The 115,343-nt window shown below is 42.8% G+C and carries 104 protein-coding genes (2 of these 104 cut by a window edge); 55 read left to right on the top strand and 49 right to left on the bottom strand.

The window, feature by feature from the left end:
* The 3 genes from PCRYO_RS10305 to trmB all read right to left on the bottom strand — a co-directional run.
* On the bottom strand, positions 1–1,002 hold the 5' portion of the coding sequence (locus tag PCRYO_RS10305) for a regulatory protein RecX (protein ID WP_011514332.1). 120 nt of this gene lie to the left of the window's left edge; 1,002 of the gene's 1,122 nt are visible here — the first part of the coding sequence; its start codon is at positions 1,000–1,002; the stop codon falls past the left edge of the window.
* 40 nt (positions 1,003–1,042) lie between these two features.
* On the bottom strand, positions 1,043–2,101 hold the full coding sequence (gene recA, locus PCRYO_RS10300) for a recombinase RecA (RefSeq protein WP_011514331.1): 1,059 nt from the start codon (positions 2,099–2,101) through the stop codon (positions 1,043–1,045).
* Positions 2,102–3,121: 1,020 nt separating this feature from the next.
* Complete coding sequence (trmB, locus tag PCRYO_RS10295) at positions 3,122–3,943, bottom strand: tRNA (guanosine(46)-N7)-methyltransferase TrmB (RefSeq protein WP_011514330.1); 822 nt, start codon at positions 3,941–3,943, stop codon at positions 3,122–3,124.
* A gap of 219 nt (positions 3,944–4,162) precedes the next feature.
* On the opposite strand from trmB, the gene PCRYO_RS10290 reads away from it, so the two are divergent.
* Positions 4,163–5,092 carry a DUF2628 domain-containing protein gene (locus PCRYO_RS10290; RefSeq protein ID WP_011514329.1) on the top strand — a complete coding sequence of 310 codons (930 nt, stop codon included), beginning with the start codon at positions 4,163–4,165 and terminating at the stop codon, positions 5,090–5,092.
* Between the two features lie 54 nt (positions 5,093–5,146).
* Here the strand turns inward: PCRYO_RS10290 and PCRYO_RS10285 are convergent, their stop codons facing one another.
* A complete protein-coding gene (locus PCRYO_RS10285) occupies positions 5,147–7,033 on the bottom strand; it encodes a monovalent cation:proton antiporter-2 (CPA2) family protein (protein WP_011514328.1) in 1,887 nt (628 codons plus the stop codon).
* A gap of 74 nt (positions 7,034–7,107) precedes the next feature.
* Positions 7,108–7,812 carry a hypothetical protein gene (locus PCRYO_RS10280; RefSeq protein WP_011514327.1) on the bottom strand — a complete coding sequence of 235 codons (705 nt, stop codon included), beginning with the start codon at positions 7,810–7,812 and terminating at the stop codon, positions 7,108–7,110.
* Between the two features lie 245 nt (positions 7,813–8,057).
* Between PCRYO_RS10280 and PCRYO_RS10275 the strand changes: the two genes are divergently transcribed.
* Entirely contained in the window at positions 8,058–8,354 is a 297-nt protein-coding gene (locus tag PCRYO_RS10275; RefSeq protein WP_011514326.1) for a hypothetical protein, read from the top strand.
* Positions 8,355–8,438: 84 nt separating this feature from the next.
* Here PCRYO_RS10275 and PCRYO_RS10270 read toward each other — a convergent pair whose 3' ends face one another.
* The 6 genes from PCRYO_RS10270 to gmk all read right to left on the bottom strand — a co-directional run bounded on the left by PCRYO_RS10270 (position 8,439) and on the right by gmk (position 16,429).
* Positions 8,439–9,635, bottom strand: coding sequence for a cation diffusion facilitator family transporter (locus PCRYO_RS10270; protein ID WP_011514325.1), 1,197 nt, complete (start codon positions 9,633–9,635; stop codon positions 8,439–8,441).
* A gap of 196 nt (positions 9,636–9,831) precedes the next feature.
* Entirely contained in the window at positions 9,832–12,213 is a 2,382-nt protein-coding gene (locus PCRYO_RS10265; RefSeq protein ID WP_011514324.1) for a primosomal protein N', read from the bottom strand.
* Positions 12,214–12,276: 63 nt separating this feature from the next.
* The gene (locus tag PCRYO_RS10260; protein ID WP_011514323.1) at positions 12,277–12,657 is read right to left on the bottom strand and encodes a RidA family protein; all 381 of its coding nucleotides are present in this window, start codon (positions 12,655–12,657) and stop codon (positions 12,277–12,279) included.
* 166 nt (positions 12,658–12,823) lie between these two features.
* Entirely contained in the window at positions 12,824–15,010 is a 2,187-nt protein-coding gene (locus tag PCRYO_RS10255) for a RelA/SpoT family protein (RefSeq protein WP_011514322.1), read from the bottom strand.
* Between the two features lie 345 nt (positions 15,011–15,355).
* Positions 15,356–15,616, bottom strand: a complete 261-nt coding sequence (rpoZ, locus tag PCRYO_RS10250; protein ID WP_011280985.1) for a DNA-directed RNA polymerase subunit omega — start codon at positions 15,614–15,616, stop codon at positions 15,356–15,358.
* Between the two features lie 186 nt (positions 15,617–15,802).
* The gene (gene gmk / locus PCRYO_RS10245; protein ID WP_011514321.1) at positions 15,803–16,429 is read right to left on the bottom strand and encodes a guanylate kinase; all 627 of its coding nucleotides are present in this window, start codon (positions 16,427–16,429) and stop codon (positions 15,803–15,805) included.
* A 254-nt stretch (positions 16,430–16,683) separates the two neighbouring features.
* Here gmk and ispH point away from each other — a divergent pair, with 254 nt between their 5' ends.
* The 12 genes from ispH to PCRYO_RS10185 all read left to right on the top strand — a co-directional run bounded on the left by ispH (position 16,684) and on the right by PCRYO_RS10185 (position 28,481).
* Positions 16,684–17,640: a 4-hydroxy-3-methylbut-2-enyl diphosphate reductase gene (ispH, locus tag PCRYO_RS10240; protein ID WP_011514320.1), complete on the top strand. Its 957-nt coding sequence runs from the start codon at positions 16,684–16,686 to the stop codon at positions 17,638–17,640.
* Positions 17,641–17,682: 42 nt separating this feature from the next.
* On the top strand, positions 17,683–17,928 hold the full coding sequence (locus tag PCRYO_RS10235) for a hypothetical protein (RefSeq protein WP_011514319.1): 246 nt from the start codon (positions 17,683–17,685) through the stop codon (positions 17,926–17,928).
* A gap of 65 nt (positions 17,929–17,993) precedes the next feature.
* The gene (locus PCRYO_RS10230) at positions 17,994–18,809 is read left to right on the top strand and encodes a thioesterase family protein (protein ID WP_011514318.1); all 816 of its coding nucleotides are present in this window, start codon (positions 17,994–17,996) and stop codon (positions 18,807–18,809) included.
* Between the two features lie 311 nt (positions 18,810–19,120).
* Positions 19,121–20,665 (top strand): catalase, encoded by a 1,545-nt coding sequence (locus tag PCRYO_RS10225; RefSeq protein ID WP_011514317.1) that lies wholly within the window; start codon positions 19,121–19,123, stop codon positions 20,663–20,665.
* Between the two features lie 258 nt (positions 20,666–20,923).
* Positions 20,924–22,924, top strand: a complete 2,001-nt coding sequence (gene htpG / locus PCRYO_RS10220; RefSeq protein WP_011514316.1) for a molecular chaperone HtpG — start codon at positions 20,924–20,926, stop codon at positions 22,922–22,924.
* A 335-nt stretch (positions 22,925–23,259) separates the two neighbouring features.
* A complete protein-coding gene (locus tag PCRYO_RS10215) occupies positions 23,260–24,741 on the top strand; it encodes a C13 family peptidase (protein WP_011514315.1) in 1,482 nt (493 codons plus the stop codon).
* 84 nt (positions 24,742–24,825) lie between these two features.
* The gene (gene fghA / locus PCRYO_RS10210; RefSeq protein WP_011514314.1) at positions 24,826–25,716 is read left to right on the top strand and encodes an S-formylglutathione hydrolase; all 891 of its coding nucleotides are present in this window, start codon (positions 24,826–24,828) and stop codon (positions 25,714–25,716) included.
* 266 nt (positions 25,717–25,982) lie between these two features.
* Positions 25,983–26,243 carry a TIGR03643 family protein gene (locus PCRYO_RS10205; protein ID WP_192941335.1) on the top strand — a complete coding sequence of 87 codons (261 nt, stop codon included), beginning with the start codon at positions 25,983–25,985 and terminating at the stop codon, positions 26,241–26,243.
* Positions 26,244–26,395: 152 nt separating this feature from the next.
* Positions 26,396–27,085 (top strand): ribulose-phosphate 3-epimerase, encoded by a 690-nt coding sequence (gene rpe / locus PCRYO_RS10200; protein WP_011514312.1) that lies wholly within the window; start codon positions 26,396–26,398, stop codon positions 27,083–27,085.
* A gap of 105 nt (positions 27,086–27,190) precedes the next feature.
* A complete protein-coding gene (locus PCRYO_RS10195) occupies positions 27,191–27,535 on the top strand; it encodes a hypothetical protein (RefSeq protein WP_011514311.1) in 345 nt (114 codons plus the stop codon).
* 121 nt (positions 27,536–27,656) lie between these two features.
* Positions 27,657–27,968: a hypothetical protein gene (locus PCRYO_RS10190; RefSeq protein WP_011514310.1), complete on the top strand. Its 312-nt coding sequence runs from the start codon at positions 27,657–27,659 to the stop codon at positions 27,966–27,968.
* 201 nt (positions 27,969–28,169) lie between these two features.
* Positions 28,170–28,481 carry a hypothetical protein gene (locus tag PCRYO_RS10185; RefSeq protein ID WP_011514309.1) on the top strand — a complete coding sequence of 104 codons (312 nt, stop codon included), beginning with the start codon at positions 28,170–28,172 and terminating at the stop codon, positions 28,479–28,481.
* 118 nt (positions 28,482–28,599) lie between these two features.
* Here PCRYO_RS10185 and rpmG read toward each other — a convergent pair whose 3' ends face one another.
* Both rpmG and rpmB read right to left on the bottom strand, forming a co-directional pair.
* The gene (rpmG, locus tag PCRYO_RS10180; RefSeq protein WP_010201403.1) at positions 28,600–28,755 is read right to left on the bottom strand and encodes a 50S ribosomal protein L33; all 156 of its coding nucleotides are present in this window, start codon (positions 28,753–28,755) and stop codon (positions 28,600–28,602) included.
* 165 nt (positions 28,756–28,920) lie between these two features.
* Positions 28,921–29,157, bottom strand: coding sequence for a 50S ribosomal protein L28 (rpmB, locus tag PCRYO_RS10175; RefSeq protein WP_011280972.1), 237 nt, complete (start codon positions 29,155–29,157; stop codon positions 28,921–28,923).
* Between the two features lie 484 nt (positions 29,158–29,641).
* On the opposite strand from rpmB, the gene PCRYO_RS10170 reads away from it, so the two are divergent.
* Together PCRYO_RS10170 and purU are read left to right on the top strand one after the other, a co-directional pair.
* Positions 29,642–31,645 carry an Ig-like protein gene (locus tag PCRYO_RS10170; RefSeq protein WP_011514308.1) on the top strand — a complete coding sequence of 668 codons (2,004 nt, stop codon included), beginning with the start codon at positions 29,642–29,644 and terminating at the stop codon, positions 31,643–31,645.
* Positions 31,646–31,874: 229 nt separating this feature from the next.
* Entirely contained in the window at positions 31,875–32,753 is an 879-nt protein-coding gene (purU, locus tag PCRYO_RS10165) for a formyltetrahydrofolate deformylase (RefSeq protein ID WP_406626823.1), read from the top strand.
* Positions 32,754–32,874: 121 nt separating this feature from the next.
* On the opposite strand, the gene PCRYO_RS10160 is transcribed toward purU, so the two are convergent.
* Positions 32,875–33,681 carry a cytochrome C assembly family protein gene (locus PCRYO_RS10160; protein WP_011514306.1) on the bottom strand — a complete coding sequence of 269 codons (807 nt, stop codon included), beginning with the start codon at positions 33,679–33,681 and terminating at the stop codon, positions 32,875–32,877.
* A gap of 233 nt (positions 33,682–33,914) precedes the next feature.
* Here PCRYO_RS10160 and ffh point away from each other — a divergent pair, with 233 nt between their 5' ends.
* From ffh to PCRYO_RS10125, 7 genes are all read left to right on the top strand, one after another.
* Positions 33,915–35,462, top strand: a complete 1,548-nt coding sequence (gene ffh / locus PCRYO_RS10155) for a signal recognition particle protein (protein ID WP_011514305.1) — start codon at positions 33,915–33,917, stop codon at positions 35,460–35,462.
* 198 nt (positions 35,463–35,660) lie between these two features.
* The gene (tsaB, locus tag PCRYO_RS10150; protein ID WP_011514304.1) at positions 35,661–36,344 is read left to right on the top strand and encodes a tRNA (adenosine(37)-N6)-threonylcarbamoyltransferase complex dimerization subunit type 1 TsaB; all 684 of its coding nucleotides are present in this window, start codon (positions 35,661–35,663) and stop codon (positions 36,342–36,344) included.
* Between the two features lie 126 nt (positions 36,345–36,470).
* Positions 36,471–37,313 (top strand): undecaprenyl-diphosphate phosphatase, encoded by an 843-nt coding sequence (locus tag PCRYO_RS10145; RefSeq protein ID WP_011514303.1) that lies wholly within the window; start codon positions 36,471–36,473, stop codon positions 37,311–37,313.
* Between the two features lie 67 nt (positions 37,314–37,380).
* Positions 37,381–38,271: a class I SAM-dependent methyltransferase gene (locus PCRYO_RS10140; RefSeq protein WP_011514302.1), complete on the top strand. Its 891-nt coding sequence runs from the start codon at positions 37,381–37,383 to the stop codon at positions 38,269–38,271.
* A 40-nt stretch (positions 38,272–38,311) separates the two neighbouring features.
* Positions 38,312–38,551: a hypothetical protein gene (locus PCRYO_RS10135; protein WP_011514301.1), complete on the top strand. Its 240-nt coding sequence runs from the start codon at positions 38,312–38,314 to the stop codon at positions 38,549–38,551.
* Positions 38,552–38,731: 180 nt separating this feature from the next.
* Positions 38,732–39,655, top strand: a complete 924-nt coding sequence (ubiA, locus tag PCRYO_RS10130) for a 4-hydroxybenzoate octaprenyltransferase (protein WP_011514300.1) — start codon at positions 38,732–38,734, stop codon at positions 39,653–39,655.
* Positions 39,648–40,322: a DUF4112 domain-containing protein gene (locus PCRYO_RS10125; protein WP_011514299.1), complete on the top strand. Its 675-nt coding sequence runs from the start codon at positions 39,648–39,650 to the stop codon at positions 40,320–40,322. Before ubiA ends, PCRYO_RS10125 begins: the two co-directional genes overlap by 8 nt.
* 116 nt (positions 40,323–40,438) lie before the next feature.
* Here the strand turns inward: PCRYO_RS10125 and PCRYO_RS10120 are convergent, their stop codons facing one another.
* The 5 genes from PCRYO_RS10120 to ispZ form a co-directional block, all read right to left on the bottom strand.
* Positions 40,439–41,071, bottom strand: a complete 633-nt coding sequence (locus PCRYO_RS10120) for a hypothetical protein (protein WP_041753218.1) — start codon at positions 41,069–41,071, stop codon at positions 40,439–40,441.
* A 59-nt stretch (positions 41,072–41,130) separates the two neighbouring features.
* Positions 41,131–43,224 (bottom strand): bifunctional tRNA (5-methylaminomethyl-2-thiouridine)(34)-methyltransferase MnmD/FAD-dependent 5-carboxymethylaminomethyl-2-thiouridine(34) oxidoreductase MnmC, encoded by a 2,094-nt coding sequence (locus PCRYO_RS10115; RefSeq protein ID WP_011514297.1) that lies wholly within the window; start codon positions 43,222–43,224, stop codon positions 41,131–41,133.
* Between the two features lie 99 nt (positions 43,225–43,323).
* Positions 43,324–43,818, bottom strand: coding sequence for a hypothetical protein (locus tag PCRYO_RS10110; RefSeq protein ID WP_011514296.1), 495 nt, complete (start codon positions 43,816–43,818; stop codon positions 43,324–43,326).
* On the bottom strand, positions 43,815–44,144 hold the full coding sequence (locus tag PCRYO_RS10105; RefSeq protein ID WP_011514295.1) for a YciI family protein: 330 nt from the start codon (positions 44,142–44,144) through the stop codon (positions 43,815–43,817). The genes PCRYO_RS10110 and PCRYO_RS10105 overlap by 4 nt, the downstream gene beginning before the upstream one ends.
* A 155-nt stretch (positions 44,145–44,299) precedes the next feature.
* On the bottom strand, positions 44,300–44,851 hold the full coding sequence (gene ispZ, locus PCRYO_RS10100) for a septation protein IspZ (protein ID WP_011514294.1): 552 nt from the start codon (positions 44,849–44,851) through the stop codon (positions 44,300–44,302).
* Between the two features lie 154 nt (positions 44,852–45,005).
* On the opposite strand from ispZ, the gene PCRYO_RS10095 reads away from it, so the two are divergent.
* Both PCRYO_RS10095 and PCRYO_RS10090 read left to right on the top strand, forming a co-directional pair.
* Entirely contained in the window at positions 45,006–45,887 is an 882-nt protein-coding gene (locus PCRYO_RS10095; protein ID WP_049751816.1) for a PHP domain-containing protein, read from the top strand.
* Positions 45,888–46,053: 166 nt separating this feature from the next.
* Entirely contained in the window at positions 46,054–47,574 is a 1,521-nt protein-coding gene (locus tag PCRYO_RS10090; RefSeq protein WP_011514292.1) for a GGDEF domain-containing protein, read from the top strand.
* A gap of 51 nt (positions 47,575–47,625) precedes the next feature.
* Here the strand turns inward: PCRYO_RS10090 and truD are convergent, their stop codons facing one another.
* A complete protein-coding gene (gene truD, locus PCRYO_RS10085; protein WP_011514291.1) occupies positions 47,626–48,801 on the bottom strand; it encodes a tRNA pseudouridine(13) synthase TruD in 1,176 nt (391 codons plus the stop codon).
* A gap of 171 nt (positions 48,802–48,972) precedes the next feature.
* On the opposite strand from truD, the gene PCRYO_RS10080 reads away from it, so the two are divergent.
* On the top strand, positions 48,973–50,613 hold the full coding sequence (locus tag PCRYO_RS10080; protein ID WP_011514290.1) for an FAD-dependent oxidoreductase: 1,641 nt from the start codon (positions 48,973–48,975) through the stop codon (positions 50,611–50,613).
* A gap of 233 nt (positions 50,614–50,846) precedes the next feature.
* On the top strand, positions 50,847–51,485 hold the full coding sequence (locus tag PCRYO_RS10075; RefSeq protein WP_011514289.1) for a GNAT family N-acetyltransferase: 639 nt from the start codon (positions 50,847–50,849) through the stop codon (positions 51,483–51,485).
* A gap of 20 nt (positions 51,486–51,505) precedes the next feature.
* On the opposite strand, the gene PCRYO_RS10070 is transcribed toward PCRYO_RS10075, so the two are convergent.
* Complete coding sequence (locus PCRYO_RS10070) at positions 51,506–51,715, bottom strand: hypothetical protein (protein WP_041753214.1); 210 nt, start codon at positions 51,713–51,715, stop codon at positions 51,506–51,508.
* A 104-nt stretch (positions 51,716–51,819) separates the two neighbouring features.
* On the opposite strand from PCRYO_RS10070, the gene PCRYO_RS10065 reads away from it, so the two are divergent.
* The gene (locus PCRYO_RS10065; RefSeq protein ID WP_226939360.1) at positions 51,820–52,188 is read left to right on the top strand and encodes a hypothetical protein; all 369 of its coding nucleotides are present in this window, start codon (positions 51,820–51,822) and stop codon (positions 52,186–52,188) included.
* A gap of 150 nt (positions 52,189–52,338) precedes the next feature.
* Here the strand turns inward: PCRYO_RS10065 and gorA are convergent, their stop codons facing one another.
* From gorA to PCRYO_RS10050, 3 genes are all read right to left on the bottom strand, one after another.
* Complete coding sequence (gene gorA / locus PCRYO_RS10060) at positions 52,339–53,694, bottom strand: glutathione-disulfide reductase (RefSeq protein ID WP_011514286.1); 1,356 nt, start codon at positions 53,692–53,694, stop codon at positions 52,339–52,341.
* Positions 53,695–53,776: 82 nt separating this feature from the next.
* Entirely contained in the window at positions 53,777–54,229 is a 453-nt protein-coding gene (locus tag PCRYO_RS10055) for a threonine/serine exporter family protein (protein WP_011514285.1), read from the bottom strand.
* Position 54,230: 1 nt separating this feature from the next.
* Positions 54,231–55,037 (bottom strand): threonine/serine ThrE exporter family protein, encoded by an 807-nt coding sequence (locus PCRYO_RS10050; protein WP_011514284.1) that lies wholly within the window; start codon positions 55,035–55,037, stop codon positions 54,231–54,233.
* A 163-nt stretch (positions 55,038–55,200) separates the two neighbouring features.
* Between PCRYO_RS10050 and PCRYO_RS10045 the strand changes: the two genes are divergently transcribed.
* Positions 55,201–55,482 (top strand): DUF503 domain-containing protein, encoded by a 282-nt coding sequence (locus PCRYO_RS10045; protein WP_011514283.1) that lies wholly within the window; start codon positions 55,201–55,203, stop codon positions 55,480–55,482.
* Between the two features lie 93 nt (positions 55,483–55,575).
* On the opposite strand, the gene PCRYO_RS10040 is transcribed toward PCRYO_RS10045, so the two are convergent.
* The 3 genes from PCRYO_RS10040 to uvrA all read right to left on the bottom strand — a co-directional run bounded on the left by PCRYO_RS10040 (position 55,576) and on the right by uvrA (position 60,464).
* The gene (locus PCRYO_RS10040) at positions 55,576–56,070 is read right to left on the bottom strand and encodes an REP-associated tyrosine transposase (RefSeq protein WP_011514282.1); all 495 of its coding nucleotides are present in this window, start codon (positions 56,068–56,070) and stop codon (positions 55,576–55,578) included.
* Positions 56,071–56,294: 224 nt separating this feature from the next.
* Positions 56,295–57,311 (bottom strand): zinc ribbon domain-containing protein, encoded by a 1,017-nt coding sequence (locus tag PCRYO_RS10035; RefSeq protein ID WP_011514281.1) that lies wholly within the window; start codon positions 57,309–57,311, stop codon positions 56,295–56,297.
* Between the two features lie 246 nt (positions 57,312–57,557).
* Positions 57,558–60,464 (bottom strand): excinuclease ABC subunit UvrA, encoded by a 2,907-nt coding sequence (gene uvrA, locus PCRYO_RS10030; protein WP_011514280.1) that lies wholly within the window; start codon positions 60,462–60,464, stop codon positions 57,558–57,560.
* 585 nt (positions 60,465–61,049) lie between these two features.
* Here uvrA and PCRYO_RS10025 point away from each other — a divergent pair.
* The 10 genes from PCRYO_RS10025 (at position 61,050) to PCRYO_RS09985 (ending at position 72,741) form a co-directional block, all read left to right on the top strand.
* On the top strand, positions 61,050–62,414 hold the full coding sequence (locus PCRYO_RS10025) for an MFS transporter (RefSeq protein ID WP_011514279.1): 1,365 nt from the start codon (positions 61,050–61,052) through the stop codon (positions 62,412–62,414).
* A gap of 108 nt (positions 62,415–62,522) precedes the next feature.
* On the top strand, positions 62,523–63,182 hold the full coding sequence (gene ssb / locus PCRYO_RS10020) for a single-stranded DNA-binding protein (RefSeq protein ID WP_011514278.1): 660 nt from the start codon (positions 62,523–62,525) through the stop codon (positions 63,180–63,182).
* Positions 63,183–63,686: 504 nt separating this feature from the next.
* Complete coding sequence (locus PCRYO_RS10015) at positions 63,687–64,010, top strand: H-NS family nucleoid-associated regulatory protein (RefSeq protein WP_020444129.1); 324 nt, start codon at positions 63,687–63,689, stop codon at positions 64,008–64,010.
* A gap of 216 nt (positions 64,011–64,226) precedes the next feature.
* Positions 64,227–65,057, top strand: a complete 831-nt coding sequence (gene gspN, locus PCRYO_RS10010) for a type II secretion system protein N (protein WP_041753212.1) — start codon at positions 64,227–64,229, stop codon at positions 65,055–65,057.
* The gene (locus PCRYO_RS10005; protein WP_011514275.1) at positions 65,058–65,960 is read left to right on the top strand and encodes a type II secretion system protein N; all 903 of its coding nucleotides are present in this window, start codon (positions 65,058–65,060) and stop codon (positions 65,958–65,960) included.
* Positions 65,961–66,145: 185 nt separating this feature from the next.
* Positions 66,146–68,398, top strand: a complete 2,253-nt coding sequence (gene gspD / locus PCRYO_RS10000) for a type II secretion system secretin GspD (RefSeq protein ID WP_011514274.1) — start codon at positions 66,146–66,148, stop codon at positions 68,396–68,398.
* 321 nt (positions 68,399–68,719) lie between these two features.
* A complete protein-coding gene (locus PCRYO_RS13200; RefSeq protein ID WP_156772649.1) occupies positions 68,720–68,875 on the top strand; it encodes a hypothetical protein in 156 nt (51 codons plus the stop codon).
* Positions 68,876–68,946: 71 nt separating this feature from the next.
* Complete coding sequence (locus PCRYO_RS09995; protein WP_011514273.1) at positions 68,947–69,957, top strand: TatD family hydrolase; 1,011 nt, start codon at positions 68,947–68,949, stop codon at positions 69,955–69,957.
* A 72-nt stretch (positions 69,958–70,029) separates the two neighbouring features.
* Positions 70,030–70,920, top strand: coding sequence for a tRNA threonylcarbamoyladenosine dehydratase (locus tag PCRYO_RS09990; RefSeq protein WP_011514272.1), 891 nt, complete (start codon positions 70,030–70,032; stop codon positions 70,918–70,920).
* A 21-nt stretch (positions 70,921–70,941) separates the two neighbouring features.
* Positions 70,942–72,741, top strand: a complete 1,800-nt coding sequence (locus PCRYO_RS09985) for a GAF domain-containing hybrid sensor histidine kinase/response regulator (protein WP_226939359.1) — start codon at positions 70,942–70,944, stop codon at positions 72,739–72,741.
* Between the two features lie 129 nt (positions 72,742–72,870).
* Here the strand turns inward: PCRYO_RS09985 and efp are convergent, their stop codons facing one another.
* On the bottom strand, positions 72,871–73,443 hold the full coding sequence (efp, locus tag PCRYO_RS09980) for an elongation factor P (protein ID WP_011514270.1): 573 nt from the start codon (positions 73,441–73,443) through the stop codon (positions 72,871–72,873).
* A 193-nt stretch (positions 73,444–73,636) separates the two neighbouring features.
* Between efp and epmB the strand changes: the two genes are divergently transcribed.
* The 8 genes from epmB (at position 73,637) to PCRYO_RS09940 (ending at position 84,392) form a co-directional block, all read left to right on the top strand.
* Positions 73,637–74,644, top strand: a complete 1,008-nt coding sequence (epmB, locus tag PCRYO_RS09975) for an EF-P beta-lysylation protein EpmB (RefSeq protein ID WP_011514269.1) — start codon at positions 73,637–73,639, stop codon at positions 74,642–74,644.
* 175 nt (positions 74,645–74,819) lie between these two features.
* A complete protein-coding gene (locus PCRYO_RS09970; RefSeq protein WP_011514268.1) occupies positions 74,820–76,526 on the top strand; it encodes a hypothetical protein in 1,707 nt (568 codons plus the stop codon).
* Between the two features lie 237 nt (positions 76,527–76,763).
* The gene (locus PCRYO_RS09965) at positions 76,764–78,857 is read left to right on the top strand and encodes an EAL domain-containing protein (RefSeq protein ID WP_011514267.1); all 2,094 of its coding nucleotides are present in this window, start codon (positions 76,764–76,766) and stop codon (positions 78,855–78,857) included.
* A gap of 142 nt (positions 78,858–78,999) precedes the next feature.
* The gene (locus tag PCRYO_RS09960) at positions 79,000–79,455 is read left to right on the top strand and encodes a c-type cytochrome (protein ID WP_011514266.1); all 456 of its coding nucleotides are present in this window, start codon (positions 79,000–79,002) and stop codon (positions 79,453–79,455) included.
* 65 nt (positions 79,456–79,520) lie between these two features.
* Positions 79,521–80,528, top strand: a complete 1,008-nt coding sequence (locus tag PCRYO_RS09955) for an AAA family ATPase (RefSeq protein ID WP_011514265.1) — start codon at positions 79,521–79,523, stop codon at positions 80,526–80,528.
* A 142-nt stretch (positions 80,529–80,670) separates the two neighbouring features.
* Positions 80,671–81,732, top strand: a complete 1,062-nt coding sequence (locus tag PCRYO_RS09950) for a hypothetical protein (RefSeq protein WP_011514264.1) — start codon at positions 80,671–80,673, stop codon at positions 81,730–81,732.
* Entirely contained in the window at positions 81,729–84,032 is a 2,304-nt protein-coding gene (locus PCRYO_RS09945) for a transglutaminaseTgpA domain-containing protein (protein WP_011514263.1), read from the top strand. Before PCRYO_RS09950 ends, PCRYO_RS09945 begins: the two co-directional genes overlap by 4 nt.
* A gap of 72 nt (positions 84,033–84,104) precedes the next feature.
* Positions 84,105–84,392 carry a DUF4031 domain-containing protein gene (locus tag PCRYO_RS09940; protein WP_011514262.1) on the top strand — a complete coding sequence of 96 codons (288 nt, stop codon included), beginning with the start codon at positions 84,105–84,107 and terminating at the stop codon, positions 84,390–84,392.
* A gap of 88 nt (positions 84,393–84,480) precedes the next feature.
* Here PCRYO_RS09940 and PCRYO_RS09935 read toward each other — a convergent pair whose 3' ends face one another.
* Together PCRYO_RS09935 and PCRYO_RS09930 are read right to left on the bottom strand one after the other, a co-directional pair.
* A complete protein-coding gene (locus PCRYO_RS09935) occupies positions 84,481–84,999 on the bottom strand; it encodes a DUF302 domain-containing protein (RefSeq protein ID WP_011514261.1) in 519 nt (172 codons plus the stop codon).
* Positions 85,000–85,137: 138 nt separating this feature from the next.
* On the bottom strand, positions 85,138–86,004 hold the full coding sequence (locus PCRYO_RS09930) for a LysR family transcriptional regulator (protein WP_011514260.1): 867 nt from the start codon (positions 86,002–86,004) through the stop codon (positions 85,138–85,140).
* 113 nt (positions 86,005–86,117) lie between these two features.
* Between PCRYO_RS09930 and PCRYO_RS09925 the strand changes: the two genes are divergently transcribed.
* On the top strand, positions 86,118–87,242 hold the full coding sequence (locus tag PCRYO_RS09925; RefSeq protein ID WP_011514259.1) for an S-(hydroxymethyl)glutathione dehydrogenase/class III alcohol dehydrogenase: 1,125 nt from the start codon (positions 86,118–86,120) through the stop codon (positions 87,240–87,242).
* Positions 87,243–87,331: 89 nt separating this feature from the next.
* Here PCRYO_RS09925 and PCRYO_RS09920 read toward each other — a convergent pair whose 3' ends face one another.
* Both PCRYO_RS09920 and PCRYO_RS09915 read right to left on the bottom strand, forming a co-directional pair.
* The gene (locus tag PCRYO_RS09920) at positions 87,332–87,580 is read right to left on the bottom strand and encodes a DUF2164 domain-containing protein (protein ID WP_011514258.1); all 249 of its coding nucleotides are present in this window, start codon (positions 87,578–87,580) and stop codon (positions 87,332–87,334) included.
* A 28-nt stretch (positions 87,581–87,608) separates the two neighbouring features.
* Positions 87,609–88,277, bottom strand: a complete 669-nt coding sequence (locus tag PCRYO_RS09915; RefSeq protein ID WP_011514257.1) for a DsbA family oxidoreductase — start codon at positions 88,275–88,277, stop codon at positions 87,609–87,611.
* 343 nt (positions 88,278–88,620) lie between these two features.
* Here PCRYO_RS09915 and PCRYO_RS09910 point away from each other — a divergent pair, with 343 nt between their 5' ends.
* Complete coding sequence (locus PCRYO_RS09910) at positions 88,621–89,184, top strand: GNAT family N-acetyltransferase (RefSeq protein ID WP_041753210.1); 564 nt, start codon at positions 88,621–88,623, stop codon at positions 89,182–89,184.
* Positions 89,185–90,093: 909 nt separating this feature from the next.
* Positions 90,094–91,440, top strand: a complete 1,347-nt coding sequence (gdhA, locus tag PCRYO_RS09900) for an NADP-specific glutamate dehydrogenase (protein WP_011514255.1) — start codon at positions 90,094–90,096, stop codon at positions 91,438–91,440.
* A gap of 264 nt (positions 91,441–91,704) precedes the next feature.
* Here gdhA and hutI read toward each other — a convergent pair whose 3' ends face one another.
* The 5 genes from hutI to hutU form a co-directional block, all read right to left on the bottom strand.
* Positions 91,705–93,042, bottom strand: a complete 1,338-nt coding sequence (gene hutI / locus PCRYO_RS09895) for an imidazolonepropionase (RefSeq protein WP_011514254.1) — start codon at positions 93,040–93,042, stop codon at positions 91,705–91,707.
* A 77-nt stretch (positions 93,043–93,119) separates the two neighbouring features.
* Positions 93,120–94,211: a formimidoylglutamase gene (gene hutG / locus PCRYO_RS09890; protein WP_011514253.1), complete on the bottom strand. Its 1,092-nt coding sequence runs from the start codon at positions 94,209–94,211 to the stop codon at positions 93,120–93,122.
* 27 nt (positions 94,212–94,238) lie between these two features.
* Positions 94,239–95,801 (bottom strand): histidine ammonia-lyase, encoded by a 1,563-nt coding sequence (gene hutH / locus PCRYO_RS09885; protein ID WP_011514252.1) that lies wholly within the window; start codon positions 95,799–95,801, stop codon positions 94,239–94,241.
* Positions 95,802–95,891: 90 nt separating this feature from the next.
* Positions 95,892–97,274, bottom strand: a complete 1,383-nt coding sequence (locus tag PCRYO_RS09880; RefSeq protein WP_011514251.1) for a YjiH family protein — start codon at positions 97,272–97,274, stop codon at positions 95,892–95,894.
* Between the two features lie 46 nt (positions 97,275–97,320).
* Complete coding sequence (gene hutU / locus PCRYO_RS09875; RefSeq protein ID WP_011514250.1) at positions 97,321–99,039, bottom strand: urocanate hydratase; 1,719 nt, start codon at positions 99,037–99,039, stop codon at positions 97,321–97,323.
* A 269-nt stretch (positions 99,040–99,308) separates the two neighbouring features.
* Between hutU and PCRYO_RS09870 the strand changes: the two genes are divergently transcribed.
* From PCRYO_RS09870 to PCRYO_RS09855, 4 genes are all read left to right on the top strand, one after another.
* Positions 99,309–100,091 carry a UTRA domain-containing protein gene (locus PCRYO_RS09870; RefSeq protein ID WP_011514249.1) on the top strand — a complete coding sequence of 261 codons (783 nt, stop codon included), beginning with the start codon at positions 99,309–99,311 and terminating at the stop codon, positions 100,089–100,091.
* A gap of 314 nt (positions 100,092–100,405) precedes the next feature.
* Positions 100,406–101,242, top strand: coding sequence for an amino acid ABC transporter substrate-binding protein (locus tag PCRYO_RS09865; protein WP_011514248.1), 837 nt, complete (start codon positions 100,406–100,408; stop codon positions 101,240–101,242).
* A 53-nt stretch (positions 101,243–101,295) separates the two neighbouring features.
* The gene (locus PCRYO_RS09860; RefSeq protein WP_181209871.1) at positions 101,296–101,979 is read left to right on the top strand and encodes an amino acid ABC transporter permease; all 684 of its coding nucleotides are present in this window, start codon (positions 101,296–101,298) and stop codon (positions 101,977–101,979) included.
* A 73-nt stretch (positions 101,980–102,052) separates the two neighbouring features.
* Complete coding sequence (locus tag PCRYO_RS09855; RefSeq protein WP_011514246.1) at positions 102,053–102,796, top strand: amino acid ABC transporter ATP-binding protein; 744 nt, start codon at positions 102,053–102,055, stop codon at positions 102,794–102,796.
* 111 nt (positions 102,797–102,907) lie between these two features.
* On the opposite strand, the gene PCRYO_RS09850 is transcribed toward PCRYO_RS09855, so the two are convergent.
* The 11 genes from PCRYO_RS09850 to uraD form a co-directional block, all read right to left on the bottom strand.
* A complete protein-coding gene (locus tag PCRYO_RS09850; RefSeq protein WP_011514245.1) occupies positions 102,908–103,855 on the bottom strand; it encodes a DMT family transporter in 948 nt (315 codons plus the stop codon).
* Positions 103,856–104,126: 271 nt separating this feature from the next.
* Positions 104,127–104,774, bottom strand: a complete 648-nt coding sequence (locus PCRYO_RS09845; protein WP_011514244.1) for an anthranilate synthase component II — start codon at positions 104,772–104,774, stop codon at positions 104,127–104,129.
* A gap of 32 nt (positions 104,775–104,806) precedes the next feature.
* Positions 104,807–106,225, bottom strand: a complete 1,419-nt coding sequence (locus tag PCRYO_RS09840; protein ID WP_011514243.1) for an anthranilate synthase component I family protein — start codon at positions 106,223–106,225, stop codon at positions 104,807–104,809.
* Between the two features lie 61 nt (positions 106,226–106,286).
* On the bottom strand, positions 106,287–106,562 hold the full coding sequence (locus tag PCRYO_RS09835; RefSeq protein ID WP_011514242.1) for a Trp family transcriptional regulator: 276 nt from the start codon (positions 106,560–106,562) through the stop codon (positions 106,287–106,289).
* A gap of 256 nt (positions 106,563–106,818) precedes the next feature.
* A complete protein-coding gene (locus PCRYO_RS09830) occupies positions 106,819–107,655 on the bottom strand; it encodes a bifunctional allantoicase/(S)-ureidoglycine aminohydrolase (RefSeq protein WP_011514241.1) in 837 nt (278 codons plus the stop codon).
* Positions 107,656–107,769: 114 nt separating this feature from the next.
* The gene (locus PCRYO_RS09825; protein ID WP_011514240.1) at positions 107,770–108,312 is read right to left on the bottom strand and encodes an ureidoglycolate lyase; all 543 of its coding nucleotides are present in this window, start codon (positions 108,310–108,312) and stop codon (positions 107,770–107,772) included.
* A gap of 224 nt (positions 108,313–108,536) precedes the next feature.
* Positions 108,537–109,517, bottom strand: coding sequence for an allantoinase PuuE (puuE, locus tag PCRYO_RS09820; RefSeq protein ID WP_011514239.1), 981 nt, complete (start codon positions 109,515–109,517; stop codon positions 108,537–108,539).
* Between the two features lie 100 nt (positions 109,518–109,617).
* Entirely contained in the window at positions 109,618–111,129 is a 1,512-nt protein-coding gene (locus PCRYO_RS09815) for an NCS1 family nucleobase:cation symporter-1 (protein ID WP_011514238.1), read from the bottom strand.
* Positions 111,130–111,275: 146 nt separating this feature from the next.
* Positions 111,276–112,622, bottom strand: coding sequence for a urate hydroxylase PuuD (locus tag PCRYO_RS09810; RefSeq protein ID WP_011514237.1), 1,347 nt, complete (start codon positions 112,620–112,622; stop codon positions 111,276–111,278).
* A gap of 208 nt (positions 112,623–112,830) precedes the next feature.
* On the bottom strand, positions 112,831–113,199 hold the full coding sequence (gene uraH, locus PCRYO_RS09805) for a hydroxyisourate hydrolase (protein WP_011514236.1): 369 nt from the start codon (positions 113,197–113,199) through the stop codon (positions 112,831–112,833).
* A gap of 38 nt (positions 113,200–113,237) precedes the next feature.
* Positions 113,238–113,759 carry a 2-oxo-4-hydroxy-4-carboxy-5-ureidoimidazoline decarboxylase gene (gene uraD / locus PCRYO_RS09800; protein WP_041753208.1) on the bottom strand — a complete coding sequence of 174 codons (522 nt, stop codon included), beginning with the start codon at positions 113,757–113,759 and terminating at the stop codon, positions 113,238–113,240.
* Between the two features lie 335 nt (positions 113,760–114,094).
* On the opposite strand from uraD, the gene PCRYO_RS09795 reads away from it, so the two are divergent.
* Positions 114,095–114,760 carry a TetR/AcrR family transcriptional regulator gene (locus PCRYO_RS09795; RefSeq protein ID WP_011514234.1) on the top strand — a complete coding sequence of 222 codons (666 nt, stop codon included), beginning with the start codon at positions 114,095–114,097 and terminating at the stop codon, positions 114,758–114,760.
* A gap of 162 nt (positions 114,761–114,922) precedes the next feature.
* On the opposite strand, the gene PCRYO_RS09790 is transcribed toward PCRYO_RS09795, so the two are convergent.
* Positions 114,923–115,343: the 3' end of a uracil-xanthine permease family protein gene (locus PCRYO_RS09790; RefSeq protein ID WP_011514233.1), read on the bottom strand. 986 nt of this gene lie beyond the right edge of the window; only the last 421 of its 1,407 coding nucleotides appear in the window; its start codon lies beyond the right edge, outside the window; the stop codon is at positions 114,923–114,925.

Here is a 115,343-nt window from a genome sequence, read left to right as displayed (position 1 = left end):
TATATCATCACCATATTTTTTGATACGCGCTGTGACTGCCAGTTTGAGCCAGTCTATGCCTTCGACCAAATTATCTGTGCTGTCATCTATAAATTCACTAAACTCATCAGATTCAGCATTGGCCATATCGATAAGTTCATCTATATTATCGGGCATCGTCATCTTTTTACGATGGAATTCTTGCTTGATACGACCTCTGCCGCGTCCTTTTCTGATATTTTCACGAATCAGCATTAGAGTAGTGCGGTAATCACTTTGATAGCCTTTTTCTTCGAACTCATCGAGTAAGGCATCAATTTTAGCCGCTTCTTGCTCTTTATTTAGCAATTTTTGCTTAAGCTCAGCCTTGCCGTATTCGCGGCGTGACAAATAATAAAATGCCAGCCAACGTAAGCGACTTTCTGCTTTGATAGCATCCATTTCCGCTTGGCGCTGCTCAGGCGTGCGCAAATATGCCTTTAGAGCAGCTGGTAAGTTATCAATTTGGCTATTTTGGTTGTCTGCCTCACTATCATGAGCAGCTACCGATTCAAATGCTGGTTCTGAGTCCATCAAAGCTGAATCAACGCCAGTCTCATTAATAGAGACACTATCTTCTACATTGTCATGAACCGCATGTTTAACTTCAGCCAGCATCTCTTTGATACTTTGCGCAGCAGGTGGCTGATAAGCAGGTACGCTATTAGGCTCAGCGTAGAAAGTAGCAGCTGGATGAAAGTGTTTTTTACGTTTTTTGGATTTGGATGAAATTTTTAAAGAGGAAGAGGCGCCAGTCGAATCTGCTGTAAAGTTAGTATGGTTATCTATTGTACACTTCTCATCTAAATCATATGTATTTAGATTCTGAGAGCGCTTGCCAGTTTTACTGGTACTTTTAGGCTTGTCTTTATATGAGTACCTAGTAGATGAATGTTGTTCAATGGGTTTCTTGTTTTTAGGCGTAGAACTCGCTGAATCAGTATCCGACTCAGCGAGTATTTCAGCTAACGTTTTTATTTTCATAAGACATCATAGTTGCTGATAACGGTTTGAAAATATACCGTTATTGTACAGGTTCAGCGGCTTGTTCTTCATTAGCTTTATCTACCGTCGCGACTTTACTATCATCTTTTGTACCAAGCTTTTCAGCACGGATTTTGGCTTCTATCTCTTCAGCAATAGCAGGGTTCTCTTTTAAGAACAGTACAGAATTGGCTTTACCTTGACCGATTTTCTCATCGCCATAGCTGTACCAAGAGCCTGCTTTACCAACTGCACCAATCTCAACACCCAAATCAATCACTTCAGCTAAGTGATTGGTGCCTTCACCGTAAGTAATCTCAAATTCAGCTTGGCGGAATGGCGGTGCCATCTTGTTTTTGATGACTTTAACGCGAGTTTGGTTACCGATGATTTCATCACCATTTTTGACTGCACCGATACGGCGAATATCCATACGCACAGAAGCGTAGAACTTAAGTGCATTACCACCAGTTGTGGTTTCAGGACTACCAAACATCACGCCGATTTTCATACGAATCTGGTTAATAAATAACACCATACAGTTTGAACGTTTGGCGTTACCAGTGATTTTACGTAAAGCTTGGCTCATCAGACGGGCTTGCAGACCCATGTGTGAATCGCCCATCTCGCCTTCAATCTCGGCACGCGGCGTCAAGGCTGCGACCGAGTCAATAACGATCATATCGATTGCACCTGAGCGTACTAACATATCGGTAATTTCAAGTGCTTGTTCACCATTATCAGGCTGTGAAAGTAGCAAGTCATCCGTATTCACACCAAGCTTGCGGGCATATACAGGGTCTAAGGCATGTTCAGCATCGATAAAGGCACAAACGCCGCCCTGTTTCTGGCACGCTGCAATTGCCTGCAATGTCATAGTCGTTTTACCTGAGCTTTCAGGGCCATAAATTTCAACGATGCGACCTTTTGGCAAACCGCCAATCCCGAGTGCAATATCTAAACCTAATGAACCAGTCGATACCACGTCGACATCAAGCGTTGCTGAGTTGTCACCCAAATGCATGATAGTATTTTTACCAAACTGCTTTTCGATTTGAGCTAGTGCAGCTTTAAGTGCTTTGGCTTTATTGTCGTCCATGTAGGACTCCTTGTTATCAATCATTTATAAGAATAAGTTGTATTAATATCAAAAATGGCTTGTTCAATGTTATCAATGACAATGTAAGCTATCGCTGATAGCATTTTGAACTAAGCTTAGAGTAGGCAATGAGATGAGTCTTGTAGATCGCGATGTCAGTTACATCACGCTACTATACAGTAAAATTAGATGCTGATAAAAGCGAAAAAAAGTTTAGAGATTTTAATGAGGCTCGTAGGGCTTGCAACTTATATCACCAGATTATGTCTTCCTCTAACTTTATATCATTGTTTATTAGATAGGGTAATTATAACAAAATCCAAGGCATATATTGAGCATAACTGAATACTAGGCGACAATAGATGTCGTATGGGAAAACAAAAATATTTGTATATAATTCTCAAAATTGCTGTTCATATTTGAACCTGATGAGCATACTATTTGTCAATAGTTTTGGAAGTTATCCACAATAAATAAATAAAGTTTATTTAGCCAGTGTGAAACATATCATAGGATAAAATTAATATTAAAAATTTTATAAATAAATTATTTTACTTTTAAATTATCATTAACCTATTGATTTTAATAAATTTTTAAATCGTACAAAAAATGAACGATTTTACCTAAGCCTTTAAGCTATCTAGGCAAATGCTTGTCAAGTAGCGACTTATACACAGGGTTATCCACAGCTTATGGGGAGAACTCACCAAGCCCTTACGGTATCAATGATTGCGCAGACAAGAGTTATCATTTAATTTACAAAACTTGGCTATTTCTGATTTTACAAGTTTAAATTTAGCAGGATTTTAGTATGGGCAATGCCTATGTTTCACATCTGTGCTGATAATTTTTTTTCGAATTGAAAGCTATTGATACTCATCAAACATATTTATAGTCAGTTATATCAGTCTTTAACCCTTATGAGTAAAAGGTTTGAAGACTGATAGATATAAAAAAGCGGCTAAGATACTGATAAATATCTTAGCCGCTTTAAAGGAAGCCGACGTAATGCGTTTGGTATTAGTCTTTTAAATAGATTAAATCCCAAACCCCATGTCCGCTTGCTAGACCGCGGCGCTCAAATTTTGTCATTGGACGAAAGTCAGGGCGGGAAGTGAAATTGCCTGCGCCTGCTTGATTGCTTAAGCCTACAAACCCATCCAAAACTTCTACCATCCAAAAGGCATAATGTTCCCAGTCAGTGGCGGTATGGAACCAGCCGCCTTGCTTTAGGCTGCGGGTGACAATCGCCATACGCTCAGGGCTAACAAAGCGGCGTTTATGATGGCGCTTTTTTTGCCATGGGTCAGGAAAGTAGAGCTGAATGCGATCGATATGGTTTTCTGGTAGCTGTTTGAGTAGTTGAATGGCATCACCATTGATGATTCTGACATTACTCAAATTTTGAGTACCAGCCATATAAGCGCATTTGCCGATACCCGGCTCATGGACTTCAATGCCAACAAAATTACGACTTGGCTCGGCTGCTGCCATTTCAATGAACGAATCCCCAAGTCCAAAACCAATCTCAAGGGTCAAGGGTGCCTCACTGCCATTTGGCAATTCAGCAAATAGCGCGCGCAAATCGTCAATACCTTCAAGATTACCATCACCAAAGCTGTTATTAACCAAGTAATGCGCAAATTCAGGCGCCGTCAATGCCAGCTCGGCATTTTTATTCATGTGCGTACGGCGTTTCATAAAGGTGTTGACGATACGAATATGCTTATTACCGTCAGGTGCGACCTCATTGCCACTAGTAGCATTAGTGTCTAAAGATTTTTGATCATCGGTAAGGCTGGTGGCGTCGACGTTGGTATTAATATCAGGATGTTGACTCATAGGATTAACAAGGCTTAATAAATGGGTAGTGCGCTTATTATAAGTGAAATCTGTACGGCTGTGAATGAACAATACTTTTTTAATAATGTTAGCGCGTTTTGTAATTTAGGTACATTATTTATCTAGTGTTTCTCTGGCCCATGCAATGCTATTAGCGTTATCATATAATCCCAATAGTTAAGTTAAATGTCTTTTTAATCGCCTGTAAGGCTTGTCACTATGTTATTTATTGAGACGGATTCGCCGCCCCCTTTTTACCAAGAAAAATTGCCTCCTGCCAGACGCACACAACTGGATAAATGGTTTGTCGGGCATCGTAGCCAACGCTATTATCTAAAACGCTTTGAGCAATTTGATGAACAAGGCTATCTGTCGCCAAAATGGCATTGGGCAGCATTTTTTGTGACCTTTCCATGGTTACTCTATCGTAAGCGTTATATGGATGCACTCGTCTACAGCGTGGCAGGATGGTCTTTTATTCAGCTTAATATCGCGCTAGTCTTGGTAGCGGTTGAGTTCTTAGTAATGCCTTATATTGCTGATGCTTATCAGATGACGATACGCGTTAGTATTGCCGCGCTGATTTGGCTGTTTTGGTCGTTTATGGTGGCACGCTGGACGGATGCTTACTATTACCGGATGGCACGACGTGAGATTGCCGACGCGATTAATGACTATCCACAAGATGAGCGCTTGCAACAAGCGCATCTGCGCCAAGAGGGCGGGGTGAGCCTATTTGGGCTAGGATGGGGTTTTGGATTTTTTGCCTTTATCTTAATGGTCATTAAAGTGCAGTTCTTACCTATTATTGCCAAACCAAAAGAAAACGAAGTGCTGTTTAATGCGTATGATACCGTTAAAACCACGCAAAACCATGTGGCGCTAGTGTATCGGCAAACAGGACGATGTCCGCTGGATCTGCCTATCGATAGCGGCACTGAGCAGGTACATATTGAGATTGATCGTAGCGCAGCTGGCGTTGCAGAAACTGATTGTGTAGTGATTGCGACCATTCAAAATGTAAAACTCCCTATACGTTATCTCAATGATCAAACACTGGTCTTTTATCATCTGCCAAACAGTGATGATTGGGAATGCATCAGCTCATTGAATAAGAAACAAGCGCCGGAAAATTGTAGCCCTGATTAGGTGGCTACAAAGACTGAGAATTATTTTTGACAACAATTTCTATAGTTGAAAAAATTAATGCTTAGATTCAGTCGTATTATTATCTTTATCATCGACTGATATGGCTTGGCTTTTTAGCGCTTCATAAAAATCGCTCAAGTCCATCTTACGGGCTTTGCCAATATCTTCATCAAATAAGCTTTCAAGCTCCGCCATCGATGATTGAGCCGACTCAATCATACTGGCCTCATCATCATAAATAGCTTGTTGACGTTCAATCAGATCATCATCGTAATCACGGAAAGTTTGCACTGTCTCACGCGCTTTTTCTGGTGAGATGCCAAGCAGTTGTAACGACTCACGCGACATATCTAGCGAGGACAAATATGTCTCACGCCAGATATGACGAACCCCAACCTCACGTAATCGGTAGTAATGCTGGCGGTCACGTGCCCGTGCTAAGATAATTAAATCTGGATAGTTTTTACGTAAATATTGGGCGGTGGTGATAGAACGCTCTAAATCATCGATGGCAAGGATAAAGACACGTGCTTTTTTGATACCTGCTGCACGTAGGATTTCAGGGTTTTTTGGATCACCATAATAGACTTGGTTACCGAATTTACGGACAAAATCGACGCGGTTTGCCGAGCGTTCAATCGCGGTAAATTCAATATTGTGCATACGTAGCACACGACCGATAATCTGACCGACTCGCCCAAAGCCAGCAATAATCACCTGATGCTCATGATCTGGAATCGTGTCGTATTCGCGGCTTGGTTTGCTTTTGGCAAATAATGGCTCGCCGACTTTTTCTAATAACAAGAATGCCAAAGGAGTGAGTGCCATAGAGATGGTTACGATCAGGTTTAACGTATTGGCAAGTTCAGGTTGTAAGACGTTTTGGGCACTCGCAACACTGAACAAGACAAAAGCAAATTCACCACCTTGAGCCAGTGTAACCCCCAGTCGAATGCTGGTTGGCCAGCGATTACCTGAAATTTTTGCAATCGCTGTAATCACCCCGAACTTGATAAACATCAATGCCATCGCACAGCCGATGATAAAAATGGGTTTTGCTAATATCAATTTCACATCGGTCAACATACCGACTGACATAAAGAACAGACCTAATAACAATCCTTTAAAAGGCTCGATACTGGCTTCAAGCTCATGGCGGTATTCAGAATCCGCCAACAGTACACCAGTTAAAAATGCGCCCAACGCCATTGAGAGCCCGATTTGACCCATCAAAATTGACACACCCATTACGATAAATAGCGCGACTGCCGTTAGTAATTCTGACGCACCACTTGAGGCGACAAATTTAAAAAATGGACGAACGACGTAGCGACTGGCAAAAATAAGTCCAGCAAAAACCGCAAAAACTTTACCAAAATAAATCAAATCATAGCTTTGTTCACGCACCCCTGATAAGAAAGGAATGACCGCTAATAAAGGGATAACCGCAATGTCTTGGAATAATAAAATTGTAAAGGCTTCACGGCCATGAGTGCTCGATAGCTGCTGTTTTTCAGTCAGAATTTGTAGGACAAAGGCGGTAGATGAGAGCGCAAGCCCGAAGCCAACGATAAAAGCAGTATCGAGCTGCAAGCCAAAAATCTGATGTAACAGCCCCATCAATAAGACACCAGTCAAACCAACTTGCAAACCGCCAAGGACGAATATTGAGCGCCTGAGTGCCCAGAGCCTTGATGGCTGCAGCTCAAGCCCAATGATGAACAGCAGCATCACCACGCCAAACTCAGAGAAATGCAATAAGCTCTCAGCGTCACCTGCGACGTCCAGTACACTTGGACCTAATATCAATCCTGTGATCAGATAACCTAAAACCGTCGCAATACCAAAACGTTTACCAAGGGGTACAAAGAGCAGGGCTGCTCCCAAGAAAATTGTCGCTTGTAACATTAAATTTGGTGAGCTGGCGGCGGCAGCGAACATCTGGAATCCTTAGCAATGACGATAAATGGGCAGTACAACAGCAGTATTAAAAATAAAAAGCAACTTTATAACGATTATTTTTTACGATAAATCTTCCATATGCCATTATCTGCCAGCGGATTGTTATAAGCATCGTTACGGCGCTTGCGTGGTGTCTGTCGACTGTCTACGATTTTAAAATCGGGTAGGGCATGGACAATAAGTCCCGTTCGATAAAACCGTACCCGCTCAGGCTCTAGCATCTCACCCTTATTATCTCGGCAAAATACATAAGCACGCAAATCAATAAACTCACGGTGCGCGACCAAACGCGTCTCCTCATCCTTATCAAACGCAGCAGTCATACGTGCAATGTCATCAGCACTATAATCGCCGCATTTATCCGTAAGTGCCCCGACCGAGCCGAAACTCTTGGATTCTTTTGCATGGGTTTTGGTCAGATGTAAGCGCTGCACATGATATATAAACTGCGGTATCTCAAGGCTGGCAGGCAGTGGCAAATAGTCAGGCGGCAGATTGGCAGCAGGATAAAACGCCATGGCGCGTTCAAGCAAATTGTGCCAAAGTTGCTGATAGGCTTGGACTTCTGCTAAGTTACCTTCATAGATAGGCATGTCACGAATTTGACGTAAGATATCAGGTGGAAACTGTGCGCCTCGAAAGCGAGCAATGTCTTCTTGCAGCGTCGATAATAAAACTTTGGCGTGTTTTTTGCCATCCTTTGAAATCGGGTCATCGATATAACTTGGGGCGACGAATGGCGCTGAGCGTCTAGACATAGCAGAAGGTCATCCATTGGTGGCAAATGTGGCGTTTCAATTTTCAGTATACAGAATTTATATTAAAAATATGACAGTGAGGCTAAATTTCTCATCATTTTTAACATGTGATTACATTGATAAAAGTCAGTGTGATATTGGTATATGCGGTATGGAGATATTTCATTTTGCTATATTTGATTACTATTAATCGCAAGATAGGGCATTAAATATGGATTAAATGAAAAAATAGAAAGAGAAGACTTATGAATAATACTCTAGAAAATAAGCTTGCTATACTTAATCGCCTTAGCTTATTAAAAAATATTGGAAAGATAATATTAAGAATTATAGGTGCAGGATTGGCACTTATAATTGGACTTTGGCTAATAATGGCATCGAATATGGGACCCGCTTATTTGCCTCATATCATGAATGGTGACTTGGATTTTTGGATTCGCATGACTTTGCTAGGAGTGGGATTGGGTGTTTGGATAAGCATTGCCGTATGGTTATTGTGGCTTATACTGTGTTGTTTTTATGATTTGATTAGACGTCATTAACAATTGACGATACTTAAATAATTAATGACGTCTAGATGACTGGCAGCATTTTTTTAAACCAGACTTTTTCAATGACAAACTATTTTAATGATTGTGCCCGATATGGTTATTCTCTGCTGGTCGCTCTGAGATATTGCAGACTAGGGCTTCGCTATGGGTACTCGTTTGTGGGTGTGCCGCACTTTCTACCTGAATAGTAGCGTGATGGATGCCGAGCTCAAGCAGGCTTCGTTCTAGACTGCCAATCAATATACTAGACTCATGAATACTCATTTCACCATCGACGACCACATGACAAGATAAGGCATTTAAACCACTGGTAATACTCCAAACGTGTAGGTCATGAACTTTTTGCACCTGTGGATGAGCAAGGAGTTTTTCCTCAACATTCACTAGAGAGATGCCTTCCGGTGTACCTTCCATTAAGATATGTACGGAATCCCGTATGACACGGTAGCCACTAAATAAAATAAGTATCGCTACAATTACGGACGCTACCGCATCTGCCCATACCCAGCCAAAACTCATCATTAATAATGCGGCGATAATGGCAGCCACTGAACCCATTAAATCACTTAATACGTGCAAATAAGCACTTTGCATATTGAGATTGACCGGCTCTTTGTCATCCGATGTTTTGACCGTTGCTGTGCCTTCATTGGCTCCATGATCATGATCATGACCGTGAGTATCGCCACTACGGCTACCTCGGTGCATAAGCCACGCAACCAAAATATTGATCAGCATACCGATAGTGGCGACGATAAGCATGCCTTGGGTCGCAATTTCAGGTGGCGAATTAAAGCGTTTAATGGCCTCATAAAAAATCATTAGGGCAATAATGACAAGTGTCGCCCCATTCACAGAGGCAACTAAAATCTCAAAGCGTTTATAACCGAACGTTTTCTGATGAGTAGCTGCTTTTTCCCCAATTTTAAATGCCATTAAGGTAGCGCCAAGTGCTATCGCGTCACTCAGCATGTGACCGGCATCGGACAATAATGCCAAACTGCCAGTGAGCCAACCGCCGATTGCTTCTACAAACATGTAGCCTGTAATGATCAAAAAACTTATCAGTAAAGTGCGCTGATAGCCTTTGGTATCTCGCGTGGCGACTGTTTGCTCTAGATGTTCATCATGATCGTGGCTGTCTTGATTCCTATAAGCAGTATTACTTTTTCCACCACTTTCCTCACCTTCCTCAACGTGTCCATGCGTATCAGCCGGTATACTCTGATGAGCATGGTCGTTTTTTTTAGAGTTTGGATGGTCTGGATTCATAACAACACTCAATTTTGCTGATAATGGATTTGATGAGCAATATCTACTCTACATAAGGTAGGATGGTTTTTGATAACAATGATCAACTTGTTATTGTAAATTTATCATAGTCAAATATTAGAAACTGTACTGACGAAGTAAAGATAAAAGAGTAATGCGACAAATGATTATGCTAGCAATAACTCGCAAATTTGCGTTACCAGCCGACAGGGTCAATATCTAAAGTAAGCTTAAGATATTTAGCGCTCGGTAGGGTAAGGACAGGTTGCCACCAATGATTTAAAACATGATGCAGTTGCTGACGATCCTTGGCCAATAGCAAAAGCTGGGCATGATAGCGACTGTTCTTTTTACTCATGGGCGCATCGATAGGACCAAGAACGGCTAAATTGTGCCCTGTTGGCAGAACGGCAATGGCATCTTTGAGTGCTTGTGTGGTGGCAGCAAGAGTTTTACCTTCGCAGCGTATCAGCGCAGCATGACTATGAGGGGGCAGTCCCATCATTTTACGCTCTTGCAACAGCTCACGAGCAAAAGACAAATAACCGTCTTTCACCAATTTTAATAATAACGCATTGTCCGGTTGCAGCGTTTGAATCAATACCCGTCCTGATTTATCCCCGCGTCCTGCACGCCCCGCTACTTGGATCATCAATTGGGCAGTATGCTCTGGCGAGCGAAAGTCTGCAGACAAAAAGCCACGATCAGCGTTGGGTAAGCAAACGAGCGTGACATTGGGAAAATGATGACCTTTGGCAACCATTTGTGTACCGACCAATATGGCAGGATTTCCTGCATTAATACGCTGATAGATATTTTCCCAGCTGTCTTTACGCCTAGTGGTATCACGATCAATTTGAATAATGGGATAAAGCGCTTTACTGGTTTGCGGATTGGCAAAGATAGCGTGCAAATTTTCGCTTAGCCTTGTTGTTCCCATCCCTTTGGCATCTAGATTTTGACTGCCACAATCAGGGCATACAGTCGGAATATAGGCTTGCCAATCACAATGATGGCATTTTAAATAAGAGTTGCTTGAATAATTGCTACGCTGGGCTTGATTATTATAATGAACGGTTAAATGCGCGTCGCAGCGCGGACAATCTGCCTGCCAACCACACGCCTCGCATAATAAAACAGGCGCATAGCCGCGACGGTTTAAAAATATCAAAACTTGATCGCCAGCTTCTAGGGTTTGCCTTATGGCGCCGATAAGTGCATCCGTCAGTCCGGTATCATAGCGCGCGCCATCATCTTGCGTTTGCTGATGAGTACTTTGCAAGCGCGCATCAATCAGCTGCATGGGCGCAGGTTTAGCATTGCCAGGGCGCGTCGATAATTGACACTCTACTAGCTTGCCCTCATCGACTAATTTTAAATGTTCAAGAGAAGGGGTAGCCGTACCAAGGACCACCGGTATTTTGGCTTGGAATCCTCGATAAAGTGCGACATCAGCAGCATGATAGCGCAAGGTATCCTGCTGTTTATAGGAGCCATCATGCGCTTCATCAACGACAATTAAGCCTAAATCTGCAAACGGATATAGTACTGCCGAACGCGTACCGATAATGATTTGTGCGTGACCCGTACGGCAATCTTGCCAACCTTGCAATCGATGAGTATTGTTCATACCAGAATGTAGCAAGACGATATGCGCAGCGAAGCGACTGGCAAAACGCGCACGCGTCTGTGGCGTTAACCCAATCTCAGGCACTAAAATAAGCACTTGCTTGCCAGCCTCCAATACTGCTTGCATGGCTTGTAGATAGACTTCAGTCTTGCCACTGCCGGTAATGCCATTTAATAAAAAGCCCGTATAGCATTTGGATTCATGTGCAGCAACAATCGCTGCAACGGCAAGCTGTTGCTCCTCATTGAGATCAAGGGGCATTTTTGCCAATTTGACAGAGGTAGGTGCTTGTTTTGGTTGAATATAGCGCTCAATCAAACCCTTATCTTCTAGTGTTTTTAAAAAAGCACGCTCCATACCTTCTAATAATAGTACATCTTCACTTGCACCATGTTGACCATGTAGCTTTAGCATATCAAACTGCTGCTTTTGCTTTTTGGCGTTAGTACGAAAGTCGTCATCAGTGATATGTGGCAGAATTCGCCAATGGGTAATGAGTAAATCTAGCGGTTTACCTTGACGAACCAAGGTGGGCAAGATGACCGCTAACACCTCACCAAGCGGATAATGATAATAACGAGCAAGCCAATAGGCGAGCTTTAGCAAGCTGTTATCTAAAATAGACTCAGCATCTAAACACTTATTAATGGGTTTCAGCTTATTGAGTGGTACGCTGGTATCCGCTTGCGCAATATGAGCAACCACGATTCCGATTAAAGTCTGACGACCAAAGGACACCTCAACACGACTGCCAATTTGCGGCAGTTGTATTGAGCTATTGTTTGGCGAAGCATTTGGCAAAGCACTTATATCGGACGGTAGGCTATAGTCAAATACCCGATAAAGGGGCACGGGCAGAGCAACTTGTACCAACATAAAAAGGCTTCGCAGTTTGATTAAGTCAATATGAAATAAAAATAAAGAGGGAGAGACGAATAAGCTTAGCATGAGGCTAAGCTTATGGTGATCTAATATGAAATATTGTTATTCAAGCAGTATTGAATATCTAACTTATTCAATATATAGAATAGACTCAATTTCGACCACGCCACCTTTAGGCAATGCCGCTACTTGCACCGCTGCGCGGGCAGGATAAGGTTCAGTCAAATTGGCCATGAATACTTCGTTTAATGCTGCAAAATCATTTAAATCAGTTAACGATACATTGAATTTGACCACGTCATTTAAGCTGCCACCAGCAGCTTCACAAATGGCTTTGATGTTTTCAAATACTTGCTTCGCTTGTGCATCAAACCCTTCTTTTAGTTCCATGGTGATAGGGTCAAAACCTAGCTGACCTGAAATATAAACAGTATTGCCAACTTTTACCGCTTGTGAGTAAGTGCCAACGGCTGCAGGTGCTTTATCCGTTTGGATGGTTTGACGTGTCATGATATATCCTTATCATATTTTTTGGTGTTTGATGTGCTAAAGCTATTTTCTAAAAGTTAGTAGAAGTGTTTAGCACGATTAAAAGTTTTACACATTTCAAAATCATCTATGTGTTAAGAGATAATTTAAAAGGCATATATTTTAACAGTTATGATGATAAAAGTATTTATAGTTGATATAAACGCATAATATTGGGGAAACCAAGTAAGGAGCGTAGTTCACGAATACCTTGGGCTAAGTGATTGCGACTACGAACAACAATATGAATGATAGTATCATTGCTACGTACGTCGACCTTTTCAACCCCTATATTTAACTGCCGCAGATTATAAATAACTTTACTGATTTGCTCGTCGCTCAGTGCTATAGACAGTTTTAAATAAGCAGGAAAACGAATTTTATTATCGTGATCTTCTGAGTCACTTTGCTTGATCGCCTTATCATTGCGCCAACGTAATTGGATGACTTGATAGGGATTGTCTTTACGAATATCGTCTAGTGAAAAGCACTTATGTCGATGCACGACCAGACCATGACGGGATAAATGTCCAACGATAGGATCACCATAAATCGGATGGCAACAATTGGCAAAATCAAGCTCAACGCCTGAAGCATTGACGATCAGTTGCTGTGGTTGGGTCATGTCATCGATACGTTCTTGCGATTGGATATCACAGACTTCATCGCTAAACAAACGCGTGACCACGAGTTGCGGTAACAACGTACCGGAGCTTATTTGCTCAAATAGCGCTGATTTCTCAGTCAGTCCACGCCATTCTGTTAGATTCTTCCAGTCACTATCGGTTAGATCGTCCAAGCTTTTTTGATAAGTTTTCAGTGCGCGATCTAGTGCTTGTCTACCATGGTGCTGCTTATCAGCCGCCGATAAATCTTTGAACCAACGCAAAATCTCTACACGGGCTTTATTAGTAACCACAAACCCAAGCCATTCTGCTTTTGGCTCAGAATGGCTATTAACCTCGATTTCTACTAACTGTCCATTTTTGACTACCGTCCCAAGCTTGGCATGTTTTTTATCAATATTAGCGCCAACCGCGACATTGCCAACCATCGGACCAACAGCATAAGCAAAGTCTAGCGCAGTCGCACCTTGTGGCAACTCATAAGCGCGACCTTGCGGGCTATAACAGATAATTTTGCTAGAATGCAGGTAATCCATCAGCTCATTAATGGTTGATACCGCGGTGGCAAAATCAGGATTGCCTTCGTTTAAACAGTCCTCATCGACCAAATCTTTCATATTGCGTAATGACGCCTGAATGACTGATTGACTGACATCAGAGGCATGCTCTGCACCAATAACCCCAAGCCTTGCAGCACTTTGCATCTGCTTAGTCAAAATCGTTACTTTAACAAAATCATTGTCGCGCTCGTAGATAAGCGTCAGCGATTGATTGCCGCCAGGTAAAGGTCTGCGGATATTGTCCGCGATATGACTGTCCGCAATTTGATATTTTTTAATGAGATAGTAGGCAAGTTTGTCACAAGCTTCGATATTATCTAGCACAATCTCAAATGCGTAATGGCGTAGCAGTGCATTAATCTCGCCGCGATTACGGAAAAATTGTCGGAAGATAACCACGCGATTGTCTAAGACTTTAACCATGCCATCAAGATCAAGATTATTGAGAACAATACTTAAATAACGATGAATGGCTTCTCTCTGAAAATTGCGCCCAAGCCCATGTTGTAGCAATTTATCAGAGATCTTGTTATACATCTCAGAGTTAAGATTGCGATAACAAAGTACCTCGATATAATCAGCAATATCGTTGAGACCCATGAGCCGTGCAAAGGGCACATAAAAATCTAAAGTTTCTTGAGCGGTGGTACGTTGTTTTTCAGGACGTACCGCATCTAGGGTCGACATATTGTGCAAACGGTCAGCAAGCTTGATAATCAATACACGTGGGTCTGCGAGGGTAGCCGTTAGGATTTTATGAAAGGTCGCCGCTTTATTTTCTTGTTTATTATGCGTCGATGATTTTAATTTGGTCACACCATCGACCAGCCTAGAAACCACTTTGCCATAACGCTGCTCTATCTGCTCATCGCTCACTTCCGTATCTTCAACCGTATCATGCAAAATTGCCGCAATGATGGTATCTCGATCTAAGCGAAAGCCGGCTAGTATCTCAGCGACCGCAATCGGATGCGTGATATAAGGCTCTCCTGACTTGCGCTTGTCTTTAATATGCGCAACATCACCGAACTCACAGGCATCAACAATATCACGGCGTTCAGCGCCCGTGAGGTAACCTACTGAACGCAGCAGGTTATATTGAGCGTCATCAACTAACGGATGACTGAGTTTGGGCAAGTTTTGAATCATAAAGTCACGATCCTATGTTCTTTTACCTGCTTAAATGATGATTTAGCAAGGTAAAGAATGGCTGAATAAATGCTGAGCTATTGATATAGAGCTTAAGAATAAAGCTGAAAATTGGGCAGACTACCCTCTAATTAATCGTAAATCGCCGCCAATGTCAACCGCTAAGCAATAAGCTAGTGTAAAAACTGGAGAATTCTTACTTAAGGTTAGGTTTTAAAAGCCAAACGGCTACTAAAACAGTAAAGCCAGTATCATTACAACCAAAAAACCACAGCCTATGCTGTGGTCTCTATCGTCAGTCAATACTCGTATGCTTGCTAAATTCATACTTTTTACGGTAATTTATTAGAAGCTATGATCGCCTGACAATGCTAAATCTAACGAGCTAGTAGCAAAGTTATGCTCTGGCTGATTTAAAATATCACGGGTAATTTTACCAGCAGCGATTTCACGTAATGCCAATACTGTTGGCTTGTCGTTATCAACATCAACCAACGGCTCTGCAATGCCTTTAGCCAACTGACGTGCGCGCTTGCTTGCGACCAGAACCAGCTCAAAGCGATTATCAACATTATCCAAACAATCTTCAATCGTCACTCGTGCCATAAATAGCTACCTCGGTTGTTTTTACTGGTTGCGAGCATGGCGCGCCACTCAATAAAAATAATATCAAAAATATAAAAGGGGATAGCTAGACATTATAGCATTTTTTGCTTGCAGGCGTAATTGCTTTTTGCTTGTCTGCTGATAACTATTTTCAAGATAAAGCATTAAGACATATCAACGCTTTATTTACTCGTCTACTGTATTGCTAAGTAGATTGGTAATCGTGCGCTGATAACGCTGCTGTTGACGCTTTAGAGTCTGTCTATCGGCAACGATAATTGCTTTAAGCTCAGTTAAAGCAACCTCAAAACTGTCATTAATAATGACATAGTCAAAATTGACGTACTGCGCCATCTCATTAACAGCACCAGCCAAACGCTGCTCTATCACCTCCATACTGTCCTGTCCACGCGTTGATAAGCGTTGACGTAAAGTGGCGATACTTGGCGGTAAAATAAAAATCATGATGGCATCAGTAAAGATTTTTTTGACTTGCAGCGCGCCTTGCCAATCAATCTCCAAAATTACATCGACACCAGCGTCCAGTTGCGCGCGTACACTTTGCTCTGAGGTGCCATAATAATTGCCAAACACTTCGGCATGTTCTAAAAACTGACTTTCACTGATGGCAGTCACAAACTTATTAACGTCAGTAAAATGATAATGATGACCGTCAATCTCGCCTGGACGCGGCTCACGAGTGGTGTGTGAAACACTGACAGTCAAGTCATTGGTAGTGGCAAGTAGCTGCTTAACCAATGAGGTCTTGCCTGTACCAGAAGCGGCAGTGATAATAAATAATGAACCTGTCATACAGTGTGTCCTAGTGAATTGTGTCTTGATAAATAAATAAAAGTATTCGAATTAATATAAAAGGCTGGTAAAAATAAAAAACACCATCATGTATGGTGACAAAAGTAGTAATCGATGCCTCATTATAAACTGCTTTAAAAGCAAATTATGCTAAAGTAGGGTATCGTTTTTATCCCAACTTTTGAATAAAAGTTTCGGTGGCTTAAGCTTTAAGCCTAGGCTTTTATATAAATTATCTAATGATAGGTCTTCTTATGCAAATTTATCTTGCCAATCCACGTGGATTTTGTGCTGGTGTGGATCGCGCGATTGCGATTGTCAACGAAGCACTGTTACGTTTTGAGCCACCCATTTATGTTCGTCATGAAGTGGTACATAACAAGTTTGTGGTATCCGACTTGGCCAATCGCGGTGCTGTTTTTGTGGAAGAGCTACATGAAGTGCCAGACGGCTCTATTGTTATTTTTTCCGCTCACGGGGTTTCAAAAGCTGTAGAAGATGAAGCAGAACGTCGTGATTTGACGGTGTTTGATGCCACTTGTCCTTTGGTCACTAAAGTACATATCGAAGTCGCTAAATTTGCGCAGGATGGTATGGATGCGGTATTGATTGGACATGCGGGACATCCTGAAGTAGAAGGCACTATGGGACGCTTTAACCATCGTCATGGCGGACAGATTCATCTGGTTGAAAACGAGAGCGATGTTGAAGCTTTGAGCGTACAAGATGCTGAGCGCTTAGCATTTGTGACCCAAACGACCTTATCGATGGATGATACCGCGCGCGTTATTGATGCGCTACGTGAAAAATTCCCAAGCATTCAAGGTCCACGTAAAGACGATATCTGTTATGCCACCCAAAATCGTCAAGATGCGGTCAAGGATTTAGCGGGTCGCTGTGAGGTGGTCTTGGTCGTTGGCTCACCAAACTCATCAAACTCAAATCGTTTGCGTGAATTGGCAGAGCGCATGAATTGCCGCGCGTATTTGATTGATAATGCCACTGAAATGAATAAGAGCTGGTTCGATGGGATACAAAGTGTGGGCGTGACTGCAGGTGCTTCAGCGCCTGAAGTATTGATTCAAGAGGTACTACAGCAGCTGCAAAATTGGGGTGGTGATTTGCCAAGTGAGCTGTTGGGTATTGAAGAAAATGTCACCTTTAGCTTGCCAAAAGCTTTACGAATTCCAATGACGCAAGTTGGCAAATAAAATAAGCAGGCTTTGTATATAGCGCCAGATAGGTCACATAAAATGAAAAAGCAGAAAAAAAGATTTGTCTTGGCAGAAGCTAGCCTTGATGAGATCAATAAACAATTAAAAATTAATACGTTTACGATTGTCATCCTGATAGGGATGCTGATGTTAAATGCAACCCAGTTTATGAGAGATTACAGTCTGTTATATGGCGCGCTTATCGCCATTATGGCTTTCTTTCTATTTGTAATGGCTAAAAGTCGCACACTGCTGACGGTACAAAAGCAAGCCCTTATGCGCTAAACAAAGAAAGACTACCTTTCTTTTATACCTAATCAATCTATTTTAAAAAGAATTCGAGGACATTCATGTCAGCTTATTACACTTTTATAAAACGTGAGCAGCAAGCAGATGGTAGTAGTGTTGCTTATTATCAGCCAACGAAGCATGCGCAAGGCGCTTGGAACGAGCATGAGCAACATATGGCGCCAGCCACCGGCTTGCTCACTGCCGAATTACAAAGTTTTATACCACAAGAAAATATGCGCATTGCTCGTATCAGTTTAGATATTTTAGGGCTGATACCGCTTGATGATTTTATCGTGACTACGCGATGTATCCGTCCGGGTAGGACTATTGAGCTTATCGAAGCAGTGATGAGCAGTCGTGGTCGCGATGCCATCATTGCGCGTGCATGGCGCTTGATTACTCAAGATACCAGTGTCATTGCAGGGCTTGAAGATCAAAAATCCATACATAAGCCTGAAGCGTTACCCGCTTGGGATGGTATGAAAGGCTGGCCCGGCGGTTTCATTGAAAGCGTACGTTTGGTGGCTGAACCTAATCGCCGTCCTGGTAAAGGTATGGTATGGATGACTAATGATATCGACATGGTAGAGGGTATGCCTACCCATGACATGGTGCATTTATTGGGTATGGCCGATACTGCCAATGGTGTTGTACCAAGGCTTGGACTGGGGATGGCAAAATTGGAATGGATGTTCCCCAATACTGATTTGCAAATTCATATGCATCGCGCGCCGCAAGGTCGCTGGCTTGGAATCGAAGCCGTGCAGCAATACGGTGCTGATGGCATAGGAATTAGCAGCGCGATATTACATGATACGCAAGGACCTTTTGGTCGTAGTGAGCAAATTCTGACTATTCGTCCCATGCCGCGCTAGTGCAAAGATGTATCCAATAGGTAGTCATTGTTTGAGATCGCTCTATGAATGAAAAGCATTTGGATGAGTTAGACAATATTTTGAGTAATTCTGAAAAACAAAATGAAAGCATGTAATTAATTAATTATACAAATCAATGCTAATCGGTTGTAATGGTGTCTAACGAGGCAAGATTACTGTGTTTACAGGTTACTATGAATAAAAATAGCCGTTTTTCAGAAACATTTACAACTATTCTGGATATGTTATTAGAGGCTTATTCAGAATAGGTTTTGTACTTTCATCCATTTGCTATCCAAAGGAATATGATTATGAGCGACAACAACAGTAATAATAGCAGCGATAAAAAATGTCCTTACGCCCCGACCCAATTGACGATGAGCAACGGCGCACCAGTTGCAGACAATCAAAACAGTCTCACTGCAGGCAAGCGTGGTCCATTATTAGCACAAGATATCTGGCTAAACGAGAAGCTAGGCAACTTTGCCCGTGAAGTGATTCCAGAGCGCCGCATGCACGCTAAAGGCTCAGGCGCATTTGGTACTTTTACCGTGACCAATGACATCACTAAATATACCCGTGCGGATATTTTTAGCGAAGTGGGTAAGCAAACGGAAATGTTTGCGCGCTTTAGTACCGTCGCAGGTGAGCGCGGCGCGGCTGATGCCGAACGCGATATTCGTGGCTTTGCTTTGAAATTCTACACCGAAGAAGGTAATTGGGACATGGTGGGTAATAATACGCCTGTGTTCTTCTTACGTGATCCGCGCAAATTCCCAGATTTAAACAAAGCCGTCAAACGTGATCCACGTACCAATATGCGTTCGGCGACCAACAATTGGGACTTTTGGACTTTATTACCTGAAGCATTACATCAAGTCACCATCGTTATGAGTGATCGCGGTCTGCCAGCCTCGTACAGAAATATGCATGGTTTTGGCTCGCACACGTATAGTTTTTGGAATGAAGCCAAAGAACGTTTCTGGGTCAAATTCCATTTCCGCACGCAACAAGGCATCAAGAACTTGACCGATGCAGAAGCGGCAGAGGTGGTTGGTTCGGATCGTGAAAGTCATCAAAAAGACTTGTACGATGCCATCGAAAATCGTCATTTCCCAAAATGGAAAATGTATGTGCAAATCATGCCAGAAGCTGAGGCGGATACCGTTCCTTATCATCCGTTTGACTTGACCAAAGTATGGCCAAAAGGGGATTACCCACTGATCGAAGTGGGTGAGTTTGAATTAAACAAAAACTCTGACAACTACTTTGTCGATGTGGAACAAGCAGCATTTGCCCCAAGTAATTTAGTACCGGGTATCAGCGTTTCACCGGATAAAATGCTACAAAATCGCTTGGTTAACTATGCCGATGCTCAGCGTTATCGTGTTGGTGTCAATCATCAGCAAATTCCGGTGAATAAGCCGCGTTGCCCTGTGATGAGCAATCATCGTGATGGTCAAGGACGTGTCGATGATAACTATGGCAGTCGCCCGCATTATGAACCAAACAGCTTTAGCCAGTGGCAAGAGCAGCCTGATTATGCTGAGCCACCATTAAAAATTGACGGCTATGCGGCGCATTATGATTTCCGTGAAGACGATAGCGATTATTTCAGTCAACCGAGAGCGTTGTTTAATTTGATGAGTGCTGAGCAACAACAAGTGCTATTTGAAAACACAGCGAACAATATGGCGGGTGTGCCGGACTTTATTCAGTATCGCCACATTCGCAACTGTAACTGGTGTGATGCTGCTTATGGCGAAGGCGTTGCCAAAGCATTAGGTTTAACGGTTGAAGATGCAATGGCAGCCCGTGATTCGGATCCTGCTCGTCATTTGCCTAGCTGCTTATAGCTGATAGGTTTATCTAAAAACGTATTACTAAATATACTTGCTAAATCTATTATCATTACAATGACACCGCCTCAGGAAACTAGAGCGGTGTTTTTTATTGAATCAAGTTTTTACGCTTGAAATTTTCTCTCGCGCCCCTATTAGTATAAACAGCTTAGCAGTGTTCAAAACGTAAGCTCTCTAATATTCATTGAGTAAGTTTCGTTTGAGGACTGCTATCTTATAATAAGTTTTTAACATAAATTGAAGGAGTTTTTTATGAGTGAACTGAACCCAGTTGATAATCAAAAAGTTGATAGCATCAATGTTGATAAAAGCAGCCCAGAATTAAAAAAACATACCTTTGAAGCAGAAGTAGCTCAATTATTGCACTTAGTGACGCACTCGCTATATTCTAATTCCGATATTTTTGTCCGTGAGCTGGTTTCAAACGCCTCTGATGCCTGTGATAAATTGCGCTTTGAAGCGACCAATGATGACAGCCTTTATGAAGACGATGGCGAGCTAAAAATTCGCATTGCCGTCGATGAAGACGCTAAAACCATCACCTTTACCGACAACGGTATCGGGATGAACGAAGCTGATGCCATCGAAAACTTAGGCACAATTGCCAAATCTGGCACTAAAGCATTTTTAGACAAGCTGTCTGAATCACAAAAGCAAGATGGTCAGTTGATTGGTCAATTCGGGGTTGGCTTTTATTCGGGCTTTATCGTTGCCGATACGATCAGTGTTGAAACCCGCAAAGCTGGCGAACCTGCGGATAAAGGCGTACGCTGGGTATCAGATGGTACGGGTAGCTTTACCGTTGAGCCTATCACTAAAGAAACTCGTGGCACCGCCATTACTTTGCATTTAAAAGAGCAATATAGTGAGGGTGAAGAAAGCTATTTAGACCGTGGCAAAATTAAGCAGTTGGTTAATAAATACTCAGACCATATCAGCTTGCCGATTCAGATGCGTAAAGAAGTTTGGCAAGAAGATGAGGTTGAAGAAGGAAGCGACACGCCTGCCAATGGTCAAATGGTCTTAACAGACGAATGGGAAACTATCAATAAAGCCAGTGCCTTATGGACACGTTCAGCCTCTGAGATTGAAGATGAAGAGTATATCGATTTTTATAAAAATATCACCTATGACATGGACGCGCCACTAGCATGGACGCATAACCGTGTCGAAGGTCGTGTTCAGTATACTCAGCTATTGTATATTCCTAAAAAAGCCCCTGTAGATTTGTACACTCGTGAGCAGCAGCATGGTCTAAAGCTTTATGTTAAGCGCGTCTTTATTATGGACGAGGCAGAGCAGCTGTTGCCAATGTACCTGCGTTTCGTCAAAGGTGTCATCGATTCAGCAGACTTGCCATTGAACGTCAGCCGCGAGCTATTACAAGAGTCGCGTGATGTGAAGTCTATCCGCGATGGTAACGCGCGTCGTATTTTGACTTTGCTAGCCAGTCTAGCCAACAGTGAAGACAGTGATAAGCAAGAAAAATTTGCGCAGTTCTACGCTGAATTTGGTGATGTTATCAAAGAAGGCGTTGGCGAAGACATGGGCAATCAAGAACGTATTGCCAAATTGCTGCGTTATGCAACCAGTACTCAGGATAGTGTGACGACCAGCTTTGAAGACTATAAAGCACGTATGAAAGAGGGTCAAAAAGCCATCTATTATCTCACGGCTGACAATCTAGCGGCTGCTAAAAATAGCCCACAATTAGAGCTATTCAAAAAGAAAGGCATCGAAGTTATCTTGATGACTAGCCGTGTTGATGAGTGGGCGATGAATTTCTTGACCTCATTTGATGAGACACCGCTACAAAACATCGCTAAAGGTGCCGTTGATTTGGGCGACTTGCAAGACGAAGCCGAAAAAGCTGAAGCTGAAAAAGCGCAAGAAACCATGAAGCCTATCGTTGATAAGCTAAAAACGGCGTTAGGCGAACGTGCCAAAGACGTTAAAGTATCGACGCGTTTGGTTGATAGTCCTGCCTGCTTAGTCGTTGGTGAAGGTGAGTTATCACCACAAATGATTCAGATGCTTAAGCAAATGGGTCAAGATGTGCCAGAAAGCAAGCCGACGCTTGAGGTTAACCCTGATCATCCATTGATTAAAAAGCTTGAAAGTAGCGAGCAGTCAGCCGAAGATTTTGATAAATTGGCGCAAGTTATTTTCGACCAAGCATTACTAGCAGATGGCGGTCAGTTAGATGATCCAGCCGCTTATCTCAGACGTGTTAATGAGTTATTAATGAGATAATGTTCAAGGTTTGATAGAAGGTTTTGATAAAAAAGGAGGTCTTAAGTTTAAGACCTCCTTTTTTGATGGGTTTTTAAGCGAATTTTACAATTCAGCCTTATGCTCTTGACCGACAATCCGTTACAATCGCGATAGATTAGCGAGCTAAAATATTAGTCAATAATATTGATGTGCGCTATCCGTCTCTTATATCCATTTCATAGTAAATTAAATATAAAATTGACATTCGTGTGCCTTGCAAAAGAGTTAATTGAAAGACAGTAAACGGCATGGATATCAAAATATTTTATCATTGATTTGTTTTATTTCTCTCGACTGGCTAGAGGTCTAAGTCTTTGTCACTTGCGTCGTTAAAAACCGTCTCATTGCAGCGCTTTTCGCTCAATTTCGCTGCCAATATTATTGCAACCTTGTGGATGCTAGTAGGCTCAACACGGGCATTCTCTTGGGTTAAACCTACCTTTGTTCAGTTCGCTGTATTTGCGCTATTGGCTTTGGGTAGTAATGTCCTATTTTCTTGGTTAGCCGCTCCAGATGGCAGTATTTTCAATGAGCAAGGATTGGTCAGCTATCTCATATGGCCGATGATTATTCTGCTTGGCGGCATTATTCTGGCACGGCGCGCAGCCAATCAAGCACTGGTTTTTGTGCCTGTCGTACTGTGGTTGGTTGCTGATACTTTATCTGCTCTATTACAAAGCTTAGTACAGTTTTTAGGTAGCTATAGCTGGTTGCCCGATTGGAGTTATTCGTTTTTACCAACGCTATTTTTGGTGCTGTTTTTATGGCAGACCTTGGCATTGTTATGGATATTTTCTCGTCGCCTGCGTATACCGTGGTGGGAGCGGATCATCGTCATCATCGGTGCTGTTGCACTATTGACGATATGGCAGCGTAACGTCGCTGACCAGCCCATATTTAAGCAGATACCCGTAGAGCCAGTATTAGAAGAAGCCGCCTTATATGAGCAGCCGCGTTTATTACAAGAGGCGCTGGCTCGTATAGATCCTAGTATACCGGGCAAAAGTGATTGGTACTTTATGGGTGTGGCGGGATTCTCTGATCAAAACGTCTTCCGTTCTGAGATTAATAAAGTACGTGAGCTGTTTGATGTGCGTTTTGGTACTAGCGGGCATTCATTGGCACTGATTAATAATAACTACACTTGGCTAGATGAGCCAATTGCCACCAAAACCAGTATTTTACGCGGCTTAAAAAGAATTGGTCAGCAGATGAACGCTGATGAAGACGTGTTATTTATGACACTATCGTCGCATGGCGATCAGGATTTTATCCATTTATCTAATCCACCGCTTGCGATGGATAATCTGGATGCAACATGGCTGCGAGAGTCGTTAGATGCCTCAGGTATTCGCTGGCGTGTTATCGTGGTATCGGCTTGTTATTCAGGTTCGTTTATTGATGAATTAGCGTCGCCGACGACAGTGGTGATTACCGCTTCGGCAACAGACAAGATGTCATTTGGCTGTACCAATAGTGCTGAAATGACCTATTTTGGGCAAGCATTTTTTGCTGAAAGCTTAAGAGAAAACACCAGTTTTTCTGCTGCCTTTAAAGACGCCGCTTATCGAGTAAAAGAGCGTGAGCTTTATATGGGTTTTGAGCCATCAGAGCCGCAAATGGTGATCGGTAGTTTGATGGAAACGGCGTTGCCAGCATTTGAGCAAGTGTTATTTGATAAAACACGACCGCCGCTTGCTAGCATTATAGATACTTCGAATGCGACAACGACTATCAATATTTCACCGGATACGGGCGCAGATACAGTTGTAGATGATAAGAACACAGCGAACTGATTTTTATCCCATTTTTAATCTGATGCTTTTTTAAATAAGCATCTGTTTTCAACTATTTTATCTTAGCTAAAAAGGATAATGCTTATGAATAATTCTTATAACCACAGTCTCTCAGCCAGCACCCAGCTTACGCAAAAAAGTGTCAATCGTTGTTTTGATGGTGAGCAGCGTTATTACAGTCATCAATCAGCGGCTACCAAGACGCCGATGACCTTTAGTATTTATCTGCCTGATGAGGCACTAGCAGGGCAGCGTTGTCCGGCGATTTTGTATTTATCAGGTCTCACTTGTAATGCTGATAACGTGACGCACAAAGCGCATTTTCAACAGAAATGTAGTGAGCTTGGTATGATATTTATCGCGCCAGATACCTCTCCTAGAAGTAGTGAAGGCAATGACGTAGCAAATGATGAGCGTTATTTTGTTGGTCAAGGCGCAAGCTACTATGTCGATGCGACGCAAGCACCTTGGGCTGAGCATTTTAATATGCAAAGTTACATCGTTGATGAGCTGTATGATTTATTACGCTCAGAGTTTCCGATTGATAGTATTGGTATCACGGGTCACTCGATGGGTGGTCACGGTGCCTTATTATTAGGCTTTAAATTCCCAAGCAAGTTTGTCAGTGTGTCAGCTTTATCACCTGTGTGCGCCGCTAGTGAGTCGGCATGGGGTCAAGCAGCTTATACAGAGTATTTTGGTGATGACAAGAGCTTGTGGGCGCAAGCAGACGCTTCTCAGATGATTGAACAAGTCGGTCAGCAATACTCAAGCATCTTGGTTGACCAAGGTGCTGCCGACGAGTTTTTGGCCGATGGTCAATTACAAACGTCAAAGTTACAACAAGCCTGTACAAAGGCCAAGCAGCCATTAACATTGCGCTATCAAGCTGATCACGACCATAGCTATTATTTTATTCAAACAGTGATCAATGAGCATATTGAACATCACTGGCGTATGGCACAGCTTAGCTAAAATTTGCTCTCATATTGTTCGTTATGGTTTTTCAGATTTAAAAGGTCGTATCTATGGCAAGTTATCAAGATTTAAGTACCGTTACTGTCGATACTCCATCAGTAGAGGGTAATTCCGTTGCTGCTACATCTACGTTTGCCACCATGCAAGCGGATATGGATACTGCTTTAAAGAATAAACAGCGAGACAATGCCAGTACCAATTTAAATAATCCTCAAACTCATGCAGTCAAATCAATCTCAGTTATCGCCCCTTCCACGAATGATATGACTATTCATGCCCTCGATGAGTCACAAGTGTTGCGCGTGATAGAAATGGCATGGGAGGACAGGACACCGTTTGAGGCGATAGAGCATAGCTATGGTCTCAATGAGTCTGGCGTCATTATACTGATGCGTCAGGCGCTAAAACCGTCCTCGTTTCGCTTATGGCGTCAACGTGTGAGCAATCGCGCTACCAAGCATGAAGCGATACGAAGTTTTACGGTAGGTCGTGCTTATTGCAAAACCCAATATAAACCGCGCTAATTGTCTGCATGTGCTGAGTATGGCTATAATACCCATACTAAGTACCCATTATAGACCCTGATTATCCGTTATAATAGACATACGTATTATTCGTGCTATGCATACATCTATATATTAAATCCTTAGTCAAATATCCATTAGGTAGCTCAATTATGATCAGTCCCTCTAAGCCGTATCTAATCGCCCCTTCCATATTATCTGCTGACTTTGCCAAATTAGGCGAAGAAGTAGAACGTGTATTGGCGTCTGGTGCTGATGTCATCCATTTTGATGTGATGGACAACCATTATGTACCCAATTTGACGTTTGGTAGCATGATTTGTAAGGCACTGCGTGATTATGGGATTGATGCACCAATTGACGTGCATCTAATGGTTAGCCCTGTTGATAGTATGATTGAGCAGTTCTTAGAGGCAGGTGCCAGCATCATCACATTTCATCCGGAAGCAAGCTCGCATATCGATCGCTCTTTGCAGTTGATTAAAGATGGCGGCGCTGAGTGTGGTTTGGTATTGAATCCAGCAACACCATTGCATTATTTAGACTATGTCATGGATAAAGTGGATCAGGTCCTACTGATGAGTGTCAATCCTGGCTACGGTGGTCAGTCATTTATTGAAGGGACGCTAGAAAAGGTTCGCCAAGTACGTCAGCGTATCATTACTAGCGGTCGTGATATTAGATTAGAAGTAGATGGCGGTATCAAAGCCAGTAATATCCGCGCCATTGCCGAAGCAGGTGCTGATATGTTCGTCGCCGGTTCAGCGATATTTAATCAAGAAGATTATAAAGCAGCAATCGATGCCATGCGTGCAGAGCTTGCCTTGGCAAATGGGGAGTAACGCCCCATATAGTAAGTTATTTACTATTAAATAGTAAAGTTACCTATTATTAATAGCCGCTGTATGACTGAGTATATTAAGCGACATGTCAGCTAAAGGTAAAATATGAATATGCAAAATGCAAAACATCGAGCCGAGTCCCAGCAAGACTTGCAATCACGTAGCTTAGTGCCAAAAGGTATTACTATTGGCTTAGCCATGTTCGCCCTTGTTCTGAGTCTGGCAGGTTATGGCTTTCGCCTGATGGTTGGTGAAGATGCCGGTGAAGTATTACGCCACGCGGCGGTGATCGTACCCGCATTTATGCTAGGCATTCCCCTTTTATTTTGGCTAGGTTCACGCCTACTTAACAAGGTTAAAGATATGCATATAGAGAGCTGGAATGCCATTAGTTTGGGGTATTTGACCTCTTGTATCTCAATGCTGTGGTTAATGGGTACTTATAGTTAAATTTTTATTAGTAGAGATAAAGCTCCTTAATAAAGATAACATTGTAATATTTTTATAAGTTGTTTTTTGATACACTTTTTCACCGTTAAGTCATGCTCTATAAGCTTGACTGGAATTCTACATGAGAATCATACCGACCAGTATTGCCAATATTATTTATCCAAAAGACTTACCAAACGGTTTATTTACCAGCTTAATTATTGCCTGTCTGCTGCTAGGTCTGTCTTCGCTTCGTCATGGAACTGATTTACAAGGTTGGCTACACGTCTTTGAAAACTGGCTGCTCATGTTATTGATACTGCCAACCGCGACTGCGACAGTAGCGTTACCGTTCAAATATCGCGATCCAACATTAGAGTTAAAGCTCATGTACTATCTGGGTATGTTTGTTGCTTTCTTATTTACCCTAGCAAAACTGCGTTACTGGCGTTAAACGCTGCTAATTTCTATAAAACTAAGACTATCGAACCTGAGTTGTGCAAAAGACTTATAGAACAGCCCTTGAATTATAGCGCCAAAGCGTCCATTGTATGAATAAGATAGTTTTGCCCGCATGACTGTAAGACAGTAGCTTTAGTAAGTGGAATCAGCGCGTTTTTTACAGGTATAAATCGGGATAATAAGGATACAATGAATGCCATACGATATCGATAATGAGATTGAAGTAGATAATGACAGTACCGATCAGTTTGCAGGGTTTGCCAAAGAGACGACCCTTGAGCTGGTAGAAGCAGACGATGGCAAATTGCTCTTACGTGATGCTGAACAAGACGATGCGCCGCTTATGACCATTGATTTTTCTGATAAGTTAAAAGAGATATTAGGTAGTGATACCCAAGCGATCGGGCAGCATATGATTCATGCTGCAATCCAAGTGATTATGCAAAAGCAGATGAGTCAATGGCATGCACATGTCTATGACAAAGAGCCGACGCACTATAGTTAATGATGTATGAATCAATAGCAAATAAATAGTAGTCAGTCTAAATAACGACAATAAAAAAGGGTTTATCAATTGATAAACCCTTTTTTTGTTCAAACAAAACCATTTATAAAAATGGAGATTATTTGATTTTTGCTTCTTTAAAGATCACATGCTGACGTACTTTTGGATCAAATTTTTTGATTTCCATTTTGCCAGGCATAGTGCGCTTGTTTTTGGTAGTGGTATAGTAATACCCAGTACCAGCAGTTGATACTAATTTAATTTTATCTCTCATGATGGCTTTCCTGTAAATGAGCGGTCTTAAATCGATAGGTATGGGTCTAAAGTATTAAGTGGCTGTAGATAGTATCCAGTCATAAATATATGAGCTGGTAAATATTCAGCATAGCAGCAGCCTAAATAGCGACATTCATCAATAAATTAGGCTGCCAATATTTACTTAAACTTTTTGACCTTGTGCGCGTAGATCTACTAGCACTTTATCGATACCCAATTTGTCAATGATGCGCATACCTTTGGTAGACACACGTAGACGTACAAAACGATTTTCAGACTCTACCCAAAAACGATGGTTGTGAAGGTTTGGTAGAAAGCGACGACGGGTTTTGTTGTTTGCGTGCGAAACATTATTACCCACCATAGGGCGCTTTCCAGTCACTTGGCAAACTCTAGACATGGCGAACTCCTAATCTATGAGGTATGAGTTTTTCTCATACCAGTCTGGGCAAGTTGCACGTATTTGCGGCATGGACACAGCAAGCGGCAGCTTTGCACCAAACAAAACTATATGAAGGTTGAGCTGATTTACTGTCATCTAAAGGCAAATAACAGGCAAACCAAATCAGAAAATTTTAAAGCCGACATTTATACCATAAAAGTAATGAATACTCAAATATTTTTGTGATAGTTGTTGGTTTAAAGGGTAGCTATTATACCCTGAAATGAGCGCCCTATGTTATTGATTATTTAATAATAAGGATTCACTTTTTAGTTGTAAGTTATGACAAAAGTCAGTAAAGTCTCAGTTATATATCTAATACAATCTGTTAATAATATTGGCATTATTGTAAATGTATGTATCATTACCAATCTATTAGGATGCCGTGTAATGATTTTGCCTGTTTACTTATATAAATGATTGCCGCTGCGGAGTTCCAAATATGTCATATTCTTCATTACCTACCTCTAAATTATTTCAGCTCACCTTTTTAACCTGCGCATTGGCACTGGCTGGTTGTGGTGGTGGAGATGGCGTAGATTCACTACCGCCAGTATTAGAAAATGGAAATGGCAATCAAAACCCAGATGACTCTTCAGCTAGTGCGACTGAAGTATATATATCATCTGATAAAACTCAGCTGTTAACAGGCAAAGATGAGACTGTTGTAAATATTAGGGTAACCGATAAGAATGGTGGTATCGTCGCTGGAGTACCTGTTGTCATAGGTATTGCTGACGCTAGATTGTATGGATTATCTTTAGACAAACCATCCGAACAGGTTACTGATGATAATGGACTAGTTACTGTTAAATTAATTCAAGGTAAAGCAGATATTGACTCTCAGTTGGATCATGAAACTCTATTGACTGTGTTTATTAAGAATAATAGTACTGTCAAACAAACAATGCCAATTATAGTTTCTGGTACTAACGCTATTAATGTTTTATCAACTAAGAACATAGTGACTACCTCAGAAAACTTTAGCGTGTCGGGAAGGGTTTTAGATGGGACTGCAACGCCTGTTACTAATACAGACGTTATTTTATACAGTAATGACAAACAAGCCGGAACTGGAAAACTGGATAATAATGGTAATTTTACTTTTGACTTAAAAGCTTCTGATTTAGTGGCAGTGAACAATAACTATCTGTTCAGTATAGAAGTTAAAGGAATTAAGATTAGTCAACGTATCCCTGATATTCTAACAGTAGTATCTACGACCAGCTCAAGTCTGAGCTTTTCGGAAACACCTGATATTATTGTTGGAAATAGGAAGAAAATGACATTAAACGTTCCAAGTGCTGTGGATGGGGATACTGTAACTATATCAACTAACAAAGGTGAACTTTTTACTACTAATGTTAGTAATCAAGGCAACTCTCGCATTACATCTACGGTAAATAATAAAAAAGTAGACTTTTATATTGATTCAAAAGTACCTGGTAATGCGACTATTAGTGCTCAATATGGTAATGAAACTAAAGAAACTATATTAAACTTTGTGTCAACTGAAGCGACTAAGCTGATTCTACAAACTGATCGTGCGGTTATTAATGTTGGCGACTCTACGCAAGTCACTGCCAAAGTTTTTGATAAAGATGATACACCAGTAAAAAATGCCATTGTGCAATTTACTGTGATCAATGATTCATCGGCTGGTAGTATAAGTAAAGGGGTTGCGTATACTAATAGTAATGGTATTGCTATGGTAACTTATAATGCAGGACAGAGCCCGACTAGTATAAATGGAGTAATAATTAAGGCAGAAGTACAAGCTGTCAAATTACCAGACGGTAAGGAAAAACCAGTAAGTGTGCCAATAGCTAATTCATCAATTACTGTTCAAACTAAATCCACCTTTATTAGCTTTGCTTTTGCGGATAAAGTTTCTACTGATTCTAGTGAGATATATTATTTCCGAAAAGGATCAATCAGTGTCCTAAACAGCACAGGTAAGCCTGCTATTAACCAGCAAGTTACTATTAATTTAAATCCTGACACCTACCTTAAAGGCTTTTTTGAAATCATTAATGATATTTCTGGAAATAAGTCTTGGGGCAGAAATGATGTTACCTGTGAAAATGAAGATTTAAATAATAATGGTATTCTAGATGAAGGCGAGGATACTAACGGGAATGGACGTTTAGACCCTATAAACGTAGCAGCAGTACTTTTAGAAGGCGGTCAGGAGGTTGAACCTAATCAGAACTTTACAACAGATAATACTGGTAGAGTTGATTTTTCAATACGTTATCCTAAACAATATGCAAACTGGTACAGAGCTAAGGTTACCGTGAATACTCGAGTAGATGGGAGCGAATCACAACAATCAAGAGTGATTGATTTTCCAGCTTCAGTAGATGATATTGATATTAGTATACCGTTACGTCCAAATACTAATAGCCCTTTTGGCACTGAATTAAACTGTTCTAGTTCTAGATAGTATTAATTATAAATACAAAAACCCCCAACCCTCGCGTTGGGGGTTTTTGTATTTATAATCCCAATAACCAAATACAACCAACTCAATCAGCAAATTCTTGCAAAAACGATTAGAATAGTCGGTTTCCTATGCTGTTAGCTATATTCAAAGTAAGCAGCAAGTTTTATTTTTAATTGAGCGTACTATGTCAGACACCGCAACGATTGCTTCACCAAAAACGTCACTTCAAATGACACCTAAAGAGATTCCTACTATTACTGCTACAGCGACCCTATTGATTAAATGCCGTGACCAAGCCGGTATCGTACAAGCCGTATCTGAGTTTATTCATCGCTATGGCGGCAATATCATTACGTTAGATCAGTACTCAACGGCCCATGAAGGCGGTCAATACTTTATGCGTTTAGAGTTCGCTTTAGCAGGATTGAGTGAGATTATCGATAACTTTGAAGCCAGCTTTGCGCATACCGTTGCCAAACGCCACAGTATGGAATGGCGCTTACATGACAATGCGATTAAGACCAAAGTTGGTATCTTGGTATCTAAATTTGATCATGCCTTATTAGACTTACTATGGCGTCATCAGCGCGGCTTGCTCGATTGCGATATTACCTGCGTGGTAAGTAATCATATTGTTTTACGCCAATCCGTAGAAAACTTTGGTATTGCTTTTCATCACGTTCCAGTGACCAAAGATAATAAAGTAGACGCAGAAGAGAAGATCCATACATTGATGGCGGGTAATGATTTATTGGTGCTAGCGCGCTATATGCAGATATTGTCGTCAGACTTTGTTAAGCGCTGGCCGATGCAGATTATCAATATTCATCATTCGTTCTTGCCTGCGTTCGTCGGTGCTGACCCTTATCGTCAAGCTTATGATAAAGGGGTGAAATTGATTGGCGCAACTGCCCATTATGTGACTGCTGAGCTCGATCAAGGACCTATCATTGAGCAAGATGTGCACCGCGTCACCCATCGTCAAGGTGTCACTGAACTGCGCGCTATTGGTCGTGATATCGAGCGTAATGTATTGGCACGCGCAGTCAATTGGCATGTACAAAATCGCGTGATTGTCGCAGGGAATAAGACGGTAGTATTTAATTAGGTTTTCATTAGAGTGGTTTGAAATTTAGAACAGAGTATTAAAAGATATTTAATAAAAAAGCTGCGAGTATTATTATTTAATACTCGCAGCTTTTTACTATATTACTACTGTGGAACTGGTTCTATAACAGCATCTCTAATACAAACTTGCTACCGACAAAGCCAATCGCTAATAAAATAAAAGCATAGATAGTCATATTAGCGGCACGTTTTCCGCGCCATCCAGCACGCCAATTACCGATAAGTAACGCGCCAAACAGTAGCCAAGACATCAGGCTAAAGGCTGTTTTGTGCACAAGATGCTGCGCCATCAAGTCGTCTACGTAAATAAAGCCAATACCCAGTGCGATACTAAGCAGGACAAAGCCGACCAATAGCATATCGAATAATAGGCTCTCCATGCTTTGAAGAGACGGCAGCTTGTTGACCCAAAAGCGGTGAATCGATTGATGCTTGAGCTCACGTATTTGTAGTCGCAAAAATAGCGCTTGTACCGCTGCCATCAGCAGCACACAATATGCGGCAAGCGACAGCAAGATATGAGACTCAAGCCCAATGCTAATATCCGTAATCGGACGATACGGCGCGCGTCCAGTATAGCCGATTAGCATACCTACAAGAGCAGTCGGTGCCGCGAGGATACCCAGACTGACAATAGGTCGATACAGAGAAAACATGACGTAAAAAAACAAAAAGAATAAGCTGATCAAGCTGATGATATTAAACAGATTGAAATTTAGCCCATAGAGTGTGACTATGTGTGGATAAAGTAGCCCTGCGTGTGCCAACATGCCCACAAATAATAAGCCTAAGCTTGGGCCTTTATGGATAGGTCTATCTTGAATCAGCGCCCAACCAATATAGATGCTGACTAAGAAATAAGCCATCGCAGCAAGTAAAAATGCAAGTTGCAAGATATAAAACCTCATCTCATAATGCGCGCAAAATACGCGCTTAATTTCATGCTAAAGTGGTATTATTAGAATAATTACCCAATTTATCATAAAATGGCACTCAATTGAGCACCGTCTTATGTATTCCTGATAAATGCTTAGCAATTGAGCTTGAATACCTGCGATCGCATACCCTAATAGTATTTATCAACTCTTTTATTTATGAAGAGTTAAGCTTAATCTAGAATTATTTTAACTGAGAGTTATTTATGTTTGATACCTTAACAGAACGATTGTCGTCTAGTCTGCGCAATATCGCAGGCACGGGGCAATTGACCGAAGACAATATCAAAGACACTTTACGTGAAGTACGTATGGCGCTGCTGGAAGCCGATGTGGCATTGCCAGTCACTCGTGATTTTGTGAAGCGTGTCAAAGAGCAAGCGCTTGGCGCTGAAGTGCTTAAAGAATTAGCACCAGGACAGGCATTTGTCAAAATCGTCCATGACGAGCTGACTGAAATGATGGGCAGTGCCAATCAGCAGCTTGAGATGACAGGTAAGCCGCCGGTTATTTATCTGCTAGCGGGTCTGCAAGGTGCTGGTAAAACTACTACTGCCGGTAAATTGGCCAAGTTCTTACAAGAACGTCATAAGAAAAAAGTCATGCTGGTATCTGCTGACGTTTACCGTCCCGCAGCGATTGCCCAGCTTGAGCAAGTCGCTGGACAAGTAAATGCCAAGTTCGTCAATTCAAGTAGCGACGAAAACCCGATTGATATCGCCTTGCGTGCTATCGAAGAAGCTAAAATCCAATATCAAGATATCTTGATTATTGATACAGCTGGTCGTTTGGCTATTGATGAAACCATGATGGATGAAATCAAGGCGTTAACCGCTGCGGTCAATCCTTCTGAGACACTGTTTGTTGTTGATGCGATGACTGGTCAGGATGCGGCAAATACTGCCAAAGCCTTTAACGATGCGCTGCCATTAACGGGCGTTATTTTGACCAAGACTGACGGCGATGCTCGTGGCGGTGCGGCGCTTTCTGTACGCGCCATCACAGGTAAGCCAATTAAATTCTTGGGTCGCGGTGAGAAACTAGATGCGCTAGAGCTATTCCATCCTGAACGTATTGCCCAGCGTATTCTTGGTATGGGTGACGTCTTAAGTCTGGTTGAAGAAGTTGAGCAAAAGATTGACCGTGATAAAGCCGAAAAAATGGCGAAAAAGATGCAAAAGGGCGGCGAGTTCGACCTTGAAGATCTATTGACCCAGTTTCAGCAAATGAAAAGCATGGGCGGTATGGCGGGCTTCTTAGATAAGATGCCAGGTATGGGTGGCTCGGATATGCAAAAAGCGGTCGAAGATGCTAAGCCTGAAGAAAAAGTGCGTGAGATGGAAGCACTGATCAATTCGATGACACCATTTGAGCGCAAAAATCCTGATAAAATCAATCCAAGTCGTAAGCGCCGTATTGCTGCAGGCTCAGGTCGTGAGATTCAAGACGTCAATCGTTTGCTCAAGCAGCACAAGCAAATGGCAAAAATGATGAAAATGATTTCAAAGCCAGAAGGCATCAGTAAAATGATGAAATCGATGCAAGGGTTGATGGGCGGCGGCGGTGGAGCAGGCGGCGGCGGTCCATTATTCGGCGGTGGCGGTCAGCAAGGTGGTGTTAAAGATGTGAACCCACAGCAAATGGCAAAGCAGATGGGACTTGACCCAAATAATATGCCTAGCACTGAAGAGATGCAAAAACAGATGCAAGAGCTACAAAACCAAGCGCCGAAGAAGTTTAAAACACGTTTTTAAATGATTTAGTGCTACTGGGAAATATTGATAATAAAAACCTCAAAGCTAAATGAGTTTTGAGGTTTTTTCATATTTTGAATATTTGAGTGAATTCTCACAAAGAATGCATGAAAAATATAGAAAGTGAGTCAATTAATCTTTCCTAAATGCTATGATAGGCGCTGTTTTACGATGTCAAGAGAATAAGCCGAGGTTATGATGTTTTTAGCAATGGATACCGTGTTCGATCAGTGTTCGATCGCCATTTTAGATGCCAGCGGTCAAGCGTTATCGAGTCATACCGAGACAGGTAAGCGCCAGCAGACCCAGCAAATCTTACCGATGATTGACGCGGCATTATCTGAGGCGCAGCTAAAACTGGCTGACATACAAGCGCTTATCTTTAATCGTGGTCCTGGTGCCTTTAGTGGTATACGAATCAATACGGCAGTGGTACAGGCGCTATCTGTCGCGCATGATATTCCTTGTGTGGGTGTTTCTAGCTTACAGGCGATTGCGCAAGCGGCGTATCAGCAACAGAGTTTAAGCTCAGTATATAGTGCCCTTGATGCGCGTATGCAGCAGGTATATTTTGGGCAATATGCTCTAATAGACAATATTATGCAGGCGGTTAATCAAGACAATGGCGAAGATACTGAGCAGCTACTTGATTATGATAGCCAGACAGTGCTCAATATTCCTATCGTTGGCAATGGTGCTGGTTTATTAACTTTGCATGACGGTCAGATTATTCATGCTGATATCCATCCTGATGCGACTGTGATAGGACAACTGGGTATGGCTCAGTTTATGGTCAATGGCGGAACAGAAGCAGCGCAAGCTTTACCGAAATACTTACGCAATCAAGCGTGGAAAACGCTCAAAGAACAAGGTAAGGCTTAGTGTAACCTTTCTATATTCAGTGCTTATAAAGCTCTCAAGTTTCGCACGCGACAATAACAGTATTATGAATATAACAATATAAAACAAACGCCTTTACTGTTTTCGGAATTTCTTAGGAATAATTTTGTGGATATTATTTTATTAATTCAAGCTGTCATCATGGGTATCGTTGAAGGTATCACTGAGTTTTTGCCCATCTCGAGCACAGGATATTTAATTTTATCCGCTGATTTGATGGGTTTTTGGACCAAAGAAAAAGTCGATTTGTTTGTGGTGGTGGTGCAGTTTGGCGCTATTTTAGCGGTCATATATGACTATTGGGGCAGACTCTGGCAGGCACTGATGGGTTTGCTGACGGGTAAAGCAGAAGGGATGAGTAATCCTCGTCAGCTGGGACTTAGCTTAATTGTCGCCACTATTCCAGTGATGATTGTTGGTTTTACTTTTGCTGACGAGATTAAAGCCTATTTATTCAATCCTATCGTCGTTGCGATTATGCTGATTATCGGCGGTTTGCTGATCTTTTATGTTGAAAATCGCCCGAAAGCCATTATTGCAGAAGAAGCAGAAGACGTTAGCCTAAAAACAGCTTTGATGATAGGTTTGCTGCAATGTTTGGCATTGATACCCGGTACATCACGCTCAGGTGCGACGATTATTGGTGCACTGTGGCTTGGTGTCTCACGTAAAGCTTCCGCTGAATTTTCATTCTTCTTGGGTATTCCAGTCATTATTGGTGCGGCTCTACTAGATTTTATTAAGCATCGTGACGTTTTAACCAGTAGCGAAGATTGGTTAGTGCTAGGCATTGGTACTGTCGTATCATTTATCATCGCCTTGCTTTGTATTCGCTTATTGGTCGCTTGGGTCAGTCGCCGTGACTTTAAAATCTTTGCATGGTTGCGTATTATCACTGGTGTATTGGTTTTAATAGCTGCTTGGGGTTTTGGTTATCAGATGGCAGGCTAAACTTCATGATGGAATGGTTTTTAATAGAGATTCATGATGTTATAAGTATTAAAAAGGAATGGCAGTCATGACCAATTTGAAGCAAGTGCTGACTGCTGATATAAGCTGCCAACTACTTTATGTTAATGAAACGCAGGCAAGTCAAGTCGAGAGTTTGCAGGCACTCATAGCTAAGCATAAGCTACCCATTATTTTGAATGCTGAACTGGTGACAGAGAAATTAAATCAAAAACGTCGCCAGCAGTTAAGTCAGATAGTTACCCAACCTATATTGCTGTTGGATGAAAAAGATAAACTTTCATGGTTGAGTGAGGGGTTAAGCGTTGCCCCCGAATGGGATAAACTGCAGCGGCGCGTAGTCAGTGCAGGGCGTAAGTCGGAGCTTTTATTACAAGCAGCGAAATTGACCGCAGATAGTGAGGTCATTGATGCAACTGCTGGTTTTGGGCATGATAGTCTGATACTGGCGAGTACTGGTGCACAAGTTACCATGCTTGAGCAGCAGCCATTGATGGCGTTATTGTTACTTGTAGAGCAGCTGCGTATGAGTACGCTGCCAAATTGGCAAAAGCTGATGTCACGTTTGCAGATTATTAATACCGATGCGCTCACTTATTTTGCAAGGTTTAATAACTATCTAGGGAATGGTAACGAGCAAGCCATTGATGTGATATATCTTGACCCTATGTTTCCAGAAGACAGTTATCAAGATAGTAAGACGGGGAAGGGCGCGAAAGTCGGTAAGCATATGCAAGCGTTGCATCAATTAGCGCATCCGCCAACGTTAGATGAAGAGCAGCAATTACTACAATCTGCACAAGCCGTTGTCAGTCAAAACGGTCAAAAACAAGGTCGCGTCATCGTTAAGCGTCCACAATTTGCGCCGTCACTTGCTGATCAACAGCCAAGTGAAAGCTGGAATAATGAAGCAGTACGTTTTGACGGTTATTTCGTTTAATAATATCAAATAAGACAGCTTATAAATTTAGGAGCAGGGAATGTCTGTATTAATCATTTGGGTGATGGGTGCGGCGTTATTGTTAATCAATATTATGCTGCGTACCAGAATCTTGCGCCTTGAAGCACGTCTAAAAGAGTTAAGTAATCCTAAAGAGCAATTGGCATTTTTACGCCAGCAAGCTGCACAAAAAGAGAAAGTTGCTGCGATTAAAGCCTTACGCAAGCAATATCCCGAGCTATCACTCATTGAAGCCAATAAGATGTGGCAACAAGTTTAGTGACATTATTAGTATCAAAAAAAGTATAGTCGATTCAATTTAAAAAGAATGCAGTACTGCTATTCTAAAAGTAACTCTTTTATATTGAACTCACTATAGCGTACGCCAAGTTCTATGTACTAAATTGCTATACACCCAAATCATTATTTACTATTTTCTATCCATGATAATTAAAACGCCATGACATTTAACGACAAGCTACAAGCTTATATTCAGCTGACACGTTTTGATAAGCCAGTAGGTATTGAACTGCTACTATGGCCAACATTATGGGGTGTATTATTCGCTGCGATGGGGCAGGCGCAGCAACAAGGTGCAGGCATTACGGCAGGGCTACCCAGTTTAAGTATCTTTGTGATTTTTGCCCTTGGAGCGATATTGATGCGGGCAGCAGGCTGTGCGATTAATGATTTTGCTGACCGTAAAGTCGATGGTCACGTAAGCCGTACTAAAGGTCGTCCGTTAGCTGATGGACGTCTGTCTGCTAAAGAGGCCATTGCAGCTTTTTTAGTATTAGTATTATTAAGTGCAAGTTTGCTTCTGTTTTTACCCATTCAAGTATTCTATTGGTCGTTTGGTGCCGTCATATTGGCGTTTATTTATCCATTTATGAAACGTTATACGCATTTGCCGCAAGTGTTTTTGGCAGCGGCTTTCGGCTGGGCGATACCGATGGCATATGTCGCGATACAAGGCGCGCCTGATATCTGGTGTTGGTTGTTATTCCTTGCTTATATGTGTTGGACAGTTGCTTATGATACTCAATATGCAATGGCTGACCGAGAGGATGATATAAAGATAGGGGTTAAATCAACCGCGATATTATTTGATCGTTATGATGTGATTATCATCTCGTTACTACAGACGTTGTTTTTAGTTATCATGGGCGCAGTCATGTGGCATTATTTTGCGCCGACCAGTTTAGGTATTACGCCAGTCTTTGGCTTGGCGTTAGTCGCGATGATGTTTGCTAAGCAAAACAGTGCGTGTGCCAGTCGTAATGCTTTGGCTTGTTTTAAAGCATTTTTAGCCAATATATGGGTAGGACGTTACGTTTTTGTTCTTATAGCCATCGCTTGTATCTGGACGACTTTTAATGGATAAGCTCAATAAATTTTCGAGACTAAAGACCAAGAAATCATCTGCGCATAGTGCTTCTAAGATAGATTATGAGGCAAGATTGGCTGAGAATGGTTTGACGCGTGAGCAGGTGATTGAGACGGAGCGTAAATTGGCAAAATTTGCCAATACCATGGATTCGCTCGTACGTATGCCTTTCACCAAGCAAGGCATGGGCGCAGATGCTGCGCTTTCGACCATTCCGCTGGCAGGAGATTTAGCAGGTCTGGCATTAACAAGTTACGCATTTATATTGGGTCGTCAGCTCGGTGTACCCGCACATAAAATGACGCCCGCTGTTAGATTGGCACTGATTGATATGGTGGTTGGTATCGTACCGGGTATCGGGACGCTGCTTGACATCTTTATTCGTCCTAGTCGTAAGACCTTAGGCATCGTGCATGAGCATCTACAAAACGAATATGGCATCACCGAAACCATCCATATCGATCGACCGTTTTTGCATCAATCACTTGAAGATAAGCAGCAAAGTCGTTTTGGCGCTTTTTGGCGCAATCCAATAGTTGCTTGGCTGTATCTGCATATTCCTGATATGTTGGGGCTCATTGTCATTGTCATTATCGGTTGGGGTTTGTGGTCATTGATGAGCTGGCTGGTGAGTCTGTTTGGTAAAACTACTGGATTTGGTTAAATAATAGAAAAATAGGTCAGTTAGGCAATAAAAAAGGCAGCAACGATATCAACGTTTGCAGCCTTTTTTATTGCCATTTCCACTAACTTTACGACATATTTTTATACTTATAAAGCTTACTCAGTAATCACTTCTGCATCGGCACTAATGGCATCAAAGCTTGTCATTTTATTATTTTGAATAAAATCTACCGTACCACCGCCAGCATGACTAACTAGCTGAACATTGCCATCGCTTGAGCGATAGGTAGGATTATTACCTTGACCCTCAGGCGCGCTCAAGGTCATTTTAGGTTTGTTCGGTAAGGTGATGATGGCATTAAGCATGCCCGCTGCTGAAGTCTCAAAAACGACTGATAATGATTCGCCTGAGGCATTTCGATATTTAACGTCAGTGATTTGCGCGCCTTTAATGGCTTGCTCTGGATTGGGCGCTGGAGCAGGGGCAATGACAGAGGTATCCGTTGTGCCAATATTATCCTCTAGCTCCGTTAAGTTCACATCTTGTTCTGGATTCGCAGCAGACGCGTTGGTTTTAATATCATCAGCAACATTGGGTGCATTAATGTTGGAAGTCACAGGTGTCGTTTGAGTTGTTAGTTCTGTGGTTGTTTCATTAGCTGTCTCATGCTCTGGTGTTTTTTTGCAGGCAATCAACAGTGATAAGCTTAAAAAAATGGCAGATACAGCCTGAAAATATGGTTTTGATTTTATAAAGGTAAAGGTAAAGGTAGAGGGAAGAGTTTTCATAATAAGACAGCTATCCATTAGTGAGGGTCATAATTAGGCATATAGCTAAGGTACTGAACCTAAATTACTGCTTGACGTGTTTTATGCTTATGTACTTTATGTAGCCGCGCCCGATTGGGCGATAGGCGCGCCAACATAGCGGCAGATAAAGGTGTAAAACAGCCTAACATCATATCTGCTAAGGCTTCGGCACATATAGGTGCAATCGCATAACCTTTTGCACCCATTGCTGACATGCTCCATAAACGCTGACTCTGTGCAAGTAATCCGACCAAAGGATGATAATCCATCGTTTGAGTACGAATGCCAGCACGCGCATGCCATGTACTGATATCATTTGGCAAGACGCTGCTTAATTCAGGCATATCTTCAATCAACTTGTCATAATTTTGCTGATTTTCTTCATCTCGGACATCGATATTGGTATCGCCATCGATAAAGCTTGCACCAAGTAAAAACTGTGGCTGATTTTCGCTAATATGGTTCAGTTCCGCATCACCGCTCTGTCCAATAAATGGCGCACAGTAGCCACTGTATTTGAGCGGCAATTTAGGCAATTGAGTCAGTTGCTGCGCAGTTGGTGTAAACCAAGACAGTTGCCCGCGAATCGTCCGGCACTTAACGATACGTTTATCCAATTGATGGCTTTCATAAGCCGCGCAAATCACAACATGGTCAGCTGTGATAGTCAAAGAGGCTTGGCTCGCATTTTCATCCTCTTTAGAACCTGTCAAAATGATACTGTTCTCGGTTTCCTTAATATTAATAATATTGAGCTGCTGATAGGTGATATTGGGGTGCGCAAGAATAACAGTTTGTAAGGCTTGTGGATTGACCAAACCAGCCTGCGGCATATACAAATTATGAGCTAAGTCTTTATCTTTTAAACCACTGATATCCTGTGCTTTTTCGGGGCTAATAGTGGTTGCCATAGTATCTGGATAATCTAAAATCTGCTCCGTACCAATATTAGTTTTTACCAATAAGTCTAATGTGCCGGTCTGCTCAAGTATCAGCGGCGATTTTTGGATAGCAGCTTGCTGATTAAAGTATCGATATAATCGACCACTGTATAAATAACCAATAGAATGCAGATGCTCATAAACATGATGAATAGGCGTCATATTCGGGGCGAGTAGGGCACGCGGATTACCGGATGCACCAGCCAGCGGTGCGTCTTTATCGAGCACTGTCACGCTTATACCACGATTGGCAAGTGACCATGCAGTCAGTAGTCCTGCCACACCAGCACCGATAACGACTGCATTATTAGGATAGTTGGACAAAGTCACCTTATTAGATAAGGTTGAAATAGGCTTATCTAAAGATGACATCTCGCTCATAACGGCCGTGAGCATCTCACGCTTAGACCCAAGCACTTTGCTCTTTTTAATGACAAAACCCTGCGACTGTAATCCACGTTTGATGATACCTGCACAGCTATAGGTAGCAGCAGTCGTGCCAGCACGTGATAGGCGTTGCATGTGGCTAAAGATACGCTCTGTCCATAAGATCTCATTGCAAGAAGGCGCAAACCCATCTAGAAACCAGGCATTGATGTACGGACGCTGAGTAGCTACTGTACTATCTAAACTTGCTAAGCTATCATTAGCATCACCTAGCCAAATATCAAGGGTTAAATTATCATCAATAAAATCTAGCCGATGACAACCAGCGATAAGAGGAGGATAACTGGTTAAAAGTTGCTCAATCAACAGTGCCAGTTCAGGTGTACGTTGTCCCAGTGGGGCAAGTATCTTTGCTAAGTCACTAAAGGGGACGGGGTGTTTTTCGGTAGTAATAAAGTGCAAACGGGCGCTTGCTAAGTGCGGATGTGTTAATCGAAGCTGTCGCCACAACTGCCAAGTCGCGAGTAAATTAAGTCCTGTACCAAAACCTAGTTCGTAGATCGTAAAGCATTGCTTAGGAATAAGGTTTGCCAATCGCGTGGGCAGCTGATTATGTGCCAAAAATACATGGTGAGATTCTGCTAAACCATCTGCTTGCGAAAAATAGGCATCGCCAAACTCACCTGATACTGGCACTTCATTACCAGCGTCATCAGTTTGCCACTCAATGTTGGCTGGAGAGATAACATGTGCCGGTGTCGTGCTTTTGGTTGTATTCATAGCCATAGAAGCTGGTTTGGGCATAATTATTTATCAACCCCACAATGGTCAAGCAAGTAGGAAGTGGAGCATCAAATCAGTAGACATCAATCCAATAGATGATTTCAATCGATAAAAATGCAACTACCAGCGTTCACGGCGAACAAATACCAGCCATGAGATGAAAATACCGACCAATAGGCTAAGCAAAACAGTAAATGCACCATATAAAAATAATTGACCTTGACTTTCATAAACCAAGACGTTTGCTTGCGTCTGCAAATCATTGACTTGGCGTTGTAGCTGGGCATTACGGCTTAGTAATTCTTGGTTGGCAGCTGATAAAGCTTTGTTTGATGGTTGCAGCTGTGCCGCCAAGGTATCGTTAATATCGGTAGCAGGCTTTGCTGCGGTAGCCATTTCTATGACCGGAGCAGTTGTTTGAGGGTCGCTCGATTGAGGAGCGTTGTTAGCTGCAATTAGTGCTGGCACAATCCCTGCTGCGGGCTCGGTTTGAGTAGTCAGTGTTGGCGCTGCATGTACTGACATTGACAGGGCAGTAATCGATACTATGCCCGCAAAAGCAGTACTTGCAAGACCATTTTTACGACTTTTTAATGAGAGTAACCGCTGAATCACGATGATGCTACCTCATTTGTTGTGCTGACATTCACTGCTGGTAACGCTTGAATAAATGGCTTGATATCGACATGACTGTAGACACCGTCACGCAAATACGGCTCAGCGCTTGCCCAGTTTTGAGCTGCCTCAAGCGAGTCAAAGTCCGCGATAATCAGGCTGCCTGACATCTCGCTTTTACCATGTTCAATCGGTGTTGGTCCTGCGATAATCAAGCGCTGCTCACGATTCAATACTTGTAAGCGCTCAACGTGCTCTGGGCGTGTCAGCTGACGTTGCGCGCTACTGCCTGCTACGTCATGACCGATAATGGCGAATAAAGACATGTTGCTTCCCCAATTAATAATAAAAATAGAGCGTTAGAATCAATAACTATCATGCGTCATTTTGCCTTATCAGACTTTACAAGGCATTATAGTTATCATTGGCATTCAGAGATAACAAAATATCTACTACTAAGTTATCAGCTGCTATTTAACTTTTATTTAGCTGACTTATCCGTTAATGCAGGGTTCAGATGCTTTTTCAATAACAAAAACTGAGCAACTACGAATACCAGCATCAGCGGAATCCAGCCATAAGTTTTAAAGTTAATCCAAGCTTCATCAGACATGGTAAATGCCGTGATATAATGTAGGACAGCCATCATCGCAAAAAACAATGCCCAAGCAATGGTCAGTTTTTTCCAACCACTCATCGTGAGCGAAAAAACATCTTTCATTGCCAATTGCATCAAAGGTTTATTGATTGCGGCACTGACCAACAGCGTTAGCGCAAAAATACCGTTAATAATCGGTGATTTCCAGCGCAAGTAAATATCGTCACGCAACAGCAGGGTACCACCGCAAAAAACGATAGTTAACAATAAGACAACCCATTGCTGTTTGTCGAACTTGCCCTTTTGACGCACAAAGTGAATCGCATAGACGATGATAGTGGCAACGAGCAATGCGCCAGCTGCTGCCAAAATACCATTGTAACGAGCAGCAATAAAAAACGCGATCAAAGGAATGAAGTCTAATAAGGCTTTCATAGCAAATAAAATGTCCAACTAAAACGTATGCGCTAGTTTACACGTCTACTGCGTCAAAAAAAAGCAATCAACACTATAATCCTCTGATATGAGCTGCTTTGGCACTTTTAACCTTATTTTACTCAAGAATATTCAAAACTCTAAGGCTTGCTTTATGAAAATCGATTTACATTGTCATAGTACCTGCTCTGATGGCACTTATGCGCCGGCAGAAGTGGTACAGCGCGCCCATACGGCTGGCATTAATGTATTGGCCTTAACCGATCATGATACCTTGCTAGGTATCGATGAGGCACGCGCCGCGGCAGAAGCTTGCAATATACAACTGATTAATGGCGTAGAAATCAGCTGTGAGCATACTTTGAGCGGCGGCTACGGTAAAAATAAATCTACCAATAAAATTATTCATGTACTTGGTCTTGATTTTACCGACCGCGAAAAAATGCACGCCACCCTACAACAGTTGCAAGACAGCCGCGCGACTCGCGGTCAACGTATTACAGAAAAACTCAGTAAGCTGCTTGGTATCGATTATGATGAGCTGTGGCAAGCTGTTCTTGCTAAAGCTAGTGGCAATCCGCAAGCAGTTGGGCGCGCACATATCGGGCAAGTGTTATTTGAACGCGGTGAAGTAAAGACGGTACAAAAAGCCTTTGATAAGTATTTGGCAGACAATAAACCCGCTTATGTGGCGATCGAGGCGCTGACAATGCAGCGTGGCATTGAGCTGATACAGGAATGTGGTGGCAAAGCGGTGTTGGCACATCCAACGCGGTATCAGCTGTCAGCGACGCGCGTCCGTAAGCTTATCGAAGAATTTGCGCAGCTTGGTGGTGATGCTTGTGAGCTACCTGCCAATAGCGAGCCTGTCAGTACGCGTAAAATGGTTGACCGTAGTATTGCTGAGCACAAGCTTGCTGCATCGATAGGCAGCGACTTTCATGGGAGTAATATGCCATGGCGACGCTTGGGCGATGTCCCCAACATGCATCCCGAACAGCAAGGTATCTGGCAATCTTTTGCGGCTTTATCTTAAATAGAAAACAGCTGCACTTATTGACCGATGAATCAATTAAACGGATTGATAAATAGATCAAAAATTGCCACACTCAATGATAAGTTCAGATTTAGTATCAATCATGACACCGGATGGATTGCTCTGGTTTTAACTCAATCACTTTCATTGTTTTCGGTAGCCCATTATGGCTTTTTCGATATCTCATCTAGGCTATAGAAAACTCTCTCGAGTTATTTTCGAGTGGCAGGCTGCTGATAGAGCATTGCTGCTAGCATTGTTTGTGTTGATGGAAATTACCTTACATTGGATCTGGTGCTTGTATGTTTGGTTTCGTAGAGAGACCTATAGCTCCTATGTTGACATGGCGCTGTTGTATCCTTTATGGATTGGCATTACGCTGCTTGGACTCTTCTTTTTATGGATGATCAGTCGCTCATCGCCTATTAAAACCGGTCACGGCTCGCTACATACGTGGCAGGCGGTATTAATCACGCTTTATAGTACTTATATTGCAGTGGTTATTTTGGTAATGGGGCATAGCAGCTTGGTTGCTGGGGTGTCGCTGGTGGGCGGGGCGATGCTGGGTATGATGCTTATACGGCGACGTTATGTATGGAAGGCTTTTTTGGCTCATAGTATGCTGATTTTTTCGGCTACATTAATTCCCTATTTCGGCTTTACGATTCCCAACATGCAACAAATGACAGCGACTTCTTTTCCCTTGGATAGCTATAACTATTTGACCTATAGCGAGACCACGGCTATCGAAAATGCCATCTCTGCGTCCATATTTCAAAATGGGACGCTTAGCTGGGATACGTTTAATCAACTGCGTTTTTCTTCCGCGTTTTTTTGGCGCAGCACGCATATTTATATGTCGCTGCCAAAAGCGATTTTTATCATCTATATGTTTCGCACGCTGCTGTTGATATTGGATAACAGTAAAGCGGAGATTATGCAGTACGCCAATCATGACGAATTGACCCAGCTGAAAAGTCGCCGTTATGGCTTAACGCAAATGCAGCAGGCGCTTTTGGCAATGGGAGATCAGCAGGACGTTAGTATTATATTATTAGACTTAGATTGGTTCAAAAACATTAATGACAATTATGGTCATGATGTTGGCGATCAAGTATTGTCAGAGGTTGCACAAACCTTATTGAATTCATTGACAGAAGAGGCGATTGTGAGTCGATATGGTGGAGAAGAGTTTTTAATCGTGCTCCCAGATACCTCGCATGATAGCGTCATGACGATTGCTAAACAGCTGCGACGAGATATTGCTGAGCAAGTCATCAGTGGCGACAACCATACAGATTTTAATGTCACGGCAAGTTTAGGGGTTTATACCTTGACGCATGCTGAGCGTATTCATATTCAAAGTGAATATAGGGCTACTGAATTAGAAGAGAATATACAATCGCCAAATAATTCAAAAAAAGATAGTTCATCTGTTAAAGGGTTGCAAAAAAGTAGCCCAATACAAAACAGCTCGCAACGAAGAATTGCCCACAGAAGAAAACGAGTCGCCACAGAAATCGCGAAGGCGCAATTGCCCATCGACATTTGCCAGCGCTTGATTTGTATCGCTGATAAAGCACTATACGAAGCCAAGGATCGCGGACGTAATCAAGTCGTTAGTGCCAACGAGATACTAGCAGCAGAAAATAGCACGGTTATCTCATTTTATACCGCTAGCAAATAAATCAGTACTTTAACCTTTTAGGTCCTTAACCGGTTATGACATAGATAATGTCTAGGTATTTAATTCTTGTACCAAACTTGCTAATACGCTGGTCGCAAAGCTACCGGTCGTCAAAGTAAAGTTTAAGATTAGTATCTGACTACCTTCTGTATCCTGCCATTCCCAGCTTAATGCTTCAATAGGTAATCGTAGTGCTCGCCTTTGCGCCTTGATATCACGCTGCTCTAGACCTGTGGCTAGCTGTGTTAACAATGGACTATGCGCTACGGTGTCCGCTTCCATGGCTGCCGCTTTGCCGCTGACCTTCTCATTACCTGTGCCCCACAGCACGGCGGTCGGATGGATATCGCCTGATTCAAGACGGGCTCGTAAGGTATCGTCTATCTCGTCGCTTGCAAATATCGAGCCTGAGCCATCTAGATTAAATACTTCACCTGCAAGTCCGTGGTTCCAGCTGCCATCACGGACACGTGCTGCCAATATCTCATTAAATATCAAACTGCGTGCCGCCGACAGCTCCATGGTGTTTTGCTCACGTGGCACGCGTTTACGTTTGCCTTTATTAGACGGCGGACGGGCCTCAGGTACAGGACGCGCAAACAACGACAATGCTTCTCTAATATTGTTGCCACTGCGACCAAAGCGCTGCGGCCCAAAATAATTGGGCACGCCACTTTGACCAATAATCACTAAGTGCTGCTCGACGGCTTGCTTAACAGACAAGAGCTGTTCAGATGATGGTGATGGTGTATCAAAGCCTACAAATTCAATATCACGCAAGGTAATAATAAATTGATTGGCGCGGTGCGTGCCACGATTGAGCTTTTTATTGTGCCATTGCTGCTCAAGGATAGTGATTGACTCATTAGCACCGATATCTACGGGCGCAAACTCAGAGTCTGGTAATTGCTTCTTTGGTATGCGCAAGCTAAACCACTGCGTTGTTAGCGCATGACGGTCTTTCAGTCCTGAGAAGCCGACATCACGTAAAGGAATATCCGCCCATTCGGACAATAATTTGGCAAGATACGCCGTGTTCATCCCTGACTTTTGGATATGTAGCCAGAGATGCTCACCCTCACCGGTGAACTCTAATGGTAGCAACTCGTTAACAATAAAATCCGTGGTATGAGCCTTGTAAGTAGCATGCTTTAACAGCGGCTGTATCGGCTGCGGTAAATTGGCAGTATCAGTAGCAGCGGTAATATCATGGTCTTGAACAGTCATAAGATAGTCTTTTACGTTTTATAGAACATTAATAGGGATTAAAAAAGCAGTCATTACGTTTTGCAACGTGGTCAATATACAAAAGAACAGCATAAGTGAAGGAGGCTTGCTACTATCGATAAGTCTCGACACGCTTTAAACAGGAACCATTATAACCGTTAAGGATGACTTATGAGTAAGGCAGCTACTATAAATACAGTCACTATAAACAAAGCCGACATTATCAGCGGCGGTATGAAATCGTACAAGCAAGATGATGATGGTATCATTTTAATTACCCGTGACGACAGCACGTTTCGTGCTTTTGATGGCAAATGTCCGCATGCTGGAGCAGATTTGGGTACAGGTTTGCGTTGTGGTAATCGCGTTATTTGTCCTTGGCATCATGCAGCTTTTGATAGCAGCGACGGCGCATTACTGGAGCCAATCGCGACAACAGGCTTGACTCAATATCAAATCATAGATAATGGCGACAGCCTAACGGTTGATACCTCAGCCAAGATAGATAAGCAGGTTGAAAATGATAAGCTGACTGATACTCATACTATTATCGTTGGCGGCGGTGGAGCAGGGTTTATGACTGCCCATCAGCTGCGCAATACTGGCTACGGCGGCAAGATTACCTTGGTGAGTGCCGAGGACAAAGCCCCTTATAATCGTCCTTTATTATCCAAGGCTTTTTTGGCCGGTAATATGCCAGAAGAAAAGCTATTACTGGGCGGTACAGATTGGGCAAGCAAACACGATATTGAACTGCGCTTAAACCAAACGGTCAGTGAAGTGTTGCTCAATGAGCGTAGTATCGTGATAACAGATGAAAAGGGTGATAGCAACAAGCTAACAGCGGAATTTTTAGTTGTGGCAACCGGTGCTGAGCCCAAGATTCCACCTATTAAAGGGGCAACTCTTGATGGTGTCTATACCTTGCGTAGTATGGATGATGCCAAATTAATCAAAGCCGCCAGTCATGATCAGCGCGTAGTCATCGTCGGTACGGGCTTTATCGGTATGGAAGTTGCGTCAGCATTGGCGCAATCGGGTACTACTGCTTCTATCACTGTTATCGGTCAAGACCATCGCGTGATGGGCAATATCGTCTCAGAAACGGTCAGTAATGCGTTGATTACATTGCATAAAGAAAATGGTGTTGAGTTCGTGTTTGATGCCAGCGTCGCTGAAATCATTGCAGCTGAAAATACTACTGATAATGGCGAAGAGAATTTCTCACAAGTGTCTGGCGTCAAATTAGCCAATGGTGAGCAAATCGATGCTGATATCGTCATTTTAGGAACAGGTGTCGCACCGCGTATCGAGTTATTACAGGATACAAATCATCCAGATGGCGTAAAAGTCGATGAGCATTTACAACTGCGCGATGGTGTCTATGCGTTGGGGGATATTGCCAAAGCGCCCAATCAACTGGGGCGTATGCGTATTGAGCACTGGCGGGTTGCATTGCAACATGGCATGGTGACGGCTGCTGCTATCTTAAATGACGATAACGTCAAATCGCTTCAGGAGCGCATTCCTTTCTTTTGGACGATGCAATATGGCAAAAGTTTGCGTTATAGTGGACATGCGGCGACGCCAGATCATGGCATTCTAATGGGTTCGCCAGATAGTTTTAACTATATAGAATACTACTTCGATAACGAGGGTGAAAACACGTGTGCCAGTGCATCAAGCTCGCTTGGACGTGATAAAGAGCTGGTGGCATTCTCTGAGTTATTACGCCAAGGTCATGCGCCAACACGGGCACAGATTAACGCAGGGTTTGATATCATCGAGCAAGCGCAGGCGTTATCGCGCTAGTAATGAAAACGGATAAATATTACTATTAAAGCTGAGCTATTTATTTAGGTCGGCTTTTTAATCTAGGATAGATACCACATAAAGATCTCACGTATTTTATCAATACATGAGGCAGATAGAAATTTTCTTGTGTGCTGTGCCTCCGCCGACAGAGGCGGCAAAAATTTCTATCTGCCTCTTTATGAGCTTTTTGTAATGAACTGAACATACGGATAATAAAAGGACAAAATAATATGAATGAAGCCCAGACTAACAACGACAATATTAATAACGACAATGCCAATAAAGAAACTGTTTTCTTACGCCAAGCAGAAGCTAGTGATATCGACGCACTTGAGCAGCTATTGAATCGCTGTTATCGGCAGACAGAAGGCTGGACCAATGAAGCAGACTTAATCGGTGGTATTCGTATCACTCAAGATGAGCTGGCTAGTACCATCGCCAATCCAAAACATTATCTTTTCGTTTATCCAAAAACCATAACAGGTGAGCGTGATGGAGAAGAAACAGGTGAGCTATTAGGCTGTATCGGAGTAGATATGCAAGTTAATGCTGCTGGTGATAAAAAAGCCTATATCGGCATGTTTGCCGTCCATCCTGAGTTACAAGGACAGGGCGTTGGCAACGTGGTTTTGCAAGCAGCCGAGACATTTGCAGGTCGTCATCTACAACCAGATGAGCAAGCTTCTGATAAAAAACCTGCTCGTTTGACCATGTCTATTTTAAGCCATCGTCCCGAGCTATTGTCTTATTATCAGCGCCGTGGTTATCAGCTAAATGGCAATAAAATGCCGTTTCCAAATGATGGTAATAATGGCGAGCCAAAGCGTCAGGATTTGGAATTATTAGAATTAGAAAAACCAGTCAGTTAAAAAATATGTAAAGGCTAATATTATCGACCCCAAAAGTATGTGAAAGTCATAAACAGTCCTATACTCAGCAGTAAAAATGCCACTACAATTAAGCGCTTAAACCAGTTAAATGCTGGTAAGCGTGTGGCATTGTCATTAGAGGTGATATAGGCAAATAAAAATATCAGACTGACAACCAAGGTTAAAATGCCAAGCCCAATCGGTAATATAAAAAAATACGCCTGCCACATGATTATCTCGCAACCATCATTATTAAGCACATCATAGCAGCATCCCGATTGTACTGTCTGAATTATCCGCACCTTAAATTTTATAAACATATCAGGACGACGACGTGAGAAATTTCAAAAAATCGGTATTCATTATGGTATTCACGCCGTTTTTTACCGCGTGTTCTAATGCGCCTCCTGAAAATACGGTTGAAGGGCTGATCGAAGCGCAATATGAGCAAACTACCAAGATAGTAGAGGACGCAAAGGCTAACGCAGGCAATGATAAGATGGCAAAAGCCATGAGCGGCATGATGGAGACCATGATGCCAAAGCTTGAGCGCATTGAGAATATCGACTGCGATGCCATTGAGGGTGAAAATGCCTATCTCTGTAGCGCTGATGTCACCCAAACGATAGCGGGTAATAGCCAAACCAACAAGACGGGATTTAAAGTTTATCTAGTCAATGATGAGTGGGTATTGGGTAATTAAAGGTTTTGATACTTTTTAATAAATAAGGGCTAATAAATAAGCACTAATAAATAAGCACTTCTATTGGTTGCTGATAATAAAAAAGGATGCCCAAACGGCATCCTTTTTATATAATAGATAAGGCTATTACTAATATTACCCGGTTCATTGCTAGCGCATCGTCACAAACTCTTCTGAGCCAGTGGGATGAATGGCGACGGTATTATCAAAGTCAGCTTTGGTTGCGCCCATTTTGATCGCTACCGCAAAGCCCTGAATCATTTCATCCACGCCAAAGCCGATACCGTGCAAGCCAATGACTTTTTCTTCCTCGCCTAAACATATCAGCTTCATTGTAGACTTTTGGCGATGCTTAGTCACCGCACTATACATATCCGTAAAGGTGGAGGTATAGCATTTAATATTGTCTTTACCAAATTGATTTACGGCATCGATTTCAGACAAACCAATGGTGCCGATAGGAGGGTGGGTAAAGATAACCGTCGGTATCAGCTCATAGTTTAGATGCTCATCAGGTTTGTTATTAAACAAGCGCTCTGACAAGCGACGACCTGCTGCGATAGCCACTGGCGTCAAATCAACACTGTTTTCGATAATATCGCCTACCGCATAAATCCCTTTAACATTGGTGTTTTGGAATTTATCGACTATGATTTTACCAAACTCGGTCGTTTCCACGCCCGTCACTTGCAAATTGATATTGTCCGTCGAAGGCGCGCGACCAATCGCCCAAATCAAGCAGTCTACGGTATCAAGAGCACCATCTGTGGTACACAAAGTCAGGCTACTATCGTCATTTTTAACAACTTCAGTGAGCGTGGTATTGGTATGCAATTGAATGCCATCTTGCTCCATCTCTATCAGCAAAGTCTCCACAATGGTGTGATCAAACGAGCGCAGTGGCGAGTGCTGACGGACATACAAGTGTACCTCAGCGCCGAGACTATTCATCACACCAGCGATCTCAACGGCGATATATCCCGCTCCAACGATAGCGACTCGTTTTGGCAAATGATTTAAGGCAAAAAAACCATCAGAATCGATGCCATGTTCTGCGCCTTTGATATTTGGCTTGATAGGATGACCGCCTGTAGCAATCAAAATATGGTCAGCGGTAATAAGCTCGCCATTCACTTCTACGGTATGATTATCAACAAATTTGGCAAAGCCTTTGATTACTTCTACACCGTTTTTTGCCAAGTTATTGTCATAAGCGCGGTGAATATTTTGAATATATTGTTGACGGCTCTGTACCAGTTTTTGAAAGTCAAAGCCTTTTAGCTCAACGTCAAAGCCATAATCTGGCGCATACTTATGAATGGCTCCAGCAACTTGTGCGCCATACCACATCACTTTTTTGGGTACGCAGCCCAAGTTCACGCAGGTGCCGCCTAATTGGTTGGCTTCGATAATGGCACATTTTTTGCCATAGCTCGCGGCTCGATTAATCGAAGCAATGCCGCCGCTACCGCCGCCAATGGCGATATAATCATAGTGTTTAGTCATATTGAGTCTCTTTATTAAGGGGTTGTTAATGTAATTTTGAACGTTAATTGAAAACAGTGCCTAGCTAAGAGCAGTCCATCATCTATACGATGGGACGACGTCTATAAAATAACAGTCCAGGAATAGATAAGCCCAGTACCAATCCTGAAGTCACAAATAACGCCTCAAACAAATACACCATCATTTGGCTAAATAACTCGTCTGAAAAACCAAAATAGCCAATCTGTACCATACTCACCATCGCCTTATAAGCGGCGATACCGGGCATCATACAGATGACACTTGGCGAAATTAATGCTTTGGGCGGTAGGGTATATTTCTTGGAAAAATACACCCCCAAAAAGCTGGCAAGCATCGCCCCAAAAAAGCTGGCCACAACGAGATGGACGTGTTGATAGACAAGCGCTGTTTTTAGCCCGAATCCAAACGCGGTCATCAGCAAACAAGGCAAAATGTAACGTTTGGGCACGCTAAACATCAGCGTCCAACCAAGGGTGATGATACACGACAGCACCACGGTTTCAATGAACCACATGTCAAAATCCCCAGTGCTGTATTCTAAGTAATCCCAGCGCCATTACGATACCAACGCACGCGGACAAAGTCAGCATATAGGTAAAAACGGCACGCCCAATCCCAATATTGACATAGCCTTTTAGGATATCTGAGAAAGAATTGATCAAAGGGAAGCTTGGCACTAGTAACAGAACGCTGGAGGCAACAGCAATATCGGCATTATTACCAATATCAAAGTAATAGGTAGTCGACCCAATTAAAGAGGCAATAAAAGCGGTCACGATGACCGCTATAAAGGGATTAAAATGGTGCTTGGACAGGTAGATACGAGTGAGCATCGCCACCATACCCGCGATAAAGGTTACGGCGGTAATTGACCAACTGCCGCCATTTAGATAAGCAAATGCAGCACAAGATGCGCCAACAAACACAGCCACTAGCCACGTCGGGTAAACGGTCTTATCTAATTCATCAAAGGCAAGTGTGGTGCGTTCAGTCAGCTCAGGCTTCAGTTTGTCATTATCATTATCTGTGAGGGCTTCGGTTTTATTGACGATTTGCTGGATTTGTACCAATAAATTGACATTAATACTCTGATTGATCGTGTCTCTGGTGGTGGTGATACAGCGCTCATCACAGATAGTGGTTAAGGTAATGGCATTAAAATTCAGTGAACATTCCACGCTGTTCATCCCCAACGCAAGCCCCAAGCGTTTACATAAGTCCACCACCACGGCAGACTCAGCGCCATATTGCATAAGCAGTAATCCACAGCGCACGCATAATCGAGTAATGTGCTGTTGCTGTACGTAGCTGATAGAGGTCATTGATTAGATACGCATATTGGCTATTGTGAGATTTGTGAATGGTATAACCATAAACAGTGTGAGCGGTTATAGGATATCGATACGGCAAGGTAACGATAGCATAACTTGCCGTACTTATTTGCTACTATTATAAAGCGTAAACCACTGTCGCAAGGAGAATAAAATGCATATCGCTATCTTAACGCTGACTTTTGCGCTGCCCGGTTGTAGCTCATTAAAGGAGAAACGCCAACGTATGGGCGGCTTGCACGCACGCTTTGGCAATACGCCAAGCGTCGCAGTCTGTGAGAGCGGCGAGCGAGATCGGCATGATGCCAGCGAATGGACGTTTGTGATCGTCGGGCTATCCAAACGTGAGGTTGAATCACAATGTAGTCAAATTGAAGAAAAAATAGAACGTACGGTAGATGCGCGGGTGATGAATGTTGAGAGAGAGTTTATTTAGGTTAATGGTAATTATCTTAAGTCTGAAAAATGTCTAACTTGTAGGTTGGGTGGAGCTTGCGACACCCAACATTTACTTTAAAAAAGAATATACTCATCCGCCCCAATTGATAGGAAGCAACCCATCTGTCACAAATCGATGAAATGAAGAATATTGCCAGTCTTTAGCCTGTTTAACATACCCATGTTTAATAGGGTTCATATGAATATAATCAATATGTGCTCGATAGTCTGATTCATCGCGAATGCAATGCTCCCAAAATCGACGTTGCCAAATACCACGCTCGCTTTTTTTAAGTCTACTACTCGAAATAGATTCTGTTTTGGCAATGTTATAAGAAAAGTAATATTTAATAAGTTTTATTCGTTTAGAGAAGTCTGCATCATTATTTGGCATAGTACATAACATATGCAAATGGTCTGGCAAGATAACAATGGCATCAATGTAGAAGGGGTATTTTTGTTTAACGAGTTTGAAGGCATGTCTAAGTGTTGCAATTTCTTTGACTAGCAAATCGCTAGACCTATCAGCTAGGTTGACAGTAAAAAAGTAGGTTGCTCCTTTTTGATAGTACCTTCGATACTGCATGCTATTCTGCAAATTATAACTAATAGCTGATATTACTTAATTTTGTTGGGTGTCGCAAGCTCCACCCAACCTACGGATTGTAGGTAATTTCGGGTTTGGATTGTAGGTTGGTGTCGAAGGATGAGACCTAACGAGTTGGTTTTGATGAATATGAGACAGTTGGGTTTCCTTCGTCAACCCAACCTACGAGCTTGCAAATAACACCGAATTTGTATCCCCTAATTTCACTCATATAGTTTATCTTGCATACAATTGGCACGCTCAATTGCCTTCCACTGACTATATTCTGGGTCGTCCTTCCCAAGGTAAGCACTGTTTACTTTTATAGCTTGTTCACATATTGCTCGATCATCACTTTTTCTGCGTGCTATGTCCCTCTCTTTTTTATCGTCCGCTGCTTTATTAACTACTTTTTCGTTGTAAGGTTCTTTTGTTTTTATTGGTGGTTCCCATACTTTATATTCTTTCTCACTACCCGAAGGGGCATTCGATAATACAACTTCCCTCGGTATTGCTTGTGCTGATATCACTGGCTCTGGCTTGAATTGCTCCAATGTTACTTTTTCAATTACTTCGTTCTTGGGAGCTTCTAGCGTTACTACTTTCTCAACTACTTCATGATGTTCTATGTTTTTTGACACTACGCTTTCGATTGGACATATGAAATTAACAATATCTTGATCTGTCCAATCTGGTGTTGGCGTATACCAATCCCCTAGGTCTGCTGATGTTAAGGCCTCAAGATTATCTGATGAGGTTTTTCTGATCTTACCGTTTGTGCAGTCAATTTGCATCTCCCCAAAAGAGTCACTTTCTTTCCCTCTACGTGCATACTTAACATTTTCAATGCCATAAGATGCAAAGTGAGAGATGAGGAAATAGCGACCATCTTCACCTGAACCAGAAAGTAACATTGGTATCTGTGTCAATGGCGAATCAAATAATGATCCCTGGACTTGCGGTGATTCTTTATCAGGTTCTGACTGCTCTTCACTGTATTGTCGTGCTTTTTCTGTATAGCCATCATAAGCACTTACAAGCCAAAAGCCGATAAGAACTATAATAATGATTAGGAAGATAGTTGCGCCAGAACAGCCACTATTCTTTTGTCTTTGACGACTGCTTGCTAGCAAATCATTGTTATCTATCTGTTCTGAAGGCGTGGGGAAACCACAACTAGGACAAGAGATACTTTGATCACTAATGGCTTTAGAACATTCAGGACAGTTAATTAGAGCCATTTTTTTCTACTTTATCTTCATTTGCAATATCCCGAGCACATTTCTGCAAGGTTAAGTACTAGAAAGTTGCTTAAATTTTTGGTAAATAAGATAAAGATTATAACTTATCAGTAATTTTTGAGCAACAAATGTCAGGATTTTATACTCTATAAAATAGAGTTTTTAAAGTCTATTTTATATATCATCACCAACAAAAAAGGCCACCCCCTAAAGAGTAGCCTTTTATCAACGATTAACCAGTTTGTATCAGCTTACTTCTTTCATCGCTTGCTCAAGCATCGGCTTCAAGAATATACCCGTGTACGATTCTTCAACTTCAGCCACTTCCTCAGGCGTACCTTCAGCGATGATCATGCCGCCACCTTTACCGCCTTCAGGACCTAAATCAATTACCCAATCCGCCGTTTTGATGACGTCCAAGTTGTGCTCGATGACCACGATAGTATTACCTTTATCACGTAAGGCATGCAAGATATGCAGCAGCTTATCGATATCATGGAAATGCAAACCAGTAGTTGGCTCATCCAAGATATAAAGCGTCTGTCCGGTATCGCGTTTGGCAAGCTCACGCGCCAGTTTGACACGCTGTGCTTCACCACCTGATAGCGTCGGTGCAGACTGACCCAAACGAATATAGCTCAGACCAACATCCATGAGTGCTTGCAGGCGACGATAGATGGCTGGTATCGCTGAGAAGAACTCAGTAGCATCTTCGACTGTCATATCAAGCACGTCGGCGATGGTTTTACCTTTATAGTGAATCTCTAAGGTCTCGCGGTTATAACGCTTGCCTTCACAAGTATCACACGGCACATACATATCCGGTAAAAAATGCATCTCAACTTTAATGAGACCATCACCTTGACACATCTCACAGCGTCCGCCTTTGACATTGAAGCTAAAGCGACCCGCTTTATAACCACGGGCGCGTGCTTCTTGAGTTTGTGCAAACATCTCACGTACTGGGGTAAACACGCCCGTATACGTCGCTGGATTTGAGCGCGGTGTACGACCAATCGGGCTTTGATCGATATCGACCATTTTATCCAAATGCTCAAGACCGCTAATGCTGTCATGCTTATCCGCGATGAGCGTGGAAGCATTGTTTAACTGAGTCGCGGCAAGTGGCATTAAAGTACGGTTAATCAAGGTCGATTTACCAGAACCCGAAACACCCGTGATACAAGTCATAATACCTATTGGCAAGGTCAAATCAACATCGTGTAAGTTATTGCCAGATGCACCTTTTAGCTCAATGGTCATAGGAACTTGTTTGGGCTTGGCTTTACCTTTAACTTCCATATCGATCGTTTTGGCTTTATGGCGAATGCTTGGAATCTCAATTCTTTTCTTACCAGACATATATTGTCCAGTCAGCGATTCTTTGTTTGCCATAATGTCATCGACCGTACCTTGAGCGATGATATGACCACCATGTATGCCAGCGCCCACTCCGATATCGATAACATGATCCGCTTGACGAATCGCATCTTCATCGTGCTCAACGACCAGTACCGTGTTGCCCAAATCACGTAAGCGCGTTAAGGTTTTTAGCAAGCGATCATTATCACGTTGATGTAAACCAATCGATGGTTCATCGAGTACATACATCACACCCATCAGACCTGCGCCGATTTGGCTAGCCAAACGAATACGCTGTGCTTCACCGCCCGATAGCGTTTCAGCAGAGCGGGCGAGGGATAAATAATCAAGTCCGACACTGACGAGGAAGTTTAGACGTTCATTGATCTCTTTAAAGATTTTTTCCGCAACTTCGCCTTTATGACCGCCAATTTTAATGGTCTTATAATATTCAGCCGCATCACCGATAGACAGCTTCACGATTTGAGCGATGGTTTGATCATCGACGCGGACATTGCGTGAGATCTCATTGAGACGCGCGCCATCACAGACATTACAAGTAGTATCAGCCAAGTATTTCGCTAGCTCGTCACGGACGAGATTGCTTTGGGTTTTGGCATAACGGCGCTCTAAGTATGGAAGCACACCTTCGAATGGTACGGTCTTGTTGGTTTTACGACCGCGCTCATCAGTAAAGTTAAACGTCAGCTTCTCTTTACCAGAGCCTTGCATAATAAGGTCTTGCTGTTCTTTTGGTAAATCTTGCCACGGTGCGTCCATATCGATTTTGAAGTGATTACAAACGGTAGATAGCAGACCAAAGTAATACGCATGACGCTTATCCCAACCATTAATCGCCCCTTGATTGAGCGATTTTTCGTGATGAGTAATCAGTTTTTCGGCAGAGAAATACTGACGTTTACCGAGACCATCACAGCTTGGGCAAGCACCATAAGGATTGTTAAAACTAAACATGCGCGGTTCAAGCTCAGACACGGCACGATCACAAACAGGGCAAGAGTGCTTAGCAGACATAACTTGGTTAGCATCACCGCCTTCTTTTGGATTGCCATCCATAAAGTGTAGCGTCACCAAACCTTGGCCTAAACGTAGAGCCGTCTCCAAACTTTCAGCGACGCGGTTACCCAAGTCATCACGAACTTTAAAGCGGTCAACGACGACTTCAATGGTATGTTTTTTCTTTTTATCGAGTGTTGGTAGCTCATCAGTATCGTAGACATCACCATCGACGCGTACACGTACAAACCCTTGCCCAATTAATTGCTCAAGCAACACGGTATGCTCACCTTTACGCTCACGAATAACCGGCGCAAGTATCATGATCTTGGTATCATCGGGCAGCGCCATGACTTGATCGACCATTTCAGTGACCGACTGCGCGACCATTGGCTCGCCATGCTCAGGGCAAAACGGCGTACCAATACGCGCATAAAGCAGACGCAGATAGTCGTAAATTTCGGTAATCGTACCGACGGTTGAGCGCGGATTATGGTTAGTCGATTTTTGCTCAATAGCAATCGCCGGCGACAAGCCTTCGATACTATCGACGTCTGGCTTCTCCATTTGAGATAAGAACTGACGCGCATATGCTGACAAGCTCTCGACATAACGACGTTGCCCTTCAGCATACAAGGTATCGAATGCCAATGAAGATTTACCAGAGCCTGATAAACCCGTAATGACCACAAATTTATCTCGTGGAATGTCTAAGTCGATATTTTTTAGATTATGAGTGCGTGCGCCGCGAACCTTAATATACTCGTGTGCCATCGGTGATAGGTTTCCTATTTGCTAAATGATATTTTCAAAAAAATTAAAAGGAGCAATCAATATGAGTCAAATGATTCATCAAAAACGTGGATAATTTTAAAATTGCTATTCAAATTAATACGGCTTTATAAAAATATGCAGTTTTCACAAAGCGATAGTAATGGCTGTCTATATTAGAATATGCTTTTAATACTTGAAACGGATAAAGGTAATCTAAATAAAGATTAACTAATATGAGTGGTTTGTTATAGATTTGGCAGAATAACGTCGTTTTGTAAAAAGATTTATCATAAATTTTTTCAGACCACAACGTTCTCAACGTCTTACTTTATTGTCATGATAGCTGCATTATTCAAGGTGCAATGACTCATCAGATGCACTTGGTAACAAAATTATTGCGTAAAATGAATGGCTTAAGTCGGTGTCCACTATGATGCTGAAGTAGGAGGGCAAAAGTCTCGGCAAGCAAACGGCGAATGTCTTATACTAGTGAGCTTAATTTGTAGGCTAAACCCTTGATACAGTCGTAATAATACAAGCAGAGCTGCCGTGATAAACCAGCAATGATGAACCAGTGAGGCAAGTATGAATAGCGTAGAAAAACGGGCAATCCTCGGGGTCGGTGGCATCTTTGCCTTGCGGATGATTGGTTTGTTTATGATTGTGCCAGTATTTTCTGTGTATGGTGATAATTATGCGCATGCGACGCCGTTTCTGATTGGTTTGGCAGTCGGTATTTATGGGCTAGGACAGGCAATATTTCAGATTCCAATGAGCCTTGCCGCGGATAAGTTCCCGCGTAAGCCGATTATATTTTTAGGTCTTGTCTTGTTTGCCATCGGCGGTATTATTGCTGCCAATGCCACAGATATTTACGAGGTCATTATTGGTCGAGCACTGGCAGGTAGTGGCGCGGTCTCTGCGGTATTGATGGCGTTACTTGCCGATGTAACTCGTGAGGAGATGCGCACCAAAGCGATGGCGACGATGGGTTTGACGATTGCGACCTCTATCATGCTTGCTTTTGCCTTTGGGCCTCTATTAGTAGGCTCGCTTGGCATCTCAGGATTGTTTTGGTTGACTGCAGGCTTTGCAGTTTTGGCGATGTTATTGTTACTGTTCGTCCCGACACCGCTACGGGTACTTAAGCACAATTTAGACAATAAATCGATTGGTCAGCAGTTGGCAACAGTTCTAAAAATTGGTGATCTAAATCGCTTGCACATTGGCATATTTGCTCTGCATCTGACCATGACCGCTATCTTTGTTATTTTACCGCATCAGCTTAATGACGTACTAGGATTGTCGGTACGTCAGCAAGGCTTGGTCTATTTGCCTTTATTGTTCATCGGTTTTGCCGTCGCGATACCTTTTATTATCATCGCCGAAAAGAAACGCAAAATGCGCCAAGTATTTTTGGCTGCGATTGCACTGATGACGGTTGCCTTAGCATTATTAGCGCTCGGTGGTCAGGTTGGCGTCGGTATTATATTAGGCTTATTGCTCTACTTTATGGGCTTTAATCTACTTGAAGCAACGATTCCTTCATGGATATCTAAGCGCGCACCAGTCGCCAATAAAGCCACTGCGATGGGGTTAAATTCATCCAGTCAGTTCTTTGGTGCTTTCGTTGGTGGCGCAATGGGCGGGTTGTTATTAAGTCAGCCTAATTTGTTGGCATGGGGCATATTGGCAATTATAATGGCAGCCTCTTTATTGCTGATTATTCCTATTGCTGATCCACCATATTTGTCAAGTACGACTGTGACGATACCAAAGAATATTGATATTCAGGACTGGTCACGGCAAATGCTGGCAGTAGATGGTGTTGATGAGCTGGTGGTCATGGCAAAAGAACAGGTTGCTTATTTAAAATTGGACAAGACGCAGCTCACAGATACTTCGCGACAGGAGCTGTCGCATTTGGCGCAAAGCCCTCTAGATATTTAACAGAAAAATGGTTAAAGTAAAAGTATATTACTGCTAAGATTGAGGCTTTATATTAAAGACTCGATTAAAGCTGGTAATAAAATTATTCATAAGTAAAAGGACGATATCATGCGCGGTGTTAATAAAGTTATCATCATCGGTAACCTCGGTGCAGACCCTGAGGCACGTCAATTCAATAACGGCGGTAGCGTGACCAATATTTCGGTTGCGACATCAGAGCAGTGGACAGACAAGCAAAGCGGTGAGAAAAGAGAAGCAACGGAATGGCATCGCATTTCGTTGTTCAATCGCTTGGGCGAAATCGCTGCGCAGTATCTTCGTAAAGGCAGTAAGGTATATATCGAAGGCAGCTTACGTACCCGTAAATATCAAGATCCCAACGGACAAGACCGTTATATCACTGAAATTCGTGCTGAACAAATGCAAATGCTAGATGGCTCGACAGGTGGTAGTAATGATGCTGGTGGTGGCTTTGGTAGCAATAACCAAGGTGGTCAAAGCAACCAAGGTGGCTATGGTAATCAGGGCGGCGGATTTAGTAACCAAGGTGGCCAGAACGACTATGGTCAGCAAGGAGGCAATCAGCCCGCTCAACAAGGCGGTTATAATCAAGGCGGCAGTGCGTCACAGGGTGGTCATCAAAATAGCTTTAATAATCAGAATGCGCCCGCTCAGCAGAATCAATTTAATAAACCGACTCAAGCACCAGCGCAGTCGAAGCCTACAGCAATGCCAGATGGCCCTGTAGACGATGACATTCCGTTCTGAGGATACAATAACAAGATGTTGTATTTATAAAGAAATAAACTTAGAGCCTTGCTAATGCAAGGCTTTTTAGTATGTACAGATAATGAAAGTGTAAGGAGTCATTTATATAATTAAGTCATTTTAAAACCGATATGCCAACAGAACCTGTGCATCAATGTGCCTGATAATAACTATACAGCCCTAATCATTACGGAGGCTATTTAAAGAAAGAATAATAAGTAATGCTATTTATTTAATATCATTGATTGTCATCGAATTAACTGCCATTTATTGATTTTAGCAGAAAATAACGATAAGTCATTGTTATTGTCAGTATTTTTGTTTATATTAGCGTTGCTTATAATTTTAAGCATTCACACTATATTTATCAGTAGACAATCAAATTTTTATCAATATGCGAAAGATTTATTATTTAATAATTACTGTATTTAGTAGTTCTTGATAAATCTATTTTTAGTATAAATGCTATTTATTTATACCCTTTATTTTAATGTGGAAAATACTATGAACAAAAGTAATGTTATTGATTTAAACAGCTTAAATGTTGATGAGCTACGTGCTATTACTGAAAATGCGCAGCAGCTTATTGCTCAAAAGCAACACCAGCGCTTGTATGATGCTTATACGCAGTTTGAAAAAATCGCTGAAGAAAGCAATGCCAGTATCGAGGAGATTTTACAAGCGGGCGAAAAACTAGAAAAGAAGCGTAGCATTAAATACCGTAATACCGACAATGACGAAGAAACATGGACTGGTCGCGGACGTAAACCAACATGGTTGGTAGAGGCATTAGCCGCAGGTCGTCGTCTTGAAGATTTTGCTATTTAATTTTCTAATGGATAGTCGCTGTTATATTTAGCAACGAACGCTCTGTCTATAAAGTTCCGTTTGATTAACGAGTAAATTGAACCTTTATAGGCAGATAAAAGCCAGTATCTTTTTACCAAAATAGTGGTAAAAAGATACTGGCTTTTTTGCTGTCATCTGTATGCTATTGTTTGCTATGATAATGACGTTTTTACCTGATATAAGAGTTATGCCATCGTGCCCCAAGTATCTGCCTCGTCTCATAAGCGTCCCCGTAAGCTGTGGTGGTTGATTGGACTTGTCTTGTTCGCGCTATTTGCTGTTTTGCAAATGCCAGCAGCATGGCTACTTGAAAAATATGCACCAGAGACGCCTTATATACAGCACGTGTCCGGTAATGTATGGCAGGGCGCTGCAATTTGGCAGATACCTCTGTCAGCGACGCCATTGATCGGGGCGGCTGAATGGTCGTGGCAGCCGTGGCATTTATTATTGGGTAAGTTTGGTGCGAAGATTGATATTTTATCAGAGCAAACTCGCCTCAATGGGCAGGTAAAAATAGGCGCAAATTCTTGGGAAGTAAAAGACATGAGCGGTAAAATTGCGCCTGAGACTTTGACTCGGGTTGTCGATTGGCAATTACCAAATACGCAAATTCAGGTCAATAATATCTCGCTCAAACGTCAGTCTGGTTCAAACGATGGTGACTCAAACAGTGACTCTAGCAAAAACACGTCCGGCTTTCGTCAAGCGTCAGGTCAGCTGACATGGATTGGCGGCGAGCTTGGTTATCCTAGCGGTGGCAAAATATTTTATCTCACCATACCGGCGCTGCGTGCTGAGCTGAGTACCGAGCAAAAAAATAACAAAAATCTGCTGCATATCAATCTTGTCAACAATCAAGACAAGCGTTTAGGCGACTTGTATCTTGATGGCGATAATATGTTGGATGTCAGCTTGACCCAGCGTCTGCTCGAGAGTATGCCTGAATACAAGGGAAAAGCGCCGCAGGATACGCCTGTGGTTAGTGTGCGTCAACCACTGTTAAATGGGCTAGGGACACGCTAGATGATGACGCTCCCTACCAGCTTAAAACCTGTGCTAAATATTTTTAACCGCTTTGCCGTTTGGCTGCTATTATTGGCAATCACTTGGTTAAGCTGGACGGCAGCGCGACTCTTATGGCTACTGCTTGCGCCACCGTTAGCGCCTGCATTACCACTGGTACCTTTACAGGATAACGCCTTATCCGCTCCAGATTATAGTAGTCTATTTGCTATTTTTGCCGACCCTGATCCTATCGCTGCTTTAGTGCAGCCGCCGCCTAATATTGTGCTAAAGGGTGTATTGCTGGCCATTCCAGAGAGTTTGTCTTCAGCACTTTTAGAGGTCAACGGTGAAGTCAAAAACTACCGAATTGGTGACACCTTAAAAGACAGCGATTACACGTTGGTTGCGGTTGCTTGGAACGAGATTATTATCGCTGATACTATTGACAAGGAAACGGTGATTCGTATGCCAGAAGCCATGCCACTTGATCAAAGTGCGATGATCGCAGGCGGGGTCAGTAATCAGCGCTTGCAAGATGGCAATATGCTACCTAATGCGCCTGTGCCTGACCTAAGCAATACTGGTAATCAACCGGCTGCCGAAGCACCTAGCGACAGCGCGCCTAAATCTGCAATTGACGAAGCAGTGACTGAATTACAAGAAAACCCTGCCAGTTATTTAAGTAGAATGGGTGTAATGGCAGGAGGCGATAACTATCAAGTCACAGCAGCGATGCCTGCTAATATACGCAATCGCTTGGGACTTGAATCTGGTGATCGAGTACTGAAAGTCAACGGGCAAAGCGTCGGTAGTAATCCTGCTCAGGATGCTCGCGTATTACAACAAGTGAAGCAATCAGGGGAAGCACAGATAGAAGTACAACGTGGCGATCAAGTCATTACGATTCGGCAGCAGTTTTAGCATATATAAGTGACAAAAATGATTCTTCAAAATAAATATTTGTTGGTTGATATTATTAGCGATATGATGGCCAACGTAACTTAGTATCAATTAAAATTATGACTTATCAAATCCAGTAACCATTATATTCAACATACGTTGAATTCAGTACATACCAAGCGCCATCACTGTAGGTAATCATCAATATGGTCAGTTCTCATAATTTTTCAGTCACACCTTTGCATCATATTTTGCAGCGTTTGATGCGATTGTGCCGTCCTCTTTGCTTGGCCATACCACTATGGGCGGCTAGTACTGGGCTGGTGAGTGCTGAAAGCTGGAAAGTCAATTTGCAAGATGCTGATATCAAAGCCTTTATCAATGAAGTGGCGACGATTACCAATCAAAACTTCGTCCTTGATCCGCGCATCAACGGTAATGTGACTGTGATCTCCAACAAGCCTTTGTCGCGTGATGAGATTTATCAGCTGTTTTTGAGCGTGATGCAAGTCAACGGTATCGCTGCTATCGATTCAGGTACAACGATTAAACTGGTGCCAGATAACGTCGCCAAACAAACCGGTGTTGCTGTTGATTTACGTGGTGAGAGCGTCGGTGAAACCTTGGCAACGCGGGTGATTTATCTGACGAATACTCAAGCAGCAGAAGTCTTGGGCGTTATCCGTCCGCTCATGCCACCGTCTGCACATGCCGCTGCTGTGCCTGGAGTCAATGCCTTAGTGCTGTCCGATCGTGCTGATAGCCTAAATCAGCTGACAGCGCTTATCCGTGATTTAGACAGTAATGTGAATGACAGCTTACAAGTCATACCACTACGTCATGTCGATGCCGAACGTATGATGGAGTTGATTAGCGCACTGGTGGCGAGTGCTGGTAGCGGCCAGGCAACTGGCAACAATCAGCTAAAGGTTATCGCCGACACGGCGAGCGACAGACTGTTGGTTAAAGGCAGTCCTGAGATGATTGCCAAGGTTCAAGAGATGGTCAATCAATTGGACACAACGCCATCAAGGCGCTTAAGTGGTCTGCGTGTTTTCCGCCTAAAATATGCCAGTGCCGGTCATATTGCTGAGATGCTGCGCGGTCTCCTTGCCAGCCAATCAATCAATAGCTCTGGTGGTTCTTCAACATTAGAGTCAGCATCATTGAATGATGCCGCTGCTACAGGGTCGTCGCTAACTGGTGGTGCTAATAGTAAGGTAGGTAGCAATAGTATCGGTGGTACTGCTGCTACGCCTTTACCGAATAATAGTTCCGCGGGTACAAGTATCGGTATCGGTGGTCGACCTTTTAGTATTATCGCTGATGAAACTCAAAACGCCGTCATTGTTAATGCAGCACCTGAGCTGATGTTTGAGATCGAAGACGCTGTCAATCAGTTAGACAGCCGCCGCTCGCAAGTATTGATTCAAGCAGCTATTGTTGAAGTGTCGGGCGATGATGCAACGCAGCTTGGGGTTCAGTGGGCGCTAGGTAATGCCAATAGCGGTTATGGCGTGGTGAACTTCAATAATGTGGGCGCAAGTGCAGTTTCACTTGCCGCTGCTGCTTTGTCAGGTGGTACAGGGATAAGCGCAGCAGCAGGCTCCATTGCTGGTGCTTTGTTAGGTATTGGCAGTAGTAGTAAAGACAGCAAAGGCAATGCGCAGTTCTATGGTGCTATCTTGCAAGCGCTTGATTCTTCTACCAGCGCCAATCTGCTATCTATGCCATCGATTTTGACCTTGGACAATGAAAAAGCCAGTATCTTAGTGGGTCAGAACGTGCCGTTTGTGACAGGCTCCTACACGACGGGTAGTGACTCTTCGACGAACCCCTTTCAAACGATTGATCGCCAAGATATTGGTATCAATCTAAACGTCATCCCGCATATTGGTGCAAACGGCACCGTACGTTTAGAGGTATCACAGGAAGTCTCTTCAGTCGTACCGGGTAGTGCTGGGAATGCTAGCGGTCTTATCACCAATAAAAGCCTGATCAATACCACCATTTTGGCAGACGATCAGCAGACCATTGCCTTAGGTGGCTTGATGCGCGACAACTCCACTACGCGCCAACAAAAAGTGCCAGGTTTGGGTAATGTACCCCTTATCGGTCGACTGTTCCGTTCGGACAATGACAATAGCCAAAAAAGCAATTTAATCATATTTTTACAGCCGACTATCCTCCGTGATGGCGGTGCAGTAGCAAGCGTGACAGAGCGTAAATACAATCAGATGCGCGTTCTTCAGCTGGTTATCGATAAAAACGGTACGATTAAACAGCTGCCATTAAGCGGTACCGAAGGTTGGAATGGTGATATTATTGCTGATTATGAGCTTATGCCACTCAATCCTTTGATTCCTAAACGGGATCAAAAGCCAAAAACAACTTCCAAAGGTTTTACTCGTGTTGATAGTCCAAGCACAGGTATCACAACTTATCCCTTAAATCGTTAAGCGCTTTTATGGTTGTTTGCTAATAGATTATCTAAGATTTTAGCGCTTACCAAACTCTACTTTCATATCTCTCTCAAAGTTTTACTATACTTAAAAGTACGGTGTATGATACATACACCGTACTTTAGTTTGCGTATCCATATAATAGATAAACATACACCTTGGCTATACGCGTATAATAAAAACAGATAACATGGGTATGTCACGCTTTTGCTGATAGTACGATATATTTGTTAAAATAGATAAAGGTCATCTATAAAGCCGTATTTATCAAATATCGGCTAAGTACTATTCGTCAGTTAATTTTAAAAGGTAACTATAATGGCAAGCACTAATAATAAAAAAAAGTGGCTGGCATTAAGCGTAGTGGGTATTGCATTGGTACTGGTACCAAGACGCAGTAGTCAAAAGGCGCACAAACCAGTGCCTGAAAATTATGACCCTATAGAAAAAGCTAAAAGTACAGATAGTGAGTAAAATGATTATTTAGAAAGTAGTTAATGGGAAAGCTGACTTATCATAGCAATGATGAATTTTGGAGTTTCTTGATGACGGGGATTGATACATCAGCTATCAATAATAAAGTAAGAACGAAGATTTTTCCTTTAATTGATACTCATACGCATTTTGATGCTCCTGTGTTTGATAAGGATAGAGGTGAGCAGGCGCAATTTGCCTATGATAAAGGTGTGCGCCATTTAGTTTTGGTTGGCTACTTGCACCGATATTTTGCACGGCTTTATGAGAATCAGCAGCAGATAAATGATCTTTGTCAGTTGGATAAAAAAAATTGTTTGAACCAAAGAAACCGTTTTCCTAAAGTACATATTGCGCTAGGTTTACATCCTTTTTATATTGAGCAGCATACAGAAGCCCATTTGGAAGAAATGGCGCAAATGCTAAATGAACAGCGTCCATTGGCCATTGGTGAAATAGGTTTAGATACTTTTACCGATGCCATGAAGCAGCCTGAAACGTTTGCCAAACAACAGCGGTTTTTTATTGCGCAGTTAGATATGGCAGCGGCACATCAGCTACCTGTTATGCTGCATATTCGTAAAGCACATGCCGAAGCACTGGCTTTACTAAAAGCGCATAATTATGACGCGCATAAGCTTGGCGGCATTGCCCATAGTTTTAGTGGCGGTGTACAAGAAGCCAAAGCCTTTGCGAAATTAGGGTTTAAGCTTGGCGTGACTGGGCAAATAACCAATCCCAATGCGAAAAAACTGCGCCTTGCCATTCAAGCTGCGGTTGAGAGTTATGGTATTGACTGTTTGGTTATCGAGACAGATTGCCCCGATATGATGCCTATCCTAGGCCAGACGCTAGATAATAATTTAGAAGATGCGTCATCTAATAACGCGTCTGTGCTTGGACGAGATAAAAATAGCGAATGGGGTGATACATCTATGCATAGTAGGAATGTTCCTGCAAATTTGCTTTATGTATTACATAGCTTGAGCGAATTACTAAATGTTCCTGCGGCTATTCTCGCTCAGCAATTGTGGCTCAACAGTTGTAATGCTTTGCAAACTAAGTGGTCTTATACGCTTTGAAGTTTTTAGCACATACTAATCAATATATAGATGGTTTAACAATAAAATTTTTAAAAGAGTTTCTACATCGTTATGAATGAAGACACACAGATGCAGTCAGATATTATCCAGCCAGAGCCTATCGAAGAGCAAATGTTTGTATCTGAAATATTAGAGACACCTGATAGAGATGCGGAGCAGTATGAGCGCCGTTTTAAAGGTACTCAGACACTGTATGGTAATGCTGCGGTAGATACATTTTCTGCTGCGCATGTTTATGTTATTGGGGTAGGCGGTGTCGGTTCCTGGGCAGCAGAGGCTTTGGCGCGTACGGCTGTTGGTACTATTACATTAATTGATTTAGATATATTGGTAGCATCCAATGTCAATCGGCAGCTGCCCTCTTTAGATAGTACCTTTGGGCAAAGTAAAATTGAGGCGATGGCAGCACGTATTCGTGAAATCAATCCAAAAGCCACGTTGCATTTGGTTGATGATTTTTTGACCGCTGAAAATGTCGCAACATTGCTGCCCAGTCGTGAAGAAGCAAAAACGGCGGCACAAACCGCTCCGATTGTGATTTTAGACTGTATCGATGATATGGATGCCAAGCTTGCCATTGCTTTGCATTGCCGCTTTAACAAACTAAAATTGGTCTGTGCTGGCGGGGCAGGTGGTAAAATAGACCCCAGTCAGATCAGAGTCGGCGATTTACGAGACACCTATCAAGATCCATTATTGGCCAAATTACGTAATAAATTGCGCCATGAAAAGGGCATTAATAGTGCCCTAAAAGAGAAATTTGGTATCAAGTGTGTTTATTCGACAGAACCACCGCGCGTAGACAAGAGCTGTCAAACAGGTGGTTTGCACTGTGGTGGTTATGGTTCGGCGGTCGTCGTCACCTCAGTAGTTGCCATGCTTATGGTGAGTGAGGCATTACAATTATTGCTTAAGCAGGCGGCTGTTAAACCAAGCCTCTGATATGAATTTATGGAGTCCACCTTGTCTATATCCAACGTACCAGACTTTGATTACCCTATCGCAGAAGATGACGCTGAGCGTATCAATAGGCTCAAAAAATATCAGGTATTTAATACCAATCAAGAGTCTTCTTTTGCACGTCTGACTGAGCTTGCGAAACTGTTTTTTAATGTGCCGATGGTTGCGATTACTTTTATAGATGAGGAAACTCAGTACCTAAAATCTGGTATTGGTTTTGACGAGGTATGTACCACGACACGTAATGTGGCTATTTGTAATTATACTATATTGTCTGATAGTATTTTTGTGGTAGCTGATTTGGCAAGCGATGAGCGCTTCAATACATATCCATTTGTCGCTCAATGGCCTAAGATACGCTTTTATGCTGGTGCACCCATCATCACGCATGAAGACGGTAAAAATTATCGTTTTGGCTCTTTATGTTTAATGGATATAGAGCCTCATCATGATTTCAGTGATGAAAAAGCCAACATACTAGCCCAATTTGCGACGATGGCAGCCGACGCTTTAAAGCTACAAGAGCAGCAGCGTAATGCCAAATATGCCAATGAGATGAAGTCAGCGTTTTTGGCCAATATGAGTCATGAGATACGCACACCGATGAATGGTATCATCGGTATGGTTGAGATGCTCAGTGACACCATGCTGAGCGTTGAACAAAGAGAATATATCGAGAATATAAAAGTATCAAATGAGCATTTGCTCGCGATTATCAATGGTATTTTAGACTTATCAAAAGTCGAAGCCGGTAAAATGACTATCGATTCTATCCCGATGAATCTATCTAGTCTCTGTAATGAGGTCGTTAGCTTATTTGCTATCAAAGCTCGCCAACGTGGCTTAGTTTTAGACTATCACTATACCGAGTCACTATCGCCTTATGTTAAAGGGGATCCCGTACGTCTTAAGCAGGTCATGGTAAATTTGGTCAATAATGCGATTAAATTTACCCGTGAAGGCGGGCGTGTAACGATTGATGTTAAACATATGCAAGACAATCCTTGTCTAGATAATAAGGATTGCGATCACGCTAAAGGAAATAATGATAGTCGTTTAGATTTTGCTATTGATGATAAAAATAGCACAACGATTCATCAAGAAATGACTTTATGTATTGAGGTTACGGATACAGGCGTCGGTATTAAGTCTGAATCATTAGAGGCGATATTTGATGCTTATGATCAAGCAAATAAATATACTCATAGGCTTTATGGTGGTACCGGACTTGGCTTGTCTGTTTGTAAGTCTCTAGTGGAGCTAATGGGTGGCTATATTGAAGTAGATAGCGTAGTCGGTATTGGCACAACCTTTAGAGTATTATTGCCGCTACCGTGTATTGCTGCAGAAGATTATGAGATATGGCAAACGGACAATGACTTTACAATAACGTTGCCGAGTGATGAGCTGGTCGGTCATATTCTGTTGGTTGAGGATGACAGTGTGAACGCGATGATTGCCAAAAAAGCCCTTAATAATGGTGGTCATACGGTCACTCACGTCAATGACGGGCAACAAGCTATCGAGATATTTGCTTTATATCCTGAGCGTTATGATGTGATTTTGATGGATCATCATATGCCGATTATGGATGGGGTACAGGCAACCATCAAACTTCACGAGCTGTATGCTCCTCAAGACTTGCCGCCTATTATTGCGTTGACTGCCAATGCAATGGATGGCGAGCGTAAAAAATACCTTGATGTGGGTATGCAGGATTATTGTACAAAGCCTTTCAAACAAGAGCAGCTGAATGCGTTGGTGCAATATTGGTTGATGCATAAGCAATCATTAGAACAATAATTGGCAGTTTAATTCCACCCTTTATTATTCATGACTTATTTGCTAGCCATTAAAAAAGCTTAACCTCTCTCTCTGAGCGGTTAAGCTTTTTTGTTCTTACAGACAGACTAGAGCTATCTATTAATAGCTTTAGCTAACGCGCGTTTGATAATCGCCAGTACGAGTATCTACACGTACTACTTCACCTTGCTGCACAAATAATGGTACACGTACCACAGCGCCAGTCTCTAACGTTGCAGGCTTGCCGCCGCCGCCTGAGGTATCACCACGTACACCCGGATCGGTTTCAGTGATTTGCAATTCAACGAAGTTTGGCGGTGTTACTGAAAGAGGAGCACCGTTGAATAAAGTGATGGTACATAGTGCATTGCTGTTTTCTTTTAACCACTTTATTGAATCGCTCATCGCTGTTTTGTCCGCTTGAATCTGCTCAAAACTCTCAGGATGCATGAAATGCCAAAATTCACCATCGTTATAGAGATAGTTCATTTCAGTGTCCATGACATCAGCAGCTTCTAAGCTATCGCCTGACTTAAAGGTTTGTTCCAATACTTTACCACTACGAAGATTGCGCAATTTAACACGGTTAAAGGCCTGTCCTTTACCTGGTTTGACAAACTCGTTTTCAAGAATGGCACAAGGGTTGCCATCGAGCATGACTTTGAGACCAGATTTAAATTCATTGGTAGAAAAACTTGCCACGGAAGACTCCTAAGGGTTTAGAAAAAGGGTTGAAAAAAAGGATGGTAAATATTTTTAGTGAAAATGGAGTACCAGATTTACCGTGCTAAAAGATATGAGCCATTCTAGTACATAAACGATAGGACGTTTGCTTTGATAGGCGACGCCCTAACAGCGTATAATATCGGCTTTTGGGCACAGGTATTAGGTTGTCATGATAAACCATTTAATCACACAAAAAAACTGGCAAACGCAATTATCCGAAGCCATTACCTCTATTGATGAGCTGCTTGAGATATTAGAGCTACAATCTCTGCGCTCAGAGGTCTACGTGCCTAAGCATTTTGAGCTGCGAGTACCGCGTGCCTTTGTGGCAAAAATGACCGTTGGTGATCGTGATGATCCTTTGTTAAGACAGGTCTTACCCAATCATAAAGAGCAAATGGCAGTGGCGGGCTATGTGGCTGACCCACTAGCCGAAAATGCGCATAATCCTGTTAAAGGCGTGCTGCATAAATATCAATCAAGACTGCTATTAACCATTACTGGTGCTTGCGCGATTCATTGTCGTTACTGCTTTCGTCAGCATTTTGACTATAGTGCCAATATGCCAACTGCCAGTGCAAAACAGGATATTATCGATTATATCAGCGCCCATCCTGAGATTAATGAAGTTATCTTAAGTGGCGGTGATCCATTAAATGTGACCAATAGACGTCTATTTGCTTGGCTAGATACTTTGGAGGCGATTGGGCAACTGACAACCATTCGTATACATACCCGTCTGCCGCTCGTGATTCCAGCAAGGCTTGATGATGCGCTATTAGAGCGTTTGGCACAAAGCCGCTGTCAAATCGTCATGGTCATTCATGGTAATCATGCCAATGAGATTGATGCGTTGACAGCAGAGTATTTGCAGCGCGCTCGTGCCGCAGGAATTACTTTATTAAATCAAGCGGTACTTTTAAAAGGTATCAATGACAGCGTTAGTGCGCAAACGGCATTGAGTCAGCGTTTATTTGCAGCGGGCGTGTTGCCCTATTATCTACATGTACTAGATAAAGTGGCGGGCGCGGCTCATTTTGACAGTGATGAGGAATTTGCCATTGAGCTTTATTGGTCGCTATTGGCTAAATTACCGGGCTACCTAGTACCCAAACTGGTCAGAGAATTGCCAAACGAACCTTTCAAAGTACCAATTAATGTTTACAATAATAAGTAAATTGTGCACTATGATAGGGTTTTTATTTTGGTAAATACATAACAAGAAATAGATTTGAGAAAATTATAAATAAGCAACATATATAGAAGAATGGTTAGGTATGATAGCAATATTCTTTTTTAAGAATATATCCTTCTACACTCATGGATAACTTACGCAATTACTAAGGATGGTAATGGTAAATTTATCGACGTTTCAAACGTATTTAGCGGCTGAACCCCCTTTGTTAGAAGCTTGCAATAAGTCTAAGAGTAGCAATGAGCCTCACTTGCATAAATGGGCGGCACTATTGCCAGCGCAAACAGAGGCCCAGCAAGTCGAACAAATAGAAAAAGTATTAACAGAATTGCGTCTGATTCCTACTGATGATAGGCAGCGTTTAAGATTGATTAAGATTGTCACTAATGCCGCCAGTCAGCTAATTGCGGCGCTACGCCAACCGTACATTTATGAGACAGGGGCGCTCAATGAAGCTCAGCTTGGCTATGTTGCTCGGGTTAAGTCGCTGTACTATTCATTGATTATGACCTATGACGGCGTGATACGCCGCGAAACTACCCTTTCAAAGGATAAGCAGCAAGCACCTTCAAGTAATCTGTTGCAGCGCTATTTTACCAGTGAAAAATCATCTCCTGTTACCTTGGCGATTGCCACTTACCAAACGCTACTGATGTATCAAAAACTGCTATTTGAAGATGGCTTTTGCTATCAAAAGTCGCCAGCCTATATATGGGCCAATGTAAATAACTTATATCTTAACGCATGCCAGCAGCGAGCCTCACATATCGTACTGATTGCTTACATTCCAGCGCAGCAAGGTGATACTATCCATCATTTATATTGCCAAATATGCTTGCATGAGTTGCTAAATGTACGTGCACTGCGTCGACCTCATATCTTACTGCTACAGCGTCTGCTGCCAGCGTGGAGTGCACATATAGTTGCTACCATAGAGCCGCGCACAGCAACGCGAGTGTTCGTCAATCTACAGAGTAAAGAGCCGCCTACTTATTTAACTGCATTATCTACTATCAACCCATATGATGCTCATCACACCTGCTTATTTATAGAGCTTGAACCTTTAGTGACGTATTTACAATCGCGTATGAAAACCTTAATCGATACTGATCGAAGAGGGGTTGAATATTTTTTGATTAATACCGTTTCAATGGCGATAAGATATCGTTATATTCAACCAAAGCGCATGCCTCCTATTGATCATAATACAAAGCAGACGGCGACGATAATATCGGGTTTTAATGAAATACATTACCGTATCAGTAACGGTGAAGCTTTCAGCAGTTTAATAGCATCTAAAAATCTGCCCGAGTATCAGCAGCCGCGTTATGATACCTTACCAAAAAATAATGCTGCCCATAAAGAATCATTAGCGGAAATATTTGAGGGTAATAATCAGTTGTCACACTTTCGTACCCTACGCTTGTTTCTAGATTCATCTGAGACAATTGATAAAATTGATGATCTCACTTCCATCGCACCACCTTTACAAATAATGAGCCTTTTTTTACTATGTCGCAAAGATAAGGCTACCGCGTCTAAATGGTCCATGGGAGTGGTGCGTTGGCTTAATTTGGATAGCGCAAAACTCGAGCTTGAATGGCAAATCCTTGGTCATAAGATAATCGCCTGTGGAATTTGTCTACAAGATAGACAGAATCGCAGTCAGCATTTTGTGCCAGCGTTTGTCATCGGAGCTGATGAACACCTACAAACGTCTTATAGTCTATTATTGCCGACCTCTCATTTTCAAACAGATGATAAGGTTATCATGCGTATTAATGACCAACAGAAATCTTTGCGCTTGGGTCGTAGTCTAATGGTGACTGATGAATTTAGCCAATATGAAGGGGTGCAGGGTTAATGACGTTAATCTACATAAAAGCCGGCCTCTAAAGACCTAGTTAGTCGTGTCATATAAAATTGCTGTGTCGAATTATTTAACAATTACCATGATAAGTTAAGCAACAGTCGGCTAAATTATTGTTTATAATGACAACAATAACTACGACGCTGTTTCTTAATATTCTGCTATCTTTTATATATTTGACGACAGCTCAGCGGCGATTCATATTATTTTTTAAGATTAAAAAGGCTTTCTATGCGTACTCAGTCTCTCTTGAACTTATTGGTTATCGATGCTGATCAGCTTTATGCTGAGCGCCTTGTAGACTTGCTCGGTTCATACTATGACAGCGTGAATTTAGGTTTTTTGGACGATAAAGATGAGTTGCTAAAATCATTGCGTCAATCATGGGATGTGTTGGTTTTTGGTCAAGCGTATGATATGAGTTTTACCGACGTGGTTGCTATCATTCAAGAGCAAGATATTGACTTACCATCGGTTTGTTTGATAAGTAAAAACACGGTAGCCAACGCTCACAATGACGAAGGCTTACCGTCTATCATGAATGGTACGATGGTTAAGGCACTCTATGTAGAGCAAGAAATGGCAGTCATCATGGCTATTCGCTTATTGCACGAAAACTTGCACAGTCGCCAACAGCTTAAGACATTGCAGTCTGTGCTCTCTGAGGCAGAACAGCGCGCAAACGTATTGATTAAAAACTCAAAAAGTGCAGTCGCATACATTGATCAAGGGATTCATATCTTTGCCAATGATCCGTATCTGCAGTTATTTGGTTTTGAGGCGATGAACGATATTATCGGTATACCTGTGATTGATTTGATCGCAGGCGGTGATAATGTTAAAGCTGTTAAACAGTTTTTGCGTCAGTTCGATAAAGGGAACCGTAAAGACGTTGAGTTTAATTTTGAGAGTAGACGTAAGGATGGCAGTACGTTTGAAGCAAAACTACAATTGGCAATAGCGACACTAGATGGTGAGCCGGTCACCCAGATTATTATTCAACAAAATAATAGCAATAGCATTGAGGTCGCCAAACGTTTGGCTGAAGCTGAGCGTAAAGACAGCTTGACGGGCATTGATAATCGCCACAGCTTTGAAGAGCAGCTGGCGGCAGCATATGAACAGGCAAGAAAAGGCGCTATGACGGCGGCACTCTTGTATGTACAACTCGATAATGTCGGAAAAATTAGAAGCAGTTTAGGTCTACAAGGTATTGATAGCACGGTGAAACAAGTCGCTAATACCTTAGATGAGCTGGTAGTCGATGGTCATGTCAGCCGCTTTAGTGATACAGCATTTACTATTTTGGTAGAAAATCAGACGACAGCTGCGCTTGAAAAGCTGGCTGAACAGATTGGCATGAGTATCAGTAAGATGCTTATTGAAGTGGATAAGCGCACAACCAATACGACAGCAAGTACTGCTATTGTTAAAATTGAAAAAAATACGCCTGAGCCTAGAGTGTTGCTTGAGCGCGCTATGGATGCTATCAATCAAATCATGATTGAGACCTCCAATCATGGCGGCCGCTATCATTTATATGATGCAAGTGAACATGCCAATAGTGACGATCATGCGCTAGCAGAATCTCTGGTTGATGCCATTACCAATAATCGCTTTGAGTTATTGTTCCAGCCCATATATGACATCAATAATGACCGTAGTGACTTCTTTGAAGTATTCCTGCGGCTGCCGCTAGCAGATGCTGAGAATACCGTATTGACGCCAGAACAGTTTATGGCGGTTGCAAAATCTCATCAATTATTAGAAAAAATAGACCGCTGGGTATTAATTAATGCCTGTAAGAGAATCAATGAAGTGCGTAAAACTCATCCAGAGGCGCGGTTACTGGTACAGCTAACCAGTGCGTCCTTAATCGATAAAAAACTGCCCAGTGTTGCAAGCCAGCTCATCAATGCCATCGGTGGTAAAGCTGGGGCGTTGACACTGCAGTTCAATGAAAAAGACATCTCAGATTACTTAACAGTAGCGAAATCTCAATTCACCGCGCTCAGTCAGGTAAACTGCAAGCTTAGCATCAATAATTTTGGCTCATCCATAAAATCTGTGGAGCTTGCCAATTTTGTTCATCCTAATATGGTGCGTTTAGCCCATAATTATGTCGAAGGGATTGATGCCGCTGACAATTTAGAAACGGTCAAATCAATTATCGTACGTACCAATGAGATTAATGTTGATGTATTGATGCCTTATATTGAAGATGCTGCAACCATGTCTGTTGCATGGAGTGTCGGCGCACGCTACCTACAAGGCAATTATTTAGAAATGCCGAGTAACAGTATCAAAGTCTCTAATGAGAGTTAGGTCTTATTTTATATTCATAAATACTATATAGATCTCTGTATTTATGGTCTACAGACGGCTATCGATGTCTATCAACCTTTGCATTATAGGATGTTTGATGTAGACTCATCGACATCAATACCTATTAATTAAAGATGACACCATGTCTATAGTCAATAAATATCAACTGGTCGGTATGCTTGTCGCCGCTTTGCTGCTAAGTGCTTGTGAGAAAACGCCGCCTGATTACCGTGCTACTGTTACGCTACCGCTTTATATTGAAGGCGATGCCGATAATGGTGCACTCATATATCAAGATGCTTGTGGTCAGTGTCATCAGTTAAACCCCGGTCTCAATAAAAAAGGCCCGCAGCTGATGAATATTTATGGCGCGCCGGCAGCGGAACTTGCAGATTATACTTATAGTGAAGGACTTAAAGCCTCGGGTTGGGTATGGGATGCTCAAACGCTTGATACTTATATTGCGGATGCTGAAAAAGCCATGCCAGATTCTAAAATGCTGTCAGACCCGATGCCAGATTCTAAAGAGCGCGCTGATGTGATCGCTTACTTGTCTACCCTTCGCGCAGCTGCCCCAAGTGTTGAAAATGATAAATAACCCTTACCTGATACCTTTTTTTCCTCACAAATTAAACCCATAATCGCCTTAACGCAGCCCCTAATATGCCCCTTTCATCGAAACATCAGCTGATATCAGAAACGCGTCCTCAAACGGTGCCTAGTGCTGCTGATTATAGCCATAATCAGCAAAAAATTGCTCAGTTAATGGCGCAATTGAATCAAATCGTATTGGATAAATCGCAAGTAGTTAAGCTTGCGCTTAGTGGTATTTTAGCAGGTGGTCATTTATTGCTACAAGACTTGCCGGGTATGGGTAAGACGACCTTGGCACAAGGTTTAGCCCAATTATTAGGCTTGAGCTTTAGCCGTGTGCAGTTCACCAATGATATGCTGCCTGCCGATATATTGGGCATGAGTATCTACGATCAAAATAAGCGCCAATTTGAGTTTCGAGCAGGTCCTATCTTTACTAAGCTGCTGCTCGCTGATGAGATCAATCGCTCAAGCCCCAAGACCCAGAGCGCCTTACTTGAAGCGATGGAGGAGCGGCAAGTGACACAAGATGGGCAAAGTTATCCCTTACCCAAGCCATTTTTTGTGATAGCCACTCAAAACCCTTTGCAGCAAGCAGGTGTTTACCCACTTCCTGAATCGCAGCTGGATCGATTCTTATTGTGCTTATCGCTTGGTTATCCATCAGCTGCAGCAGAGCGGGCATTGTTAAAAGGTCAAGATCGCCGCGAGCTTTTAAAAAGTTTGGGTGCGGTGCTTGATACGGAAGCGGTGTTATTGGCGCAGCAAGGGGTTAAGCAGGTATACATCGCAGATGTGGTCTTGGATTATCTTCAGCGTCTGGTCGCAAAGACGCGAGCAAGCCAAGAGTATCATGGGCTGTCGCCGCGCGGTTTATTGTCGCTACAGCGCGCCGCGCAGGCTTACGCCTATGTATCAGGACATATGGAGGTCACGCCTGAAGATATTCAAGCGGTATTTGCTGCAGTCACTGACCATCGTTTGGGTCAGCGTTTTGTGCCAGCCCATGTCACTGGCGGGCAAGCTACCCCGACCATTTCTCAACGTATTTTGGCAGAAGTAGCAGTTATTGTTTAAATGTTTATGATTCGATAAATGCTCATCTAAAATCATTTAACACTGAAGGTGATTCTCTAAGTAATTATTCAACATATTGGTATCGAACGCTTTCTCTGAATATCAATGATATTGTCAATTTTATGGTAATGATAGGGTAGCCATGAGCCTTTTGCCAAAAGCTTTCACCGTACCAGCCACTTCAGCATTAAGCCGTTGGTTCGCCTCGCGTGCGCCCAAAAGTGACAGCCCCAAACTCAATTTGCGTAATGTCTATATTTTTTTTAGCCGGGAAGGCATGCTATTTGCGGTGCTGCTGATCATTACTTTTATTGCCGGTATTAACTATGGCAATAACTTGGTATTAGGTTTATGTTTTTATTTGGTCAGCGTCTGGCTGATCAGCTTTCATGTAACCTTTGCGCACATTTCAGGTTTGCAAGTACGTTTGCTTGAGGTGACTATGGCAGAAGCAGGTGCACCTGTTTGGGTGACTTTGCAGCTGCGCAGTGAGAGCCGTCAACCAAGACGGCAGTTGTTATTTAGCTTTGAGCAGACTGATGACAAGGCTAATAGCAAGAAAGATAAAAACATCAGCAAAAAAATTAAACATAGCGCTGATAATAAACAGTCAATACTGGTGACACGACTGCAAAACGAGCAAATTATTCGCTTGCCTGTACCGACCCAGAATCGTGGGCAGTTTGAATTACCACGGTTGAAAATAAAAACGGTTTACCCTTTGGGCATTATGCGGGCGTGGTCTTACGTTTATTTTGCCCGTACTGCTTGGGTCTATCCAAAACCTGAAGTATTTGATTGGCAAGCGCAGTATGCAGTTGCCAGTCAGGAGGATTTACCAACAGGCGGGCAATATCGGCAAGGTCAAGATGACTTTGAGCGGCTAGATGTCTATATCGAAGGAGAGTCACTGGCACGGGTTTCTTGGGGACATGTGGCACGCGGTCAGGGTATGCTTACCAAGCATTTTGCCGATCCTGTTGGTCACGAGCAAACCTTGGATTATGCCGATATGCCAGCGGCTAATCATGAACAGAAGCTGGCACAACTGGCTCATGGCACGCTCATATTAGGGCAATTGGGTGTGCCGTTTAATATGTGCTTACCAAATGAGGCACCGTCTGAATTTTCCTCTGCGGTAATGACGGGCGAGGGCGACAGCTTTGCACAAGCTTGCTTACTAAGATTGGCAAAAGCGCCATGAACAATTCTAAACGATCTTCCTCAAATGACATTGAAAATGTATCGATCGATTTTCTTACTAAAAATTCTACAGAGACAGCCATTTTTGAGCAATTGGCAACGGGTCAAAGCACCCGCGCTAGTGTTGACCACGGTTACGCTAGAAAATGGTATCGCAATTTTTTAGCGCTACCAGCCTATTATTGGGTATTAATTGCCCAAGTCATTGTTATCTTACCTCATGCGGCACACTTACCATTATGGCTAATGGGTTTTGCTGTCGTCAGTATTATTGCCCAATTGCCACGCATCAAAGTGCGTTTTAAAAAAATAGCATATTTAAAACGCGTCTATCAAGGCATGCAAATGCTTGGCTTCTTATTGGGGCTGGCAGGATTGTGGCTGACCTACAATACTGCATTTGGACTGGATATGGGTGTGGCATTTTTAGTGCTCTGCCTTATCAGTAAACTGTGGGAGCTTTACAAGCGCCGCGATGCTTATGTGGTGTTGAATTTATCATTGTTTGTACTTGCAGCGTTGTTTTTGATGGATCAAGGGTTAATAACGACTTTAGAAGTGATTTGTGGCATGATTGTTGTGTTGTTGGCATTTATCGCGCTAAATGATGATGGTAATAGTCGCGGTGATGGTCGTCTGCGCACCTTGGGTGTATTGGGCATTGGAGCATTGCCATTATTGGTGGTGCTGTTTCTATTCTTTCCGCGTTTGCCCCCACTGTGGTCAGTACAGTTATCAGGGCAGCAAGCGACCACAGGCGTCTCTGATAGTATGTCGCCAGGTGATTTTGCTAATTTAGGTCAGTCAACCGAATTGGCTTTTCGGGTAGAGTTTACAGACAATCGACCCCCGCAGCAGGAGTTGTATTGGCGAGGCTTGGTATTTAGCGATTTTGATGGCATTACTTGGCGTCAAAGCCCTCAGCAGCGAGCATGGAAGCCTACGTTACCTATACCTACTTGGATTAAAAATGCATTTTCGACTGTTCCTGATGCGGTGAAAGCTGCCCCCAACACTTATCAGATTATCTTAGAACCTACTCAGCAGAACTGGTTATTTGGACTCGATTATCCGTTTACCCAGCAGCAAGATGTCAGTGTCACCTCAGACTTTACCTTGTTAAAAGACCAGCCTGTCACGCAGCAGCTGCGCTACGATGTAGCACAGTTTACGCCGATGCAGATTGACCCTATACTCACTGACGAGGTGCGACGACTAAATCTTGCCTTGCCTAATAAAGGCAACCCACAAGCACGAGCATTAGCCCAGCAGCTTTTTGTCCAGTCAGGCTCAGATCCTCTACGCTATATGGCAGCTATTGAGCGCTGGATTAACCAAACGGAATTTCGCTATACGCTATCGCCGCCACGCTTGAATAATAATCGTATTGATGAGTTTTTATTTGAGACCAAAGCGGGATTCTGTGAGCATTATTCTTCCAGCTTTACCTTTATGATGCGGGCAGCTGGCATACCTGCACGGGTCGTGGCAGGCTATCAAGGTGGCGAGCTAAGCCGCGGCGGCAATGTTTGGGAGGTGCGACAAAAGGATGCACACGCTTGGACGGAAGTTTGGCTTGAGGGTCAAGGCTGGGTACGTGTCGATCCGACAGCTTTTGTTGCGCCTGAGCGCGTCGAGCAAGGCATGGATGCGCTGACGCAGTCGCAAGGAGCAGCGATATTCGGCGATGGCGCTGGCGCGCAAATCAGCTATCAGCAGTATCAAATGCTACAAACCTTACGCCGCCTCTCAGATCAAGCCAGTTACTATTGGCAAAAAGACGTCGTTGGTTACGATCAGGACAAGCAAGCGGACTCACTACTCAAATGGTTTAACATCCGCTCAGTGATGCAGCAAATTATTTGGTTGGCAGTGAGTGCTATTACCGTCATGGTAATTCTCGTTTTTGTCATTTGGCAACGCCGCCGCAAGCGCTGGCATCCAGCAGATCTGCCACTTGCACAGCTATCAAAACGTATTGGCAAGAATAATAAAACGTTGGCTAGGTTTGAGAGTGAAGGGCAATTGGCATGGCTTGAACGCTTGGCAATGTCACTTGATACAAGTGCTCGTCCAAAACCTGAAGCAAACACAGGGACAAATACTCAGAGTAGTAGTCCTAGTCAGTTGGTAGACAGCAATGCTTTAACAGTGGCTCAAATGAAAATCGAGCAGATTAAACAGGATTATCGTCAGCTGCGTTATGGGCGTTTGAGCACGATAGATATGAGTAATAATGAGTACCAGCAAGTACTTAAGCAGCTAAAGAAAGACGTAAGGGAATTACCAAGGTTATACTGATTTGTGTGTGGTAGATGCACTAGAGTAAAAGTACTTAAATTATTTTAAAGCAATAAATAAAGGGATAGCCTTATGGCGATATACGTGGATTTTATGCAGATAGAGTTTAAAGGCTATAAGTGGTGCCATCTGCTGGCAGATACCTTGCAAGAGCTGCATGATTTTGCTGCGTTGATTGAAGTGGATGCGCGCTTATTCCATCGTCATGCCAGTTACCCGCACTACGATGTCACCGTACAAATGCGAGAGATAGCGATTGAGTATGGTGCTATCCCTGCCGATCGAAAAAAGATTATAGAATGTGCAAAGAAATTAAAAGTAGAGTTGCGTGAGCAAATAGCACGCTCTGAGCATTGCTAATAAATAAGTTAATATTCTAGAGATAGAAAAAAGGTGGGTTGCGATTTGGCTACCCACCTTTTTATTGATTAAATTTTTTGCTAGAAATTTACTTGGCAATAGCTGCCTTACTAACACTGTTAAGCGCTTTTGAGATGTTAGCAATCTCGGTATCGCAACCCTTAATATTATGACGATTTTTTAAATACTCAGGATTATTATATGACAGCCATACTTTTTTATCGGCATCTTCGCTGATGAGAATTTTTTGCGGTAAGGCGATGGCGACGCTTTGCTCGCATTGCATCAATGGCGTACCCGCTTTTGGATTACCAAACATAATGACTTGTGTTGGTCTTAATGTTAAATCGACACTTTTTGCATTTTTTTGATGATCGACGCGTGCGAACACCTTCATACCTTTGCTTTCAATAATCGCTGCCAGCTTATCAGCGGTATCTTGCACGGAATGAGGACTTTGCATCGTAACCAAACCTTTTTTAGCATTGATAGCAATCATCGTTTCTGGCGTTGATGGCATCTTATCAGACGCGTTTAAAATATTTTCAACACTGGCGCAAGAGGATACAGCCAAAGCTAAGGCAGCAATAGAGATAATCTTAAGCATAAAAATTCCTTTTTTATGGTGGTCGTTTATTCAGTGAGTGATGGTTGGCAACATCGAGTCCTTATAATACATCATTACATTGTGCGTAATAAACGGTGCATAGTAAAGAGTCGCATTGCAATAGGCCTTAACGAATTATTACGCCAAATGATCTGCTAGATAGTCCACCAACAGCCTAATTTTTGGCGATAAATGACGATTGTGCGGGTAGACTGCCCATATCCCTTCTTCTTGCTCTCTATATCCGTCCAATACCGTCATTAAACGACCGGTTGCTAGATGTTTTTGTACATAATAATCTGGCAATTGTACGATACCAAGCCCCTTTAGCGCGGCATCAACCAAGCTATAACCACTGTTATAACGTATCTTGCCGCTCACGCGTATATTGCGCTCTGTATCTGCTTCTTTAAAATGCCAATAATCAAGTGTACCCAATAAGCAGCTGTGTTGACTCAGCTCATCCAAGGTTTTTGGGCGACCATATTTCTCAAAATAAGCGGGCGATGCACAGACAAAGTTGGTACGGTGACTGAGTTTATTTGCCATCATCGTAGAGTCGCTCAGCTTACCGATACGTATTGCCAAATCATAACCACCTTCAATCAAATCAATCTTCTGATTGCTCAAAAAAGCCGTCACTTCGATATCACTATATTGCACCATAAAATCATTTATCAGTGGCAATAGCTGCTGTTCTCCATAGGTGACAGGAGCTGTCAGATTGATGCGACCTTGCGGTTTGGACTGCAAATTACTGACCGCTTGCTCTGCGGCATCGAGTCCATCAAGGATGCTGCGGCAATGCTGATAAAACACCCGCCCTTCTTCTGTTAGCGACACTTTACGCGTGGTTCGATACAGCAGCTTGGTATTGAGCCGCTTCTCCAGTGCAGTGACTTGCCGACTCACTTGAGCCGTCGAGATGGCAAGCTTGGACGCCGCTTTAGTAAAGCTCTCAAATTCTGCCACGTAAACAAACTCACTGATACCATCCCACTTCATGATTATTACCACTGTGTAAAAGATATTTGCAAATATGCTATATTATCATTAGCAGGGAAGTAATATAAAATAATCACACTATTAAAATTCAACCATTAAAAAGAGAGACTTTTATGTCAGATAAATTTATCAAATCAAAAGCCGCCATTGCTTGGGGCCCTAATCAGCCATTATCGATTGAAGAAGTGGACGTCATGCTACCGCGTAAAGGCGAAGTATTGGTTAAAATCATCGCTAGTGGCGTCTGCCATACCGATGCGTTTACCTTATCTGGTGAAGACCCAGAAGGTGTATTCCCAGCTATCCTAGGTCATGAAGGTGGCGGTATCGTTGAGCAAATCGGCGAAGGCGTGACTAGCGTGCAAGTGGGTGACCATGTCATTCCTTTGTATACTGCAGAGTGCGGCGAATGTAAGTTCTGTACTTCAGGTAAAACCAACTTATGCTCAGCGGTACGTGAGACCCAAGGTAAAGGCTTAATGCCAGATGGCACCACCCGTTTTTATAAAGACGGTCAGCCAATCTACCATTATATGGGTTGCTCAACCTTTTCTGAATATACGGTATTGCCAGAGATCTCTTTAGCCAAAGTTGACGCCAATGCACCATTAGAAAAAGTTTGCTTACTTGGTTGTGGTGTGACCACTGGTCTGGGTGCAGTCATGAATACCGCTAAGGTTGAAGAAGGCGCGACCGTTGCGGTTTTCGGTCTTGGTGGTATTGGCTTAGCGGCTATTATCGGTGCAAAAATGGCAAAAGCCAGTCGTATTATCGGTATTGATATTAACGAAGATAAATTTGAGCTCGCCAAAAAGCTTGGCGCAACTGATTGCATCAACTCTAAAGATTATGACAAGCCTATCCAAGAGGTCATCGTTGAGATGACTGATGGCGGTGTAGATTACTCATTTGAGTGTATCGGTAATGTCGATGTTATGCGTTCAGCGCTTGAGTGCTGTCATAAAGGCTGGGGCGAGTCAGTCATCATCGGTGTCGCTGGTGCAGGCAAAGAAATCTCAACCCGTCCATTCCAGCTAGTAACGGGTCGAGTCTGGCGTGGTTCAGCTTTTGGCGGCGTCAAAGGTCGCACGGAATTACCCGGCTATGTCGATCGTTATATGCAAGGTGATATTCCATTAAATGACTTTATCACTCATACGATGCCATTAGAAAACATCAACGAAGCGTTTGATTTGATGCATAAAGGCGAGAGTATCCGTACGGTTATTCATTTTTAACTTGTAACAGTTATAAAATTAGTACTATAGACAGAAAAAAGCCGCTCCTATAATACCTATGATAGGAGCGGCTTTTTTCTGTCTATCTTTTAGTCCTTTTTAAAGCTATGCATGTCTTCTAACATCCCCGTAAACCTCTCGTATAGCCATGGCTCCATATCATCGACCACTTGATTGTATAAATGTGGACCTACGGTTTCGATGATAAAATCCAATAAGAACTTAGCGGGCAAATTGCCAATATCGATATCGAATTCATCATTCATATAAACCCGTAGTTGATCTAAGATAAGGATCTCAGTTTCATCTGATAGGGTGATTGGTTTATCTTTATTCATACAAATGGTCCTACTAAAAAATCTTAATTTATTCTTGCATATTGGCTAGCTGCTCTAAAATATTGACATAATTATCCACGCCTTGCGCGCCACTAACCAAGTGCTGCTCATTAAAAATGATAGCAGGGACGCTTTGAATACCTTGCCGCTGCCAATGCTGCTCTATCTCACGTACGGCATTGGCAAACCGCTGGTCTTCTAAAACCGTCAACGCTTCTTTACCATCTAACCCAATCTCTGCAGCAATATCGGCAAGTACCCTGATATCAGAGAGGTTTCTATTATCGGTAAAGTGCGCGATAAATAATGCCTGCTTTAACTCATGCATGCGCCCTTGCTGCTCAGCCCAATGCAAAAGCTGATGCAGATTAAAGGTGTTGTGCATACGCAAGTCATCAGTAAAATTAAACTCAAAGCCGACCTCAGAACCTGCTTCGGCTATTCTAGTGCGGCTAGCGTCTGACTCGGCTTTGCTTGAGCCATATTTCTCCATGATATGCTCACGCATGTTTTGACCCTCGCTTGGCATATTAGGATTTAGCTCAAACGGATGCCAATGTATCTCATGATCAGTATTGGTTTGCTCTAGTGCGGCTGCCAGTTGGCGATAGCCGACGACACACCAAGGGCAGACCACGTCTGATACGATATCGATGCGCAGTGGCTGCTCTGATGTTAACTGCTTTGAGTTTTCCATATTTTTCACCTAATTTATTGTCTGTTTTTTATCTAATGAAGTACCATTTGAAGTAAGCTTTCTTACCTGAAGCTGACTGTAATCAATATGCTTATTAAGGGATACTTATCAAACGATACTTATCAAACGATACTTATCAAACGATACTTATCAAACGATACTTATCAAACGATACTAAGAGAAAGGCTAGGTGATTACAATGGCGGATAAGTTACTAATGATAACTACCAGCCATAATAATAAGCCAACTATTGATTAAGGCGGCTTAAACTGGGTAGCCATCATAAGAATGGCTTGAGAAATTAGGTAAATAGGCAATTTAATGAGCTTTATAGAGTACCGAATGAAACCTTATATAGAAACAGAGCGTCTTTATCTTAGACAGTGGCAAGCAAGCGATTTTGCAATATTTGCTGCTATGAATGCCGATCCAGAGGTTATGAAGTATTTCCCCAAGCTTTTATCAGCTAAAGTGAGCGATATTATTGCGAGTAAATGCCAGCAGCTGATTGAAGATAATGGTTGGGGATTTTGGGCGATTAGTCTAAAAGACTGTTCAAACAAAAACGATGACTTTATTGGTTTTGTTGGCTTAAATCAGACGCATGCTGATATGTCTTTTGCTCCCTGTGTTGAGATTGCTTGGCGACTGCGTAAGGATTTTTGGGGACAAGGCTATGCAACTGAAGCTGCTCGTGCGTCTTTAGATTTTGCTTTCAGCGAGCTGGCGCTTGATGAGGTGGTTGCATTTACTGCTGTGATTAATAAGCGTTCTCAACTGCTTATGAAGCGTATCAGAATGACTGATACGCAAAACAATTTTTATCATCCTGCACTTGAGTCAAATCATTTACTCGCTGAACATGTGCTATATAAGATCACTCGGCAGCAGTGGCAGGCAGTTTAAGTAGCTTTAGAATGAGCGTTGCCACATCAGATGCCTTAATGTATTAACATCTCATTGTGAATGGCTATTTCCATTACTTAAATGTGCTAATGACGCATTGCATATAAACAGTGTGCAATGCCTTAAATAATTTTTATAAGACAGGGTGCCTATTTTCATTTAAAGTGTTATTGATAAAGCGATTGATAGCTAGATGAGGTATCAAACAGCGTTGATGGTTCTTTAACACCACTTAGCCCATTAATTTCATCAATGCCTCCAAAGCACATTCAATATCTAAGAATATTAAGCCAAGTTTATCATTCAGTTTAGCCCTAATATTCATTGCCGTCTTATAACCTGATGAAGTCATGATCACATAGTTTTTCATACATTGAATCATAATACGGTCGGTGCTACCACAAGCCAATTCGCGACCAATAGATCACCCAGTGACGATAAAAGCTGCATAGCTCGAATGCGCTCTTCATCGACGCCTTTTGATAGTGCTAATGAAATAATTATTCATTATTCATTCAGTGTTAAAGGCAAATGCTTCAATATTTGCTTCAGTCGTCTAAAGCTTTCTGAAGTAATCACCTTTTTTTTAATTATTAAATTTTTACTACGCACTATTTTCAGATATTTTAATGATAAAAACTTATCCATAACTTTTGATGATGCCGATATTTACTAGACGTATACATCAAAAAAATGATATACAGTTGTGAGATAAAAATAGTCTGGGCTTCTTTATCATAATTTAGCGACCCAAACCGTTGGATTCTAATCCCACCAGTTGTTATACCAAATAGCGTATAGCAGCGACATCAATCCTACAACTGTGTTCACCATCCTATCATTTTCGGGTATGCGATAGTGCGCCGGTGTAAATCAGCACGATTACAATTTCTACCCTAAGGAACCTATATGAGTATCAGTCAGGCAATCGAAAAAATCGAAGCACGTTATGCCCATCAACCTGAGTTTATTCAGGCAGTAAAAGAAGTTGCAATCACGATTGCGCCACTATATGACTCTCATCCTGAATATGATGCTTTCAAAGTTTTTGAGCGCTTGGTTGAGCCTGACCGCGTGATGGGTTTCCGTATCAACTGGGAAAACGATAAAGGTGTAGTACAGGTCAATCGCGGCTGGCGTGTCCAATTTAGTAACGCGTTAGGTCCTTATAAGGGTGGTATTAGATTTCACCCAACCGTCAATCAATCGGTCTTAAAATTCTTAGGATTTGAGCAAATTTTTAAAAATGCCTTGACCGGTTTGCCAATGGGCGGCGCTAAAGGTGGTTCTGATTTTGATCCAAAGGGCAAGTCAGACAACGAAATCCGTCGTTTTTGCTATGCTTTCATGCGTGAGCTGCATCCCTATATCAATAAAGATACGGATGTACCGGCAGGTGATATCGGCGTTAGCGGACGCGAAATCAGCTATATGTTTGCCATGTATAAAAACCTGACCCGCGAATACGGCGGTGTATTGACTGGTAAAGGCGTAGGGTTTGGTGGCAGTTTGATGCGTACGGAAGCGACGGGCTATGGCGCGGTTTACTTCTTAGAAAATATGCTAACGGCTCAAAATGAGCGCATAGATGGTAAGCGAGTACTGGTTTCAGGCGCGGGTAACGTCTCTCTACATGCCGCTGAAAAAGCTCATATGCTGGGCGGTGTTGTGGTCACCGTATCTGATTCCCAAGGTACCTTGTATGATGGGGCGGGTCTAAATCAAGAAAAAATAAACTGGTTAAAAGCGCAAAAAGCAAAAAGCCAACCATTAGCAGATTACGTAGCTGTCTATGGCGGTGAATGGTTCGCTGGTCAAAAACCTTGGCATATCAAAGGCGATATCGCTATTCCATCAGCCACGCAAAACGAAGTGAATGAAGACGACGCTAAGCTGATGGTTGAGAACGGCATTAAGTATGTGGTTGAAGGCGCTAATATGCCATTGACTGCAGAAGCAATTGATCATATCCGCTTGCACCGTGTGCACTATGCTCCAGGTAAAGCGGCAAATGCAGGCGGCGTAGCAGTATCTGGTCTTGAGATGTCACAGAACTCAGTACGTCAGTACAAAACTTTTGAAGAGATTGATGCACGTTTAAAAGTTATTATGAAAAATATTCATGACGGCGCTGCTGAAGCCTCAGAAAAATACCATCAAACTGATAAAGGTTATATCGATTATATGACTGGCGCTAATATCGTCGGCTTTAAACGTGTTGCCGATGCCTTAGTTGCTTATGGTATCTTGAACTAAGAGCGGTTTATAGATCATACTACAGTCGATTCAATTTAAAAAGAATACAGTACTGTTGGGATAAATTTTGCGAAGCCTCTGGAGTGCGAAGCGCACAGCAAGCGAGAGAAATTTATCCCAGCATAATGCTATTCCGAACGTAACTCTTTTATATTGAACTCAATATAAGACATAAGTTCTTTTCATAAACCAAAAGCCCCAATCATTCATTGATTAGGGCTTTTTAGGATTTAAAAGAGCGTGGTCAAACACGAGTGGTAAAGTTTAACGCCATGCACCTTTGATCATAATACCTTCAATAGGATTTAGCCCCATTTGATAGGCTAAATCAGCAGGGCGAGTGATATCCCAAAGCGCCAAATCCGCATCACAGCCCACTTCTATACGCCCTTTATGAGCTAGACCTAACGCTTGAGCAGCATGAACCGTTGCCCCTGCCAATACTTCTTCAGGGGTCATATAAAATAGCGTACAGCCCATATTCATCGCTAATAGCAGTGAGGTCAGCGGTGAGGTACCTGGATTACAGTCAGTCGAAATTGCCATTGGTACTTGATGTTTACGCAGTTCTTCGATCGGTGGCAACTTGGTATCACGTAGGGTATAAAACGCGCCTGGCAACAGCACAGCAACGGTGTTGCTTGTTGCCATTTTTTTGATATCGTCTTCTACTAAGTGCTCAAGATGGTCGCTTGATAATCCTTGATATTCAGCAACTAAGGCGCTAGCGCCTATATTTGATAGTTGTTCAGAATGCAGTTTCACCGGTAAGTTTAATGAGCGTGCGACTTCAAAGACGCGCTTAATCTGCTCAGTAGTAAAAGCGATATTTTCACAAAAGCCATCGACTGCATCGACCAAGCCCTCGCTATGCAAGATTGGTAACCACTGGCAAACTTGCTCAATATAGTCATCGACACGATCTTTGTATTCAGGTGGTAGGGCATGAGCAGCTAAATAAGTGGTGCTGACATGAATGTTGTGTTTGTCACCGAGTGCGCGGGCAACTTTTAGCATTTTACGTTCAGTTTTTAAGTCTAGTCCATAACCAGATTTAATCTCGATACTGGTCACACCTTCTTTGACAAGCGCCAGCAGGCGTTTTTCACTTTGTGCAAACAATTCTTCGATATTGGCTTCGCGAGTGGAACGAACTGTTGAGACAATACCGCCACCTTGGGCAGCAATATCTTGATAGTTGGCACCGTGTAGACGCGCTTCAAACTCATTGCTGCGGTTGCCGCCATAGACGATATGAGTATGGCAATCTATCAATCCAGGCGTTATCCAATGACCATCAGCGTCAGTGATTTGCTGACTTTGATAATGCGTGAGATAGGGTGTTATTTGCGTATGCGCCCCAATCCATGCAATTTTGCTGTCTTTGATGCCGATAGCAGCGTTTTCTAATTGACCATAAGGCGTGCTTTTTGCGGCTGCGGATATACTGTCTTTATTGTCAGCATAAGTATCGAAACCATATTGCGCTGAAAAAGTCGCAAGATTGGCATTGATAATAATATGGTCAAACGTTGTTAAGGCATCCATAGCATCGGTAGTATTGATAGAGTCGTCAAGTATCTGTTCGCTAGAGTTGTTCATAATAAGCTCCTGCTTAACACTGATAATCAGGTAAATATATAAAATTCATTTCTAAAGTTAAACTTATAAACCTTTATCTATAAATTCAGTAAATGCTGCTCGATAATAGTAGCTAAAAGACGAGCGGCAACTTTGCAGCTACGCGAATCAATATCAAAAGTAGGGTTAATCTCAGCAATATCGGCTACTTTTACCTTACCTGAGCATAAGATAAGTTTGACTGCACGCTCAACGAAACTGAGCTCAATACCGTAGGCGGCTGGCGCACTAACGCCGGGTACGACGCTTGATGGTAAGCAATCCATATCAATGGTTAAATAAATAATATCAACGCTCTCGATAAAATCTGCAATTTGAGCTGCGATTTTCTTCCATTTTTTATTGGTACAATCTTCATCACTGATGATATCCACGCCCAATTGCTCAGCACGATCAAAGAGCGCAGCGGTGTTAGAGAAACGACTGACGCCAATACAACAATAATTAAATGGCTGACCTTGCTCGTCAAGATGCTCGGCAATTTGTCGAAATGGCGTACCCGAGGTAGCGACATCAGACTGACGAATGTCCAGATGCGCATCAAAATTGATAATGCCAATACGCGGTAGCGCATCTGTATCACTATTAGTGTCTGTCTGCTGTAGAGCTTGCCACAATCCTAAAAAGCTACCATAAGCAATAGCATGACCACCGCCAAGACCGATGGGTAAGCCGCCTTGCTTGATAATCTGGCTTACCTTATCGGCATAATTGAGTTGTGCTTGTTCTAGCATGTTTGCGGCAAAATCATCATTATCATGACAATGGATATCGCCAGCATCACCCAATAAGGTTGGCAATTGACCATCAAAACGTTGTTGTAGCTCAGCGATGACTGGCAGCGCAGCAAACGCCTGACGAATCAATGGCGGTGCGGCTTTTGCGCCCACACGTCCTTGATTGCGCCTGACACCTTGGTCACAAGCGAAACCGACCAGCCCAATACGCTGGCCGTTTTGCTGACTGGTGCTATCAAAGGCATAATGCTGAGCCAACTGATACCAGTAACGAGCGCGAGCTGTCTCAAACGGCTCCGCACGTCCTGTCCAGCGACTCATATCAGCTACCGTATGGCTCACGGCTTCTGTATGGGTAATCGTGCTTACTGCTTTATTTGTTAGAGCTGTCATCGCCAGATTCCTTTTTGCAATCAGCCTTTATTTAGAGTCGTACCAATTACTACGCAATGGCTGCCAATGCTCAGCAAGTGTACCATCTAATACCAGCTGCTTTGCCGCTTCGATATCAGGGGCTAGGTAACGATCTTTATCATAAAAGGTCACTTGCTCGCGAAGTTTCTGATGTGCCATAGTCAAAGGCTCTGAGGTCTCTAACCCGCGATGGAAATCGATACCTTGACCAGCAGCCAAGAGCTCAATACCGATAATGGTGGCGGTATTTTGCGCCATCTCATATAAGCGACGGGCGCAATAAGTTGCCATCGACACATGATCTTCTTGATTGGCAGAAGTTGGAATGCTGTCGACACTACCGGGATGGGCGATAGATTTATTCTCTGAAGCGAGCGCTGCTGCAGTGACATGGGCAATCATAAAGCCTGAGTTGACCCCAGCATTATCCACTAAGAATGGCGGCAAACCACCTGACAGAGTAGCATCGATCAGCAAAGCGATACGGCGCTCAGACATAGAACCAATCTCAGCAATCGCTAAGGCTAAAATATCAGCAGCAAAAGCCACTGGCTCAGCATGGAAGTTACCACCTGAGATGGCAACTGGACCGTCTTCATTGTTAAAGATAAGTGGATTATCGGTTACAGCATTAGATTCAATCAATAGCGTCTTGCCTGCTTGATTGATGATATCGAGGCAAGCGCCCATCACTTGTGGCTGGCAACGCAGGCAGTAAGGATCTTGTACTCTGTCGTCTTGCTCGCCATCGTGTGAGGCGCGAATGGCACTGCCTTTAATGAGCTGACGGTGTGCTTTGGCGATTTCAATTTGACCATGATGACCACGTACTTCATGAATACGCGCATCAAATGGCGCATCTGAGCCTTTAGCCGCATCGATAGACAGTGAGCCGACGATGGTTGCTGTCTCAAGCAAATCACGTGCTAAGAAATAACCACGTAGTGCCAGTGCGGTGGATACTTGAGTGCCATTAATCAGGGCAAGACCTTCTTTTGCCGCAAGGGTGATTGGCTCAAGACCATGCTGTGCTAAAGCATCAGCGGCCAGTACTTTGTTACCATCAACATAAACATGACCTTCGCCCATCATCGCCAGTGTCATATGCGATAAAGGTGCGAGATCTCCTGAAGCGCCAACTGAGCCTTTGGCAGGGATGTTTGGGGTAATTTGGTTATTAATTAAGCCCAGTAAGCTGTCGACCACGGCGCGGCGGACACCAGAAACGCCTTGTGCCAAACTGGTGACCTTCATTACCATAATCAGTCGAACCACGTTGGCTGGTAATGCTTCGCCAGTGCCCACAGAGTGAGACACGATAAGATTGCGCTGTAGTAATTCTAATTGATCATCACTGATACGGGTTTTTGCCAACAGACCAAAACCGGTATTGATACCATAAGCGCTTTTATCACGGCGGATAATCGTTTGTACATCTTCGTGTGAGGCATCTATTGCCTCATAAGCGCTATCAGGCAAGGTCAATATGACGGGCTGTTCATAGATATCGCGTAGTATCTCAAAGCTAAGCTGACGTGGCTGTAGGGTTAATTTTTTGATAGCAGTCATGATGGTAATCCTAGTGTTAAATGTTATTAGCTGTATTTATAATATGGTGGGGTATTGATGTTGTGCTTGTATTAATAGGTGCAATCTATCCTAACTTATCCAACCAAAAGACATTGCCAAATGTCCAAAAGCTGCTGCCAGTAAGATACTAAGTGCTACACGCTGGAACCAAACGATGACCATTTTTCCAACAGAGATAGGAATCTCAGTTGCTAGGACACAAGGAATCATGGCAGAAAAGAACAGCACACTGCTAATAGAGATGACGCCTGCGACATAACGGGTCAACATATCCGCTTCACTGAGCAATAATGCGGGCAAGAACATCTCAGCCAATCCCGCAGACATGCCTTTGGCAGCGACGAGCGGCTCTGGCAAACCGCCCAACCAGGTAAAGGGGTAAAGCAGTAAACCTAAAGCGTCAAATACTGGCGTGTACTTGGCCAATAATAAACCAGTGAGTCCAACGGCGATAATAGAGGGCACAATAGCGGCTGCCATTGTCAAGCCATCACGAAAGTTGGTCCATAGAATCTGTTTAAAATCTGATGCACGGCGTGACGTAGACAAACCTAGCTCATATGCCGCTTTTAGACGCGTGCCTCTTTTGTAGTCTAAATTTGGACGCTCAACCTCATTATCAAACTGACTAATTGGTGGAATACGGGCAGTGATAGCGGTGACAATAAAGGTAATCACTAGCGTTGACCAAAAAAACAGATTCCAAAATTCCATCAATCCCAGTGTTTTGGCAACAATTACCATAAACGCGGCTGATACAGTCGAAAAACCGGTCGCAATGATAATGGCTTCACGCGCAGAATATTGCTTTTGCAGATACACACGATTGGTAATTAACAGCCCAATCGAATAACTGCCAACAAAAGAGGCAACTGCATCAATCGCTGATGCACCCGGCGTTTTCCAGATAGGTTTCATAATCGGCTGCATCAGCACGCCAACCATCTCAAGCAAACCAAAACCCACTAAAAACGCCAGAATCAAAGCCCCAAGCGGCACAATCATACCAACGGGTAGCGCCAGTTTTTCAAATAAAAATGGCAGCATATCCTTTTCCATCATAAAGGCTGGAGCGTTACCAGTGATATACATCACAGCTAATACCAGTCCCAGTACTTTAAAGACAGTTAGGATTTTATGGGTGATGTTTTTGCGCCATGAACCATCAATAAACGGTTTACTTACTCCAAATATCATCAGCATAAATAACAAAGTTACAGATAAAGTATGTTGCTGATTGACCAGATAAGTTGCACCATGGTCGAACAAAATTGTACTTTTTTCACCAATGGTAAATGGCACAAAAAACATCACCAAACCGATCATACTGAAGACAGTCAATTGCAGTAGTGCAATGGGTTTTGACAGTAATGTCTCTGGCGTTGTCGTATCGGACACGGTGTTAACAACTTGCTCAGTTTTCTCTAGTTGTAGGGTATCTTGCTTGGTCATATTATCTTCCTTGATAAAATCATGTAATCTATGTGTCTATGGAGAATTACTTAATCATAGGAAGATTTAGACCGTAATCCTTAGCAGTTTTAATCGCCAACTCATAGCCAGCATCGGCATGACGCATAACGCCAGAACCACAATCGTTGACCAGTACCCGAGCTAAGCGCTTGGCTGCAGCGTCCGTACCGTCAGCGACGATAACCATGCCAGAGTGCTGCGAGTAGCCCATACCAACACCGCCGCCATGATGTAATGATACCCACGTGGCGCCGCCTGCGACATTCAGCATACCGTTTAATAATGCCCAATCCGATACCGCATCTGAGCCATCTTTCATACTTTCTGTTTCGCGGTTTGGGCTGGCAACAGAGCCAGTATCTAAATGGTCACGACCAATGACGATAGGACCTTTAAGCTCGCCGTTTTTGACCATCTCATTGAAGGCAAGACCTGCTTTATCACGCTCACCTAGACCTAACCAACAGATACGTGCTGGCAGACCTTGGAACTGAATGCGCTCTTTTGCCATATCGAGCCAGCGATGAATGTGCTGATTTTCAGGGAATAGCTCTTTGATTTTTTGATCGGTCTTATAGATATCTTCTGGATCACCTGATAACGCTACCCAGCGGAATGGGCCTTTGCCTTGGCAAAACAGCGGACGAATATACGCAGGGACAAAACCTGGGAAATTAAAGGCATTTTTTACGCCTTCATCAAACGCCACCTGACGGATGTTATTGCCATAATCGGTCGTTGGGATGTCCATCTCTTGTAAATCTAGCATTGCCTGTACGTGTACCGCACAAGACTGAGCAGCGGCTTTGGTTAGATCAGCGTGTTGCTCTGGGTTTTCTTGAGCGGCTTTCCATTCTTTAACTGTCCAACCACTTGGTAGATAGCCATTAATCAAATCATGGGCGGAGGTTTGATCGGTGACCAAATCAGGTTTGATTTCGCCTGCATTGGCACGCTTTACCATCTCAGGCAAGATGTCTGCTGCATTACCAAGTAGGGCGATTGAGACGGCTTCACCAGCTGCAGTATGTTGCTTAATCAGCTCATAGGCATGATCAAGATTGTCAGCTTGTTTATCGACGTAGCCCGTACGCAAACGGAAATCAATACTAGACTGCTGACACTCTATATTTAAAGAGGTGGCTCCAGCAAAGGTCGCTGCCAATGGCTGCGCGCCGCCCATACCACCAAGGCCAGCAGTCAAAATCCAACGTCCTGCCCAGCTACCGTCGTAATGCTGACGACCAGCTTCGACAAAGGTTTCATAAGTGCCTTGAACGATGCCTTGGGTGCCGATATAAATCCAGCTGCCCGCAGTCATTTGACCGTACATGAACAAGTCTTTACGATCGAGCTCGTTGAAATGCTCCCATGTTGCCCAGCGCGGGACAAGGTTGGAGTTGGCAATCAATACGCGCGGCGCATTTTCATGGGTTTGAAAAACGCCAACTGGTTTGCCAGATTGCACCAATAAGGTTTCATCGTCCTCTAATTCTTTAAGTGACGCTAAAATTTGATCATAGCTTTCCCAATTACGGGCTGCGCGTCCGATACCGCCATAAACGACCAAGCTTTTTGGATTTTCAGCCACATCAGGATGTAGGTTGTTTTGTAACATACGATAAGGGGCTTCGGTCAGCCAGCTTTTACAGTGTAGCGTACTGCCAGTTGGCGCCGCGATATTGCGACTCTCGTCACGGCGAGTATATGCAGAAGTTTTGTTCAATCCATTATCAGTAGTCATGATCCTATCCTTATGATATCTGTTGAGGCAATATGGCAATCAAAGTGAGTCTTATACGGTCAGTTTGCTAAATTTACTAATACTGCCGTAAAGTTGTATATACAAATTATCAGGAATCATTTTTTCATGCAAGTTTTTTTTCTTTGTTGCTGCATTATTTTTGTGAGTGATTAGACAAACATGCAGCTGCCATATGGTTTTGCTGAGGTTTGTATGATTATCTCGTGTTACTATGACGCTATTCTTATTGGTAAAACTAACGGTTAAAAATGGATACGATAAAGGCGATTCCGGCATATCAACGCATTAAAAATGCGATATTGGACAATATTCATTCAGGTAAATGGCAGGCGGGCAATGCGATTTCTACCGAAATGGCGTTGGCAGAAGAGTTTGGTGTCTCTCGTATGACGGTCAACCGTGCTTTAAAGGAATTGAGCGAAGAGCGAGTATTGGAGCGCCGGCAAGGGTCGGGGACGTTTGTTGCGCAGCAGCAGTTTAATCATACGTTTGTAGAAGTGCGTAATATCGCTCAAGATTTAAAGTCTGCCAATCGTGATTATCAAGCAAAAGTTGTCAGTAAGCGTGGCATTACTGCTGCTATGCTCAATGATGAGCTACGGCGTAAATTTGGTCTTGAGAAGGCTATTAAATCGTCTGAGTTAAAAGACGCTACTGACATTAGAAGCATCAAGAATCTTGATAGCGAAGCCGCTGTTTTATATGAGGTTAAGATCATCCATTTTGCAGATGGTCAGCCGATACAGTTTGAAGAGCGTTGGGTAGATGCTCTAAAGGTTCCAGAGTTTATCGAGCAAGATTTTAGCGTGGTCAATACCAGTGATTATCTCATTGCAAAAAGCCCACTGGAGCGTGGTAGCTATACTATTCGAGCACTAGCCGCACCCGATGAGATTGCAGCGTTATTACAGATTACCGCGCAGTCGCCTACATTGGTACTTTGTCGTCAAACTTACTCAGCGGGTCAAGTACTGACTTTTGTCAAAATGTGGCATGCAGGTGAGCGGTACCAGTTTTCAGGTGAACTATAACAACCTTACGCATATTCACTATTTTTGTACGTTTATTCTTTCTAAATTGCGTTAACATACACATGAGCAGGTATTTAATGGGCGGATTTAGAATAAGTATCTGTCATAAAATGCCTCAAATTTTTAAGAATAAAATAAAACCAGCATTGAAAAATATGCTGTGTATCCTCAAATTGAGCAGTCACAGTCAAATAATACCAAGCAGATATTTATGATGATATCTGCTTATTCTTCAGTACGGTTTTATTGGCAGGACATATTTTGCTTTATTTGACTCAGTCACTTTTATTTACTCACTATGATAAGGACGTCTTATGAAACGTCGCACGCTTTTAGCCCTTGCCGCAAGTACCGTATTGCTTGCCGCTTGTGGTCAATCACCTACCAATGATGCTGAAACCAAGGCAACTGATACCGCTGCAAGTGGCGGTTCTGATTTGCTACAGCGTATCAATAACGGCGGCACTATCAACGTCGGTACCGAAGGCACTTATCCTCCATTCACTTATCATGATGAGAGCGGCAAACTGACCGGCTATGATGTCGAAGTGACGCGTGCCGTTGCTGACAAACTTGGCGTTAAAGTTGAGTTTCAAGAAACTCAATGGGATGCAATGCTCGCAGGTTTGGACGCCAAGCGTTTTGATATGGTTGCCAACCAAGTCAGCTTGACCACGCCTGAGCGTTTAGCAAAATATGATAAAGCGCAAGCGTATAGCTGGTCGGGCGCAGTGGTTTTAGCGCCAAAAGATGATAACCGTTATAGCTCGTGGGAGGCTTTAAAAGGTCTGCGTAGCGCTCAGTCATTGACCAGCAACTATGGTGAGCTTGCAGAGCGTTATCAAGCTGAAGTCATCCCTGTTGATGGTATGGCTCAAGCGATCCAGCTGGTCAAACAAGATCGTGCTGACTTTACCATGAATGACAATCTTGCCATTTTGGATTATCTAAAAAAATTCCCAGATGCGGCGCTTGAGATTAAATTGACGGCCCCTGTCAGTGAGCAAACCGGTTCGGGATTGGTATTGATAAAAGGTGATGATGCGGTATTGGCAAAATTAGACGAAGCCATGGCAGCATTGGCCGCTGATGGAACGCTCACCAAACTGAGCCAAGAATTCTTTGGTGCTGATATAAGTCAACAAAAATAATGCTAGCTTCTATAACGTCAGTGTTAGCAGATTTATTGGCATTATTGCCGTTTATGAGTCCTGATCGGGCGCAGATTGTTATCTCGTCTTTTTGGCCGATGCTTAAAGGCGGTATCTATTATTCGATACCGCTGGCATTGATATCGTTTGCGATCGGTATGGCAATTGCGCTGACCGTGGCACTGATTCGTATCGTGCCGCGTGCTGGTTGGGTTCATGAGATTGTCTATAGACTTGCTCGCATCTATGTGTCTGCCATTCGCGGCACGCCGATGCTAGTACAGCTATTTATTATCTTTTATGGGTTACCGAGTGTTGGGGTCAAGCTTGATCCTTTTCCGTCAGCGATCATCGCTTTTTCGCTCAATATTGGTGCTTATGCGTCAGAGACGGTGCGCGCATCCATTTTGTCTATTCCAAAAGGACAGTGGGAAGCTGGTTCGACTGTCGGCTTGACGTATTTGCAGACCTTTCGTCATGTTATTTTGCCGCAGGCACTACGCGTATCCGTACCGCCGCTATCTAATACCTTTATCAGTCTGGTAAAAGATACTTCGCTAGCATCGCTCGTATTGGTGACTGAGCTGTTTAAACAAGCACAGATTATCACCGCGCGTAACTATGAGTTTATGTTGGTCTATATCGAAGCGGCCGTTATCTATTGGGGTATTTGTCTGTTTTTGACCTTTATCCAAGGTAGGCTTGAAACGCGTCTTGATCGTTATGTTGCCAAATAATATCGCTATCAACCCATGATATATTTCTCGCCCCTTTAACCCATGTGTTTTTTAATTTGCAAGTGGACGTCTTATGATTCAAGTCACCAATATTCATAAAGCCTTTGGGAGCAATCAAGTGCTTAAAGGTATCGACTTGACCATCGAAAAGGGCAAAGTGGTGGTCATATTAGGACCATCAGGTTCTGGTAAGACGACGTTTTTGCGGTGTTTGAATGCGCTTGAAATTCCAGATCAAGGTATCATCGCTTTTGATGATGGCAGCCTGACGGTTGATTTTGCCACTAAACCTAAGAAAAAAACCTTACTGGCACTACAACGTAAGTCAGGTATGGTGTTTCAATCTTATAACTTGTTTCCACATAAGACAGCCATCGAAAACTTAATGCTTGGACCTACGGTGGTACAAGGGCAAAGTAAAGCGCAAGCACGTGAGCAGGCATTAGCATTACTCGATAAAGTGGGTTTGTCTGATAAGGCAGATCTCTATCCGTTTCAGCTATCGGGCGGTCAGCAGCAGCGTATTGGTATTGCTCGTGCATTGGCGATTGAGCCGTCTTTACTACTATTCGATGAGCCAACGTCTGCGCTTGATCCTGAGCTAGTACAAGATGTGCTTGAAACCATGAAACAGCTGGCATCAGAAGGTTGGACGATGGTTGTTGTTACTCATGAAATAAATTTTGCCCGTGATGTCGCTGATCATGTGGTTTTGATTGAAGATGGTAAAATTGTCGAAGAGGGCAGTGCTAAGCAGTTATTCGAGGATTCTAAGCATCCGCGTACGCAAGCGTTTTTACAGCGTATTGAACAGTAATAAGCTTGAAAGATGCTAAATAAAAAGCCCCAACTATATTCATAGTAGGGGCTTTTTTTTGATTCAACAGAAAAGAACCTAAGGCTATTAAAAGTGATTATAGGATATCGACTAAATCCTTTGCCGTCTTTTTAGCCAACGTGGTACGCGAGTAGTAGTACCATTTAGTACAGCATTAAATAAAGCTGCTAGCAGAATGAGTATGACGCCGACATATTGAATCCAAGATAATGATTGATGCAGTAATAGCGTTGCCAAAGCAATCGCGGTTAGAGGCTCAAAGATAGTAAACACTGATGCACGGGTGGCAGGTAGCTTCTCTAATGCCTTCATATAAAGTGCAAAGGGTACGACGGTTCCAATCAAAGACAATCCTAATGCATAGCCCCAAGTAGATAAGGGTAAGGTTAGTAATTGTCCATAAGTTTTATAGGTTTCAGGTAGTAGTAGCAGTATGCCAGCACTGATGATAATAGAGGTAAAAAATACTAAAGGAGCAGGGTGCGCATCATGCATAGCGCGCTTACCCAATACCCCATATAGGGAATAACATATGCCTGATAATAAACCTAATGCAATACCCCAGTTGACTTGCGCCTGCTCACCTAACATCGTCAAGCCGACACCAAATACTGCCATGAGTGCCAGTAGGGCTGACTGCCGAGTAATGGATTCATTAAGCAAAAATGCTGAAAATAATAAGCTAAAAACGGGCGCAGTATATAGCAAGGCGACGGCAGGACCAGCACCGACATAGATAACGGCAAAAAAATAGCAAACCGACATGCCGAGTACACCAATCAACGACTGTAGTGCCAGTCCGAGCCACTGTTTTGGACGCAACTTTATTAGCTGTGGCCATAGTTTTGGCAGCATAACGAGGATAATAAGAGCGGCGGTCACGATACGTAAAATGGTCGTTTGCCAGCCACTAAAGCCATTTTGGTTGAGATAGGTTGAGAATATCCCTAAAGTACCCCAGCAGACAGCGGCTGTAATGATTTGAATGGTGCCTATCCATGACTGCCGTGCTGACGTTGCGCTATCGGTATGTGCCATATCGCTCTCTATTTTTATTTGTTACCAAGTTCAAAGAATAAGCGGTCCAAGCTTTTTGGCTCATTACTTAATAATATGCTGAAATAACAAAAGACAACCTGATTAAAGGCTGCCTTTTGTTTGTTTTTTCGGTCTATCATTAAAGCGTTAATTAAGTACTAACACAAGTCAGTTAGACATAAAATGCAATTTATTTGAGTTAGATGCAGGCTTCACTTCAGCTTATTACTCTTTAGCGTCATATCCTCCAAACCATCTTAAGCATCGTGATTTACACCTGAAGTAAAAAATTCGTCAATAAACGCTTGGCACCTTCGGTCGCAAATGACTCTGGGTGAAACTGCACGCCTTGAATCGGATAGTCTTTGTGCTGCACACCCATTATCTCATCACCAGCCAGCGCCGATTCAGTCAACTCTAAATCATTATGTTCATCATTGGCGACGACTGCTGTGACAGTCAAACAATCCGGTAGCGTGTCTGCTTGTACCATCAATGAATGATAGCGCATGATTTCTAAATGCTGCGGCAAATCATTATAAATGCCCGCACCATCATGACGAATGGCTGAAACCTTGCCATGCATCGGCACACTGGCGCGTATCACATCACCGCCAAATACATGAGCAATGCCCTGCATGCCTAAGCAAACGCCTAATAGTGGCGTCGTTTTGCCCATCACTTCAATCACTTCGGCACAAATGCCAAAATAGGCAGGATCATCAGGTGACCCAGGACCGGGTGAGATAATAATACGGTCAAGACTCATCGCTTGTACGTCTGCTAAGGTGATTTCATTATTACGCTTGACGATGACATTTGCTTGTTTATCACTGTCCATCGTCTGCAAGATCTCACCGATATACTGGTAAAGGTTGAAAGTAAATGAGTCGTAATTATCGATAATTAAAACATTCATGGGTGGCCAACTCTTTGATAAATTATATGTGGTTATGGGTTCATAAAGCTGTCTAGTACCACTTTCATAGCAGAAAGCTTACGCTGGATTTCTAGATATTCATCAGCAGGATTGGAGTCGTACACATTGCCGCCACAAGTCTGTGCATAGGCCGATTCACCATTGATAAATAAGCTGCGAATAGGAATGGCAAAAATACAATCGCCGTTAAAGTTAAAGGATCCTAATGCGCCGCCATAAGCACCACGACCATCTGGTTCAAGCTCATTAATCACTTTTATCGCTTCAACTTTTGGTGCGCCTGACAATGTGCCAGCAGGGAAGTTGCTGGCAAGTGCGCTAAACATATCCTCATCAGGATGCAGAATACCGACGATTTCAGAGGAGATATGCTGTACGTGTGAGAAGCGTTTGATATCCATCAGATTACGCACTTTTACCGTACCAAATTGTGCGACGCGTCCGATATCATTGCGATGCAGATCGACTAGCATATTGTGCTCGGCAATCTCTTTTGCGTCATTCAGCAGGGCACGCGCAAGTTTGCGATCTTCGGCAACATCAACACCGCGCTTGGCTGTACCTGCGAGCGGATAGGTCTCCATCTCGCCCTGACGCAAGCGAAATAGCAATTCAGGTGAGGCACCGATGATGCATTGCTGAGCAAATTTCATAAAATACATATGCGGTGATGGATTGACCGCACGTAGCTTTTCATAAATTGGCATCTTATCGCCCGCAATACGATATTTGGATTTAAAGCCGACTTCACATTGAAAAATACGCCCAGAGATGATGTCTTCTTTGACTTGCATGACGACTTTAGCATGCTCTTCTTGACTCATACCATCACCTAAAAACTCTACGGTGGGCGGTTTATAGCTTGGGATAGGTACATCAAGTAAGGCTTTGATTTGCTCGATGCGATTGTCTTGCTGAGCGGTAGGATAGTAAAAGTAGAAAATTTCACCAGTCATTTTATCGAGCGTCAAGCCATCTAGATAGACACCAAATTTGAAAGGTTCAAAATCATCGCTTGGCTTGGCATTTAGACTTGGCTCAAAGAAATTGACACAGTCGTAGCCTAGATAGCCGACAAGACCGCCACTTTGCTCACGGGCGATGACGTGCTGCGGAGTAATAGTACGTAGAAGCTGATAAGGATTGTCAGTCTGATAATGTTTGGTTTCAGCGGTTTTATTATCGGTAATAGCAAGCGTTGTGCGGTCGATGGCTGCAATGGTCATCACCGGATCAAAACCAATGGCATGGTGACGTGACATATGGCTGTCTTCACCCAAGGATTCGAGCAAATAACAGGTATCGAAAACCCGTTCAATACGTTTAAATAACGCGAAAAAATCAATATCTTGCGTCAGCTTTATCCGCTGCGGCTTGCTTGGAATATCAATAGTAGCAGGCTGGTCATATTGTAGTGTAGGAGAGGTCATAATGAGGTCCAAAGTAATTCAAATAGGTCTTATAAAATAAATTCAGCTAACATTCTTGGCGTTAATTGTCTTGTCTGTGGGTGGCTAGCAGTGCGCTTACATCGTGAATTTGCATGGCTTTGGCGCCGCGAGAGACCGTTGCGATGCCAACGCCCAACTGTTCGGAGATGTCACGCTGGGTGATGCCACGCTCGAGCAAATCAAAAATACAGATACGATTGGCAATCTCGTGTTGCTCTTTAGTCGTTAGTAGCGCTGTTAATAGCTCATCGATATCATTACTGTCATTGCAATGGGCTAAATGCGTCAACAAGCTACGATAAGGGTCAGTGCTCATAATATTTAATCTTAATAAAAAAGAGGTAAGTGGCTATCTTGTTTCAGTATTCTAGTACAGTAGTACATAAAAAACAAGTAAAGTGATGAATGTTTTAGCATTGCTTGATTAAAGCATTGTTCAAAAATATGAACTTCAGCATAAAAATAAAAAGCCAGCTAATCGTAATGAGCTGGCTTTACTATTAAAAATTTTGCTGGTGTTCGAAAGAACAATGAATGATAGATTCGAATGAACGACTATGCCTTTATATTGCTTATTTTACTGGACGAATAAACGGCATATGTCTATTCACATCTTTATATAGTAAGTATCTAAATGGACCCGGTCCGCCAGCGTAACAAGATTGTGGGCAGAATGCGCGTAACCACATAAAGTCACCTGCTTCAACTTCTACCCATTCACCGTTTAAGTGATAGACGGCTTTACCTTCTAATACATACAAACCATGTTCCATAACATGCGTTTCATCAAATGGAATCACGCCACCTGGTTGAAACGTCACGATATTCACATGCATGTCGTGACGCATATCAGACTGCTCGGTAAATCGAGTGGTTGTCCATACGCCATCAGTACCCGGCATCTCAATAGCTTCAACATCGTGATCGCTAGTTACAAACGCTTCAGGCACATCAATACCTTCACAGTGTTGATAGGCTTTACGGATCCAATGGAATTTAACGTGCTTGTCGCTATTGTTCTTTAGCGTCCATTTGCAGCCAGGTGGTAAAAATGCATAACCACCTGATTCAAGATGATGCGACACGCCTTCAATCGTCATGTCCATTTCACCTTCAACGATGAATACGACGCCTTCGGCATTTGCATCTAGCTCAGGCTTTTCTGAGCCGCCATTTGGTGCTACTTCGACGATATACTGTGAGAAGGTTTCAGAGAAACCGCTTAAAGGACGTGCAAGCACCCACATCCGCATGCCTGTCCAAAAAGGTAAATAACTAATCACGATGTCGGTTAGTACACGTTTAGGAATAATCGCATAAGCTTCGGTGAAGATAGCACGATCGGATAGTAATTGTGTTTGTGGAGGCAATCCGCCAGTTGGTGCGTAATAAGTACTTTTTGTTGTCATGGTTCGTGTTCCTTAGGGGTTTGGTGCCGCGATAAATTTGTGTCTGAACCTTTGATTTTTTATATGATTAATGCTCTGACATTAGCATAATTCTTCGTCAGTTGACGATAGCCATTAGGCCTGATTTTTAGCCTGCTCAGCAGATATATCAATGCAAACTTCCCAATCATCAATCTCGAATTCATGGCAATTGTTACCTTCGCCGTTGATACGATCAATCACTAAAAAGTCACAATCCGCTTTTAGCGCCAGTAGCGGATGATGCCAAACATTGGCATCATACTGTACACCTTGATGCGAATGAGCATAAAACACTTCTAAATCATCAGCTGATTTAGGCGCATCGCCAGCTTTTGCCACAACGACTATATAGTCTGTGCCATTCATAGAAAAGAACGCTTGCGTGCCAAATGGATGGTATTCCATCACCGATAACGTAATAGGGCAGTCACGTCTTTTAGTACGGAAAATACTAAAACCGACTTCTCCGCCATCATGAGTGACTTTTGAGATGGCATTATGACGACAGGCAAAGCCACGATTGATATCCCAGCTGTTTTCAGGACACTTTTCTTGATCATCATAAGGCTCGATTACTGAGCCGTAAGGAGCAAAAGCAGCTTTAGTTAAAGGTTTAGCAATGATTGTAGTTTTCATAAGTTCACCTTTAGATTAATTAACAATATTATTTATTTGTTCTAGCAACTTATTAAGTGATAGATCTATTTGAGATAAGAAAATACCGGACATAAGATGTCATTTTTAAGCAATTACAGCACTCAGGTATTAACCACCTCAAGCGTATCATCCGTTAGCTTAAGTGGTTGCTACTACGTACATGCTTATTAATATGATGATACGTCTTATGATTGTTGTTACGGCTACATCCAGTTGGCGGTGTTATCAGCCGTGGCTGGATGATTTTCATACCAGTGCTTGGCGATTTCATCGCGGCGGCAGATCCAAACGTCGGGTTTACTGGTGATGTATTGCAAAAACTGTTTAAGCGCTTTAATGCGACCAGCACGACCAATGATGCGGCAATGCAAACCAATGGTTAGCATCTTGGGAGTGTCTTGACCTTCTTCATATAGAGTGTCAAAGCTGTCTTTTAAGTATTGATAAAAAGGTTCAGCATTGGTGAACCCAGGACTTGAAGAAAAACGCATGTCATTGGTCTCAAGCGTATAAGGAATGACCAGATGCGGTTTGCGAGCAATTTTGTTGCCTTCTTCTACTTTAACATTGAGCCAGTACGGCAGCTCATCAGCATAAGAGTCAGAGTCATAAATGTAGCCGCCTTGTTCTGCGACCAGCTCGCGAGTATTTGGGCTATCGCGACCGGTATACCAGCCAAGAGGCTGATTGCCAACCATACGCTCAAATATTTCAGTAGCGCGGCGTACATGTTCACGCTCGGTCTCGCGGTACATATATTGATAGGTTATCCAGCGCAGTCCGTGACTGGCAATTTCATGACCATCTTCTAGAATGCGCTCGACAATATGCGGTGTTTTTTCGGCAGCGGCTGCACAAGTAAAGGTAGTAATAGGTAAACCATATTCTTTAAAAGTATCTAGTACGCGCCAAACACCCACTCGGCTACCATATTCAAAGGCTGACTCAATCGACTGATGGCGGTTGTTAAATTCTGGCGTACCTAAAACATCTGATAAAAAACGTTCTGACTGACCGTCGCCATGCAAGACACTGTTCTCTGCGCCTTCTTCGATATTTAGCACAAACTGTACGGCAATCTTAGCGCCGCCCGGCCAATTGGCTTTGGGTGGATGGTCGCCATAGCCTTTTAAATCGCGTGGATAAGCGGCTTGATCAAAGTCGCTGGTTATCTTTTTTTTCATGGTGTTTTATCCTTTATAAAAACAGAGTAATAGATCTATTAGAAATGTAATAACTATTTTTTATTCTACTATTGCACTTCATCTTTCTGACTTCACTGCCTTATTCTACTATGGTGTCAGGATCTACTGCATAAGGGCGCATCAATACCCAATACACGATGCCACCTATTGCCGCGCCTAATAAGAAACCATAACCTTCAAGCTTAGTCAGTGCGGGTATCAATACCGTGGCGATAGAGAATAAAGCGCCGATTGCAAAGGCGATAAGCGCACGGATGTTCCAGCCTTTGTAGTAGTAATAAGCACCAGTTGGTTGAGCGGAAAATAAGTCATTCATATCGATATGTTGACGTTTAATTAGGTAATAATCGATGACTAAGATACCAAAGAATGGAGCGATAACCGCACCAATAGTATTTACAAAACCGACAATACCGATCTTACTGATAAATGATAGCCACAAAGCACCAACGAAAAAGGCGATAACAGCAGTAATTAAACCGCCCATGCGAAAGTTAATATGCTTAGGAAATAAGTTAGCCAAATCGTAAGCAGGGGGAATAAAGTTTGCAACCATATTGATACCGACGGTTGCAGCAAAGAAGGTCAGCGCTGCAATAATGGTCAAGGGTAGAGAATCTACACGATCAACAATATCCGATGGATTGGTCAATGCTTCGCCAAATATTACTAGGGTTCCAGCGGTAATGACCAAGGCGATGAACGAGAAAAATACCATGTTAATCGGCAAACCGAGTAAGTTACCCAAGCGCATATCGCGCTCACTACGCAAAAATCGTGAGAAATCACCGAAGTTTATGACGACTGCTGCGAAATAAGCAACCATCGTACCGACGATAGCAGTAAATGCCTGTATGGCATTTCCACTATAATCGCTGCCACTAGCGAAGATAGAGTTAATCGCAGGTAACAACTCAGAGCCTGATTGATACCAGATGACGGCCATCAAGATGACCATAACGACATAGACTAGCGGTCCTGCCCAATTCAAAAAGTGCTTGATCGGCTCGATGCCTGCCCAAAACAGTAAAATCTGAAATACCCAAACGATGACAAAGGCAATCCAAGCGGTACTATTCAAGCCTAAAAATGTCGTATCTGGGCTACCTATGACAATAGTCAACAAAATGGCAACTGCAGTTGAGGCAAAGTAGGTCTGCACCCCGTACCAAAAGATACCGATAATAGCGCGTAAGATGGCAGGTAAGTTAGCGCCATTGATACCCATGCTGGCACGTATCAAGACTGGAAAAGGGATGCCATATTTGACACTGGGTTTGCCAGTTAAGTTGACCATCAGCATGACGATGAATCCTGAGCAGATAATCGCTGCCATGACCCACCACCCATTCAGTCCATAACTCAAAAATAAGGAGGCCGCTAAGGTATACCCGAATAAGCTCTGAATATCATTGGACCAAACATTAAATATCGCAAACCAGCCCCAATTACGCTGTTCAGGCTGTAGTGGGGCAAGATCTTCATTGTATAATCTTGAGTTTTTGCGTTCTGGATTAAAGGTATTGCAATCATAGAGCGCGCTATTGGATTGAGTACTGAGCTGACTTCCTTGCTCATTCGCAGTGGACATCCTTTTCTCCCTTTAGATTGAAATCAATCGAAACAAATATTGTTAACACTTATTAATGTTTATTGTTAACACTTTAAGGATGTCTAGGTCATTGGTCAAGATAATTGTTTGATCAGCGTTTACTCTTCTCTGTCTAGAATGCTCATTTATAACCCTGAAGCATAAGCGACCAGTTGTTGGCGCTCTTCATCGCTTAGCTGAGTGATATTACCCAGTGGCATATAGCCACTTTGTACAGCAGTCACAATCTTAGCTTGATGAGTTTTTATATCTGCAGGGGTTTGGATAATAATACCCGCTGGCGGCCCATTAAATCCAGCTTGGGTTGGTTGTGCCGCATGGCAAACGCTACATTTTGCTTCTACTACTTTCATGATAGCGTCGTCAGCTGAAGGAGCAACAGGTACTACTTCGGTAGCGGCAGTTCCGCCAGCAACCGCATTGGGATCAGCCTCTGTAGCAGTAGCAGGTGCTACCGTATTCGTATCTTGAGTGACAGCAGCAGGCGGTGTATCTGTCGGTGCTACTTCAGTGACAGCAGGCGTCTTGATTGGAGAAACTGGTAATGGCTCGATAGGTGCTGGACGCATCCAGATAATCAATAGTACGGTTGCTATCGCAGGAATTACTAAGAATTTTGGTCTATGGCGACCCAAGTGTTTTTCGTTGAAGTAATGACGAGCTGTTGCCGTGATGACACCAATGAATACCAATATTAACCAACCATGCGCATGTGAATACATCATTGGATAGTGATTACTAATCATGATAAAGATGAGCGGCAAGGTAAAGTAGTTATTCATCAATGAGCGGTTTCTGGCCATCAATGCCAAATCTGCTACTTCTGGACCTGGTTTGACACCGCGGCGTACACAATCTACAAGTGCGCGCTGAGCTGGCATAATACCGAAGAAGACGTTACCTGCCATGATAGTACCTAAAATGGCACCGACATGGATAAAGGATGCACGATCACTAAACAGCTGGTATGAGCCCCAAGTGGCGATAATCATGAGTACAAAGATAGTGATACTGAAAGCCAGTTTATTTTTGCCGACATTGCTGCGCACAATGACTTCATAAATAAAGTAGCTACCGAATAAGAATAGTAGACTGGTCGATATAGCACCAATGCTACTACCAAAGTCAACTTTGCTCGGATCGATCAAGTAAGCCGTGGCATTGATGTAGTAGACGATAATGAGCATTGCCATACCGGTTAGCCATGTGGTGTAGGCTTCCCACTTAAACCAATGCAGCGTTTTTGGCATCTCTTCAGGTTCGAGCTTGTATTTGGCAATTTCATAGAAACCACCACCATGTACTGCCCAAAGATCGCCTGAAATGCCTTTTTTGGCTTTCCATTCTGGTGGCTTCTGAAGACTCATATCTAGCCATACGAAATAAAATGATGCGCCAATCCATGCTACACCAGCGATAACGTGAAACCAGCGGAAAAATAAGCTTAGCCAATCGAGAAGATATGCACCCATGTTGTCAATGTCCTTTTATATTATTATATCTTGGTAACTCGTAACGACTTTTGCTCACCTTCGTTATTATAAAAGATTGTGATACAACGTAGCGATACCAGCATTATTCATTTGGTCTTAAATCACTGACCTCATTGTCAGTTGTTTAAAGTTTCCAGAACTCGTTTAGCCTTGTTTTTATAAGGTTTCGAGTCATAAAGCTATAGAATCATGATCCGCGATAAGTGCCGTAGCCGTGTGCGCTAAGCAGTAGCGGCACATGGTAGTGACCGTTATCTTGTATCATAAAATCGATGACTACTTGCGGATAAAATACTGTGAGGTTTTGCGTATCAAAATATGCTTGGGTATCAAAGGTCAGCGTATAGCGACCGATATCTAAATGATACTCGGCAATATCAATTTCTGGATTAAATGCCCAGCTATCTGGCGTCACGCGACCATCAGCGTTGGTGACACCGTTTGCCAATAATGATGGCTCGCCACTGGCACTAATACGATGTAACGTCACTGCGATATCAGCGGCAGGCTTGCCAAGATGGGTGTCTAAAATATGTGATGAAAGAGTACCTGACATAATAATTCCTTTTATGTATGAGAGAGACAAAGCAAGATTTAAGCGTCGCCTAACAGTTTTTGTAAACGCAAACGCGTGATTTTATTTTGTTCAGTAGCCGCATTGAGCAATTCAGTCTCGCGATCATTTGGCAGGCGTGCTTGCAATAGATCAAGCATTTGCTGCGCGCTTTTACCAGTTGCAAAGACAATAAAGATAAAGCCGAATTTATCGAGATAGTCTTGATTGCCTTGTGCTAACGCTTCAAGTACCGCATCTTCAGCGTCATTGGCGCCTGATTGCTCATGAGCGGCACTGTCTTGCGTATTGCGATACTTCTCTTTTAATGAGTCGACATTGCCAATCTGTGGGTGACCATCAAAGGCTTCTAGCAAGTTAGCTTCATCCGCTTTAGCTTGTTGCCATGCGTCATCGCTTGCACTCAGTAGCGCTTTTATATCTGCAAACGGACGTGCGTCTGCCAAGGTTTGCGCCCATTGGCTACTGGTACAGCAAGTTAGAAATTCTGAGGTCGCATCGGCTTGCGAGAGGGCGTTCAGTTGCGGTAGTGATAAGCTCACAGTGATATCCTTATCTGTTGACACAAAGTGTTGACGGATACACATTTATCATTTGAGTGATATGAATTTATAAGGTACAGACAGTATCGTGTGCTGATATTAGTCTGTTGATTACTTAACTCAGGGAAAACTCAGGTGAAAGTAGTATCGATTGAGTCATAATTGGTTAATATATATCCATTCTGCTTAAACCTGACTAAATGGTCAACTACTTTATGCAAAATATTTTTATTTTTTACTAGATATGCTAATAATCGGTGTGTTTATTTACAGTTTATCTTAAAGTCACGCTAGAATATGGTACTTACTGATATAAATGTCTAATGGTGCAACCTATGACTCAAATTTCTAAAGCAAAAGCTTCATCCGCCTCTGAGAGCGTGGTTCATCGCAATCAGCATGATATTCGTGCCCAAAACCAAGCGGTGATTTTGACTGCCGCTGAAGAAGAGTTTGTGCTGAAAAGCTATCGCGGTGCCACCATGCAAGGTATCGCTGATCGAGCAGGGCTGCCAAAAGCCAATGTGCATTACTATTTTAAAAGTAAGACCAATCTGTACAAAGTAGTTTTGCGTGCCATCATTCAAGAGTGGAATGATGGCTTGGTGACGATGACGGTAGACAGCGATCCAAGAACCGTTATCGAAAAGTTCGTCCGCACCAAATTGCATCAAGCATTTGCAAACCCAAATCGCCATAAGCTATTTGCGTTAGAGGTCATCGGCGGTGCCCCGCATTTACATGATTTTATGTCGACTGCGATGAAAGATTGGGCACTGGATAAGACACAAGTCATGAAGATATGGCATGAGCAAGGCAAAATTGCCATTGCTGACCCTTTACAGCTATTGATTTTGATTTGGGCAACCACGCAGCGCTATGCAGAGTTTGAAACAGAAATCGTCGGCTTAATGCAAAAGAGCGCGTATGATGAGACAGACGAGGCACGCGCTGCTGACTTCTTAATACCTTTTATACTACGAGGTTGCGGACTCGAGTAGGGGTAGATTGGAACAACTGCTATTAATGAATGGCTTGACGCATAAAGGATTGCTTTAACGATATCGCTGCTAATTAGCGCTTTATCATTAAGGCAATCCTTTTCTTTTGTCACTCATCAAAGTCTTTTACATTGTCTTAGAAAATCATCTAACCCTTCACTTTTAAGCGGCTTCACGAGCAGGCTTCACGTCATCCTCAGCATGCTGGTCAGCCGTATCAAACTCTGCGCCAAAACTTTTTGGTAAAATCATATCAAGCGTAATCGCGATAATACCCGATACGGTCACTGCTGAACCAAAGATATTACGGAACATCTGCGGCATTTGTGCAAATACATCAGGTACAAAGGCAACACCCATCGCCAAACCTAGAGAGGTGGCTATGATTAAGATATTACGATGGGTAAAGTTTACGGTTGAAAGTATGCGAATACCAGCAGTCGCTACGGTTGCAAACATTAGCAGTGTCACACCACCAACTACTGGTTTTGGTAGCTGAGTGAAGATAGCACCTAGGATAGGGAATAAACCCATAAAAAATAAGATACCGCCGACATAGAAGCCCACATAGCGACTAGCGATA

The organism is Psychrobacter cryohalolentis K5, assembly GCF_000013905.1.
Lineage (GTDB): Bacteria > Pseudomonadota > Gammaproteobacteria > Pseudomonadales > Moraxellaceae > Psychrobacter > Psychrobacter cryohalolentis.
This window is presented reverse-complemented; position numbering and strand designations above follow the sequence as displayed.

Bases quoted from the DNA above. Each gene is read 5' to 3' on its own strand.
- recA (WP_011514331.1), bottom strand. From the start codon at position 2,101: ATGGACGACAATAAAGCCAAAGCACTTAAAGCTGCACTAGCTCAAATC.
- trmB (WP_011514330.1), bottom strand. From the start codon at position 3,943: ATGAGTCAACATCCTGATATTAATACCAACGTCGACGCCACCAGCCTT.
- PCRYO_RS10290 (WP_011514329.1), top strand. From the start codon at position 4,163: ATGTTATTTATTGAGACGGATTCGCCGCCCCCTTTTTACCAAGAAAAA.
- PCRYO_RS10285 (WP_011514328.1), bottom strand. From the start codon at position 7,033: ATGTTCGCTGCCGCCGCCAGCTCACCAAATTTAATGTTACAAGCGACA.
- PCRYO_RS10280 (WP_011514327.1), bottom strand. From the start codon at position 7,812: ATGTCTAGACGCTCAGCGCCATTCGTCGCCCCAAGTTATATCGATGAC.
- PCRYO_RS10275 (WP_011514326.1), top strand. From the start codon at position 8,058: ATGAATAATACTCTAGAAAATAAGCTTGCTATACTTAATCGCCTTAGC.
- PCRYO_RS10270 (WP_011514325.1), bottom strand. From the start codon at position 9,635: ATGAATCCAGACCATCCAAACTCTAAAAAAAACGACCATGCTCATCAG.
- PCRYO_RS10265 (WP_011514324.1), bottom strand. From the start codon at position 12,213: ATGCTAAGCTTATTCGTCTCTCCCTCTTTATTTTTATTTCATATTGAC.
- PCRYO_RS10260 (WP_011514323.1), bottom strand. From the start codon at position 12,657: ATGACACGTCAAACCATCCAAACGGATAAAGCACCTGCAGCCGTTGGC.
- PCRYO_RS10255 (WP_011514322.1), bottom strand. From the start codon at position 15,010: ATGATTCAAAACTTGCCCAAACTCAGTCATCCGTTAGTTGATGACGCT.
- rpoZ (WP_011280985.1), bottom strand. From the start codon at position 15,616: ATGGCACGAGTGACGATTGAAGATTGTTTGGATAATGTTGATAATCGC.
- gmk (WP_011514321.1), bottom strand. From the start codon at position 16,429: ATGACAGGTTCATTATTTATTATCACTGCCGCTTCTGGTACAGGCAAG.
- ispH (WP_011514320.1), top strand. From the start codon at position 16,684: ATGCAAATTTATCTTGCCAATCCACGTGGATTTTGTGCTGGTGTGGAT.
- PCRYO_RS10235 (WP_011514319.1), top strand. From the start codon at position 17,683: ATGAAAAAGCAGAAAAAAAGATTTGTCTTGGCAGAAGCTAGCCTTGAT.
- PCRYO_RS10230 (WP_011514318.1), top strand. From the start codon at position 17,994: ATGTCAGCTTATTACACTTTTATAAAACGTGAGCAGCAAGCAGATGGT.
- PCRYO_RS10225 (WP_011514317.1), top strand. From the start codon at position 19,121: ATGAGCGACAACAACAGTAATAATAGCAGCGATAAAAAATGTCCTTAC.
- htpG (WP_011514316.1), top strand. From the start codon at position 20,924: ATGAGTGAACTGAACCCAGTTGATAATCAAAAAGTTGATAGCATCAAT.
- fghA (WP_011514314.1), top strand. From the start codon at position 24,826: ATGAATAATTCTTATAACCACAGTCTCTCAGCCAGCACCCAGCTTACG.
- PCRYO_RS10205 (WP_192941335.1), top strand. From the start codon at position 25,983: ATGACTATTCATGCCCTCGATGAGTCACAAGTGTTGCGCGTGATAGAA.
- rpe (WP_011514312.1), top strand. From the start codon at position 26,396: ATGATCAGTCCCTCTAAGCCGTATCTAATCGCCCCTTCCATATTATCT.
- PCRYO_RS10195 (WP_011514311.1), top strand. From the start codon at position 27,191: ATGAATATGCAAAATGCAAAACATCGAGCCGAGTCCCAGCAAGACTTG.
- PCRYO_RS10190 (WP_011514310.1), top strand. From the start codon at position 27,657: ATGAGAATCATACCGACCAGTATTGCCAATATTATTTATCCAAAAGAC.
- PCRYO_RS10185 (WP_011514309.1), top strand. From the start codon at position 28,170: ATGCCATACGATATCGATAATGAGATTGAAGTAGATAATGACAGTACC.
- rpmG (WP_010201403.1), bottom strand. From the start codon at position 28,755: ATGAGAGATAAAATTAAATTAGTATCAACTGCTGGTACTGGGTATTAC.
- rpmB (WP_011280972.1), bottom strand. From the start codon at position 29,157: ATGTCTAGAGTTTGCCAAGTGACTGGAAAGCGCCCTATGGTGGGTAAT.
- PCRYO_RS10170 (WP_011514308.1), top strand. From the start codon at position 29,642: ATGTCATATTCTTCATTACCTACCTCTAAATTATTTCAGCTCACCTTT.
- purU (WP_406626823.1), top strand. From the start codon at position 31,875: ATGACACCTAAAGAGATTCCTACTATTACTGCTACAGCGACCCTATTG.
- PCRYO_RS10160 (WP_011514306.1), bottom strand. From the start codon at position 33,681: ATGAGGTTTTATATCTTGCAACTTGCATTTTTACTTGCTGCGATGGCT.
- ffh (WP_011514305.1), top strand. From the start codon at position 33,915: ATGTTTGATACCTTAACAGAACGATTGTCGTCTAGTCTGCGCAATATC.
- tsaB (WP_011514304.1), top strand. From the start codon at position 35,661: ATGTTTTTAGCAATGGATACCGTGTTCGATCAGTGTTCGATCGCCATT.
- PCRYO_RS10140 (WP_011514302.1), top strand. From the start codon at position 37,381: ATGACCAATTTGAAGCAAGTGCTGACTGCTGATATAAGCTGCCAACTA.
- PCRYO_RS10135 (WP_011514301.1), top strand. From the start codon at position 38,312: ATGTCTGTATTAATCATTTGGGTGATGGGTGCGGCGTTATTGTTAATC.
- ubiA (WP_011514300.1), top strand. From the start codon at position 38,732: ATGACATTTAACGACAAGCTACAAGCTTATATTCAGCTGACACGTTTT.
- PCRYO_RS10125 (WP_011514299.1), top strand. From the start codon at position 39,648: ATGGATAAGCTCAATAAATTTTCGAGACTAAAGACCAAGAAATCATCT.
- PCRYO_RS10120 (WP_041753218.1), bottom strand. From the start codon at position 41,071: ATGAAAACTCTTCCCTCTACCTTTACCTTTACCTTTATAAAATCAAAA.
- PCRYO_RS10115 (WP_011514297.1), bottom strand. From the start codon at position 43,224: ATGCCCAAACCAGCTTCTATGGCTATGAATACAACCAAAAGCACGACA.
- PCRYO_RS10105 (WP_011514295.1), bottom strand. From the start codon at position 44,144: ATGTCTTTATTCGCCATTATCGGTCATGACGTAGCAGGCAGTAGCGCG.
- ispZ (WP_011514294.1), bottom strand. From the start codon at position 44,851: ATGAAAGCCTTATTAGACTTCATTCCTTTGATCGCGTTTTTTATTGCT.
- PCRYO_RS10095 (WP_049751816.1), top strand. From the start codon at position 45,006: ATGAAAATCGATTTACATTGTCATAGTACCTGCTCTGATGGCACTTAT.
- PCRYO_RS10090 (WP_011514292.1), top strand. From the start codon at position 46,054: ATGGCTTTTTCGATATCTCATCTAGGCTATAGAAAACTCTCTCGAGTT.
- truD (WP_011514291.1), bottom strand. From the start codon at position 48,801: ATGACTGTTCAAGACCATGATATTACCGCTGCTACTGATACTGCCAAT.
- PCRYO_RS10080 (WP_011514290.1), top strand. From the start codon at position 48,973: ATGAGTAAGGCAGCTACTATAAATACAGTCACTATAAACAAAGCCGAC.
- PCRYO_RS10075 (WP_011514289.1), top strand. From the start codon at position 50,847: ATGAATGAAGCCCAGACTAACAACGACAATATTAATAACGACAATGCC.
- PCRYO_RS10070 (WP_041753214.1), bottom strand. From the start codon at position 51,715: ATGTGGCAGGCGTATTTTTTTATATTACCGATTGGGCTTGGCATTTTA.
- gorA (WP_011514286.1), bottom strand. From the start codon at position 53,694: ATGACTAAACACTATGATTATATCGCCATTGGCGGCGGTAGCGGCGGC.
- PCRYO_RS10055 (WP_011514285.1), bottom strand. From the start codon at position 54,229: ATGTGGTTCATTGAAACCGTGGTGCTGTCGTGTATCATCACCCTTGGT.
- PCRYO_RS10050 (WP_011514284.1), bottom strand. From the start codon at position 55,037: ATGACCTCTATCAGCTACGTACAGCAACAGCACATTACTCGATTATGC.
- PCRYO_RS10045 (WP_011514283.1), top strand. From the start codon at position 55,201: ATGCATATCGCTATCTTAACGCTGACTTTTGCGCTGCCCGGTTGTAGC.
- PCRYO_RS10040 (WP_011514282.1), bottom strand. From the start codon at position 56,070: ATGCAGTATCGAAGGTACTATCAAAAAGGAGCAACCTACTTTTTTACT.
- PCRYO_RS10035 (WP_011514281.1), bottom strand. From the start codon at position 57,311: ATGGCTCTAATTAACTGTCCTGAATGTTCTAAAGCCATTAGTGATCAA.
- uvrA (WP_011514280.1), bottom strand. From the start codon at position 60,464: ATGGCACACGAGTATATTAAGGTTCGCGGCGCACGCACTCATAATCTA.
- PCRYO_RS10025 (WP_011514279.1), top strand. From the start codon at position 61,050: ATGAATAGCGTAGAAAAACGGGCAATCCTCGGGGTCGGTGGCATCTTT.
- ssb (WP_011514278.1), top strand. From the start codon at position 62,523: ATGCGCGGTGTTAATAAAGTTATCATCATCGGTAACCTCGGTGCAGAC.
- PCRYO_RS10015 (WP_020444129.1), top strand. From the start codon at position 63,687: ATGAACAAAAGTAATGTTATTGATTTAAACAGCTTAAATGTTGATGAG.
- PCRYO_RS10005 (WP_011514275.1), top strand. From the start codon at position 65,058: ATGATGACGCTCCCTACCAGCTTAAAACCTGTGCTAAATATTTTTAAC.
- gspD (WP_011514274.1), top strand. From the start codon at position 66,146: ATGGTCAGTTCTCATAATTTTTCAGTCACACCTTTGCATCATATTTTG.
- PCRYO_RS13200 (WP_156772649.1), top strand. From the start codon at position 68,720: ATGGCAAGCACTAATAATAAAAAAAAGTGGCTGGCATTAAGCGTAGTG.
- PCRYO_RS09995 (WP_011514273.1), top strand. From the start codon at position 68,947: ATGACGGGGATTGATACATCAGCTATCAATAATAAAGTAAGAACGAAG.
- PCRYO_RS09990 (WP_011514272.1), top strand. From the start codon at position 70,030: ATGAATGAAGACACACAGATGCAGTCAGATATTATCCAGCCAGAGCCT.
- epmB (WP_011514269.1), top strand. From the start codon at position 73,637: ATGATAAACCATTTAATCACACAAAAAAACTGGCAAACGCAATTATCC.
- PCRYO_RS09970 (WP_011514268.1), top strand. From the start codon at position 74,820: ATGGTAAATTTATCGACGTTTCAAACGTATTTAGCGGCTGAACCCCCT.
- PCRYO_RS09965 (WP_011514267.1), top strand. From the start codon at position 76,764: ATGCGTACTCAGTCTCTCTTGAACTTATTGGTTATCGATGCTGATCAG.
- PCRYO_RS09960 (WP_011514266.1), top strand. From the start codon at position 79,000: ATGTCTATAGTCAATAAATATCAACTGGTCGGTATGCTTGTCGCCGCT.
- PCRYO_RS09955 (WP_011514265.1), top strand. From the start codon at position 79,521: ATGCCCCTTTCATCGAAACATCAGCTGATATCAGAAACGCGTCCTCAA.
- PCRYO_RS09950 (WP_011514264.1), top strand. From the start codon at position 80,671: ATGAGCCTTTTGCCAAAAGCTTTCACCGTACCAGCCACTTCAGCATTA.
- PCRYO_RS09945 (WP_011514263.1), top strand. From the start codon at position 81,729: ATGAACAATTCTAAACGATCTTCCTCAAATGACATTGAAAATGTATCG.
- PCRYO_RS09940 (WP_011514262.1), top strand. From the start codon at position 84,105: ATGGCGATATACGTGGATTTTATGCAGATAGAGTTTAAAGGCTATAAG.
- PCRYO_RS09935 (WP_011514261.1), bottom strand. From the start codon at position 84,999: ATGCTTAAGATTATCTCTATTGCTGCCTTAGCTTTGGCTGTATCCTCT.
- PCRYO_RS09930 (WP_011514260.1), bottom strand. From the start codon at position 86,004: ATGAAGTGGGATGGTATCAGTGAGTTTGTTTACGTGGCAGAATTTGAG.
- PCRYO_RS09925 (WP_011514259.1), top strand. From the start codon at position 86,118: ATGTCAGATAAATTTATCAAATCAAAAGCCGCCATTGCTTGGGGCCCT.
- PCRYO_RS09920 (WP_011514258.1), bottom strand. From the start codon at position 87,580: ATGAATAAAGATAAACCAATCACCCTATCAGATGAAACTGAGATCCTT.
- PCRYO_RS09915 (WP_011514257.1), bottom strand. From the start codon at position 88,277: ATGGAAAACTCAAAGCAGTTAACATCAGAGCAGCCACTGCGCATCGAT.
- PCRYO_RS09910 (WP_041753210.1), top strand. From the start codon at position 88,621: ATGAAACCTTATATAGAAACAGAGCGTCTTTATCTTAGACAGTGGCAA.
- gdhA (WP_011514255.1), top strand. From the start codon at position 90,094: ATGAGTATCAGTCAGGCAATCGAAAAAATCGAAGCACGTTATGCCCAT.
- hutI (WP_011514254.1), bottom strand. From the start codon at position 93,042: ATGAACAACTCTAGCGAACAGATACTTGACGACTCTATCAATACTACC.
- hutG (WP_011514253.1), bottom strand. From the start codon at position 94,211: ATGACAGCTCTAACAAATAAAGCAGTAAGCACGATTACCCATACAGAA.
- hutH (WP_011514252.1), bottom strand. From the start codon at position 95,801: ATGACTGCTATCAAAAAATTAACCCTACAGCCACGTCAGCTTAGCTTT.
- PCRYO_RS09880 (WP_011514251.1), bottom strand. From the start codon at position 97,274: ATGACCAAGCAAGATACCCTACAACTAGAGAAAACTGAGCAAGTTGTT.
- hutU (WP_011514250.1), bottom strand. From the start codon at position 99,039: ATGACTACTGATAATGGATTGAACAAAACTTCTGCATATACTCGCCGT.
- PCRYO_RS09870 (WP_011514249.1), top strand. From the start codon at position 99,309: ATGGATACGATAAAGGCGATTCCGGCATATCAACGCATTAAAAATGCG.
- PCRYO_RS09865 (WP_011514248.1), top strand. From the start codon at position 100,406: ATGAAACGTCGCACGCTTTTAGCCCTTGCCGCAAGTACCGTATTGCTT.
- PCRYO_RS09860 (WP_181209871.1), top strand. From the start codon at position 101,296: ATGAGTCCTGATCGGGCGCAGATTGTTATCTCGTCTTTTTGGCCGATG.
- PCRYO_RS09855 (WP_011514246.1), top strand. From the start codon at position 102,053: ATGATTCAAGTCACCAATATTCATAAAGCCTTTGGGAGCAATCAAGTG.
- PCRYO_RS09850 (WP_011514245.1), bottom strand. From the start codon at position 103,855: ATGGCACATACCGATAGCGCAACGTCAGCACGGCAGTCATGGATAGGC.
- PCRYO_RS09845 (WP_011514244.1), bottom strand. From the start codon at position 104,774: ATGAATGTTTTAATTATCGATAATTACGACTCATTTACTTTCAACCTT.
- PCRYO_RS09840 (WP_011514243.1), bottom strand. From the start codon at position 106,225: ATGACCTCTCCTACACTACAATATGACCAGCCTGCTACTATTGATATT.
- PCRYO_RS09835 (WP_011514242.1), bottom strand. From the start codon at position 106,562: ATGAGCACTGACCCTTATCGTAGCTTGTTGACGCATTTAGCCCATTGC.
- PCRYO_RS09830 (WP_011514241.1), bottom strand. From the start codon at position 107,655: ATGACAACAAAAAGTACTTATTACGCACCAACTGGCGGATTGCCTCCA.
- PCRYO_RS09825 (WP_011514240.1), bottom strand. From the start codon at position 108,312: ATGAAAACTACAATCATTGCTAAACCTTTAACTAAAGCTGCTTTTGCT.
- puuE (WP_011514239.1), bottom strand. From the start codon at position 109,517: ATGAAAAAAAAGATAACCAGCGACTTTGATCAAGCCGCTTATCCACGC.
- PCRYO_RS09815 (WP_011514238.1), bottom strand. From the start codon at position 111,129: ATGTCCACTGCGAATGAGCAAGGAAGTCAGCTCAGTACTCAATCCAAT.
- PCRYO_RS09810 (WP_011514237.1), bottom strand. From the start codon at position 112,622: ATGGGTGCATATCTTCTCGATTGGCTAAGCTTATTTTTCCGCTGGTTT.
- uraH (WP_011514236.1), bottom strand. From the start codon at position 113,199: ATGTCAGGTACTCTTTCATCACATATTTTAGACACCCATCTTGGCAAG.
- PCRYO_RS09795 (WP_011514234.1), top strand. From the start codon at position 114,095: ATGACTCAAATTTCTAAAGCAAAAGCTTCATCCGCCTCTGAGAGCGTG.